The sequence below is a fragment of the Methylocystis sp. sgz306128 genome (assembly GCF_056032725.1).
The window spans coordinates 53,898-143,252 of sequence record NZ_JBVYWO010000007.1; the positions used below are offsets into that span (position 1 = coordinate 53,898).

91 protein-coding genes (1 of these 91 cut by a window edge) are annotated in these 89,355 nt (G+C 56.6%); 42 read left to right on the forward strand and 49 right to left on the reverse strand.

Going from position 1 to position 89,355, the window contains the following annotated elements:
- The 13 genes from AC0N03_RS12100 to AC0N03_RS12160 form a co-directional block, all read left to right on the forward strand.
- Positions 1-350, forward strand: partial view of a sugar-binding transcriptional regulator gene (locus tag AC0N03_RS12100; protein ID WP_474289055.1) — the 3' portion only. 610 nt of this gene lie to the left of the window's left edge; 350 of the gene's 960 nt are visible here — the last part of the coding sequence; its start codon lies beyond the left edge, outside the window; the stop codon is at positions 348-350.
- A 67-nt stretch (positions 351-417) separates the two neighbouring features.
- Positions 418-1,860: an ABC transporter substrate-binding protein gene (locus AC0N03_RS12105; RefSeq protein WP_474289056.1), complete on the forward strand. Its 1,443-nt coding sequence runs from the start codon at positions 418-420 to the stop codon at positions 1,858-1,860.
- Positions 1,861-2,051: 191 nt separating this feature from the next.
- Positions 2,052-2,984, forward strand: coding sequence for a carbohydrate ABC transporter permease (locus AC0N03_RS12110; protein WP_474289057.1), 933 nt, complete (start codon positions 2,052-2,054; stop codon positions 2,982-2,984).
- Between the two features lie 10 nt (positions 2,985-2,994).
- The gene (locus AC0N03_RS12115; protein WP_474289059.1) at positions 2,995-3,852 is read left to right on the forward strand and encodes a carbohydrate ABC transporter permease; all 858 of its coding nucleotides are present in this window, start codon (positions 2,995-2,997) and stop codon (positions 3,850-3,852) included.
- A gap of 4 nt (positions 3,853-3,856) precedes the next feature.
- Positions 3,857-4,951 carry an ABC transporter ATP-binding protein gene (locus AC0N03_RS12120; protein WP_474289060.1) on the forward strand — a complete coding sequence of 365 codons (1,095 nt, stop codon included), beginning with the start codon at positions 3,857-3,859 and terminating at the stop codon, positions 4,949-4,951.
- 7 nt (positions 4,952-4,958) lie between these two features.
- A complete protein-coding gene (locus tag AC0N03_RS12125; protein ID WP_474289061.1) occupies positions 4,959-6,083 on the forward strand; it encodes an ABC transporter ATP-binding protein in 1,125 nt (374 codons plus the stop codon).
- A 44-nt stretch (positions 6,084-6,127) separates the two neighbouring features.
- A complete protein-coding gene (locus AC0N03_RS12130) occupies positions 6,128-7,693 on the forward strand; it encodes an FGGY family carbohydrate kinase (RefSeq protein WP_474289062.1) in 1,566 nt (521 codons plus the stop codon).
- A 32-nt stretch (positions 7,694-7,725) separates the two neighbouring features.
- A complete protein-coding gene (locus AC0N03_RS12135) occupies positions 7,726-8,730 on the forward strand; it encodes a 2-hydroxyacid dehydrogenase (protein WP_474289141.1) in 1,005 nt (334 codons plus the stop codon).
- A gap of 33 nt (positions 8,731-8,763) precedes the next feature.
- On the forward strand, positions 8,764-10,281 hold the full coding sequence (locus AC0N03_RS12140) for a glycerol-3-phosphate dehydrogenase (RefSeq protein WP_474289063.1): 1,518 nt from the start codon (positions 8,764-8,766) through the stop codon (positions 10,279-10,281).
- A complete protein-coding gene (locus tag AC0N03_RS12145; protein WP_474289064.1) occupies positions 10,278-11,324 on the forward strand; it encodes a class II aldolase/adducin family protein in 1,047 nt (348 codons plus the stop codon). The genes AC0N03_RS12140 and AC0N03_RS12145 overlap by 4 nt, the downstream gene beginning before the upstream one ends.
- Positions 11,321-12,595 carry an FGGY-family carbohydrate kinase gene (locus tag AC0N03_RS12150; RefSeq protein ID WP_474289065.1) on the forward strand — a complete coding sequence of 425 codons (1,275 nt, stop codon included), beginning with the start codon at positions 11,321-11,323 and terminating at the stop codon, positions 12,593-12,595. The genes AC0N03_RS12145 and AC0N03_RS12150 overlap by 4 nt, the downstream gene beginning before the upstream one ends.
- A 1-nt stretch (position 12,596) precedes the next feature.
- Entirely contained in the window at positions 12,597-13,445 is an 849-nt protein-coding gene (locus AC0N03_RS12155; RefSeq protein WP_474289066.1) for a TIGR01459 family HAD-type hydrolase, read from the forward strand.
- A gap of 19 nt (positions 13,446-13,464) precedes the next feature.
- Positions 13,465-14,160 carry a class II aldolase/adducin family protein gene (locus tag AC0N03_RS12160; RefSeq protein ID WP_474289067.1) on the forward strand — a complete coding sequence of 232 codons (696 nt, stop codon included), beginning with the start codon at positions 13,465-13,467 and terminating at the stop codon, positions 14,158-14,160.
- 5 nt (positions 14,161-14,165) lie between these two features.
- Here AC0N03_RS12160 and AC0N03_RS12165 read toward each other — a convergent pair whose 3' ends face one another.
- The 3 genes from AC0N03_RS12165 to AC0N03_RS12175 all read right to left on the reverse strand — a co-directional run bounded on the left by AC0N03_RS12165 (position 14,166) and on the right by AC0N03_RS12175 (position 17,383).
- Positions 14,166-15,440, reverse strand: coding sequence for a chloride channel protein (locus AC0N03_RS12165; RefSeq protein ID WP_474289142.1), 1,275 nt, complete (start codon positions 15,438-15,440; stop codon positions 14,166-14,168).
- Between the two features lie 258 nt (positions 15,441-15,698).
- Positions 15,699-17,021, reverse strand: a complete 1,323-nt coding sequence (locus tag AC0N03_RS12170) for an ammonium transporter (RefSeq protein WP_474289068.1) — start codon at positions 17,019-17,021, stop codon at positions 15,699-15,701.
- A 23-nt stretch (positions 17,022-17,044) separates the two neighbouring features.
- Complete coding sequence (locus tag AC0N03_RS12175) at positions 17,045-17,383, reverse strand: P-II family nitrogen regulator (protein ID WP_474289069.1); 339 nt, start codon at positions 17,381-17,383, stop codon at positions 17,045-17,047.
- Positions 17,384-17,721: 338 nt separating this feature from the next.
- On the opposite strand from AC0N03_RS12175, the gene AC0N03_RS12180 reads away from it, so the two are divergent.
- Positions 17,722-18,015: a c-type cytochrome gene (locus AC0N03_RS12180; RefSeq protein ID WP_474289070.1), complete on the forward strand. Its 294-nt coding sequence runs from the start codon at positions 17,722-17,724 to the stop codon at positions 18,013-18,015.
- A 3-nt stretch (positions 18,016-18,018) separates the two neighbouring features.
- Here the strand turns inward: AC0N03_RS12180 and AC0N03_RS12185 are convergent, their stop codons facing one another.
- Both AC0N03_RS12185 and AC0N03_RS12190 read right to left on the reverse strand, forming a co-directional pair.
- On the reverse strand, positions 18,019-18,663 hold the full coding sequence (locus AC0N03_RS12185; protein ID WP_474289071.1) for a dienelactone hydrolase family protein: 645 nt from the start codon (positions 18,661-18,663) through the stop codon (positions 18,019-18,021).
- Between the two features lie 30 nt (positions 18,664-18,693).
- Entirely contained in the window at positions 18,694-20,043 is a 1,350-nt protein-coding gene (locus AC0N03_RS12190; RefSeq protein WP_474289072.1) for an erythromycin esterase family protein, read from the reverse strand.
- 286 nt (positions 20,044-20,329) lie between these two features.
- Here AC0N03_RS12190 and AC0N03_RS12195 point away from each other — a divergent pair, with 286 nt between their 5' ends.
- The gene (locus AC0N03_RS12195; protein ID WP_474289073.1) at positions 20,330-20,749 is read left to right on the forward strand and encodes a DUF3775 domain-containing protein; all 420 of its coding nucleotides are present in this window, start codon (positions 20,330-20,332) and stop codon (positions 20,747-20,749) included.
- Between the two features lie 38 nt (positions 20,750-20,787).
- On the opposite strand, the gene AC0N03_RS12200 is transcribed toward AC0N03_RS12195, so the two are convergent.
- Positions 20,788-21,441 (reverse strand): phosphoribosyltransferase, encoded by a 654-nt coding sequence (locus AC0N03_RS12200; RefSeq protein ID WP_474289074.1) that lies wholly within the window; start codon positions 21,439-21,441, stop codon positions 20,788-20,790.
- Between the two features lie 292 nt (positions 21,442-21,733).
- Between AC0N03_RS12200 and AC0N03_RS12205 the strand changes: the two genes are divergently transcribed.
- Positions 21,734-22,246: a hypothetical protein gene (locus tag AC0N03_RS12205; RefSeq protein ID WP_474289075.1), complete on the forward strand. Its 513-nt coding sequence runs from the start codon at positions 21,734-21,736 to the stop codon at positions 22,244-22,246.
- 93 nt (positions 22,247-22,339) lie between these two features.
- Here AC0N03_RS12205 and ubiV read toward each other — a convergent pair whose 3' ends face one another.
- The 3 genes from ubiV to ubiT are packed head-to-tail and all read right to left on the reverse strand — an operon-like array spanning position 22,340 to position 24,786.
- On the reverse strand, positions 22,340-23,236 hold the full coding sequence (gene ubiV, locus AC0N03_RS12210; RefSeq protein WP_474289076.1) for a ubiquinone anaerobic biosynthesis protein UbiV: 897 nt from the start codon (positions 23,234-23,236) through the stop codon (positions 22,340-22,342).
- A 30-nt stretch (positions 23,237-23,266) separates the two neighbouring features.
- Entirely contained in the window at positions 23,267-24,244 is a 978-nt protein-coding gene (ubiU, locus tag AC0N03_RS12215) for a ubiquinone anaerobic biosynthesis protein UbiU (protein ID WP_474289077.1), read from the reverse strand.
- Complete coding sequence (gene ubiT, locus AC0N03_RS12220; RefSeq protein ID WP_474289078.1) at positions 24,235-24,786, reverse strand: ubiquinone anaerobic biosynthesis accessory factor UbiT; 552 nt, start codon at positions 24,784-24,786, stop codon at positions 24,235-24,237. Before ubiT ends, ubiU begins: the two co-directional genes overlap by 10 nt.
- 112 nt (positions 24,787-24,898) lie before the next feature.
- Between ubiT and AC0N03_RS12225 the strand changes: the two genes are divergently transcribed.
- From AC0N03_RS12225 to AC0N03_RS12250, 6 genes are all read left to right on the forward strand, one after another.
- The gene (locus tag AC0N03_RS12225; protein WP_474289143.1) at positions 24,899-26,428 is read left to right on the forward strand and encodes a UbiD family decarboxylase; all 1,530 of its coding nucleotides are present in this window, start codon (positions 24,899-24,901) and stop codon (positions 26,426-26,428) included.
- Positions 26,425-27,018: a UbiX family flavin prenyltransferase gene (locus AC0N03_RS12230; RefSeq protein ID WP_474289079.1), complete on the forward strand. Its 594-nt coding sequence runs from the start codon at positions 26,425-26,427 to the stop codon at positions 27,016-27,018. Before AC0N03_RS12225 ends, AC0N03_RS12230 begins: the two co-directional genes overlap by 4 nt.
- Before the next feature lie 4 nt (positions 27,019-27,022).
- Positions 27,023-28,165: an NnrS family protein gene (locus AC0N03_RS12235; RefSeq protein WP_474289080.1), complete on the forward strand. Its 1,143-nt coding sequence runs from the start codon at positions 27,023-27,025 to the stop codon at positions 28,163-28,165.
- A gap of 153 nt (positions 28,166-28,318) precedes the next feature.
- A complete protein-coding gene (gene nirK / locus AC0N03_RS12240) occupies positions 28,319-29,755 on the forward strand; it encodes a copper-containing nitrite reductase (protein WP_474289081.1) in 1,437 nt (478 codons plus the stop codon).
- A gap of 10 nt (positions 29,756-29,765) precedes the next feature.
- The gene (locus AC0N03_RS12245; RefSeq protein ID WP_474289082.1) at positions 29,766-30,581 is read left to right on the forward strand and encodes a formylglycine-generating enzyme family protein; all 816 of its coding nucleotides are present in this window, start codon (positions 29,766-29,768) and stop codon (positions 30,579-30,581) included.
- On the forward strand, positions 30,574-31,206 hold the full coding sequence (locus tag AC0N03_RS12250) for an SCO family protein (RefSeq protein ID WP_474289083.1): 633 nt from the start codon (positions 30,574-30,576) through the stop codon (positions 31,204-31,206). Before AC0N03_RS12245 ends, AC0N03_RS12250 begins: the two co-directional genes overlap by 8 nt.
- 40 nt (positions 31,207-31,246) lie before the next feature.
- Here the strand turns inward: AC0N03_RS12250 and AC0N03_RS12255 are convergent, their stop codons facing one another.
- Positions 31,247-31,945 carry a Crp/Fnr family transcriptional regulator gene (locus AC0N03_RS12255; protein ID WP_474289084.1) on the reverse strand — a complete coding sequence of 233 codons (699 nt, stop codon included), beginning with the start codon at positions 31,943-31,945 and terminating at the stop codon, positions 31,247-31,249.
- A gap of 167 nt (positions 31,946-32,112) precedes the next feature.
- Between AC0N03_RS12255 and AC0N03_RS12260 the strand changes: the two genes are divergently transcribed.
- From AC0N03_RS12260 to AC0N03_RS12270, 3 genes are all read left to right on the forward strand, one after another.
- Positions 32,113-33,345, forward strand: a complete 1,233-nt coding sequence (locus AC0N03_RS12260; protein WP_474289085.1) for an NnrS family protein — start codon at positions 32,113-32,115, stop codon at positions 33,343-33,345.
- Positions 33,346-33,415: 70 nt separating this feature from the next.
- Positions 33,416-33,838, forward strand: coding sequence for a MarR family winged helix-turn-helix transcriptional regulator (locus AC0N03_RS12265; RefSeq protein WP_474289086.1), 423 nt, complete (start codon positions 33,416-33,418; stop codon positions 33,836-33,838).
- Positions 33,839-33,943: 105 nt separating this feature from the next.
- Entirely contained in the window at positions 33,944-35,221 is a 1,278-nt protein-coding gene (locus AC0N03_RS12270; RefSeq protein ID WP_474289087.1) for an SMP-30/gluconolactonase/LRE family protein, read from the forward strand.
- A 79-nt stretch (positions 35,222-35,300) separates the two neighbouring features.
- Here the strand turns inward: AC0N03_RS12270 and AC0N03_RS12275 are convergent, their stop codons facing one another.
- The 12 genes from AC0N03_RS12275 to cuyA all read right to left on the reverse strand — a co-directional run bounded on the left by AC0N03_RS12275 (position 35,301) and on the right by cuyA (position 45,976).
- Entirely contained in the window at positions 35,301-36,029 is a 729-nt protein-coding gene (locus tag AC0N03_RS12275) for an SDR family oxidoreductase (protein WP_474289088.1), read from the reverse strand.
- 149 nt (positions 36,030-36,178) lie between these two features.
- Positions 36,179-36,718, reverse strand: a complete 540-nt coding sequence (locus AC0N03_RS12280; protein ID WP_474289089.1) for a hypothetical protein — start codon at positions 36,716-36,718, stop codon at positions 36,179-36,181.
- A gap of 123 nt (positions 36,719-36,841) precedes the next feature.
- Positions 36,842-37,483, reverse strand: a complete 642-nt coding sequence (locus AC0N03_RS12285) for a TetR/AcrR family transcriptional regulator (RefSeq protein ID WP_474289090.1) — start codon at positions 37,481-37,483, stop codon at positions 36,842-36,844.
- A gap of 36 nt (positions 37,484-37,519) precedes the next feature.
- Positions 37,520-38,317, reverse strand: coding sequence for an SDR family NAD(P)-dependent oxidoreductase (locus AC0N03_RS12290; protein WP_474289091.1), 798 nt, complete (start codon positions 38,315-38,317; stop codon positions 37,520-37,522).
- Between the two features lie 2 nt (positions 38,318-38,319).
- Positions 38,320-38,766 (reverse strand): DUF2141 domain-containing protein, encoded by a 447-nt coding sequence (locus AC0N03_RS12295; RefSeq protein WP_474289092.1) that lies wholly within the window; start codon positions 38,764-38,766, stop codon positions 38,320-38,322.
- A 172-nt stretch (positions 38,767-38,938) separates the two neighbouring features.
- Positions 38,939-40,249, reverse strand: coding sequence for a histidinol dehydrogenase (gene hisD, locus AC0N03_RS12300; RefSeq protein WP_474289093.1), 1,311 nt, complete (start codon positions 40,247-40,249; stop codon positions 38,939-38,941).
- 16 nt (positions 40,250-40,265) lie between these two features.
- Positions 40,266-41,135: an ABC transporter permease subunit gene (locus tag AC0N03_RS12305; RefSeq protein WP_474289094.1), complete on the reverse strand. Its 870-nt coding sequence runs from the start codon at positions 41,133-41,135 to the stop codon at positions 40,266-40,268.
- Positions 41,132-41,920: a taurine ABC transporter ATP-binding protein gene (locus tag AC0N03_RS12310; protein WP_474289095.1), complete on the reverse strand. Its 789-nt coding sequence runs from the start codon at positions 41,918-41,920 to the stop codon at positions 41,132-41,134. Before AC0N03_RS12310 ends, AC0N03_RS12305 begins: the two co-directional genes overlap by 4 nt.
- 61 nt (positions 41,921-41,981) lie before the next feature.
- Complete coding sequence (gene tauA / locus AC0N03_RS12315) at positions 41,982-42,971, reverse strand: taurine ABC transporter substrate-binding protein (protein ID WP_474289096.1); 990 nt, start codon at positions 42,969-42,971, stop codon at positions 41,982-41,984.
- 63 nt (positions 42,972-43,034) lie between these two features.
- Positions 43,035-43,745 (reverse strand): cysteate racemase, encoded by a 711-nt coding sequence (cuyB, locus tag AC0N03_RS12320; RefSeq protein WP_474289097.1) that lies wholly within the window; start codon positions 43,743-43,745, stop codon positions 43,035-43,037.
- A complete protein-coding gene (locus tag AC0N03_RS12325) occupies positions 43,742-44,950 on the reverse strand; it encodes a DegT/DnrJ/EryC1/StrS family aminotransferase (RefSeq protein ID WP_474289098.1) in 1,209 nt (402 codons plus the stop codon). Before AC0N03_RS12325 ends, cuyB begins: the two co-directional genes overlap by 4 nt.
- A gap of 3 nt (positions 44,951-44,953) precedes the next feature.
- Positions 44,954-45,976, reverse strand: a complete 1,023-nt coding sequence (gene cuyA, locus AC0N03_RS12330) for a D-cysteate sulfo-lyase (protein WP_474289099.1) — start codon at positions 45,974-45,976, stop codon at positions 44,954-44,956.
- Between the two features lie 110 nt (positions 45,977-46,086).
- Here cuyA and AC0N03_RS12335 point away from each other — a divergent pair, with 110 nt between their 5' ends.
- From AC0N03_RS12335 to AC0N03_RS12350, 4 genes are all read left to right on the forward strand, one after another.
- Positions 46,087-46,989, forward strand: coding sequence for a LysR family transcriptional regulator (locus AC0N03_RS12335; RefSeq protein WP_474289100.1), 903 nt, complete (start codon positions 46,087-46,089; stop codon positions 46,987-46,989).
- Between the two features lie 214 nt (positions 46,990-47,203).
- Entirely contained in the window at positions 47,204-47,473 is a 270-nt protein-coding gene (locus AC0N03_RS12340) for a DUF4242 domain-containing protein (protein WP_474289101.1), read from the forward strand.
- 608 nt (positions 47,474-48,081) lie between these two features.
- Complete coding sequence (locus tag AC0N03_RS12345) at positions 48,082-48,867, forward strand: transporter (protein ID WP_474289144.1); 786 nt, start codon at positions 48,082-48,084, stop codon at positions 48,865-48,867.
- 415 nt (positions 48,868-49,282) lie between these two features.
- Positions 49,283-50,482 (forward strand): porin, encoded by a 1,200-nt coding sequence (locus AC0N03_RS12350; RefSeq protein WP_474289102.1) that lies wholly within the window; start codon positions 49,283-49,285, stop codon positions 50,480-50,482.
- A 44-nt stretch (positions 50,483-50,526) separates the two neighbouring features.
- On the opposite strand, the gene AC0N03_RS12355 is transcribed toward AC0N03_RS12350, so the two are convergent.
- The 3 genes from AC0N03_RS12355 to AC0N03_RS12365 all read right to left on the reverse strand — a co-directional run bounded on the left by AC0N03_RS12355 (position 50,527) and on the right by AC0N03_RS12365 (position 53,446).
- Complete coding sequence (locus tag AC0N03_RS12355; protein WP_474289103.1) at positions 50,527-51,309, reverse strand: bestrophin-like domain; 783 nt, start codon at positions 51,307-51,309, stop codon at positions 50,527-50,529.
- Between the two features lie 82 nt (positions 51,310-51,391).
- Positions 51,392-52,849, reverse strand: a complete 1,458-nt coding sequence (locus tag AC0N03_RS12360) for a DUF2252 domain-containing protein (RefSeq protein ID WP_474289104.1) — start codon at positions 52,847-52,849, stop codon at positions 51,392-51,394.
- Between the two features lie 333 nt (positions 52,850-53,182).
- On the reverse strand, positions 53,183-53,446 hold the full coding sequence (locus AC0N03_RS12365) for a hypothetical protein (protein ID WP_474289105.1): 264 nt from the start codon (positions 53,444-53,446) through the stop codon (positions 53,183-53,185).
- Between the two features lie 380 nt (positions 53,447-53,826).
- On the opposite strand from AC0N03_RS12365, the gene AC0N03_RS12370 reads away from it, so the two are divergent.
- The 4 genes from AC0N03_RS12370 (at position 53,827) to AC0N03_RS12385 (ending at position 58,228) form a co-directional block, all read left to right on the forward strand.
- Positions 53,827-55,761: a DUF3604 domain-containing protein gene (locus AC0N03_RS12370; protein WP_474289145.1), complete on the forward strand. Its 1,935-nt coding sequence runs from the start codon at positions 53,827-53,829 to the stop codon at positions 55,759-55,761.
- A gap of 18 nt (positions 55,762-55,779) precedes the next feature.
- The gene (locus AC0N03_RS12375; RefSeq protein ID WP_474289106.1) at positions 55,780-56,700 is read left to right on the forward strand and encodes a peptidyl-prolyl cis-trans isomerase; all 921 of its coding nucleotides are present in this window, start codon (positions 55,780-55,782) and stop codon (positions 56,698-56,700) included.
- A gap of 110 nt (positions 56,701-56,810) precedes the next feature.
- Positions 56,811-57,698: a HupE/UreJ family protein gene (locus tag AC0N03_RS12380; protein ID WP_474289107.1), complete on the forward strand. Its 888-nt coding sequence runs from the start codon at positions 56,811-56,813 to the stop codon at positions 57,696-57,698.
- Between the two features lie 134 nt (positions 57,699-57,832).
- Entirely contained in the window at positions 57,833-58,228 is a 396-nt protein-coding gene (locus AC0N03_RS12385) for a hypothetical protein (RefSeq protein ID WP_474289108.1), read from the forward strand.
- A 189-nt stretch (positions 58,229-58,417) separates the two neighbouring features.
- On the opposite strand, the gene AC0N03_RS12390 is transcribed toward AC0N03_RS12385, so the two are convergent.
- Together AC0N03_RS12390 and AC0N03_RS12395 are read right to left on the reverse strand one after the other, a co-directional pair.
- Complete coding sequence (locus AC0N03_RS12390) at positions 58,418-59,371, reverse strand: SphA family protein (protein ID WP_474289146.1); 954 nt, start codon at positions 59,369-59,371, stop codon at positions 58,418-58,420.
- Between the two features lie 391 nt (positions 59,372-59,762).
- Positions 59,763-60,551, reverse strand: a complete 789-nt coding sequence (locus AC0N03_RS12395) for an SDR family NAD(P)-dependent oxidoreductase (protein WP_474289109.1) — start codon at positions 60,549-60,551, stop codon at positions 59,763-59,765.
- Positions 60,552-61,492: 941 nt separating this feature from the next.
- Between AC0N03_RS12395 and AC0N03_RS12400 the strand changes: the two genes are divergently transcribed.
- Positions 61,493-62,302: a hypothetical protein gene (locus tag AC0N03_RS12400; RefSeq protein WP_474289110.1), complete on the forward strand. Its 810-nt coding sequence runs from the start codon at positions 61,493-61,495 to the stop codon at positions 62,300-62,302.
- On the opposite strand, the gene AC0N03_RS12405 is transcribed toward AC0N03_RS12400, so the two are convergent.
- Positions 62,303-62,587, reverse strand: coding sequence for a hypothetical protein (locus AC0N03_RS12405; RefSeq protein WP_474289111.1), 285 nt, complete (start codon positions 62,585-62,587; stop codon positions 62,303-62,305).
- The gene (locus tag AC0N03_RS12410; protein WP_474289112.1) at positions 62,568-62,810 is read right to left on the reverse strand and encodes a hypothetical protein; all 243 of its coding nucleotides are present in this window, start codon (positions 62,808-62,810) and stop codon (positions 62,568-62,570) included. The genes AC0N03_RS12405 and AC0N03_RS12410 overlap by 20 nt, the downstream gene beginning before the upstream one ends.
- Positions 62,811-62,949: 139 nt before the next feature.
- On the opposite strand from AC0N03_RS12410, the gene AC0N03_RS12415 reads away from it, so the two are divergent.
- From AC0N03_RS12415 to AC0N03_RS12425, 3 genes are all read left to right on the forward strand, one after another.
- Positions 62,950-63,129 carry a hypothetical protein gene (locus AC0N03_RS12415; RefSeq protein ID WP_474289113.1) on the forward strand — a complete coding sequence of 60 codons (180 nt, stop codon included), beginning with the start codon at positions 62,950-62,952 and terminating at the stop codon, positions 63,127-63,129.
- Positions 63,130-63,277: 148 nt separating this feature from the next.
- Entirely contained in the window at positions 63,278-63,730 is a 453-nt protein-coding gene (locus AC0N03_RS12420; RefSeq protein WP_474289114.1) for a hypothetical protein, read from the forward strand.
- Positions 63,731-63,850: 120 nt separating this feature from the next.
- The gene (locus AC0N03_RS12425) at positions 63,851-64,381 is read left to right on the forward strand and encodes a hypothetical protein (RefSeq protein WP_474289115.1); all 531 of its coding nucleotides are present in this window, start codon (positions 63,851-63,853) and stop codon (positions 64,379-64,381) included.
- A 308-nt stretch (positions 64,382-64,689) separates the two neighbouring features.
- Here AC0N03_RS12425 and AC0N03_RS12430 read toward each other — a convergent pair whose 3' ends face one another.
- The 10 genes from AC0N03_RS12430 to AC0N03_RS12475 all read right to left on the reverse strand — a co-directional run bounded on the left by AC0N03_RS12430 (position 64,690) and on the right by AC0N03_RS12475 (position 75,078).
- Positions 64,690-65,517: a class I SAM-dependent methyltransferase gene (locus AC0N03_RS12430; protein ID WP_474289116.1), complete on the reverse strand. Its 828-nt coding sequence runs from the start codon at positions 65,515-65,517 to the stop codon at positions 64,690-64,692.
- Positions 65,518-65,873: 356 nt separating this feature from the next.
- A complete protein-coding gene (locus tag AC0N03_RS12435) occupies positions 65,874-66,803 on the reverse strand; it encodes a TIM barrel protein (protein ID WP_474289117.1) in 930 nt (309 codons plus the stop codon).
- 52 nt (positions 66,804-66,855) lie between these two features.
- Entirely contained in the window at positions 66,856-67,797 is a 942-nt protein-coding gene (locus AC0N03_RS12440) for a sugar phosphate isomerase/epimerase family protein (RefSeq protein WP_474289118.1), read from the reverse strand.
- Between the two features lie 53 nt (positions 67,798-67,850).
- On the reverse strand, positions 67,851-69,023 hold the full coding sequence (locus tag AC0N03_RS12445; RefSeq protein ID WP_474289119.1) for a Gfo/Idh/MocA family protein: 1,173 nt from the start codon (positions 69,021-69,023) through the stop codon (positions 67,851-67,853).
- A 72-nt stretch (positions 69,024-69,095) separates the two neighbouring features.
- Complete coding sequence (locus tag AC0N03_RS12450) at positions 69,096-70,097, reverse strand: Gfo/Idh/MocA family oxidoreductase (RefSeq protein ID WP_474289120.1); 1,002 nt, start codon at positions 70,095-70,097, stop codon at positions 69,096-69,098.
- A 118-nt stretch (positions 70,098-70,215) separates the two neighbouring features.
- The gene (locus AC0N03_RS12455; RefSeq protein ID WP_474289121.1) at positions 70,216-71,118 is read right to left on the reverse strand and encodes a sugar phosphate isomerase/epimerase family protein; all 903 of its coding nucleotides are present in this window, start codon (positions 71,116-71,118) and stop codon (positions 70,216-70,218) included.
- A 28-nt stretch (positions 71,119-71,146) separates the two neighbouring features.
- Entirely contained in the window at positions 71,147-71,950 is an 804-nt protein-coding gene (locus AC0N03_RS12460) for an ATP-binding cassette domain-containing protein (protein ID WP_474289122.1), read from the reverse strand.
- Between the two features lie 10 nt (positions 71,951-71,960).
- On the reverse strand, positions 71,961-72,956 hold the full coding sequence (locus tag AC0N03_RS12465; protein ID WP_474289123.1) for an ABC transporter permease: 996 nt from the start codon (positions 72,954-72,956) through the stop codon (positions 71,961-71,963).
- Between the two features lie 10 nt (positions 72,957-72,966).
- Complete coding sequence (locus AC0N03_RS12470) at positions 72,967-73,992, reverse strand: ABC transporter permease (RefSeq protein ID WP_474289124.1); 1,026 nt, start codon at positions 73,990-73,992, stop codon at positions 72,967-72,969.
- Between the two features lie 105 nt (positions 73,993-74,097).
- Positions 74,098-75,078 (reverse strand): substrate-binding domain-containing protein, encoded by a 981-nt coding sequence (locus AC0N03_RS12475; protein ID WP_474289125.1) that lies wholly within the window; start codon positions 75,076-75,078, stop codon positions 74,098-74,100.
- 155 nt (positions 75,079-75,233) lie between these two features.
- On the opposite strand from AC0N03_RS12475, the gene AC0N03_RS12480 reads away from it, so the two are divergent.
- On the forward strand, positions 75,234-76,268 hold the full coding sequence (locus AC0N03_RS12480) for a LacI family DNA-binding transcriptional regulator (RefSeq protein WP_474289126.1): 1,035 nt from the start codon (positions 75,234-75,236) through the stop codon (positions 76,266-76,268).
- A 93-nt stretch (positions 76,269-76,361) separates the two neighbouring features.
- Here the strand turns inward: AC0N03_RS12480 and AC0N03_RS12485 are convergent, their stop codons facing one another.
- From AC0N03_RS12485 to AC0N03_RS12505, 5 genes are all read right to left on the reverse strand, one after another.
- Entirely contained in the window at positions 76,362-77,147 is a 786-nt protein-coding gene (locus tag AC0N03_RS12485; protein ID WP_474289127.1) for a TIM barrel protein, read from the reverse strand.
- 9 nt (positions 77,148-77,156) lie between these two features.
- Complete coding sequence (locus AC0N03_RS12490; protein WP_474289128.1) at positions 77,157-78,167, reverse strand: Gfo/Idh/MocA family protein; 1,011 nt, start codon at positions 78,165-78,167, stop codon at positions 77,157-77,159.
- A 9-nt stretch (positions 78,168-78,176) separates the two neighbouring features.
- Positions 78,177-79,076, reverse strand: a complete 900-nt coding sequence (locus AC0N03_RS12495; protein ID WP_474289129.1) for a sugar phosphate isomerase/epimerase family protein — start codon at positions 79,074-79,076, stop codon at positions 78,177-78,179.
- A 317-nt stretch (positions 79,077-79,393) separates the two neighbouring features.
- Positions 79,394-79,606: a hypothetical protein gene (locus AC0N03_RS12500; RefSeq protein ID WP_474289130.1), complete on the reverse strand. Its 213-nt coding sequence runs from the start codon at positions 79,604-79,606 to the stop codon at positions 79,394-79,396.
- A gap of 241 nt (positions 79,607-79,847) precedes the next feature.
- Entirely contained in the window at positions 79,848-80,876 is a 1,029-nt protein-coding gene (locus AC0N03_RS12505; protein WP_474289131.1) for a LacI family DNA-binding transcriptional regulator, read from the reverse strand.
- A gap of 291 nt (positions 80,877-81,167) precedes the next feature.
- Here AC0N03_RS12505 and AC0N03_RS12510 point away from each other — a divergent pair, with 291 nt between their 5' ends.
- Complete coding sequence (locus AC0N03_RS12510; RefSeq protein ID WP_474289132.1) at positions 81,168-81,635, forward strand: hypothetical protein; 468 nt, start codon at positions 81,168-81,170, stop codon at positions 81,633-81,635.
- Positions 81,636-81,728: 93 nt separating this feature from the next.
- Here the strand turns inward: AC0N03_RS12510 and AC0N03_RS12515 are convergent, their stop codons facing one another.
- From AC0N03_RS12515 to AC0N03_RS12535, 5 genes are all read right to left on the reverse strand, one after another.
- Positions 81,729-82,304 (reverse strand): hypothetical protein, encoded by a 576-nt coding sequence (locus tag AC0N03_RS12515; RefSeq protein ID WP_474289133.1) that lies wholly within the window; start codon positions 82,302-82,304, stop codon positions 81,729-81,731.
- 323 nt (positions 82,305-82,627) lie between these two features.
- Positions 82,628-84,193, reverse strand: coding sequence for an AAA family ATPase (locus AC0N03_RS12520; RefSeq protein WP_474289134.1), 1,566 nt, complete (start codon positions 84,191-84,193; stop codon positions 82,628-82,630).
- Positions 84,190-84,399 carry a helix-turn-helix domain-containing protein gene (locus AC0N03_RS12525; RefSeq protein ID WP_474289135.1) on the reverse strand — a complete coding sequence of 70 codons (210 nt, stop codon included), beginning with the start codon at positions 84,397-84,399 and terminating at the stop codon, positions 84,190-84,192. The genes AC0N03_RS12520 and AC0N03_RS12525 overlap by 4 nt, the downstream gene beginning before the upstream one ends.
- A 114-nt stretch (positions 84,400-84,513) precedes the next feature.
- Positions 84,514-85,077: a hypothetical protein gene (locus AC0N03_RS12530; RefSeq protein WP_474289136.1), complete on the reverse strand. Its 564-nt coding sequence runs from the start codon at positions 85,075-85,077 to the stop codon at positions 84,514-84,516.
- 604 nt (positions 85,078-85,681) lie between these two features.
- Positions 85,682-86,215: a hypothetical protein gene (locus AC0N03_RS12535; RefSeq protein ID WP_474289137.1), complete on the reverse strand. Its 534-nt coding sequence runs from the start codon at positions 86,213-86,215 to the stop codon at positions 85,682-85,684.
- Positions 86,216-86,546: 331 nt separating this feature from the next.
- Here AC0N03_RS12535 and AC0N03_RS12540 point away from each other — a divergent pair, with 331 nt between their 5' ends.
- Genes AC0N03_RS12540 through AC0N03_RS12550 form a run of 3 tightly spaced genes read left to right on the forward strand, consistent with a single transcriptional unit; the run spans position 86,547 to position 88,771 of the window.
- Entirely contained in the window at positions 86,547-87,470 is a 924-nt protein-coding gene (locus tag AC0N03_RS12540; RefSeq protein WP_474289138.1) for an IS1595 family transposase, read from the forward strand.
- Positions 87,471-87,492: 22 nt separating this feature from the next.
- The gene (locus AC0N03_RS12545; protein WP_474289139.1) at positions 87,493-88,296 is read left to right on the forward strand and encodes a hypothetical protein; all 804 of its coding nucleotides are present in this window, start codon (positions 87,493-87,495) and stop codon (positions 88,294-88,296) included.
- Complete coding sequence (locus tag AC0N03_RS12550) at positions 88,286-88,771, forward strand: type II toxin-antitoxin system VapC family toxin (RefSeq protein ID WP_474289140.1); 486 nt, start codon at positions 88,286-88,288, stop codon at positions 88,769-88,771. Before AC0N03_RS12545 ends, AC0N03_RS12550 begins: the two co-directional genes overlap by 11 nt.
- Positions 88,772-89,355 lie beyond the last annotated feature (584 nt).

Below are 89,355 nucleotides of genomic sequence, written 5' to 3' on the forward strand. Positions count from 1 at the left end.
TGTCGATGGGCATTTCGGCCACACTGCGCGTCGTGGGCATCGGCACCATGGAAGCGGATGCCTCCACCCTCTCCACCGGCATGATCGCACGTCAGGAATTTGACGACGCCCGCAAGGCCGGCGGGGTCGGCGAAGTCCTTGGTCATATTTTTGGTGTCACCGGAAAAGTCATTGAGACCGATATTTCCGCGCGCACGCTGACAATGGATGTCGAGGACATCGGCAGGCAAAAGACCATCGCACTGGCCGGTGGTCGGTCAAAAATCGATGCCATCAAGGCCGTTCTCGCAAGCGGGCTGCTCTACGGCATCATCATCGACGAGCGGTCGGCGCGTTCGCTGACAGCTTAAAATCCGGGCAACAGAATCCGGACCCAATAAAAAGAATACTAACAAGAAGCACTCCAAGGAGAACATCATGTCAGATAAAGCAAAAGGCTTTTTCGAGCAGTTCAAGGCGGGCAATATCAGCCGCCGCGAACTCATGCACGGTGCCGGCAAGCTCGGCATCACGGCGGCAACCGCCAATTTCATGCTCAACGCCGCAGGCACCAGCGCCCTCGCCGCCGATTTCGACTGGAAAAAGTTCAACGGCAACAAAATCCATCTGCTGCTGAACAAGCATCCCTATGCCGACGCCATGATCGCCGACCTCGCCAATTTCAAGGCGCTGACCGGCATTGAGGTCACCTACGACATTTTCCCCGAAGACGTCTATTTCGACAAGGTGACCGCCGCCCTGTCCTCGAAATCGAGCCAGTACGACGCCTTCATGACCGGCGCCTACATGACCTGGACCTATGGCCCGGCCGGCTGGGTGGAAGACCTCAAGCCCTATATCAACGACCCGACCAAGACCAATCCCAAATATAACTGGGAAGATTTCCTGCCGGGTCTGCGCGCTTCCACCGCATGGAACGGCGTCCCGGGCGGCGCTCTGGGCTCGGCGGACGCCAAGCAATGGTGCATTCCGTGGGGTTATGAGCTGAATTCCATCACCTACAACCGCACCATGTATGACAAGGTCAAGCTTGAGCCGCCGAAGAACATGCCCGACCTTATCGAGAAGGCAGCCAAGCTGACCAAGGATCTCGGCGGTCCGTATGGCATCGGCGTGCGCGGTTCACGGTCCTGGGCAACCATCCATCCCGGCTTCCTTTCGGGCTATGCCAACTATGGCCAGAAGGACCTCACGGTCGGCGCCGACGGCAAGCTCAAGGCTGCAATGAACACGGCCCAGTCGAAGGCCTACCACAAGATGTTCGTGGAAATGGTGCAGAATTCCGGCCCGAAGAACTGGTCAACCTATACCTGGTATCAGGTTGGCACGGATCTGGGTGCGGGCGCTTCGGCCACCATCTTCGACGCCGACATTCTCGGCTATTTCATGAATGGCGGCAGCAACAAGGAAGCCGGCCATCTCGGGTTCCACGCCTTTGCTCCGAACCCGGAAGCCAAGGCACCGACCCCGAACGTCTGGATCTGGTCGCTGGCCATGAACGCTTTCGGCAAGCAAAAGGACGCCGCATGGTATTTCATGCAGTGGGCAAGCTCCACCGAGCACGACATGTTCGGCGCAACCAAGATGGATTTCGTCAATCCTGTGCGCGCTTCGGTTGCCGGGGACGACACGTTCAAAACCCGCCTGAACAAGTCCTATCCGGGCTATATCGATCAGCTCGCCGCATCTTCACCCGGCGCGAAGATCTATTTCACCCCGCAACCCCTGTTCTTCGACGTCACGACCGAATGGGCCGAGACATTGCAGAAGATGGTGGCCAAGGAAGTGCCGGTTGACGAGGCTCTCGACAAGCTCGCCGCCTCGATCGACAAGCAGCTCAAGGATGCCGGTCTCGGCTAGTCGCTGGCCAGACTGACAAAGTCGGCGCGCGCGTTCAATCTCCTGCGCGCGCCGCACCTTCCTGAAATTTAAAGACGTCCGGCCTGCTCGCGAGTAGAATGCCGCAGCTTTTATATTGCTTGAACCGCCCCTGTTTTGCGCATTGTCTGACAGTCACAGAGTTCAGAGCCCGTTCTGAGAGCCCGAAACCCATGACCCATCTTGCCTCGCAACCCGCTATATCCGGCCCGCCGGTGCAACGCCGCCGCAAGACGAAAATTCTGCCCTATATCTTGAGCTTGCCGGCGCTGCTGGTCTGTATCGGGATCTTGGTGCCATTCGTCACCGCCGTCTATTATTCGTTGCTGCGCTACAGGCTCAACCTGCCTTTCATGAAGGGGTTTATCTGGTTCGATAATTACAAGAGTCTGATTTACGACCCCGAATTCTGGAATACGGTGCGCGTTTCGCTGCTCTACACCGGCCTCAGCGTCGGCGTGGAAGTGGTTCTTGGTCTGATCATCGCCCTACTTCTGCAGAAGCAGGGGCGGATCAACAATATGCTGTCGATCCTGCTGCTGCTGCCGCTGATGACTGCGCCAGCACTCGCGGCCCTCATGTGGAAGCTGATGACGAACCCCAATTTCGGCATCTTGTCCTATCTGCTGCAATCCATGGGCGTGCATGATTTCAAATGGGCTTCGGCGCCAAGCTCGGCGCTGTTCACCGTCATTCTTGTCGATGTCTGGGTTTACACGCCCTTCATCATGATCCTGCTGCTCGCTGGCCTGCGCTCTCTGCCCAAGCAACCGTTCGAGGCTGCGGCGCTGGACGGCGTGCCGCGCCATTTCGTTTTCTTCCGCATCACGCTGCCGATGCTGCTGCCCTATCTGATGACGGCGACGTTGTTTCGCCTGCTGGACGCCATTCAGCAGTTCGACATCATCTATTCGATGACGCAGGGTGGCCCGGGCAATACATTGCTGGTGTTCCAGGTGCGCTCCTATCTCGAATTCTACCAATATACCAATGTGGCGAAATCCGCGGCGCTGCTCGTGATCCTGTGGGCGATCACCTACGCTTTGTCGAATGTCTTCGTGAAACAACATCTCAAGCTGCGCGAGCGCGCACGCGGTCAGGCCTGAGGATCGCCCGATGGAACATACATCCCGCTTCGAGAGACTTATCCGTGGGCTGCTGCTCACCGCTATCATGGTGTTTTTTCTGTTCCCGATATTCTGGATTTTCCTGATGTCGTTTCAGACGAACGAGGATATTCTGCGCATCCCGCCGAGCCTCTTCTTCACGCCGACGCTGTCCAATTATCAGGCCCTCATTACCGGCAAGCTGGTTTCCAACGCCGGCACGCTGGACATAGCCTTCATGCACAATCTCTGGAACAGCGTTCTGCTCTCCAGCGTTTCGGTGATCGTGGCCCTGATCCTCGGCGTACCGGCGGCCTATGCCTTCGCCCGGTTCAAATTCCCGCTGAGCGAGGACATTGCCTTCACGCTGCTCTCATTCCGCTTTGCGCCGCCATTGCTCGTGCTGCTGCCGCTGACGCTCTATTATCAGCAGATCGGCCTCACCGACACCTATGTCGGCCTGATCTGGGTTTATCAGCTCATTGCCCTGCCCCTGATCCTCTGGATCGTGCGCGGCTATTTCGAGGATATTTCGCCCGATATCGAATCCGCCTACCGCATCGCCGGACATAGCTGGTGGCGCACGTTCACGCGCATCGCCGTGCCGCTTGCCGGCCCCGGCATTGCTGCGGCGGGTCTGCTCGCCTTCATCTTCTGCTGGAACAATTTCGTCTTCGCACTGGTTCTGGCTTCGGCCGAAAAGCAGCCGGTAACGGTGGGTGCGCTCGCCTTCGTCACAGCCTCCGGCATCCAGTACGGGCAGATTGCGGCGGCAATCGTGCTGTCTATCACACCGACACTCGCCATCGCTCTTTATGCCCAGCGCTATCTGGTCGAAGGGCTGTCTCTTGGCGCAGTCAAAGGCTAAGATCATGTCCCAGATTTCCATCGAACAGATTCATAAGACATTTAAAAACGACGCCGTGCTGAAGGGCGTCTCGCTCGAAGCCGAGACCGGCGAGATCGTCGTTATTTTCGGTCCGTCCGGCACCGGCAAGACCGTTCTGCTGCGCATCATCGTCGGCATGGAAGAACCGGAGGCCGGAACGGTGCGCCTCATGGGCAAGGACGTCACCGAGGCTGCGCCCGAGACGCGCGGCATCGGCATGGCGTTCCAGAATTTCGCCCTGTTTCCGCATATGAGCGCCTATGACAACATCGCCAGCGCTCTCACCGCCAAGACCTTCACGGCGGATCAGATCAAGGAACGGGTGGAACGCACCGCCAAGCTTCTCAAGATCAGCCATGTGCTGCAACAAGCGCCGCGCGAGCTCTCCAACGGCCAGAAACAGCGTACGGCGCTGGCCCGCGCCCTTGTGGGCGACCCGCGCATTCTGCTTCTCGACGACCCGCTGCGCAATGTCGACGCCAAGCTGCGCTATGAGATGCGCCTCGAGCTGCCGACACTGCTCAAGGCCGCTGGCTCGACCGTGCTCTATGTGACGCAGGACTACAAGGAAGCCATGGCTCTGGGAGACAGGATCGCCGTTCTGCTCGACGGACAATTCGTTCAGACAGCGACACCGGCGCAGATCTATCTCGAACCGGCGACTCTCGGCGTCGCGCGCCTTTTCGGCGATCCAACGCTGAACGTGGTCGAGGCCACGCCACAGTTGCAGAATGGCAGGCTCGTCTTTGCCTTCGGCGGCGGCCATATTCCGCTGCCAGCGGGTTACAGCCATATTGCCGGACAGAAATGCTCGATCGGCATCCGCCCTGAGGCCATAACGGTTGAGGATCATCCCACCGATGGCGGATTTCCGGTTGAGATCGTCGCCGTGACGCCGCTCAACGAAAAGGCGGTGCTGTTGCTGCGCACGCAAGATGGCAAGGAATTGCTGGCCGCGGAGCCGGGCAACGAGGAAGGAACGCGCCGTCACGGCCCGGCCCATGCCCGCTTTGAGCCCAATGCCCTGCTGCTCTTCGAGGCCGACAACGGCCGCCGCATCGTCGCACACCAATCCTGAGGCCGCCATGTCAGATTCCGCGCTTATTCTAGACTCCGTCGACAAGATCTATCTGCGACGTACCAAATCGCCGGTTTATGCGGTCAAGGCTTTGAATATGCATGTCCAGAAGGGTGAGATTATCGCGCTTCTCGGATCTTCGGGCTGCGGCAAGACTTCGACCCTGCGCATGATCGCCGGTTTTGAGGAAGTCACCAATGGCTCGATATCGCTTGCCGGGCGGCGTATTGAACATCTGCCGCCGGCCAGACGCAATGTCGCCATGGCCTTCGAGGGCTATTCGCTTTATCCTCCGCTGACAGTGCGCGACAACATCGCTTTTGCCCTGAAAAGTTCGAGCATGCAGACAGGCGAAATCGATCGCGCGGTCAACGAGGTCGCCGCCATGGTGGAAATTGAATCGATCCTCGATCGCTATCCCTCGTCGATATCCGGCGGCCAGCAGCAGCGGGCGAGCCTTGCCCGCGCGCTTGTGCGCCGCGCCGACCTCTATCTTCTCGACGAACCGATGGGCCAGCTTGAGCCGCAATTGCGCGCCGTGCTGCGCGGACGTCTCAAGAACATGCTCGTGGAACGGCAGATGACCTCGATCTTCGTCACGCATGATCAGACCGAGGCCAATGCTCTGGCGGATCGCATCGCCGTGATGGAAGGCGGCGTTCTGCAGCAATTCGCCAGCCAGAAGGAACTGAAAGACCGGCCCGCCAACCTGTTTGTGGCGACATTCATCGGCGAACCGCCCATGAACGTCTTTGATGCGGAAGTCAGCATGAGCGAGGGCGTCACCTTCCAGTTCGTAAATGGCCCGGCGCTTCGATTTGGCGCCAATGAAATTTCCAATTCGGTCAGGCAGGCCATCGGAACGCGCAAGAAAGTGGTTGTTGGCGTGCGCCCGCATTCGGTGAAGCTCGGAGCAGATATGCTTGCGGCCAATGTCGTTTCCAATCAATGGCTCGGCGATCAGAGCCATATTGCCCTCAGCGTTGCCGGTAAGCTGCTGGTTGCCGTCTCCCATGCGCCTATCGCTGCGCGGGCGGGCGACAAGATCGGCTATTCGATCAACGCGTCCAATCTGCATGTTTTTGATGCGGACAGCGGCAAGGCGCTATCGCATGGGCCGGAGGCCGCCTGAGGCATGAACCGGGATGTCATATACAACGGGAGCAGAAGAGAGACATGAGCCGTGATCTTCTCATCGGAATCGATGCCGGAACATCGGTCATCAAAGCCGTGGTTTTCACCGCGCAGGGCGAACAGATCGCCATTGCGGCGCGACCTAATACCTATGACACACCCGGCCCCGGCCAGGTCGAGCAGGATATGCTGCGCACATGGGTCGATTGCGCCAGCACGCTGCGCGAACTGCATGATCTCGTGCCAAACCTCAACGCCCGCCTTGCCGCAATCGCAGTGACGGGACAGGGCGATGGCACCTGGCTCATCGACAAGCAGGGCGAACCTGTCGGCGGCGGCCTGCTGTGGCTCGACTCACGCGCCGCCGCGTTCGTGGCCGATTATATGCAGAAGCCCGCCTATGCCGATCATTATGCCAAGACCGGTTCCGGCCTCAACGCCTGCATGGCCTCGGGCCAGCTTGCCTGGCTGAAGCAGCACCAGCCCGAGCGGCTGGAACGCGCTACGACCGCCTTTCACTGCAAGGACTGGCTCTATTACAAACTGACCGGCGAGCGCGTCACCGACCCTTCCGAAGCAAGCTTCACCTTCGGCAATTTCCGTACCCGCCAATACGAGCCGTCCATTCTGGAAGGGATGGGCATTGCCGATTGCACCCGCCTGCTGCCGCCCATCACCGACGGGCTTGAGGTTTCACATCCTCTGAGCGGCGCCGCCGCCTCGATCACCGGCCTGCCGGAGGGGTTGCCGGTAGTGCTCGCCTATCTTGATGTCATGTGCACGGCGCTTGGCGGCGGCCTCTATGATGCGGAAAACGACGTGGGTCTCTCCATATTCGGCACCACCGGCATGCATATGCGTCTGGCACCCAGCCCGGCGGACGTGCGGCTCAATGAAACACGCTCCGGCTATACAATGTGCTTCCCGATGAACCGAGCAGCAGCCGCGCTCCAATCCAACATGGCCGCTACACTCAATATAGACTGGCTGATCAATGTCGGGCGTGAAGCGGCAGAAATCTCAGGTCATTCAGTTACTAAGGCTGACTTTCTCAATGGAATGGATGAACGGGTTCTTGCGGCCCGTTCGGATAGTCTGATCTATCACCCCTATATATTTGAGGCCGGAGAGCGCGGGCCCTTCCTCAACACCAACGCACGCGCGCAATTTACCGGCCTGTCGACCAAAACCACATATAGCGCGATGATGCGGGCAGTCTTCGAAGGGCTGGCGCTGGCCTCGCGTGATTGCTACACAGCCTCCGGCTCCACGCCTCAGGAGGTTCGTCTGGGTGGCGGCGCGGCCCGCTCGAAGGCCATTCGCACCATTCTGGCTTCAACGCTCAACGCCAATGTCCGGACGGTCAACCGCGAGGAAATGGGCGCCGCCGGGGCGGCCATGATGGCGGCGATCAACATTGGCATGTTTGCAGATACGCCGTCGTGCTCACGCGACTGGATCAACCCTGTTCTGGGCGCGGTAACACGGCCGGATGCGGGCCTGATCCGTCAATATGACGAACTTTATTCAGCCTATCGGGCTATACGCGACCTGATGCCGCCCGTCTGGACGCATCTTGCGCATATCAGACAGGAGTTTTTCGCTTGACCAGATCCATTGCCATCATCGGCGACCGGTTCATGCTGCCGTCGATGTTCGAGGCGGCTATCCGCGAAAGATGCGGCGATGCCGTCTCGATCAAATCCTTCGAGATGCCATGGCCGGATGAACCGATGCAGCATGGCTATGCCGAAGCGGGCACGGATGGCCTGAAGGAATATCAGGGCACTGCCGACGAAATTGTCGCCATGGCCGAAGATGCCGAGATTGTGGTCACGCAGCTCGCGCCTTTCTCCGCCTCGATAATGGATCGTCTGCCGAAACTGAAAATGATTGCGGTCTCGCGCGGCGGGCCGGTCAATATCGACATGAAGGCGGCGCGCGAGCGCAACATACTGGTGGTCAATACACCCGGCCGCAACGCCAGCGCGGTTGCCGAATTCACCATCGGCGCCATTCTGGCCGAGACGCGGCTGATCACGCGCGGACATGAATCCCTGCGCCGCGGCGAATGGCGCGGCGATCTCTACCGCGCCGATCTCACCGGCGAGGAACTTTCAGAAATGACGGTTGGCGTCATCGGCTATGGCCATGTCGGCACAAAGGTCGTGCGCATTCTCAAAGCCTTTGGCTGCAAGATCCTTGTGCATGATCCTTATGTGCAATTGTCGGTCGAGGATATCAATGACGGCGTGCAGCATGTCTCGATGGAGCGCATCCTGAAAGAATCGGATGTCGTCACCCTGCATGCGCGTGTCACCGACGAAACGCGGGGCTTTATCGGCGCGCCGCAGTTTGCAGCGATGAAGCGCGGCGCCTATTTCGTCAATACGGCACGCGGACCAATGGTCGATTATCCGGCCTTGACGGGGGCGCTGAAGAGCCGGCATCTGCGCGGCGCCGCTATCGAGACCTTCGGAATCGAACCTGTCCCGCCGGATTGGGAACTGCTCCAGCTCGACAACGTCACGCTGACGCCCCACATAGCCGGGGCGTCGGTCAAGACCGTCAAGTATGCGGCAGGCGGCGCGGCCGAGGAGGTTCGCCGTTATATTGCCGGCGAAGCGCCCGCAAATCCGTGTTGACGATATATTTCATTTTGAGAAAAGCAGAATAAGATGGTTCAGGATCCTGTTTTATACGATCTCATTGTCATTGGCGGCGGCGTGAACGGCGCTGGTATCGCCCGTGATGCCGCCGGGCGCGGCCTCAAGGTCTTGATGGTCGAGAAGGACGATCTGGCGCAAGGCACATCATCCCGCTCTGGCAAACTGGTTCACGGCGGCCTGCGCTATCTGGAATATTATGAGTTCCGTCTGGTGCGCGAGGCGCTGATCGAGCGCGAAATTCTGCTTAATGCCGCACCGCATATCATCTGGCCCATGCGCTTCGTGCTGCCGCACAGCCCGGAACAGCGTCCGGCATGGATGGTGCGGATCGGCCTCTTTCTCTATGATCACCTCGGCGGACGCAAGAAGCTGCCGCCCACGCGCGCGCTTGATCTGCGCATTGCGCCAGAGGGAAAACCCATACGCAAGACCTATCGCAAGGCATTCGAATATTCAGATTGCTGGGTGGACGACGCGCGGCTCGTGGTACTCAATGCGCTGGACGCGCAGAAGCGCGGAGCAAAAGTGCTGGTGCGCACGCCGCTGGTCAAAGCGCGGCGCGACGGACTGACATGGAATGTCGAATTGCTCGACAGCAACACCGGCACAACGATCAATGCCCGGGGCAAGGTCATCGTCAACGCCGCCGGCCCCTGGGTGGAAAATGTGCTGCGCAGCACGGGCAGCAACGCGCAAAACCATGTCCGGCTGGTCAAGGGCAGCCATATCATCACTAAGAAATTCTGGGAGGGCGAGCAGGCCTATCTGCTGCAGAACACCGACAACCGCGTCATTTTTGTCAATCCTTACGAGGGCGATCTGTGCCTCATCGGCACGACTGACATCCCATTCGACGGCAAGGCCGAGGATGTAAAAATTGCACCCGACGAAGTGGAATACCTGATCGGCGTCGTCAACCGCTATTTCGAGGCGCAGCTCAGACCTGATGATGTTTTGCATGCATACTCCGGTGTTCGGCCGCTTTATGACGACAAGGCCGAAAACCCGAGCGCCGTCACGCGCGATTACATTTTTAACGTGGATGCGCCCGAGGGTCTGGCGCCTATCCTCTCTGTGTTCGGCGGCAAGATCACCACCTATCGCAAGCTCGCCGAGCACGCGCTGGAAAAGCTGAAGCCTTTTTTCCCGAGCATGGGTTCGGGCTGGACGCAATCGGCCCCGATGCCCGGCGGCGATATGCCGAATGCGGATTTCGACACCATGCTGGCTGATCTGCGTAGCCGCTACGTCTTTCTGCCGACCTTGGCGAGCTATGAATACGCCCGCCGCTACGGCACCCGAGCCTTCGCACTGCTGGGCGAGGCGAAAACCATCGCTGATCTCGGCCAGCATTTTGGCGGTACGCTGTACGAGCGCGAGGCGCGCTTCCTGAAAGACGAGGAATGGGCGCAGACCGCTGAAGATATTCTCGACCGGCGCACCAAACACGGCCTGCACCTGACTGCGGCGGAACGCGACGCATTTGCGCGCTGGTTTGCCGCGCAGTCCGGGAGCGCGGCCTTATGAGCGCTATGGATAGCAAATTGCAGGAACTGCGCGTCTTCTCGGCAAAAATCGGGGCCGATGCGCGGCGCACGCAAGCGGCGGGCGGCAACACGTCGCTCAAGCAGGAAGGCCTGTTATGGATCAAGGCGTCCGGCACGTGGCTCTCTCAGGCGCTGGAGCGGGATATTTTCGTACCGGTGCATCAGGCGGCCTTATTGCGCGCGCTGGCGGCCAATGAGCCGGCAGCAGAAACCGCCGTCGAATTTGTTGATCAGAGCCGCAATTCCGGCGGCTTGCGCCCATCCATCGAAACCAGCGTCCATGCGGGCATTCCCTGGCCCGTGGTTGCGCATGTGCATTGCGTCGATACGATAGCGCTTGCCATACGCACCGACGCAGAAAGCAGGATCGGCGAACGGCTGGAGCCGGACGCCGACATTCACTGGGTTTTCGTGCCGTACCGCCGCCCCGGCCTGCCGCTGTTCCGCGCCATCGAGGAACGGCAGAAGCCGGATACAAATGTTTATGTCCTGCAAAACCACGGGCTTGTGGTGGCGGGCAATTCGGTGGCCGAGGTCGAGGCGCGCATGGCGCGTGTTTGCGCCGCGCTGGCGGCCCCTGCCCGCCCCGCTCCGGCGGTTGACATCGCAAAGCTGGAAAAGCTTGTCGCCGGGACGGCCTATCGCCTGCCCGCGAGCGAGGATACGCACGCGCTGGCGCTGGATGCTGTTTCACGCCGTTTTGCCTGTGGCGGCTCGCTTTATCCCGATCATGTCATTTTTCTCGGGCCCGGTGTCATCTGCGCGCAGAGCATCGCCAGCGCACCCAAAGCAATAGCGGGCGAAGACAAGCTGCTGCCCTTGATCGTTCTGCCCGAAGGTGTCGTCATCCTGCGCGACGCACCTGCTGCCGCAGATGCCATGGTCAAGTGTCTGTCCGACGTGCTGGCCCGCGTCCCGGCGGAAGCAGAACTGACACGCCTGACCGATGCACAGGATTATGAACTCACCCATTGGGAGGCCGAGAAATATCGCCAGACGCTGAATGTGGCCGCCACTCCATGAGCGACGCAGCGCTGGGCATCGATATCGGCACGTCGGGCGTACGCGCCACGCTCACAGACGCAGCGCATCATGTGCTGGCCCATGCAAGCGCCGCCATGCCCGCGCCGCTGCAGGGTGGCGGGCGGATCACACAAGATCCGGCTATTTGGTGGGATGCTTTATGCACAGTGCTCGATGAACTGCGCCATCGCTTTAATTTCACCCGTATTGCCGCGCTGAGCGTTGACGGCACGTCCGGCACAATTCTGCCGGTTTCGCGCTCGGGGCAACCCCTCGCGCCGGCTTCGATGTATAACGACAATTCGGCGCGGGATGCGGCCCTGCGGATCGCCGAAATCGCGCCGCCCGAGACCGCCGCACATGGCGCGACCTCGCCGCTGGGCCGCGCGCTGGCTTTCCGCAATATCGCTGGGATTGCCCATATTCTTCATCAGGCCGATTGGATTTCCGGGCAGTTCACCGGTGAATTTGGCGTCAGCGACGAAAATAATGCGCTGAAGACCGGTTATGATCCGGTTGCGCGCCGCTGGCCGCAATGGCTGGACGCAATGAATATCGATATGCGTCTGCTGCCGCAGGTCAGGCCGGTCGGTCTGGCGATTGGTCAGGTGTCGAAGCCGATGCAGGCGCGTTTTGGCTTTGGCCCGCAAACGCAGGTTGTTACCGGCACAACGGATGGCTGCGCCGCATTTCTGGCCACCGGCGCGGATAAAATTGGTGCCGGGGTCACCTCGCTTGGCACGACGCTGGTGATCAAACTGCTGTCGGATGTTCCCGTCTTCGCGCCGCAATATGGCATTTACAGCCATCGCATCGGCGACATGTGGCTGCCGGGCGGCGCTTCCAACAGCGGCGGCGCGGCGCTGCTCAAATTCTTTTCTTCCGAACAGATGGCCCGGCTTGAGCCGCAGATGGATATCGAAACAGCCACCGGTCTTGATTTTTATCCGCTTGCGGGAACCGGCGAACGTTTTCCGGTCTATGATCCGCATTTGATATCGCGCGTTACGCCGCGGCCGGAGAGTGACGCTGTCTTCCTGCAGGCATTGCTGGAGGGCATCGCCAATGTCGAAGCACTGGCCTACAGGCGCATGAGCGAACTTGGCGGACCGGAACTTGCCGAAATATATACAGTGGGCGGTGGCGCGAAAAACCTCTCGTGGACAAGCATCCGAGCCCGGATGCTGGGCGTCGCCATGCGCAAACCCGCCAGCGAGGACGCTGCAGCTGGCGCAGCGCGGCTGGCCTGGCGCGGCGTGACAGGGCACTGAGATGACATATCCGCGCTCCATAAAGGGACTTGGCGAGATCATCTCGCAATTTGACGCCTGTTTCCTTGATCAGTTTGGTGTCCTGCATGATGGCCGCAAGCCTTATGAGGGCGTCGTGGATGCGCTCGAACATCTGCATGCCGAGGGCAAGGTTCTGATCGTCCTGACGAATTCCGGCAAGAGAGCGCAACCCAATTTTCAGCGTCTGGTGGAGATCGGCCTTCCCGCGCACACCATCAGCGGCGTTGTCAGCTCTGGCGAAGTCGCCTGGCAGGGCATTCGTTCGGGGCGCTTTGGCGCCCCATTCGTGCGTCAGAACCGCGCGTGCATAATCGGACGCACAGGCGACGATTACGGTCTTGAAGACCTCGCGCTGAACTTTGTGAATGGGCCGGAAGATGCTGATTTTCTCCTGATTATGGGCAGCGACGCTCCGCGCAAATCGAAAGACGATTATGAAGCCCTGCTCGGTCCGGCTGCAAAAAAGGCGGTTCCGGCCCTTTGCGCCAACCCCGATAAATGGATGCTGTCCGGCGGAACCCTGCAATTCGCGCCGGGTGCCATTGCTGAAATCTACCAGAATCTGGGCGGGCCTGTATCATTCATCGGCAAGCCGTATGAAGCCATTTACAATCAGGCTGCCAGCTTGTGCGCCGGCATCGACAAGAGCCGGATTATCGCCGTGGGCGACAGTGTCGAACATGATATCAGAGGCGCGCGGGCATTCGGCATTGCCAGCGCTCTGGTGCGCACGGGCGTGCTCGCCGCCGCGCCTGCAGAAGAACTGGCGCGGATATTCGCTCATGAGCAGGCCAGCCCCGACTTTCTCCTCGAACATTTTCACTGGTGAATGATAAGGATTTCAGACGATGACCAACCCGGTGCCTCCGGCCCAAACATTAAGCCCCGGCGATATTGCCAGACGCCAGTCCATCATTGACGCCTGCATCGAAATGAATGCGAGCGGGCTCAATCAGGGCACTTCGGGAAATGTCAGTGTGCGCACCCCGGAAGGTGTGCTGATTACGCCCTCGGCCCGGCCCTATGACGGCATGAAGCCCGAAGATCTGGCCCTGCTGCCGTTTGACGCGCCTTATGGCACCTTTGCCGGGCCATTCCGCCCCTCGACGGAATGGCGTTTCCATTATGACATTTACAAGGCCCGCCCCGACGTGGGGGCCATTGTCCATGTGCACGCCACCTATGCCACGGTTCTCTCGATGCTGCGCAAGGACATCCCCGCCTGCCATTACATGATCGCGGCTTTCGGCGGTCCGACAATCCGCTGCACCGACTATGCGATTTTCGGCTCCAAAGAATTGTCGGATCTCGTGGTCAGGGCGCTGGAAAACCGATCAGGCTGCCTGATGGGCACACATGGCATGATCGCCTGCGGGCCGGATCTGAACAAAGCGATGTGGCTGGCCGTCGAACTGGAAACACTGGCCAAGCAATATTATCTCGCCCTGCAGGTGGGTGAACCCGTCATTCTGCCCGATGACGAGATCGAGCGTGTGCGTCAGCGCATGAAGGACGGCTACGGCATATGGGCCGACGCATCCTGAACCAGTCAGTGATGCTGCTGACGCAGGCTCTCCGGCAGATAAGCCTGCGCCAGCGCATGATATATGCCCTCCGGCTGGATGAACTTCGATGTCCAGTTTGCGATCAGCGCTGCAGCCATCAGCGGTATGGCCATGGCGTGATCATTGGTCATTTCCAGCACGATGACGAATGAGGTGATGGGCGCCTGCACGACGCCGGTCAGATAGGACACCATGCCGATCAGGGCCAATGCACCCAGCGGCACCGAGTGAAACACCAGCGAAAGGTCTGAGCCTATGCCCGCGCCGATAGCGAGCGAGGGCGCGAAGAGCCCGCCCGGAATGCCGCTCAAAGCCGAAAAGACGGTGGCGACAAATTTCAGCGGGCCGAAAAGCAGATTGGCCGGGCCGGTGCCATGAATGATGTGGCGGGCCTCCTCGTATCCCGTACCGAAAACCGTCCCATGGCCGAAAATGCCGCAGATCGATACGCCAGCGCCGCAGGCAAAGGCGAAAAGAACCGGATTGGCTTTGATCCAGACTCCGGCCTTGCCCGGCACACCGCGCGACACGAACAGCAAAATACGGCTGAAGACCCCTCCCGCCGCACCGCCGAGCACGGCGCAGATCGGAACGACCATCCATGCGCGGCCCAGATTGAGAACATCCGGAGTGGTGCCGAAATAAGAATAATCGCCGACAAGCGCCATCGACGTCAAACCGGCCATGATGACCGTTGTGATGACAAGACCGCTGGTACGCGTCTCGAATGAACGGCTCATTTCCTCGATGCCGAAAACAATCCCGGCCAGCGGCGTGTTGAACGCCGCGGCGACACCCGCAGCCGCGCCCGCCAGCAGCAATCCGGGCTCGCGCGAGGGCGCGATTTTGCGCAGCACATACATGATGGAGGCGCCAACCTGCACCGTGGGGCCCTCGCGGCCTGTGGAAGCGCCAAACAAGAGGCCGAGCGACATGACAATGATCTTGCCCACGGCAATGCGCAGCGAGACCAGCGCCGACTGGGCCTCGCGGTCCTGAATGATCCGGGCCGCGATCACCTGCGGAATACCGCTGCCCTGCGAATTGGGAAAGAATGTGCGCGTCAGCCAGATCGCCAGCGCGAACCCGAACGGCGTTGCTGAAATGCCCGCCCAAGGATATTTGGCGTAAAATTCATGAAAGGTGGTCTGGGCGTGATCGGCAAGGTAGGCCATGGCAATGGCAGCGCCGCCGACTGTCAGCCCGCCCAGAACAAACAGGGCGCGCCGACGCCAGCGCTTGAGCACGATCATCGACATGCCGGAGAGATGAGCGAAATATCGAACCGCCTTCGACGCCACGAATTTTCTCCAGAAATGAGATTTGACGGAGCTATAAAGGGCTGACGGCAAAGTGCAAGCAGCCCGCGGAATTAAATCGAACGCGTGGCGCTGTTTCAGGCATCAATTGCCAATAGAGCGCGCGCGTTCACGCAATTGTGAACATGGAAGGCCGATTGCCGCGAGCCCGGCCGTGACGCCGCAGAGAACCCGGACGTCACGGTGCGCAAGGCTAACTCAGGAATGCATTGACTCGCCATGCTGCGACAGGTCGAGACCCTCGCGCTCGTCGTCCGGCGAAACACGCAGACCCGTCAGTGCATCGACAATTTTCAGCACGACAAAGGTTCCGATTACACACCAGACCAGCACTACGGCCACACCGAAAATCTGCAGGCCAAGCTGGTGCCAGTTGCCCTCTATGGCACCCGATATACCCTGCGGCTGGTCGGCGCTGGCGCTCACGGCGCCTGTGGCAAAAACACCTGCAAGGATGGTGCCCAGAATGCCGCCCACGCCATGCACGCCAAAGACGTCCAGCGAGTCGTCATATCGGAGCCGGTGCTTGAGCACAGTACAAAACCAGTAACAGACCGCACCGGCAATCAGGCCGATCACCACCCCGTGCCAGGGCAGCACATAGCCCGAGGCCGGCGTGATGGTGCCAAGGCCGGCAACCGCGCCAGATATGATGCCAAGAACCGAGGGCTTGCCGCGCTCCCACCACTCCAGAACGGTCCAGACCACCGCGCCGGAACACGCCGCCAGATGCGTGGCGACAATGGCAAAGACCGCGCGGGACCCGACACCAAGCGCCGAACCGCCGTTGAAGCCAAACCATCCGACCCAGAGCAACCCCGTCCCGATGACAGCCAGCGAGAGATCAAACGGGGCCAGATTTTCCTTGCCGAAGCCCTGCCGCACGCCCATCACCAGCGCCGCAACCAGACCGGCCACGCCCGCATTGATATGGACAACCGTTCCCCCGGCAAAATCGATCACGCCCATCGCACCCAGAAAACCACCGCCCCAGATCCAGTGCGCGCTCGGAACATAGACCACGAACAGCCACAAAGCCGAAAACAGCAGAAAAGACGAGAACTTCATCCGATCGGCGACCGCGCCGCCGACCAGCGCGCAGGTGATGACGGCAAAGGTCATCTGATAGGCCATGAACAGCAGTTCAGGGATCGTGGGGGCCAGCGAACTGACGCTCGTCATGCCGATGCCGCTCAGAAACAGGCGGTTCACATCGCCAAGCCATGCGCCGCTGCCCGAAAAGGTGAGGCTGTAGGCCGCTCCGAACCAGAGAAGCGACACCAGAGCCGTGGCGGCGGCACTCTGGGCCATGGTCGCGAGAATGTTCTTCTTGCGCACCATGCCGGAATAAAACAGGGCGAGGCCCGGCAGCGTCATCATCAGCACGAGCGCCGTCGCCATGATCATGAAGCCGGTATCGGCGGCGTCGAGTTTACCCGCTTCTGCGGCGCTGGCGGGCGTGGCCGGAAGCAAGGCGATCACGCCCCATGCGCAAGCCCGCAGGCTTTGTTTTTGTTTCATAACAATTTCCCGATTAATGTGGATCAGAGCGCTTCATCATCCGCTTCGCCGGTGCGGATACGCAGAGCGCGCTCCAGCGGCAGGACGAAAATCTTGCCGTCGCCAATCTGCCCGGTGCGCGCCGTATCGCGCAGGACATCGACGACATGGCTGGCGAGTTCATCCGGCACCGCCAGTTCAAGCCGGATCTTGGGCAGAAAATGCACCACATATTCCGCCCCGCGATAAATCTCGGTATGCCCCTTCTGGCGGCCATAGCCCCGCACTTCCGTAACTGTCATGCCATGCACACCAATGGCGTTCAGCGCATCGCGCACTTCTTCCAATTTGAAGGGTTTAATCACGGCAGTGATGAATTTCATGGCAAAACCTTATTCTTGCTGCATCACAATTCAGCGCTATCAGCCAAATTTGCCTAATTGGTAATCAAGATTCATGCCAAAGGCGGCGCATCGAGAGGCCTTGGCTTTTCAGGCGCTTTGAAGGCGTAAAAAATGCCGCAAGATAATCTGATTAAAAAATAATCATAATTTGCTCAAAAAATCAGCAATCTATTAAAATTTAGGCGTCATTGGAATTGTGCGGATCTATGTTTGCGCTTCCCCCGCACGCTGGCCTTTATGGTTTCCTATGGTAGACTGCTGCCCAGACGCTCACTCGTGAGGGCACCATGCAAGCATTGCGCTATTGGCCCGTTTTCTTGCTGCCGGCCTTCGCCTTCTCCCTGCCGCCAGAGGCGAATGCCGCCGACAGCGTGCGCGGGCAGCAATTGGCGGAACACTGGTGTGCGGAATGCCACATCACGTCCAAGGAACAAAAAAGCGGCAACACCCAGGCGCCAACATTTGCAGCAATTGCCGCAAAATTCACAGATGACGACAGCCTGAGCAATTTTCTTGCGCATTCTCATCCACGCATGCCGGACATGAACCTGTCGCGCGCCGAAATTGGCGATCTGGTAGCCTACATCCGCACCGCCGTTGAAGCGCGCTGAATTTTAGCCGAAGGCCTGAGAAAACCAGTCGGCTGCAAGGCTCGCAACCTCATCGATTGCGCCGGGCTCTTCGAACAAATGGGTTGCCCCCGCAACAATATGGAGCTTGGATTTCCTGTTAAGTCGCTCCAGCGCCTGCTTGTTCATGGAAATCACGGCAATGTCTTCGCCGCCGACAATCAAAAGCACGGGGGCAGCGACTTCGGCCAGATCTGACAGGGCCAGATCAGGCCGCCCGCCGCGTGAAACCACTGCCGCAACACTGTCGCCCTGATGCGCGGCGGCGATCAGAGCCGCCGCAGCGCCGGTGCTGGCGCCGAAATATCCAAGGCGCATCTCGTGGGACAGTACATTTTTCAAAGTCCATTCACCTATTTTTTCAAGACGTTCAGCCAACATTTTAATGTCAAATCGCAGCGCGCGTGTTCGCTCGTCGATAATTTCCTCGTCCCGCGTGAGCAAATCTATCAGCAATGTTCCAACGCCGCGCTCATTCAGGATTCTGGCGACGAAGCGATTGCGCGGGCTTAATCGGCTGCTGCCGCTGCCATGTGCAAAAACCACAACGCCGCGCGCTCCCTCCGGCACGGCAAGATCGCCGACAAGAGAAACCGAGCCAACAGGGAGAACGACTTTACCCTCATTCATCTTACGCTCCGCCGAAACCATCTGCCGGATTCAGAAGCCAGATGGATATGTCTCGTAGACTTCGCCCTTGTGCCAGCGCGGAGTTGTTTCCAACGGCCGCAGCGCCGTCGTCCGGTCGATGTGGATCATCGCGTCGAACTGGTCAGCCAGACGCGCAAAGAAGTAATGGCTGCGGCGCTCGGACTGCGGCAGATAAAGAACGCCGATCGCCCGCTGCAGACGCATCAGGTTGATATGCGTACGGAAAACACTGTCTTCCCGCAGGTTGAGCCAGAAATCCCCCAGATTCGTATCGTGAAAGAGGCCCTCGTAGCTCTCGTCCATGGCCGGAATGATGGTCTTGCATTCAGCGTCGCCATCCCAGCGCGAGGCAGCCGTCACATTCCCCCGGCTGGTTGAAAAACCGATCAGCCGGGTCTGGCGTGAACCAAATTGTTCACGCACCAGTTGCCCGATATTATGCTCGCCGGAATCGCCCATTTCCGTGGCGCGCGCATCTCCGACATGCGAATTATGCGCCCAGACGACAATTTTCGCCTCGCGTCCATGCACATCGCTCAGATGACCGGCAATGGCATTCAGGGTTTCAACCATATGGCTGTCGCGCAGGTTCCATGATGAAACCCGCCCGGCAAACATCGTGCGATAATATTCCTCGGCATCGACGGCGACCCGGGCATTCTGCTCCGCGCAAAAGAATTCCTCTCCGGCGGCAAAGCCGTCGCGCTTGATATAATCATGGGCGCTCTGGCGCAGCGCCGCCAGTTGGCGCACGACATCGCCTTCGCAGGACCTGATCGTGCCGGAAAAGCTGTTGAGCCCATATTGTTGCGGATTCTCAGCATAATAATGGTCAAAACAGCCATAGTGGTGCCTGGCCGCTTCTGCGCCAGCGGGATCTACCTTTTCGAGATAGGCGATAACCGCCTCGATCGAGGCGTGAAGGCTGTAAAGATCAAGCCCGTAAAAGCCCACCTTCTCCTGTGGCATAAGGCGGCCCTCGTTATGATCCTTCAGCCAGTCGAGAAATTCCACCATTGCATTGTTGCGCCACATCCAGGCGGGAAAGCGCTGAAAGCCACTCAAAGCAGCCCTGCTGTCAGCAATATTGGCCGAGCCGCGCACATATCGGTTGGCGCGGTAGCAATCTGGCCAATCGCCCTCAACCGCCACGGCATCGAAGCCGTGATGGGCGATCAGGTTGCGTGTAAGTTCGGCGCGGATCTTGTAAAAATCCTCGCTGCCGTGTGTCGACTCGCCGATCAGCACGAAGCGGGCGTCACCGATGAAATGCACCAGAGCCTCATAGTCATAAAGCCGGTGATGAAAGGGAATGGCCTTATCGATAATCTCACTCAGGAGATGCATCTGCAGTTTCATCGGCTGATCTCCAATGCTCGCCGGCATACAGAACCAGCACACCAACATTCATCCGGAAGGCTGTCCAAGACACTGAAAGCGTTGATGTTCCCGCGAACGGTCCCGGCCTGTTCTCGATGCTTGAGTGTACAACAAACGCATTCGCTGCACTTTGATATTGGTCAGGATCAGGCAAGGTGTTTCTCAGGGGCTAAAAATCATTTCCCTGCAATTGACGCGGCGCAAGGCGTATTTTCCTTGCTGCGCTATAAATGACCTGCGGATTTTTCCCGATCGGAGACAGGTCATGATAGAAGCTCCCACCCTCGCCATTTCGCCGGACAAAGTCTGCTATATCATCATCAAGGCGAGAGAATTTGACGCCAAGGACGGTGTGAGCGAGCCCAATCCCGGCTCGAACGCCAGCGACGACAATATGCGCGCGGTTCTTGAGGATCACGCCAATGATCCGGTACGTTTTGAGCTGACAAGCTGCATCGACACCCTGAACGAGGACGAGCAGATCGATCTTGTATCGCTGGCATGGCTTGGCCGCGGAGACGGCGCACTTGCCGACTGGGAAGCAATCCGCACAGAGGCCGCCCGTGCGCATAACAACAGAACTGCCGCTTATCTTCTGGGCATACCGCAACTCGCCGATTTTCTGGAAGAGGGTCTGGCGCAGTTCGACGTCACCTGCACGGATATGGAAACCGAGCATCTGTGAATGCGACAAAAGCAGATTGACGGATCCGGCGCTGCGCTTCAGGCGCTGCCGTCATCGGGAATGCTGGCCAGAATGGCAAGGACGTCGTCGTCTTCCAATTGACGGAAATCCCGGTAATAGCGACCCACGGCGTCGAAATCTGCCGGAGCCTCGAGACAGACAACCGCATCAACCTCGCCGCGCAGGGCTTCCAGTGTCGAAGCTGGCGCCACAGGCACCGCGAGCACCAGTTCCTTGGGTTCCTGCTGACGCACTGCTTGCAGCGCCACGCGCATGGTCGCGCCGGTTGCGATGCCGTCATCGACGACGATCACCACCCGTCCCTTCAGCCGCGCGGCGTGCCGCGAGCCCAGCAGGCGCAGTCGGCGGCGTTCGATTTCGGCCAGTTCGCTCTTGTAGACGGCATCGAACTCGGCTTTTGTGATCCCGCCGCGCGCTATGATGTTTTCGTTGCGCACGAGGCTCGGGGCCGCACCGTCCACCACAGCGCCCATGGCGAGTTCCGGATGCATGGGCATTCCAATCTTGCGCACGAGCAGCAGGTCAATCGGTGCATCCAGTCTGGCGCAGATCTCGGCAGCCACCGGAACGCCGCCACGCGGCAGTGCCAGCACGACCGGCCTTTTTTCCTTGTAGGACAAGAGAGCAGTTGCCAGTCTGCGTCCTGCATCAGCCCTGTTGACGAACGGCATGACATCACCTCGTCCGGCTTTCCGCTCAGGAGGAGCGCGGATTCCTATTTTGCAAGACTTGCACCAAATCCGCCGCCTTAGCCATGATCTTCATCAAATGAAGGGGCTGACGTCGTGACGCTATTGGCTTCCAGACGGTTGGGCATTCTGATCGGTCAGCCAGAGGATAGATCACCCTCAAGCGTTAACAATTTGCCGGGAATTTGATCCATTGCAATGATGGAGCTGCTTACGCAGCGTTAAGTGGTTGCGATACAGAACCATAATCATTTAATTCAAGACTTATAAAGCCATGACCCTGCGAAATATCTTTCCTTCGATATGTATCGCCCTTCTGATGGCGATTTCGCACGCCCATGCGCAAAAGCTCGACGAGCGCGTAAAATGCGAAGGCTATGCGCAGGCGACCTACAGGGATTATATGGACCACCAGCGCCAGCATCTGCGCGCGGACGCAATCGATCTCAGTGGAAAATACACGGCAAAATACAATGCCAGGGACCGGATATGCTATATGCGCATCGAGGTGGCGATCACCTATTTCAACGACGAAACAATGTGGGTGTCCACACGAAAGGTGGTTCTCAACGCTGTCGATCTGACCATGTATGGCGAATTTCTCGGCTTTATCGGCTATAATAAGGCGGAAGGGTCGGACGATCCCGACACAAAGACCGCCACTGTGGAATGCTGGGTCGGCGACGAGAAAAACACCTCGGACGATTGCGGGCGCGAAGAAAGTTCTGCACAGGTTTTCGACCGGCGCACCGAGGGTTATTTCCGTTCGGACGAGCCGCAATCCTGAACGCAAATTTAGCAACGAATTATGTAACCGCTCTGTCTGGTCCGCTCGCCTCTCCGGGCAGGCGGCGGTCAGAGCGCCAGAATTTGGCGTGAGTTACGTCCGAGCCACGATATATTCAGCGCCCGGAACTGCGTGCAGAAAACCATTGGAAAACGGCGTTTCTGTGTAGATTTCTCCCAGCGACCCGTTTGCGGCACCAGCCTCACGCCTGCCGTCGATGACATCCCGGAAAAGCGCAGCGACCTTCACCATATCGCAACTGTGCGGCGAAAGGCGCAGCGCACCCGCGCCAGCGGCCTTGAGTGCGCTTATGTCGCCAATAAGACTGGCGCATGTATGCGAGAGTGTCTGAACCCCGTTGATGGAAAGAAATCCCGAGCCATCCAGCGTCTTGACGGCGAGCCCGTCGGGGTCCTTCTCACAGACAAACTGGCAATTGTCTTTCGAGAGTTTGTGAATGCGCGCATGATAACAGCGGCCTGATATGGCGAGCGGCACCTTGCCGAAAGCAAAAACTTCCGTCACGACGTCCGGCACTGCGGCCGCGATGGTCGCCACCGAGTCAATCGGCAATTCCGGCGGCAGGCAGATGCGTCTGGCGCCGCGTGCTGCGAAATATGCGGCCGTGTCCTCATTGTAAACATTGACGAACGGGCCGATGCTGTGCGGACGTCCGATCAGAGGTTGAAGACAGGAGAGATCGTTAACCTCGACCATCAGGTCGTCGCCCGCAGCCAGTTCCGCCATCTGCCGGCGCTCGCGTGGCAGGGAGACAAGCAGCAGCGAAGCGGCGATCACCTGCTTTCCTGCCGCCTGCAGCCGATCGATGACGGCAGGCAGATGTTCGGCGAAGAAGGGCGAGCGTTTGGAGCAGACCACCTCCCCGACCACGACAACATCAACCGGAGCTTCATCGGCGATGCGGAAATAAAAGTCCCGCCAGATATCGGCCCGCCAATTATAGAGAACTGGGCCTAATGTAAGCTGCATGGAGATTATCCTTCGCGAGGCGCAATTAAATCAGCGCCATTTCTTTTGATAAGCGCCGACCGTCGTGCTCTGCCCCTCGCTCATGGCGGCAAGCTGCCGTGTATCCACAGGAAGGCCTGAGTCCAGCGCACCCAGCGCCTGACGGAAAGAGCGGACAACATTCTCGATATAGGCGCGGCTGCGCTGTCGCCCTTCTATCTTGAGAGCGGTGACACCGGCATCGCGCAGCGCAGGCAGCAGAGTTGCAGCGTCAAGGCTGACAGGGTCCTCGAATATATATCCGTCGCCCAGAGCCGTCGAAAACCTTCCCTTGCACAATGTGGGATAGGCAGCCGCATCGCCCGCCCCGAAAATATTGATGGTGAATGCGCCAAGACGGGAGACCATCCTGCCGTGTTCCTCGCGATAGCTGACATGGCTCGCGGGTGAGCAGACGCCCTGCATATTGGGCGATTTTCCAGTTGCATAGGAAGACAAAGAGCAACGCCCCTCTGCCATCACGCACAGACCGCCAAAAATGAAGACCTCGGTTTCGCAGTCGGTTTCACGGGTGATGGCCGCAATCTCCGGCACGCTCAGCACGCGCGGCAGAACTACGCGCCGCGCCCCGAAAGCCTCGGCATAAAAGCGAATGGCATCGGCATTTGCCGCCGCCGCCTGCACCGAAACATGCAGCCGCTGGCCGGGATGACGTCGCGCAGCATAGGCGAGCAGGCCGACATCCGCCAGAATCAGCGCATCCGCACCCGCCTCGACAGCATCGTCGACGGCCCGGTGCCAGATATCCATCGCACCGGCCCGCGGAAATGTATTGATCGCCACGAGAACCTTGACCCCGCGGCCATGCGCAAAGGCAATGGACGATCCCAGTTCCTCACGCGAGAAATTCAGGCCCGGAAAGTTGCGGGCATTGGTTTCATCGCGAAAACCGCAATAGACTGCATCCGCGCCGGCCTCGACCGCGACTCTGAGGGCCGCCGGCGTACCGGCTGGGCAAATCAGCTCCATGAAAGCTCCTCGCGTTTGACCGGCTCCTCATGCGCCGCAGGCTGCGGCAACCACCCGCGCAGCACGCGTTCCACCGGCGTATTTGCTAATCCGAAATCGCCGAGCACTTCGCCGATAAGATCGATCTGCGCGTCATCGATGGCATTGCGCAACGCGAGCAGCGCTTCCACGTCGCCCTCGATACGCAGATCGCGCGAGAAAAACAGGGCGTCCCCGTCGAAATCACCGCCGACAAGACCGACAAGACCCGCGATGGGGCCGGAAATATGGACATCAATTTGCTCAGGCACCTGCCTTACCGCCATAAGGCTGGCCCGGCGCGGCCTGGGCTCAAGTATGAAGGCAAACGGCAGGTCGGTCGGGCTGATGCCAAAGCGCTTGTGCGCATAGGTGCCAAGGCGGTCAAACAGCCCCGGATGACGCGCGCAAATGCGGGAAAGCGTAAATGCCAGCAGAGGCTGCAAGGGCAGCAAAGGCAAGGGACGTATCGCAAGGCTGACCAGCGGCGGGACTTTGGCAATGGAAGATTTGGGCGAGGACATTCAAATAACCTCCGCGCTTGGGTTAGCCGGTCGGACAGGAACGCTCATTGCGCTAGATCAAAGACGGCAAAGAAGGCACGAGAGAAAGATGCGCCCTGCCGAGGAACTTCCATTGCTGCGCCGCGACCTTCCGCCATTCAGAAATCTCAATGACTTCGTCATGCATCTTGAAGGTGCCGGGCAGTTGCTGCGCATCCGTGAACCCGTATCCGTCGTGCACGACATCACGGAAATTCATCGCCGCATCCTCAGAGACGAAGGACCGGCGCTGCTGTTCGAGCGTCCGGTAAAGGCAGACGGCACACCTTCGCACATTCCTCTGCTGACCAATCTGTTCGGTACGGTTGAGCGCGTGGCCTGGGGCATGGGCATCCAGCCCGGCGCCATTTCCGCACTCGGCGAGGCTCTGGCGGAATTGCGCCAGCCGCGTCCCCCGAAGGGTCTGAGCGATGCCTGGAGCAAACTGCCTCTGGCAAAGGCCGTGATTTCCATGCGTCCGAAACTGCAGAGTGCCGCGCCGGCGCAAAGACAGGTTTTCACGGGAGCCGGCATCGACCTTGCGTCCCTGCCGATACAGGTGCCCTGGCCGGGCGAACCGGCGCCGCTCATCACCTGGCCGCTGGTCATAACCCGTCCGCCGGAAAATTCGCCGGACGGAGAGGATAATATCGGCGTCTATCGCATTCAGGTTCTGGGGAAAGATCGCGTCATCATCCGCTGGCTGGCCCATCGCGGAGGCGCAAAACACCATCATCAGTGGACATCGCTCGGCAGGGATATGCCTGTGGCTATTGTCATAGGCGCGGATCCCGCAACCATACTGGCCGCAGTGCTGCCGCTGCCTGAGAGTGTCTCCGAGCTGAAATTTTCCGGAATCCTGCGCGGCGAGCGGCCAAATGTGGTCAATTGCGTGAGTGTGCCCCTGACCGTGCCCGCCGAAGCGGAGATCGTCATCGAGGGCATGGTTTCCGCCACGCAAACAGCGCCTGAGGGGCCATATGGCGACCATACGGGCTATTACAATTCGGTTGAGAATTTTCCCGTCATGAACGTGACCGCCATTACCATGCGGTCAAAGCCAATCTACCTCTCCACATTCACCGCCCGCCCGCCCGACGAGCCCTCGCGCATCGGCGAAGCGCTGAATGAGCTCTTCCTGCCTCTGGCGCGGCGGCAATTTCCGGAAATCGTCGATCTCTGGCTGCCGCCCGAGGCATGTTCCTACCGGATCGCCGTTGCCTCCATTGCCAAAAGATATCCCGGTCAGGCGCGCCGCCTGATGATGGGGTTATGGTCGCTCCTGCCCCAGCTCACTTACACCAAGCTCCTGATCATCGTCGATGCAGACATCGATGTGCGCGACTGGACTGATGTTATGTGGGCGGTTTCGACGCGCTCGGACAGTTCGCGCGATCTTGTGAGAATCGACGATACGCCGATTGATTATCTTGACTTTGCCTCGCCGAAGCCGGGCCTCGGCGGCAAACTCGGCATCGACGCCACCAACAAGATAGGCCCCGAGACGGACCGCGCATGGGGCGAAGTGCTGGCGATGGACGCGGCCACCATTGCGCGCGTGGATGCGCTCTGGCCAAGACTCGGCCTGCCTGCTGCAAAGGCCGCGAAGCGGGGTGAGAGATGATGCATACCGACCGTGTTGTCATTGGCTTCAGCGGCGCATCGGGCGCAGCTCTTGGTGTGCGTATCGTGGAACTTCTGGCCGCGACGCGAACCTGCGACATCCATCTCATTGTCTCGGCTGCCGCCGAGCGCACATTAACCGAGGAAGTCGGCGTCGGCGCGCTGGATCACGTGCGCCGTCTGGCTGGCCATTGTCATTCGTTCACCGATATCGGCGCCAGCATCGCCAGCGGATCGTTCCGCACCAGCGGCATGATCGTCGCGCCCTGCTCTATCCGCACATTGACCGCCGTTGCCGACAGCCATGTCGACAACCTGCTGGTGCGGGCCGCCGACGTGCATCTCAAGGAGCGCCGCAGGCTGGTGCTGGCCGTGCGGGAAAGCCCGCTGCATCTCGGGCATCTGCGCGCCATGGCCCGCGCCTCCGAGATCGGCGCAATCATTGCGCCGCCCATGCCCGCCTTCTATCTCAAGCCGGGATCGATCGACGAGATGATCGACCACATGGCCCGGCGGATCATCAATCTGCTCGATCTGAAGGCGGGGCCCCTGCCCTCGCGCGAATGGACCGGCACTGCCGTCCGGGATTGAGCGGATGAAATTGAACATCGCGCGCAGCATGTCTTTCCGGATCTTTTATCCGCTTGCCGCTGTTGACGCGATTTATGGGGTGACCCCATGGCTTGACGCCGGATCGGCGTTTTCTCCGGCGCGATGGGCCAGCCTGCCGCCCGCGGTCTGGCACCGGCAGGAACTTCTCTTCGGAGCCGTTCCGGCCAGCATGGCGGGCTATCTCCTGACGGCGCTGCCAAGATGGACAGGGCGTCCTCCGCTGAAGATCGACGCGCTGCTCGCGCTGGCCGCCTTGTGGTTGAGCGGGCGGATCGCCCATTCGGCCCTGCCCGGCCCCGCCTGGGCGCTGGCTGCCACTTTTGTAGCCGCTCTGGCGCTGATTACGGCCTCGGCGGTGATCCGGGCGCGGGACAGCCGCAACCTGCAATTTGTCGCCATACTTGGCATCCTGACCTTCGCGATCGCAGTCGCGGGGAAACAGCCCCTGACGATGCAGGGCGAGGTCTGGAGCAGAATGGCGCTCGCCGCGGTGATTGCCTTTGTCATGACAGTCGGCGGCCGCGTCATTCCCAGTCTGACATTGAGTTATCTCTCGCGCTCAGATGAAGCTGATATTCAAAATTCACGGGATTGGATCGACCATACAACTGTGGCAATAGCCAGCGTTGCGCTGGTGGTGTGGAGCATGTTCCCCGATTCGGTCCCCGCCTTCGCCGCCTGCGCGCTCGCGGCCCTCGCACAGGCTGTCCGCCTGCTGCAATGGCGCTTCTGGCGTATCGCCGCAAAGGTGGAAATCATGATTCTCCATGCAGGCTATGCCGGCATTCCGCTCGGTTTTGCGCTGATGGCGCTGCGCGGACCCTATCCCGGCTTTTTAAACATGGGCGCGGCCATCCATGTCTGGACAATACTCACGGTTGGCTTGATGTGTCTGGGCGTCATGTCGAGCATGATAAGAAAACATTCGGGCATGGCCTTCACATCGTCAAAGCCGCAGATCGCCGCCTGCCTTTGCCTGCTTCTGGCAGCATTGGCCCGTCTGTCGGCCGAAGCCGCACCAGACCAGAGATTGGGGCTGCTGACGCTGGCTTCGACGCTCTGGATTTTGGGATACGCACTTTTCATTCTCGCTTTTTCCCGCGTCTGGCTGAACCGGCAGCCTTAGAAACCGGCCGCCGCGAAAAGTCTTTGCGCTAGCGCAAGGTCAGGCCGGGCCTTTGCGGCTAGATTTCAGCCGCATTCTGGAGGGGCAAATTTCCAAGACTCTGGAAGACATCAACATTTCAAGAACCAAATCATTAAAAAGAAAGAAAATATCATGAAATTTCCGATCAGAAGCGCTGGCGCACTCCTGGCGTCGGTCTTGCTGGCGGGCGTCAGTCTGGCGGCCAGCCGAGAAGAAAACATCAATGATCCCGTTATCGGCGAAGAGAACGCGGTCATAACCGACGCGCCGGAGGTTCCCCCGGCAATTCACCGCGATCACGCCACCAAAGTCGTGATCCGTCTCGAAATCAAAGAAGTGGAAGGGCGGCTGGCTGACGGCGTAAATTACACATTCTGGACGTTCGGCGGCAAGGTGCCGGGCAAGTTCATCCGCGTGCGCGAAGGCGATCTGGTGGAGATGCATCTTGAAAACCATCCGGCCAACAAGATGCCGCATAATATCGACCTTCACGCCGTCAACGGTCCCGGCGGCGGGGCCGCAGCCTCGCTCACCGCACCGGGGCATACATCGGTCTTTTCATTCAAGGCCATCAATCCGGGGCTCTATGTCTATCATTGCGCCACCGCGCCTGTGGCGATGCACGTGGCCAACGGCATGTACGGTCTCATCCTCGTCGAACCGAAGGAAGGCCTGCCGAAGGTTGACCACGAATATTATGTGATGCAGAGCGATTTCTACACCAAAGGCACGAATGGCGAGCAGGGCCTTCAGCCGTTCAGCATGGTCAAGGCCATCGACGAGAAGCCCGAATATGTCGTGTTCAACGGTGCTGTCGGCTCGACGGTCGGCGATCATGCGCTCACCGCAAAAACCGGTGAAACCGTGCGCCTGTTTGTGGGTGACGGCGGCCCTAACCTGACCTCGTCCTTCCATGTTATCGGTCAGATCTTCGACACCGTTTACGCCGAAGGGAATATGAGCGGGCCGGTACACAATGTGCAGACCACCATGATTCCGGCGGGTGGCGCAGTGATTACCGAATTCAAGCTCAGTGTGCCGGGCACGTTCATCATCGTCGATCATTCGCTGACCCGCGCCTTCAACCGCGGCGCGCTGGCCCAGCTCAAGGTCGCAGGTGAAGAGAACAAGCTGATCTATTCCGGAAAAATGAGCGACGAGGTCTATCTGCCTGAAGGCGCTGGCATCCGCGTGGCTGATCAGCCTTCCAAGCCCGCGCCCGCCGCCAAAGACAAGGCCGAGCGCATCAAGCAGGGCGAAGGCATATTCGCAAACAACTGCGCCGCATGTCATCAGGCCAATGGCGAAGGCGTGCCGGATGCATTTCCGCCGCTGGCCAAATCCGACTACCTCAACAGCGACAAGATCCGCGCCATCAAAACCATCACCGGCGGCCTGGAAGGCAAGCTCAAGGTCAATGGCCATGAATTCAACGGCGTCATGCCAGCTTGGGATCTGCCGGACGAGGATATTGCCAATGTGATGACCTATATCTACAGCAAATGGGACAATGCCGGTCTCGATGTGCTGCCAGCCGAGGTCAAGGCCAGCCGCGTCAAGCCTGAATAGGATTTTGACGATGCGGTATGCGCTCCTTCTGGCGCTTGTAGGCATGGCCGGGGGGTTAACCCCGGCCAGCGCCGCTCCCGGCGAAGCCGATGTTGCCTTTCAAGCTTCCGGCATGGCTCGGGTCCCTGCGGGTCTGTTCGCGCCCTTCTTTCAACCCAATCCCGGCAAAGGCAAGGCACCTGGCACGGCGAAGCCCGTGCGCGTCGATGCTTTCCGCATGGATACAACGCCGGTCACCAACGCCCAGTTTCTTGCTTTCACGCAGACCCACGCACAATGGCGCAGGTCGCAGGTGAAAAGACTGTTTGCGGAGGCGCATTATCTTCAAAGCTGGACCTCGGATGAAGATTTCGGCGGCCAGAGCGCTGCCCGCAAACCTGTGACCAATATTTCGTGGTTTGCCGCGCAAGCCTATTGCAAGGCGCGGGGTAAGAGCCTGCCGACAACCGATCAATGGGAATATGCGCTGGCCGACGGGGGCCGGAACCGCGACGAGATCAACGCGCGTGCGCTCGATTGGTTCGGCGCGCCCAACCCCGCCGTGCTGGCCGATGTCGGCCAGACGGAGGCAAACAGTTACGGCATCCGGGACCTTGTCGGTCTCGTCTGGGAGTGGACACTGGATTTCGACAGCTTCATGACCGGCACCGAACAACGCAACACCGATAGCAAGGACAGCGCCCAGTTTTGTGGCAATGGCAGTACGGGCGTCCGCGATGCCACCGATTATCCGGGCTTCATGCGCTATGCCCTGCGCACCAGCCTCAAGGCCGCCTATACAACCGACAATGTCGGTTTCCGCTGTGTTGGAGAAGATCATGAATAAAGCATCTCGCCGGACAAGCAGGATTCTGGCCTGCGCGCTCATCGGCTGCGCATTGGCGGGTGCGGTTCTGCCTGCCGCCGCCCATGACATGAAACATGAGATGGCACCGGCAACGGCGCCGATATCAGGTGATTCGCTCTATAATCTGGATTCGAAATGGACCAGCGAAGACGGCAAGACAATCGCGCTCGGCGATCTGCGCGGACGTATGATCGTCTTGGCCATGGCCTATACCAGTTGCAAGGATATGTGCCCGGCTATTGTCGCCGACATGCTCTGGATCGAGGGCAGCGCCAGCAGGCAGGGAATGGAAGATGTAAAATTCCTCTTCGTTTCGCTTGACCCGGACATCGACACACCGGCCCATCTCAAGGATTATGCGCGCGAGCACGGCCTTGACCCCGCGCGCTGGACGCTGCTCAGCGGCGCCAAGGGCGATATCCGCGAACTGGCTGCGGCGCTCGGCTTGCGCTATCGCCGCAACGAGGACGGCAGCTTCGATCATTCCAATCTCATCACCCTGCTGGACAGGCAGGGCCGTATCGCCTTTCAGCAGGCGGGAACGCAGGCCAATTCAGCCGAATTCGTCAAGAAATTACGGATGGAAGCAGCCATGCAGCCCTGACGCGCGCAAAATGTGCAGCAAAGGCGCCGGACGCGGCCTTTCATTCCGGCTTGCTGTCAGCCAGTTGCGCCAGCCTTGCCGGCGCGCGAATGACGATCCGCTGACGGCCGCCGCCAATCAGCCCCTCGGCCTCCCATGCGCTCAAAATCCGGCTGACGGAAAAAAGCGTCGTGCCGGTCATTTCAGCAAGATCCTGCCGCGTGATGGGAAAATCAATCTCGGTTCCGGCATCGATCTGCCGGCCCGCCTGACGGATCAGCCTGAGCAATGTGCGGGCGACGCGCTGTTCGACAGCCTCGCTGGTCAGTTCGGTCATGCGCGCCTGCGCATCGGAAAGGCGGCTGCCCATTTCCACCATGACATGGCTGACGAGTTGCGGAAAACGCCCCACAAGTTCAGCCCATGACGACGACGGCCAGACCAGCGCCAGACTCTCCACCACCGCCCTCGCCGTAGCGGGGTAGCTGTCGCGGCTCATCTGCACGGCAAGACCGAACATCTCGCCGGGGTTGATATAACGCAGCACCACCCTGTTGCCGTCGGCATTGAGCTTCGAGACCTGAAGATGGCCGTTCAGAAGCAGAAAGAACGAGGTGGCGTCCTCGCCCTGAACAAAAACATTGTCGCCCTTGGCGTAGCGGGCGGCGCGGGCAAGCAAGAGAACGGAATCGACGTCGGCGTCCTTCCATTCATCGAATATGCCGAGACCTGCAACAATGGAGCGATCAAGATTGGCCATGCACTATATTTCACCTTTCCGGCCACCTTGATAGCGAATCCGGCAACGTTTGGCGACTGCCAAAGCATCAGCGATTTCCTTGCCGATTATTGCGGCACAGCAAAGAGGGGCGAGCGGCAGCGCACTAATGTCGGCCGACTGATTTCAACGGTTCGAGGACATTAAAAATGACTATCCCGCAGAAAAGACAGACGGCCGCCAAGGCTGGGCTGCTGCCGCGCACGCCTATGCCCCGGCTCCGGCCCTATCAGGGCATGGCGCTCTTCTCCTATGGATTCAGGCCGTTCTTTTTCCTCGGCTCCCTGTTTGCGGCGCTGGCGATCATCCTCTGGCTGCCGCTCTATTTCGGCGATCTTAGCCTGCCCACGGCCTTTGCGCCCCGCGACTGGCATGTTCACGAGATGCTCTATGGCTTCTTCCCGGCAATCATCACCGGATTTCTGCTGACCGCAATTCCCAACTGGACGGGACGCCTGCCGCTGAACGGACTGCCGCTTGTCGGGCTGACTATGCTCTGGCTGGCCGGACGCATGGCCATGGCCACTTCCGCTTACATTGGCGCAATACCCGCCGCCCTTGTCGATCTCGCATTCATGGCCACGCTGATCGGCGTCGTCCTGCGCGAACTCGTTCACGCGAAAAATACCCACAATCTCAAGGTTGCGGCAATTTTGGCCGTGCTCTGGCTGGGCAATCTCACGTTCCAGATCGAGGCGCTCCGTTTTGGCGAAGCGCAATATGGCATCCGTATCGGGCTGGCGGCGACAATAGTGCTGATCATGCTGATCGGCGGACGCATCATCCCCAGTTTCACCCGCAACTGGCTGGCCCGGGAGAACCCCGGCGCACTGCCCGCCGCCTTCGGCAGGATGGATATGGCTGCTCTTGCGGTTTCGGTTCCCGCCCTGCTCGGCTGGATCGTTCTGCCTTCCACGCTCGTGACGGGAGCGCTGCTGTTCATCGCCGGTGTGCTGCAATCCGTTCGGCTGGCGCGCTGGCGGGGCGACAGGACAATCAGGGCTCGTCTCGTTCTGGTGCTGCACGTGGCCTATGGTTTTGTTCCTGTCGGATTTTTTCTTGGCGCGGCGGCCAGCTTCGGCCTGCTGCCGCCCTCGGTAGGCATACACGCCTGGGCCATCGGCGCGGCGGCGCTGATGATCATGGCGGTGATGTCGCGCGCCAGCCTTGGCCATACCGGCCGCGCACTGGTTGCGAGCCCTGCCGTGCAGGCGGTCTATGCGTTGCTGGTGATTGCCGCTCTTCTGCGGATCTGCGCGGCATTGCGGCCGGAGTGGAGCATGCGCCTGCTCGAACTGGCCGCAACATCTTGGGTTGCCGGATTCCTCGCCTTCAGCATAGCCTACTGGCGTGTCCTCACAGGACCTTCGCTCAGACGCTGATGCCCGGGTGAATCAACGTCTTCGCAAATTGGCGATTGACAAATCCGGATAAAAATAGGAAGCTACTGATATGTCGCATCCTACCCTTGATTTTAAACGTGCCTATCTTGCCCTGCGCCGCGCGCTGGAGCACACGGTCAAGCCGTTCAAATTCACGGGGGGGCAATTCGACGTGCTCCAGTTATTACTGCATCACGACGGGCTGGAGCATCGCGAACTTCAGCGGCGGCTGGCCATAGCATCGCCGACGCTGACCAATATTCTCGATGTTCTGGAACGCGAGGGGCATATCGTCCGCAGGTCGGACAGTACCGACGGACGGATCAAAACTATCCACATGTCGGCCCACGCGCGTCAGCTTTGCGCTTCAAAGGAATTCTGCGATGCCGGCGATGCCTTGGTGGCGCAGATGTTCCGGGGCTTTACGGATGAAGAACGCAAAATATTCATGCGATCATTAAGCCGGATCGAGAAGAATCTGGACGAAATTTAGAATAAATCTTTATCTACGCCTATTTCTTAGCTTCATATCTATAATAGTAGGAAGCTACTGATATCTTACTTTATTCGTTTCATTAGCAAGCTACCGGAGTTTCAGATGAATATACTCACCTATACCTTGCAGATTTTCGCCGGAACAAGCACGCTGCTTCTGGGGCTGGCGATCCTTCTCCCGCCGAGGGCAATCAAAGCACTGCGGAGCAGTTCGGGCGCGGCTTCATGGGCGCGCGGCATTGCGGCGACACTTTCCGGATTTGCCGGACTGGGTCTTCTTACTGCCGTCTTCGTTCCGTTTCTGGCATTTTTTGTCGCAAGCCTCTCTGTCTTTATCGCTATCGCGGTCCTCATAACCTTGACCATCCGCGGCCCTGCCCGATATTGGCCGGTTCCTGCGACGATTGTCGCTGCATCGATCGGCGTCGCTCTTTGCCAGCCTCTCGGTTTAAAGGTTCTCAGCCTGCCAAAGGCCGACAGCCTGCCCTATCAGCCCATCCCGGCGCGCGTCATCAAAACCTATGACGAGGGCGTCTGGTTCGAGAGCGTGCGCGCCGGTGCGGACGGCACGCTTTATCTCGCGGCCAACCGCGATCTGGATTTCTCAGTCAGTGATTATTACCGGAACGCCCGCGGACAAGTGATCGCGCGCAGTTCGGACGGTTCCGAGCGCGTGATCCTGAACCTGCCAAAGGGATCGACGGCCGGCGCTTTCGCAATTGCGGCCGATGGAACCATCTACATGGCCAGCAATGGCCGCACTCCGGGCATCTGGAGTATTCTGCCGGACGGCGAGGCCAAGTTCATGACGCAACTCCCGCCCGGTGCCTGGCCGAACGGGCTGGATTTCGGCCCGGACGGCATGCTCTATTCGTCGGATAGCGCGCTGGGGCTGATCTGGCGGGTTGATCCGCGTACGGGGCAGGCCGAGCATGTCATCGAGAACAAAATCCTCTCCGCGCGTCCTTTCATCGCCCTCGCTCCGGGCGCGAACGGCCTCCGGTTTCATGATCGCGACATGTTCGTAACCGTTTCGGACTCGACGTCAGTCCTGAAGTTCTCGCTTGAATCCGACGGACGCTTCGATCCTCCGGCTATCGTCGGAACTGGCATTCCGGGTGACGATTTCGCCATTGGCAAGGATGGATCGCTCTTCATCACCACGCATCCCTACAACACATTGGTGCGGATCGCGCCTGACGGCACAAGGACAATTGTCGCCGACGCAAGGCAGCACATCATAGGCGCAACGGATGCGGCATTCGGACGTAGCGAACACGATCAAGGCACGCTTTATGTGGTCACGGACGGCGGCGCCTTTACCGGCGGCCCGCATACGCGCGGTGAACTGATTGCGCTCACGCCCTACGCTCAGCCGTGAACCGACCACGTCCGGCCATCATCCGCGCCGGACGTGTTCACCTGAATTCGCAGCAAGACACAAACCATCCGGCTGACGTTCACAGATCCTGATTCTGCGGCAGAATGACAAGATCACGAATGGCGACATGCGCCGGACGGGTCAGCATGAAGAGCAGAGCCTCGGCGACATCTTCAGACCGGAGTCCCTTGTGCTCGCTGACGAGGCGGTCGATTTCCTTTGGATCAGTGATGCCCCAGAGTTCGTTCAACACCATGCCGGGAGCAAGCGAGCCAATCCTGACGTTATGCGGCGCAACCTGACGGCGTACACCGTGCGTGAACGATTGCACGGCGTGTTTGGTGGCAGAATAGACCGGCTCCCAGTGGATAGCCTGATGACCGGAAATTGAAGAAGTGATGACGATATCGCCGGATTTCCGACTGATCATGCCGAGCAACGCGGCGCGCACCAACCGGAAAACCGCATTCACATTGAGTTCGATCATCCGGTCCCACGCGTCGGCGTTACCCTCCGCGACATTGCCGGAAATATAAGAGCCCGCATTGGCAAAAAGAATATCAATCTGGCCGAACGCACGTTCAGTCCGGGCGATCACCGATTCGACATCGGCGGGCTTGGTCAGGTCCGCCGGAATGATGAGCGTTTCCGTGCCAAGTTCGCGCGAAAGAGCCGCAAGCTTCTCGGCAGAGCGTGCAACAAGAACGAGTTTTGCGCCATTGGATGCAAATAAACGAGCGGCGGCCCGGCCAATACCCGAACTGGCGCCGGTGATGATCATCACCTTGCCAGAAATTGCTTCAGCCATGATGTTTCCCCACTTCCCGGCGCCAGAGACGGACATAATGGCCTATCTGTGCATCATTGACGATATGGGTCAACCGGCCCCGGAACAGGAAGTCCGGTTATCCGCTGGCTGCCAAAAAGCTGCTTTTGCCGCTGCCCGGCCAACTACGCTCATTGATGCGGATCGTGCCCCAGCGCGAGCATCAAATGATGCTGCTGATGATGCATGCCTTGCGCGAGCACGCCAATAAAGCCGAGTCCGTGCAATTTATTGACGTCTTTTGCCGGTGGAATCACGGTCAGAACTGCCCCGGTATCCGTTTCTTTTGCTGTAAACTGCCAGCGGTCGACACCGTTCATCGTCGCAGCATGGGCGAGCACCATGCGCTGAATCGAATCCTTTACCGGGCCGACGCCGGAGACGACAAACCGCATTCCGCCTTCGACAGGTTCGCTTTTCACGTCTGCACGCAGGGTGACATTGTCCATATCAATGAGATGCTGCCGCAGGGCTTCGATATTGACTTTGCTCCAGTCCGTTTTTGGATCGGCTTCCAATATCCCGACAATTTCCTGAATCGCGGCAAAAGCGCTCTGGCCGGACTCAGTGGGCAGCGTGGCTGGCATCGCCATCATGTGGTGATGTTGCATGGTCTGGGCAAAGGCCTGCAGAGGAAAAAGCAGAGCCATGATCAAGGCGATGCGCAGCATTGAAATGTCCTGTTAAGTTAAACCTGCAGCAGCTTTAATCACCCGCGCACTATTTGCAAAGCAAGATTCCGGAACCCGGATTTCACACTATTGCGATCGTCTCATATTCAATGCAGGACCGGCTCACGCATGTGTGTCGGCGGATTTTGCAACGTCCGCGTCGGCCAGCGCGCCGAACATGCTCCGGGTCAGGCCGGTTATGACCCCGGGCAACCGATCGGCATCTATTGATATATTTTTCAAGCCACCGTCGACCAGAAGCTCTGCCAGCCCATGCACGGTTGCCCAGGCGTGAAGCACATACGGCTCTGGATCGCCCTTCGGAGCAACGCCTGAATTTTGACATTCGCAAACGGCGTCACGCAATAATTGAAAGGCGCGCTCGCCCGATCTTGAGAGCGCAAGATCTGCCCGGTCGTGCACGTCGCCGCGAAACATCACTTTAAAATGTCCCGGATGAGACAAGGCAAACAGTACATAAGCGCGCCCAAGCGCCTCCAATCTGGCGCCGGCGTCTCCTGTCTCAGAGCTGAGGTGGCGCAGCATGGCGGATTCGAGCCTCTCGAAGCCTTCTCTGGCAATAGTTGAAAGCAAAGCCGAACGATCCGCAAAATGATGATAGGGCGCGCCGGATGACACCCCTGCCCGCTTTGCCAGCTCTCTGAGGTTGAGATGGCCGACACCGTGCTCTTCGACAACCTTCAGGCTGACATCGATGAGCGTCCGCTTCAGATCGCCGTGATGATAACTGAGCTTCTTGTTCATTCTCTTACCGTTTATCAGGCCGGTTACAAAAGTTCCCTACCGCGGAGGCCTGAGCATTTTTGCGCTGCTGTTTGCAACCAGACGTCTTGGCGCAAAGCGGACAGAATTGGCCATAAGCCAATTTTTGAATCCCGCTATACGGGTTGGCGCCGTTCCGCGAAGAGCCTTGAGCGCCTGCCCGGCCACGTAATCAGCAGAAACGCTTTGCGAGAAAACAGATGTTTCACGCACTGATTCATTCCCGAGCTTATCAATAAACGGAGTATCCACAGGTCCGGGACAGAGCGCGACAACATGCACGCCCCGCCCCCGATATTCAGCCCACAGCGCTTCGCTGAAGCTGAGCACAAACGCCTTGCTCGCTGCATAAACGGCCAGATAGGGACCGGGCTGGAAAGCCGCAACTGACGCCAGATTCAGCACCCACCCCGCACCGCGCTCAAGCATGCCGGGAATAAAGGCATGAGCGAGACTGACCAGCGCCGAAATATTGACGGCAATCTCATTCTGCTCCGCTTCAGGTGAGAGCGTCTCAAACGGGCCATATGTCCCAAAACCCGCATTGTTCACCAGAATATCGATAGAAATTTTTCTGGAATCGAGTTCCTGCAGCAAATTGCGGCCGCAATCCGGCTGCGCCAGATCGAGCGCCACAACGGTTGAACATATGCCGTGCTGCGTCGTCAGGTCATCGGCAAGCCGCATGAGAACTGCTTGCGAACGCGCAACCAGAACCAGATTGACACCTTCGGCGGCAAGCCTGCGGGCGATGGCTAGTCCTATGCCCGAAGAGGCCCCGGTTACCAGCGCGGTCTTGTTTTTCAGATTATCCATGATCAGTACCGCATGCCGATTTTGAGGGTGGTCAGGTCATTCCCGTTGAAGGTGAAAGAAGCTTCCCTGAATCGGGGCGGCGAGAGAAGCGGGCGTTCATTGTTTGAGGCCATATAGCCCTCCTGCGGTATGCCCAACAGGTTTTTGTCCAACTTCTTATTTCCATTCTCATCATGCAGGACGATCACGGCATAAGTCCCCGGAGCGACATTTTTGAATTCGCAGACAGCGCGATCTGCATCGATGCCGACATGCAAAACTCTGTAAGCTCTGCTTGTATCTTCAGGAAATCCATCGGCAGAATCAAATAACAAGCACTCGATATCTCCAGAAGTATTACGAATATCCGATATATTGACGCGTATATTTTTACTAGCATCATTTGCCATAACACGATCAGGCGCTGCAGAAACGAGCGCAAGACTTAAAGCCAGAACATGTCTATTCATGATTTTATTTCTCGTATTGTTTATCTAAGCAATATTTAGATAGACAATACGCTGCCTGTCAATCGCAATTTAAGAAATGCTTAGATTAGGAAATGCGTCTCAGCGCATCTGTCTGAGACTTCCGCCCCCTGCCCGGCTTGCGCCGGGCCGGTCATCCGCCACCAGCGTTCCATCAAGCCGGCAAATCGGCAGCACTCAGGTCAAACACCTCATCGGGGAAGAACTTGGCAAGCCGGATATCGGCTGACCGGGCATGCCCCTCCATGCCTTCGAGGCGGGAAATTCTTGCTGTCGCTTCAGCCAGAGGCCGGGCGGCAGCGCGTGTCGCCCGCTGCCATGTCACAGTTTTCATGAATTTATGTACGGATAGCCCGCCGGTATAACGCGCCGCACCCGATGTCGGCAGCACATGATTGGGGCCGGACGCCTTATCGCCGAAGGCGACCGTCGTTTCCTCGCCCAGAAACAGCGAGCCATAGGCGCGCAAGCGCTGGAGCCACCAGTCAAGATCTCTGGCCTGCACGTGCAGGTGCTCCGGCGCATATCGATCCGCAACGGCCGCCATTTCCTCGGCGCTCTCACAAAGGACAACTTCCGCATAATCGGCCCATGCCGCGCGGGCGCTGTCTCGGTTCAATGCGGGCAGAGTATCAATCAATGCCGGAACAAGCTGCATAACCCGCTCTGCAAGGCCCGCATCAGTGGTCACGAGCCAGACCGGCGAGTTGTAGCCATGCTCGGCCTGCCCGACCAGATCGCTGGCGACCATTTCCGCATCGGCACTGCTGTCGGCGACAACCATGCTGTCAGTCGGGCCGGCAAACATATCGATGCCGACGTGGCCGTAAAGAATGCGCTTGGCCTCCGCGACATATTGATTGCCCGGCCCGACCAGAATGTCGGCCTTGGGCAGGCCAAACAGCCCGTTCGCCATGGCAGCTATGCCCTGTACGCCGCCCATATTCAGGATCATGTCCGCGCCGCACAGATCCATCGCATAGATGATCGCGGGCGGAATTCCTACCCCGGCACGCGGCGGCGAGCAGGCCGCTATATGCGGAACACCCGCGACCTTGGCGGTGGTGATTGTCATGATCGCGCTCGCCACATGGCTATAGCGCCCTCCCGGCACGTAACACCCTGCCGCCGAAACCGGGATCTGCCTCTGTCCGGCGATAAGTCCGGGCAATATCTCTACAGCACAATCCGTAATCGTTGCGCGCTGCGCTTCGGCAAACCGGCGCACATTGTCATGGGCGAAGCGGATATCGGCTTTCAGCTTCTCCGGCACCAGCGCAGCCGCAGCCTTGCGTGCTTCGGGCGAGACAAGAATCTCGCCATTCCACTTGTCGAGCTCCATCGCAAGTTTGCGCGCGACGCTCTCGCCGCCTGCGGCAATCTCCGCCAGCATCTTTTCAACAATCGCGCGCACGTCTCCTTGATCCGATTCGGCGGATCGACCGGCTTTTTTCAGATATTTCATGGCTTTGGCTTTCAGATTACATCCTGCCCTTCCAAGGCACGAGGCGACGCTCGACAAAACGCATCAGAAGGTCGAAGGCGAAGGCGATAATGGCGATGACGAATATCCCCATGATGACGACAGGGGTTTGCAGGAATTGACTGGCCGACAGAACCATATAGCCAAGACCCTTCGTGGCAGCGACCATTTCCGCGGCGACCAGCGTGGTCCAGCCAAAGCCGATACCAATCCGCATGGCTGTCAGGATTTCCGGCAGGGCGGAAGGCATAATGACATAGCGCATGACCTGCCATCTGGTGGCCCCGAAGGAATAGGCCGCGTGGATCTGTTCGATCGCTGCGGATTTCACTCCCGATCGCGCACCCAAGGCTACAGGAGCAAAAACCGAAAGGAAGATCAGCAAAATCTTCGATGTCTCACCGATCCCGAACCAGATGATCATCAGGGGCAGATAGGCAAGCGGCGGGATCGGGCGATAAAACTCGATCGGCGGGTCGAAGATGCCGCGGATAACCGGGCTCATACCCATGGCGAGCCCGAGCGGAAGCCCAACCACACAAGCCAGAAGGAAGGCGCCGAACACCCGTACGGTCGAAATTGCGAGATGATCGAGAAACGGCGTGCCGGTGAACCCGACATTCCAGATCGAAATGAATTTTTTCGCGATCACCAGCGGCGGTGGCACGAACAGAGGCTGAACCCAGCCCATGGTCGTCACGAGCCACCAGACAAAAAAGAACAGTGCAATCGAGCCTGCTGAAAGCCAGAGCGTATTTCCCTGGCCCGGTACGCCGTAAATCTCGCCCGGTCTGGTTGGCCGCGCCCGGGAAAGGCGGGCAATAATACCTTCCGAAGCGCGTGACGGTGGGGAAGTCTGGTGCGTCATGCTGCGGCCTCCTCGTCGGCAAAAATAATTTTCAGAACGTCTTCCCGAAGCCGGATGAATTCCTGTGACGCCTTGACCTGACGCGCCGGCGCGCCATCGAGAAACTTTCGCGAAAACGGCAGGTCGAACATATGGGTGATGCGGCCAGGACGCGGCGACATGACAACCAGTTTCGTTCCCATGAACAGCGCCTCTTCGACGCTATGCGTGATAAAAAATACAGATTTCTGGGTATTGTTCCAGATATTGAGAATCAGCTCCTGAGCCTTTTCGCGCGTCAGGGCATCCAGCGCGCCAAGCGGCTCGTCCATCAGCAAAATCTTAGGGTCGCAGGAAAGAGCACGGGCAATTCCGACGCGCTGCTGCATGCCGCCAGACAGCTTATATACCGGAGCGTTCTGAAAGCCATCAAGCCCCAGAAGCCCGACAAACTTGTTCGCAGCCTCATAGCGCTTCGCTTTGCTTATGCCCTGAATCTGCAATCCAAAAGCAACATTGTCGAGCACATTGAGCCATGGCAGGAGCGCGTGCTTCTGAAAGACGACGGCCCGATCCGCTCCGGGGCCCGAAACCATTCGGCCATCCAACATCAGGCTTCCCGATGTCGGGGCCAGAAACCCCGCGATGAGATTAAGCAGCGAGGATTTTCCGCAGCCCGATGCCCCAAGCGCGACGACAAATTCCCCATCCTGGATGGTGAGGTTTATCTGGCTTAAAGCATTAACGGGCGGGCGCCTGTCGGCTGCCGGATAAACTACCGATACGTTATCAATAATCAACGCCATGCGCATCTCCTTGAGAGTTCCGGCGTCCTGCCCGAATTAGCTCGGGCAGGACTTCGTTGACTTATTTCACAGCTTCTTCCGCAATGGACATGTTCACGAAGCGCGAATAATCGCTCGCCACAGTGTCAATCCGGCCATTTGCCTTGAGAAAATCGGCCGTCTTTTTGAGCATAGTGGCAGAACTGCCCAGCCACTTGGCGCTCAACTGCTCTTTCAGCGGAATGAACGTATAACCCTTCAGAATATCGGGAATCTGATCGGGCGCGGCGCCGGTGACGCTGGCAATGGCTTTCACGCTGGCATTATCGGCAGTCCAGGCCGCAGGATTTTTGAGATAGGCCTCATTTGCAGCGTCCATTGCCTTGGCAAAAGCCACCATTTCCTTCTTATGGCCTTCGGCGAACTTTTTGTCGGCAACCCATGCATTAAAGGTCGGATAACCCCATTCCGCCGTTTGATTGGCGCTGACAATCCGGGTGCCGGTCTTGAGAATTTCGGTCTGAACCGGCGGCCAGATAAAGGCCGCGTCGATCACGCCCTGTCCCCAGGCAGCCGCAATCTGATCCGGCTTCATCGACATGATGGTCACATCGTTTTCCTTGAGACCGGCGTGGGTAATAGCCCCGATCAAAGAGAAATGCGAAGTCGAACCCACCGGCACAGCAACACGCTTGCCTTTCAGGTCGTTGAGCGACTTGATTCCAGAACCGTTGCGAGCAATCAGACTCTCCGAGTCACCGATCGCATAGGAAAACATGAACATCTGCAGGTCAACGCCCTGACTGGCCGCAATCGTCAACGGCGACGAGCCCAGTTCACCAACCTTGACATCGCCCGAGGCCATGGCTGCGATCACATCCGAGCCTGAGTCGAACTTACGCCATTCGATTTTCCAGCCTGTGGCCTTCTCAAACTCGTGCGTCGCACGGGCAGCGTTCATCGGCGTGGGATCGCTAAAGGTGGCGATGACCATGGTTTCTGCATAAGCGGCTGTCGCGGACAGGGCCAGAACGGCAGCCCCGATTGTCATTTTTCGGAATATATTATTCATATTGTTTCCTCCTAGGTTTATCTTTGGCATTTAAGCTCTTGTTTTTAATCAAATAATTTTGTTTTAGGTCCTTGTTGCGCGATTCTCCCCGGTGGCAAAGGTAAAGATGGCTTCGACCAATCGGTCGAGGGTATCGAAGGTTACAGCGCCCTCGGATACTGACCCGGCAATCAGCGAAAATTCTGTACATGCGATCATCTGAACCATGGCGCCGCGGCTCAGCAGCTCTTCAGAGGCGACCATCAGCGTGCGGCGCGCCATGGGCTGCGGGCCTTCCGCCTTGATCTGGCGGATTGCCGCCAGCATCGCCGGCTCATCTTTGGCGTACAGCCCGGTTAACCCCATCCGGGACAGGGGCGCATCGAACAGGCCGACCTTTCTGACGGCGGGTGAAGCAAGAATTCCGACAACCTTATTCTCGCCAGTCAGTTCAGCCGCATGGGCGACCGAGTTCTCAACCATGTCCAGAAAGGGTACTTTGACTGCGGCCCTTATGGCCGGGGCATAGTGATGTGCGGTGTTGCAGGACATCGCCAGAGCCTGGGCTCCCGCAGCGACAAGACGGCGGGCCATATCGGCGAGAACCGGGCCCGGATCTTCGCCTGTTCCTTCGATCAGGTGCCGGATGCGCGATGGCACCTGCGGGTTTTGATCGACGACAAGAGGAATGTGGTCGGCATCGTCCTTCGCCTGTACGCGCGCCAGAATCTTCTGCATGATCAGAATCGTCGCTTCCGGCCCCATCCCCCCCAATATGCCGACACGCCGCATCATGCGACGCTCCGAACAGCAAGAGCGCCGACCGTGTCCAGAATATGGTCCGCAATCAGGGCGCAATCCTCAAGGCTGAACGTCAGGGGCAGGCGCATATCAAAAAGGCCGGAGAGAATGGCATCGGTCCGGGGCAGGCTCTGCGGCGCATTATAACGCCAGCTGTGATGGGTGGATGTGAAGCCCGCTGGCTGCTCGGCACCAAACCACTTCACCTCAACGCCGACGGATGCCAGACGCGCAACAATGTCGCGCGCGGTTGCGGCGGAAATGCCCGGGATCAGAAACTGGATTGACGAACCGACATAGCTTTCAGCCGCGGGACGGTTCGGCATTCGGATCGCTTGGCATGTAGCAAGACGTTGCGCCAGATAGTCATGCCGCGCATTCCATGCACGGATGCGTTCTTCTATCGTCCTCAACTGAGGGCGCAGAAGCGCCGCGCGCAGATTGTCCATGCGCGCCGAAGTGTTGGGTGTTTCCAGACGGATCTGGGCAAAAGTATCAGGCGCGGGGCCAGCACCATGCCGATCATAAAACATGTAGGACCCGGAAAGAATCGTGGCGCGGGCCATGAAATCGGCGTCGTCAGAGGTCAACAGACCGCCCTCCCCCGAATTCATATGCTTGTAGGTCTGGGTGCTGAAGCACCCTGCCAACCCAAAGGAACCCGATCGGCGACCATTCCATTTTGCGCCCATCGTATGTGCGCAATCTTCGATCACCGTCAGATTAAGGCTTGCCGCGAGCTGCGCCAGACGATCCATGTCACACAAGTGACCGCGCATATGTGACAACAGCAGGTGACGGGCTCCGGTCTGGCGGGCCTTAGCACCCAGATCGTCGAGATCGATCACGAGATCCTGCGTAATCTCCACGAGGACAGACTTTGCGCCGACCGCGGCGACCGCACCCGGCACCGGCGCCAGAGTGAAGGCATTGGTCAGCACGGGGGTGCCGGGCTGAACACCGGCAGCCCGCAGCGCAATCTGCATCGCCTGCCCGCCCGAGGCCACGGCGAGGCAATAACGCGCGCCCTGCCAGGCAGCATATTCGCGCTCCAGAGCCATCGCCTCGCTCTCTTCACCGCCCACCATATTGTAGCGGTGCAGCCGGCCCGAGTGCATCACCGCATCTGCAGCCGCGATGCCCTCCTCCGGGATCGGAGGCTGTTGCGTGAAATTGCCGGTGAACCGCGCTCGGGACATGCCCTACTCCACAATCAAGGCTTTGTTGGCTTCAGCAAAAACGGCATCATACCCAAACAGAGCCGCCGATCCGCCAGTATGCAGGAAAACCACGCGTTCGCCCTTCTTAAACTTGCCCTTCCGGCAATAATCGATCAGGCCGGCCGCACCCTTACCCGAATAAACCGGATCCAGAAGCAAACCTTCCAGTTGCGCAAACATGCGGATCGCCTCCAAAGTATCTTCGCGGGGAATGCCATAGCCCGCACCAACATAATTGCTATCTGCAACCACGTCGCTGCGCGACACCACATCAGGGCAGCCCAGCTTCTCGGCAGTCTTGAGCGCCAGATTATATACGCTCTGCTCCTGCTTCTCCTTGGGCGCGCGTACGCCGATGCCGGTCAGCGGAATGCCGGAATTGATCGCCTTCAGTCCGGTGATCAATCCGGCCTGCGTCCCCGCGCTTCCGGTCGCCGTAACAATATGGTCGATCACCAGCCCGCGGTCATTGGCCTGCGAAACCAGTTCAAAGGCGCAATTGACATAACCAAGCGCGCCCGTGGCATTCGAGCCGCCGCCCGGAATGATATAGACCTTCCGGCCCTCGGCGCTGAGTTGTGCGGCGACAGCCTCCATTGCGGCCTGCATATCCGTATTACCGGCGCGCTTGGATGTTGTGGCTCCGTGCAGATGATCCAGCAGCACGTTGCCATTGGTGTTATAATTGGCATCGTTTGAACCGGTGCGATCTTCCAGCAGGATGTGGCAGGCCATGCCAAGCTTGGCCGCGAAAGCTGCGGTCTGGCGGGCGTGGTTGGACTGCGTCGCTCCTTGAGTGATCACCGTATCGGCGCCCATGGCCAGAGCTTCGGCCATCAGGAATTCAAGCTTGCGGGTTTTGTTCCCGCCTGTCGACAAGCCCGTGCAATCGTCGCGCTTGATCCAGAGTTCCGGCCCGCCCAATTCCTTCGACAGGCGATCCAGCTTTTCCAGCGGGGTCGGCAGATGGGCCAGAAAGACGCGGGGAAAGCGGGCGAGGTGCATGTGAACTCCTTGGCGTAATTTGCATAAATCAATTATTGAACTTAAGTTTTTTGATTGGCAAATTCGAAATAAGTGAAACATAATGCACAAAATGCAACTTAGAGGGCAAAATGCGCCTTGAATGGCTCGAAGATATTTTGGCGATAGCCGAAACCGGTTCCTTCAGCGGCGCCGCCGAACGCCGGTTGCTGACGCAGTCCGCCTTTTCCCGGCGCATTCAGCAGATAGAGGATCATATCGGCGTCGAATTGTTCGACAGAAGCCGCAAGCCGGTGCAACTGAAAGCCACGACACTGGCGCAAAGCGAACAAATTACGCAGCTAGCTGCGGCGCTGCGCCAATTGGTTGTCGATCTGCGCCGAGGGGACCGCATTACCAGCAACAAGATTGTTATCGCCAGCCAGCATTCGCTGACATCGTCGCTGACGCCGTCGATCATTCAGGGCATGCAAAATCGCGGCGAAAACATCTATGTCCGCCTGCGCTCTGCCAATCTGGACGAATGTTTTGGCTTGTTGCTTTCCCGTCAAGCGGATGTCGCCATCGTCTATCACCTGCCGGACGAGACCGACGAACTGAGCTTTGACTACCTTGAAACGATAAATATCGGGACTGACCGCCTGATACCGGTTTTTGCCAAAAAGCTGAACACAGACTTCAGCACAAGCGTGGATACGCTCGATATCCCCTATGTCGCCTACCCCGCCGACGTATTTTTTGGGAAAGTCATGGAGCGCAAGATCATGCCGCTGCTGCAGCCGCTGGCGGCGGTGCCCATGGTAGAGACGGCGCTGACGTTGGCTGCGCTTGAAATGGCTTCGGCGGGTGTAGCGGTGGCATGGGTACCCGCATCTCTGGCGCTGGAGCGGATTTCAGCCGGCAGGCTGGTCGATCTGTCGGAAACCCTACCCGATTGTCAGTTGCTGGTTCAGGCTGTCCGGCTGCAAAGTTCTCCCGGGCCTGCAGAAGACGCGTTCTGGTCCCAACTCAAGTCGCTGCAGGCGAAGATATAAATTTTTAAAGGCGTCGGCACACGTTGGATAAAAAAGCCGGCTTTCACGGATATTTTAATATATCATTCTTAGGACACATAAATATTGGACGTAGCAGGAACTCCGTGATACGAAAATGAACACGTGAACTTGCACCCTCCATTGGGCCGCAAAATGTCCGGTCACATGGTCGTTGGTTTGTTTAACGCTGTCCTTTCCAAGGGGAGATCAACCAATGCCAACATATATTATCGAGCGCGAAATTCCGGGTGCCGACAAATTTAGCGCAAGTGAACTGAAGGCCATTTCTGCGAAGTCGAATGAAGTTGTCGCCGGACTGGGGGTTCCCTACCGCTGGATCACGAGCTATGTCGCCGGCGACAAGGTTTACTGCGTCCACGAAGCCGATAGCGCCGAAGTCGTTCTTGAGCACGCAAGACGCGGCGGCTTTCCAGCAAATAAAGTCACGGAAATCAGTTCGATCATTGGCCCCGCAACAGCCTGAATGCTGCGAGCACGTGTCGCGATCCTGAACTTTGCCGGGTCTGCTTATAAAGCCGGACTCGTTGTCGGCGGCTGGGCTTCAGTTACGCATCTGTTTTCATTACATTCAGCTTCGTCTGACAATGCCCTTGCGCCTTGAACGCCGGGACATTGCCAACTCTCGGCTAAAACCCCGAAATATTGTGCTCACCGCCACAATGTTCGGGGCGGCGGCCCCAGCTCCGTCGCACAATTACGATTTCATCGGCCCTCCACAACCATATTCTGCCCTCCGGCACGGACTTCAAAGGCCAGATGCGGTTTATGGTGCTGGCCGGCCCCTCCACCTCAGGTCGTGAGCCGTTGAATAATCCCGCTATTTCGCAAATCCGGAAAAGCGTGATACCAATATAAACAGGGCAATTTCTAATGAATGACTATTGGGAATACCGAATCCGTGTGCGATAAATTCTCATCTTAGATTCGAGATATTTGTTTTTTTGAAAAGCGATATTTTTCCTGATTTTTAAGCATTGTTTGGAGGGATACATGAAGTCCGAGCAACTTTTTGACCGGTTTTTTCCGAAATTTGCGCAAAAAATCGTTGTTTTCATTGACACGAAACGCACAATGAAGGCGTTGATTGTTGGTGCAATCTCAGCTGTTGCGATCAGTTCTTCTGTTTGGGCTCAATCCGCTGACGAATTGGCCAAAAAGCTGGCGAATCCGATTGCCGCTATGATCAGCGTACCGTTTCAGGAAAATCTGGACTGGGGCGGCGGCCCTGCAAAAAACGGATTTGCCTCCACATTTAATTTCCAACCGGTCATTCCCATAAAACTGAATGAAGATTGGAATCTGATCTCCCGCACAATCGTACCGGTCGTTTATCAAGAACGGATCGGGCCTGCATATCAGGGTGGCCTTGGCGACACAACGCAGAGTCTGTTTTTCTCGCCGTCGAAGCCGACTTCCGGCGGCTTGATCTGGGGCGTTGGGCCAGTCTTTCTGCTGCCAACAGCAACCAACTCGATGATCGGAACAGAAAAATGGGGCGCAGGCCCGACCGCCGTTGTCCTCACTCAGGTTGGTCCCTGGACAATCGGCGCATTGGGTAATCATATCTGGTCTTTTGCCGGGGATAGTTCGCGTCAGGAAGTGAACAAATCCTTCATGCAGCCTTTTCTGGCCTATTCCTTAGGTCATGGCACGTCGTTGAATGCGAATCTGGAGGCCTCGTACGACTGGGTCAAACATAGCTGGCTGGTGCCGGCAAATTTTGGTGTTTCCCAGGTGTTCAAGGTTGGCGAGCAAGCCATGAGCGCAAGCGTCGGCGGCAAATATTTTATCGCGTCGCCGACTGGCGGGCCAAAATGGGGCGTGCGCATCGCGTTAACCTTGCTGTTTCCGAAATGATACTGTCTCCGTCAATCAGAACCTCATCATAACTCGCGTCTTACCGGCATAAGACATCGCATAATCATAACATGCGAGAAAAATCGATCTTGCCGAAACAGCGGAGCGGACGCAAAATTGACGCGCCTTCATATTTTGAGTCATATTCTATTTTTGATAAGTCATAATTTGGGCATTGCGAATGACGGGTTTATTCCAACGAAATCATCGCAGCCCTTCTCAAAAATATAAACGTAAATGCCGGTATATTCTGAATTTCTCGGCTAGCTTCAGACGCCCACCACGGGGCCTTGAGGGCGCGCACCCTAAGATTGCAGCATTGTCGTTGGCGACAGTCTGCCTGAGTTATCTGGTTTGCATGCCAGTTGCCTCGTTGGCGAAACCGCTCAGCCATCAGGCTCCGGGGAGAGCTTCTTTGCAGGCCTGCCCGTGGACACCACCGGAAGCGGAAGCCTTCGATACACCGCAGTCGCAGCTCGACGCTGAAAACAAGGCCGACGAAGAGGATAATTCCGGGGACGATAATTCCGAAAGCGCAGACAATTCGGACGCCGCTGCCGGCTCAGGATTTTATATCCCCGGCTCCGGCTGCGTTCTCATTGGCGGCAGTTTTGCGTCCGGACCTGAATTTACCGAGGTCACGAGCAAAGGCTCGCGCCTGACCAAGCCCGGCCGCATCACCAACCTGCAATTTGCCCTGACGGCCGGCGTTGACTTTACTCATTATGCCCAAACGGAATATGGCGATTTGATCACACGTCTGGGCTTTGAAGGCGATCAGAACAAAAATGTTTCGATAACCTCCGCCTCTATTTCTCTGGGAAGCGCGACCTTCGGCATAGAAACCTCATTTTATGATGGCTGGCAGGCCTCGGAATTCTCATTCCGAGCACTCACCCCAACTCAATCGCCTGCCCAGATGGCCTATGTGTTCCGCCCCACGACGAACAGCACCCTGACTTTTGCACTGGAAGACCCCTCCTTCCGGCGCGCGACTGTATCTGGTTATGGCGGACTTGCCGTGCCTGACCTGATCGGGCGCTACAGATATTCCGCGGGCGACTGGCAGTTCATCGGCAGCGCTGCCACACATGAGACAACCTTCTCTAATGCAGCTTTGACGCCGTTTTCATCGCAGCCTGCCCCTCTCTGGGGCTTCGCCATGCAGGGCTACGTAAGGTATGCATTGCCCAATGATGCGCAGGAGGACAATTCATATATCATTCTGCAGGCCGGATATGCTCATCACGCACCCGGATATCTCGGCATCAATAATCCCACCAGTGCGTTCAACCTCGCCTTGCCCGGTGCTTTTGGCGCGGAAAATGCCGAGCGCGCCACCGGCATGAACAGCGCCATCGTCGCCAGCTGGGCCTGGAGCGAGAAATGGAGTTCGGCGGCTTTCGCAAGCGTCACGAAACTGGATCTGCCTGACAATTACAGTTCGGGCGCTGTATTGTCCGGCCGCAGCGCGCTCAACCTGACTTACACGCCTGTGGAAAATCTCAACCTGACCATTGAGGGCGGGTTTGCCCGCGTGATTTCCCATAATTCAAGCCTTCCGTCCTCGCGGCAGACGTCGCTGATATTCTCGGTGTCTCACTCATTTCCCTGACACGCGCGCCGCAATGTCGCCTGCGGGCCGTGGTGCCGAAAACTCTAGTCCTTGAAGCTCGCTATGCTGGCGGCGGTATCCAGCAAGGGCTGCTGACTGATCTGAAAAACGCCCATTCCGGGCCGATCAATATCCTGAATCAAGAAAATCACTGCCCAGATGCCGATCGTCATGACATAAAGCGGCAACCGAACCGCCGAACGCCGCGTCTCTATGCTGGCCGAATAACCGGTAAACATGCTGGCTACAGCGGTGAGAATGTATAAGCCTATAATGATGAAATCAGGAAGACGACTGTTGACCGCCGTCAGTCTTGTCTCCTGCGCATCAATCATCTCATTGAGGCTCTGAATATACAATCCGCCGGGCACCATCGCACTATCTTTGGCGGCGATTGTCTTTGCCGCCTGCCACAACTTTTCCTGAATAAGGCTTGAATGATCCACGGCAGCCTGAATTTCTGCCGCGGTGGGCGTGTGGTCGATCAGATCGAGCCGGGTCTGCAGATATTCGCGCAAGAGCTGCAGGCTCTGTGCATTTATCGGCGGCGGGAGCAGGCGGGCGCGCAATGCTGTCGTGCCAATGGCGTTGGCTTCGGCCACCAGCGCCTCACGGCGGATCTCATGACGCGTCAGGGCCATGGAAAAGGTAAAGCCGATCATCAGTGTCAAAAGCCCGAGAATCGCGGTCGTCATGAGCGGCATGCTGCGCCCCTCTCTTGAGAGCGCGCGCTTGCCGAGCTGATACCCAGCCTCCGACGCCAATATCAGAAGAGCCAGCGCTACCGGGCCAATCCAAACCAGCGAAATAGACTGCAAACTGAACATGGCGAATTTATCCCGATTGCGGCCCGTGCCTGAGCCGGGCGCGCACGATTCCGATCCCCAACACGCATTTCATGAGGCCATGCTATAGATTTTCCTCAATAATCGCTTTGACGCGTCCCGATTTCACGGCCTTGACCAGCGCCGCGTGATCGCGCTCGTTCTGATCGGCATAGGCATTCGCAAAATCGCTGATCGCTTCATCGAAAGAATCCGACTTGCCCAGATATCCGCTGATGATTGCGGCATCTCCGGATTTGGCATGAGCGCGCGCGAGGGTCCAGCCGCATAATTCAGAATATCGCTTCAATTGCAGTGCGGACAGATCCTCGATAGGGGCAGAAAATTTCATGTCCCGCAATTGCCGGACATAAAAGTCGTAGCCCTTCCGGCCTCTGGCCCAGCCAAGAAAAATATCGCTCGAAGACTGCATCAGCTTTTGGCCCATGACAACCCGCTGCCCCTGATTGTCATACACGCTCTTGCCGACATAAGGCTCAAGCACGGATCTGCGCGCTTCCTTGATCTGTAGCAGCAATGTGTGATTGTCGGCGGAAAAGAACAGACCGACCATACACCGCGTGCCAACGCTGCCGATGCCAACAACCTTGACCGCGAAGTCCTCGAGCCTGTAGCGATCCCACAAGACGCGGCGTTCGTCCGGCAAAGATTGACGATAAACGTCCAAGCCCTCTTCCATGCGCGAACGTGTATCGTCATCAAACACGTGGAACAGGATCGGCGGCTGGTCGACCAGACGGCGGCGGCCTCCGACAAGCGTGCTGATCTTGGGAATGAGATAGTCCCCGATCCTTGTGCGCGCCTGCTCGGCCACCTGTTCGCGGGCTTTTCTGGCCTCGGCATCTGGCGCAATGCTGATGAGTCTTTCCGCGTCGAGACAATCATACCAGACTTCAAGGGGGTTCATCTTCGAATATTGACGCAGATGTTCCCGGTATGAACGGACGCATTGCAAGACGACAGAGCGTGCATTGTCATCAGAAAGATTGCTGGACCGGGCCGCGACAACAAAACTGACGGCAAGACGCTTCAAATCCCACTCCCAGGGAGCGGGCAAGGTTTCATCAAAATCATTGATGTCAAATATCAGATTTCGCTCCGGCGTAGCGAACAATCCAAAATTCATCAGATGGCAGTCGCCGCAGACCTGCACGTGAACCCCGTTGTTCGGGGTTTGGGAAAGATCGTAAGCCATCAGGCTCGCCGCCCCGCGCAGGAAGGTGAATGGGCTTCGCATCATGCGGCCATAGCGGATCGGGATCAGTTCGGGCAAGCGATCCTTATTCGATTCCTCCAATATCTTGACAGGATCGAGACGCTTTGAATGGGCTTTCCACTCGGCGTGACTGCTACGCGGCGTCTTGTCCCGGAGCGCCTTGCCAGCGAGCAATCGTTCCTCGCGCGAACGAAAGACCGTACGCGCAGATTCTTCTGATATCGCAGGCGGAATGGCGGGTTTCAACTCGTAAGTCTGACTCTGGCCCTTACCTTCGTTTTTGTGAGTCTTTTTCTTGTCAAGCATGTTCGCCCCCATAGCCGACATCAAGCAGATTTTGCATGCGCGCTCAGAGACGCGCGCGGCAACGAAACGCAATAGATACACTGCGGAATTGAGAAAATTATTTATTAAAAATCACAAACTTAAACCGACTATGACATGAAACAGCGCAAACAACCCATAGGACTATTCTTGCACCCGGGTAGCCGGGTTGCCTTGATTTATGTCATTGACATATCTTCGGTTTAACAACAGCATATCAAAATTGATACTTATCGGAAGTAAAGATCTGCTGGGTCGATCGAGTTCAAAGAAAAATTCGCGCCAATCCAAACAGGCAAAAAATTATTTTTATAATTATTGGGGGCCAAATATAATTTTTGCCGCGTTCGCGCCGTCTAATTTAACACTCTGTATTTCAACAATAATTTTTGTGAAACGCCTTTCTGCCGGTTTACAGGCCAAAGCTGATGAGGCGATCGCGAAGAAACTGCCCGAAGGTATGCCGGACATTATCGTAAGCGCCAGCGCATCCCGCTCAGCGACCTGAAGACAGGCTCTGCGCTCGCGCGCGATGATTTCAGCTTCAAGGCGCCCGAGGGCGCCAAAAAGGCTGCGCATCCACAAACTTAGCACGCTCGATGGCGCTGATGAAATACCGGCCAATTTTCCTGAGGAGATGTACAGTGAACCTGCTTGTTCGATCCCACCGGCTGATATTGGCGTGCCTCCTCGTACTGCTGGTGTTTAAATTCGGCGAACATGTGACAGGCAATCACAGGCTGGCATTCGTTTCAAGCGCACAGGCCGTTGTCGGGCGTCCTCTGACACCGGTCAGCGCGGCCGGCGTTGCCCGCCGCACGGTCCGGCGCTGTGCTGCAGGTGTCTACTCTTGCTGAAATCAACACATCTTTGCGGGTTCTCCAGGCACACGTTCCTGCCCCGAAAAACCATTCACGAGTCACAAGGAGCTGAAAATGAAACGGTTTAAAGCCACAGCGATGCTGATCGCTCTTCCGGCGTGTATCGTGTTGGGTTCTCAGGCTATCGCCCAAGAAGCGGCAACCGACGTCGGCACCCTCGACAAAGCCGGGGCTGAAGCAGTTTTTCCGAAAAAGGCCCCCTACTCTCCCTATGCTGGCCGGACATTCCCCTCCCGTCCGCTCTTTGGCGATACGCATCTACATACGGCAGCATCCTTCGACGCAGGCTTGTTCGGTGCCAAGCTTGGGCCCAGAGAGGCCTATCGTTTTGCGCGCGGCGAAGAAGTCATTTCCTCCAGCGGCCAGCCTGTCAAATTGTCTCGCCCGCTCGACTTTCTTGTTGTCGCAGACCATTCCGACAATATGGGCATGTTTCCCGATCTTCTGGCTGGCAAGCCGGAGATGCTGGCTAATCCCAAGGGCAAGAAATGGTATGACATGATGAATTCGGGCAAGGGCGGTGAAGCTGCGATTCAGATGATTTTCTCCTTCACCGACGGAACCTTCCCGAAAGAGCTTATCTACAGCCCCGGAACCCGCGCCTTCAAAACAGCATGGCAGGATAATGTCGCCGCAGCGGAAGAGTTCAATGAGCCGGGCCGGTTCACAGCCTTCATCGGTTATGAATGGACATCGACCACGGCTGGCAACAATCTGCATCGGAACGTCATTTTCCGCGACAATGGCGACAAGGCGAGCCAGGTCGAGCCTTATGTCACAATGAAGCCCTGGGGCAGCGACAATCCTCGCGATCTGTGGAAATGGATGGCCGCCTATGAAGACAAAACCGGCGGAAATGTCCTCGCCATCCCGCACAACGGCAATCTGAGCAACGGATTGATGTTCCCGGTTATCGAATCGTTCACGGGCAAGCCAGTCGACAAGGCTTATGTGGAAGAACGCGCGAAATGGGAACCGCTGGTCGAGGCCACGCAATCCAAGGGCGACGGCGAAACCCACCCTGCGCTCTCGCCCAACGATGAATTTGCAAATTTCGAACGTTGGGATTTTGGCAATCTCGACGGTACTGTGGTCAAGAAGCCGGAAATGCTCGAATTCGAATATGCGCGATCGGCCCTGAAAAACGGACTTAAACTGGAAAGTCAGCTCGGCACGAATCCGTATAAGTTTGGTCTGATCGGCAGTTCTGACGCCCATACTGGCCTTGCCGCCATGGAAGAAGATAACTTCTTTGGTAAAACCGCGTCCATGGAGCCGAGTCCGGAGCGATTGCATTCGACATTCCTGGGAAATCCAAAGACCGGCATCAAGATAATGGACTGGCAGGTCAGCGCCTCCGGTTACGCAGCGGTATGGGCTAATGAAAATACCCGCGCTTCGATCTGGGATGCGATGGAACGCAAGGAAACCTATGCCACGACAGGGCCGCGTATGGTCGTGCGGTTCTTCGGTGGCTGGGACTTTGACGCTGCCGACGCGCAGACCCGGAGTCCCGCCGTTGCCGGCTACAGCAAGGGAGTGCCGATGGGAGGCGATCTTCGGGATGCACCTGAGGGCAAATCTGCCACCTTCCTCGTTGCGGCCCTCAAGGACCCTATCGGGGCAAACCTTGACCGTATTCAGATTGTCAAGGGATGGCTCGATGCCAAAGGGGAAACTCACGAACAGGTCTATGACGTGGTTTGGGGCGGCGACCGCAAGCCGGGGCAGGATGGCAAATTGCCGTCCGTCGGCAGCACAGTCGATATAGAAAACGCAACCTGGACAAATACTATCGGGGCGCCGGAACTTATCAAAGTGTGGCAGGATCCCCAATTCAATCCGAAAGAGCGGGCATTTTACTATGCGCGGGTCATTGAAATTCCGACACCGCGCTGGACGGCATATGACGCCAGACGATACAGCACCAAGCCATTGCCGGGCACCCAGATGACCGTCACGGAACGCGCCTATACTTCGCCGATCTGGTATACGCCGGAGCCGTCGAAGTAACAGGCCTGTCAGCCGCCCATGTCCCGGCTGCCGCATCAGCCGCCGGGACAATTTGGCCAGATGCCCAGATCAAGGTTTATCAACGTGCTTCGGCGGTTTATCCAAGAACCTCTCGTTCATTTTCTCGCGCTCGCTCTCGTCATATTTGGCGTTTACGGCCTGATCGGCGCTGGCAAAGCTGGAAAGCCCGATAATATTGTCGTCACGAGCGGGAGGATCGATCAGTTCATTACAGTCTTTGCCAGAACCTGGCAGCGTCCGCCCTCGGGCGCGGAACTGAAGGAACTGATTGACGACTATGTCCGGGATGAAGTTTACGCCCGGGAGGCCATGGCCCTCGGAATTGACAGAGACGATGCAGTGATCCGCCGTCGCCTGCGCACAAAAATGGAATTCCTGGACGATGCAAATGCAGATTCCGCCGTTCCGACAGATACGGAACTCGAAGCCTATCTCAAGGCGCACGCTGAACTGTTCGCCACCGAACCAAAATTCTCCTTCGAGCACGTCTTCATTGACGAACAACGTCATGAGGACGGGGGCAAAAGCGCGGCTGCAGCGGTCCTGAAAATATTGGCAGAACAAGCAACCTCTGACCCCGCTTCGCTCGGCGACAGTACGTTGCTGCCTTCTGAAATGCCCCTGAGCAGCACAACCGCTATCGGGCAGGTATTTGGCGACGAATTCGCCAAAGCGCTTCTGGATGCTAAACCGGGCCGATGGAGCGGGCCAATAAAATCGAGCTATGGTTTGCATATCGTGCGCGTTCACCTTCGCATTGATGGCGAACTGCCGCAGCTCAAGAACATTAAAGCAGCCGTCCGGCTCGAGTGGAGCAACGACAAGCGCAACGAACTGCGCAAAGCACATCTCGAGGATATGCTCAAACGCTACCATGTGACGATCGAAAGCCAACCATCAAAAGGTATCGCGCAATGATGCGATCCCTCATTTTCACGTGTCTCTTGCTGATAGTCCAAATACTGGCGCCGCCCGCTTTGTCTGCGCATGAGTTGCGGCCCGGATATCTGGACCTGCGTGAAACAACCGTGAACCATTTTGCCGTGCTTTGGAAAGTGCCCGCTCTGGGAGATATGCGGCTCGGCATCTATGCGCATCTTCCAGATTCGTGCAAAACCTTGGGCGAGCCGGTCAAAGCTATCGACGGCACCGCTTTTGTCGAGCATTACAACACGCTGTGCGACAATGGCCTGACCGGCGGCGAGATCGCAATTGATGGGCTGAGCGCAACTTTGACCGATGTGCTGGTGCGGATCGAATTTCTTGACGGAAGGAAAGAGATCATGCGCCTGACCCCGGAGGCTCCCGCCTTCCGCGTAACTTCCGATCAGGACGTCCGCGAGGTTGCCCGGACTTACTTCCGCCTCGGCGTGGATCACATTCTCTCTGGCATCGACCATCTCTTATTTGTTCTGGCGCTGATCCTGCTCATCGACAATCGGTGGCAATTGATGAAAGCTGTTACAGCCTTCACGCTGGCGCATAGCATAACTCTGGCAGGCGCCTCGCTCGGCTATTTCAGCCTGCCGCAAAAGCCGGTGGAAGCAACAATTGCGCTGAGCATCGCCTTCGTCGCCCGCGAGATTCTGAAGAGCAAGCCCGGCGAAAGACGTTTGTCGCAGAACTACCCGTGGATTGTGGCTTTCAGTTTTGGTCTGTTGCATGGGTTCGGATTTGCGGGCGCGCTCAGGGAAGTCGGCCTGCCCCGTGCGGACGTGCCCCTTGCGCTCCTGACGTTCAATATCGGCGTTGAGGCCGGTCAGCTTCTGTTTATCGGTGCCGTTCTGACAGCCTACAGACTTCTGATCAGGCCGATGAACATGCAGATGGCTCTCGCGCGTGTCGGCGTAAGCTACATGATCGGACTGGTCGCAACCATATGGATTATTTCGCGGCTGGCGGATATGGCAGCCTGAGCCGCAGATTCGGAGAAGAGATGGTTTTTCAGGTCGCCAATCATCGTTTGCTTGCGTTTGAAGAGCGGCGCGGGATCGCTCGTGCGGCGAGTATTATTGCGTTTCAGATCAGAAACTAAACCCGGCGTTTTGATATGATGATCTCGTTGATCGCAGATATGTTCTTCAGAGCCTGGCACAACCTCGGTGACCGGCTGACCGGCCCCATGCAATTCCGGTTGCTGCTGCAACCCATCATGGCGGCCATCTTCGCGATCACGGCAGAATATCAAGACGCGCGCGCCGGAAAGCAGGTTCGCTTTTCGGAAATATTCGGCGGTTCTGCGCTATTTTGGGGATTGGCCCGTCGCCTGTGGACGAGCGTCAGGCGTTTGTTCATACTGGCGCTGGCGCTTGACGTCATTTACCAATTGTACGAACTGCATTTCGTCTACCCCGGCGAAGCGCTCGTTGTTGCAATTGTGCTTGCCTTGATTCCCTATCTCATCATCCGGGCATTCGCCAACGCCCTGTTCAGGCTATTCCATTAATGCAACTGCCGATCCGGGCCGCTTCATTTAGACGAACCGGTTGTGTTTTTATGAAAATCACAGCCTTGATTTCTGGTCCGCATTGAAGCAGCCGAACGATGAAAAGCGCTTCAGACTGGCGTGATCGTCAAACGCGGCGCCAGTCCGATTTTATCTAAGACATTCTGCAGGCAGCCGGCAGGCCGCGCCCTAGTGCGAACCGCCGCCCGACAGCGGTATTGCTATGGTGATGTATCCCACATCGCCAGCTATGCGATTTCTGACATCAAACTCGTGGAAATACCGGAATCCGGTGACAACAGGCGTCTGACCGACCTTGAACGTATAGTCGACTGCCGGACCAATGGCGACGACGCGCCCTTTGAAGGCTCCCAGCACCGCACCAGAACCGCTGTCGCCGGTGAGCTGCTGATAATAATATCCGTCCAATCCGAAGCTGAAGGTGTGAGAGAGGTGCAGCATCGAGGCCCCCTCAAAGTGGAATTCAGTGCCGGTTTTATAGTTGGTATCTGGATTCTCCGCATTGAACGTCAGGCCCGCTGCACCAGAAAGCTCGAACCCGGTTTTAGGATCGAGCCATGTCAGCGCGCCTGTTGTATCAAACGCCCAATGATGGAAGGCGGCATTATCTGGATGGCCTTTTTCCCACTGGCCAATAGGCACATTGAGAAGAGCATTCACAGAATAATGCAGATTGCCATTGTGCCAGCCAATCGTGGAACCGAGCACGGGATCGCCGGGCGCAAAATTATCTGTCTTGAGCGAGGCCAGTGGATGACTCCCAAGGAAAGCATCCGCGCTGATGCTTTTGTAGACAAGCGGCTCAGAAATGCTGAACGCCAGATTGCCGCCCAGAATACGGGCATCCGTCACCCACAGGGCAGTTGGAATCGAGATAAATGCCTTGGCGTCAATATTGCCCTTCAGCTGGCCGCCGCCGGTGGGAGCAACACTGGCCTGCCCGGAAAAACCATATTCAGACAAGGCGCCATACACACCGGGTCCGGGCAGAAAGCCGGACATTGTGGTCTTGGAACCGAGCAGATAAAAACCCGTAGCGTTCTCGGCGGCATGTGCAGCACCCAGCGTTGCCGTTCCAATTATCAGCGCGCTGCTGACCCCCAATGCAAACCTGACGCTCATTTTCAATCCCCTTTTCCCCCAAATGCCAGAACGAGACCGCCGGCACGGCTATGGCAAAGATTTTTTAAACCAACCCAAAAAACGAGTCTGAAGCGAATATTGTAACAATAAATTAGTAACTCAATAAGTGTCTCATGGAAAGACTCTAATGTTCGAATGTCATTAATGACAACTCTTTTTTGCAGAAACGGTCATCTGACCGGAAGCCTGTCGCTGAATGTCGTCGAACGTACAGTGAGTGGACGCATAGGCCAAGCAGGGTTCCGTCACCAGTCTCACTGCAGCGATATCCCGGTACCGAACTTTGTTCATGGCTGCCTGATCGATGCCGCTGGCGCCCCGCTCATCAGTCTTTGAGCGCATTGCCGTATGATGGAGACCTGCAGTCTGGTCACTGCCCAGACGTCTGAGAGGCGGCAAGCATCACGCCGGTCAGTTCGGCGAGGCGATCCATCAGCTTTTCCTGAAACACCGGGTCGCTTGCCTCCGCAGCCGGAACCTGTTGGTACTGATGGTGCCAATAGAAGCCGCTGACTTTGGCGCGAGGATCATCGCTTGCCGCGAGCCAGCTTTGCGTGCGCGCGCCTGTCCCCAGATCAACAGGCGCACTCGGCCCGCCCATGCGTGTGCGCACCCAGCCCGGATCGACCGCGTTGCAATAAGTGCCCGGCCAGCGCCGGGCAAGCGCGAATGCGAGAGCGACAACCTGCAGCTTGCTCTCCGCATAGGCCTTCCCGCCATCCCAGACCCGCCGCGTCCAATCGATGTCCTGAAGCGAGCCCTCACCACCGCGATGCAAGCCACTGCTCAAAAAGACAAGACGTCCCGGACGTTCGATAAGAGCCGTCAGAATGTAGGGAGCGAGCGTGTTCACAGCAAGCGTGATGGCGTGGGCTTCCGGCGTCGCGCCCCGCTCCCGCGCGATATAGATTCCCGCGTTATGGATGACCGCATCCATGCGGCCCAGCGCATTGACCTGGACTGCAATCCCTCGCGTTTCGCTGGCGCTTCGCAGATCGCCGATCACGAGCTCTGCTCCGGCGCCGACGAGGTCGCTGACCGCTGTTGCCCGGTCATTGGTTCGAGCGTGCAAAACCACCTTGTGGCCGCCGGCGAGGAGTTGCCGGGCTGCCTCGAGACCAAGGCCGTCGGTGCTGCCGGTAATGAATATGCGCGCCATTTCGCTCTCCTGTGCAGAAAGTCTGGATTTAGTCTCCTGCGCGACTACACGCTGTTTTAAAATGCCGCACGATGTCGGAAAGCTAAATCCGGCTGAACTGCAGCCATGCGGAAATATAAAACACCGCCGCGGCCTGTAAGTCTAGAAAATGGCATAAATTCAAGGCCATTATGCCAGCATTCGGGACCAGTATCAGAAACAGTGAAATTTCAAATTTGAAAAATCAAATTTATCAGCAGCTTAAATAGCCTATGGCGGAGACGAAGTCCTTCATACTATCTTGATTTTATCAATCTTTTCAGTGGTAAAATTTTTAATAATCCAATTCACCCCACCAAACACCCCACCAGATTGAAAATTTCGTGTCATTTTTATTTTGTCCGCTCAAGCTTTCCGATTTGCACCTCGGCCTGGCCGCGCGAGAAAGGGTGAGGCGAGATGGTGAGTAATGTCCCGAGTTGGAACAGTACTCCGTCCAGCCTGAAAGTCGCCGGGCGATCAAACGACATAATACATCAATGGCCAGGATTACGCTGTCCGCTTTTTCTGTCCACCATTTCACCTTAAGACAGCAAAGACCGCCTTCAAATTGTGTGGGGTTCTTTGGCGGACTTAGGGAATATGCGGATTGAAGTCTAATCGTTTGGGCGTTCCAGAGGGTGTCGTCGACGCACTAGGGGGTTGGTGAAACACTATCGAAGGAAGCTGCAGTATCTATATATCGTGGGCTGCCGTAACGTACAGCATACTACTGTGCGGATATGGTAAGATAATAAGATGCAGTGAGTGGCGTGTTTTAGAAAATGGCGAACGTCAAATATCGTCTTGTTTGAATTGGCGTTTCAGATCATCCTGTCGCTTGGGCAAAACGCATTTCAGCGAAAAATTTAGAATGGCGCATGTCTAGCGCTCTGCGCCCTGACGAATGAGGGGAGATTCCAATGCCTTATAATCTTGCTCAGTTTGCGTTATCGTTTCATCATTGCGATGCCGCCTATGTATTTAACGCTAAACTCGTTAATCCAAGATGCAACGTTCCCTTTTTAAACGTAAAGTTTGATCAATCAATGCCAGCAGTGGGTGGTGCGGGCCTTTATGCGTTGTTCTTTCGTGCTCAGGACGCTGACGAATGGCGCGGCATCTATGTTGGCATGTTTGGAGGTACTAGAATTAATCCATTTGGCGGAAATATTTTCAGCGCTCGCTGGTGGACTCATCTGGCTACATTAACCATGCGTGGGCATCGCGTCAGCGTGGCTCAGAAGACATTGCGCGCTATTCAAAGCGAAGCATTGAACTCTCTAAATGCTGAACTCGCTGTATTCGCTGACTTACTAACTGCAAAGGGTATTACGATAAAAAATGGCTGCGATGCCGGAATTAATCGGGTGAGGTTCGCCGCCGCTCACTGGGATATTTTTCGCGAAGCAGAGCCCAACCAATTGCTCGCCAAATTTCGCTTTGCTTACGTGCGCCTGCTTCCGACCAATCTTGGAAGCAACATAGAGATCGATCCCTTTGTTAAGGCGTTAGAAAAAGCTGAAACACGGGTACGCAATCAATTGCGCCCCAGCGGAAACGACAAGATCGATTGGAATCCCATCAATGTTCGGAAATGGGACGTTTATCAATTTTATAAATACGCGAGCGAAGCGATTTTTGATCATGTTTGTGGCGCAAGGCCGCAGCGCATCGCGCGTAGGTCCAAGCCTTCGAGATTGAGCCCTTACCATCATGTGTGGATGTTCTGATCATACGATGGAGCGTCGCCGACCTTCCGGCTTGTCGTATCTCCGGCCATCGAAGGCTAGGCGGAACGCCTCAGCATCGGCTTCATGTTTGAACATCTTGATTAGCCACCATTCATCATCCATGAAGGTCGAGCCTTGCATTGGCGCATGTTCTCTGTATTTGCAGAACGCCTCAACAGCGAAATATAGTTCGACCGTCCCCTTTGCCGGTTGGCGATAGGCGACATGAGAGGGATAGTCCCGGGCTTGCTGGGCGGCCGTATATTCACCCTTGCGCCGGGTCATGGTCGCCTCGCGGTTCGCTTGCCTTGGCCGCCGCCATGAAGAACTGATGGCGGATGAAGCCATGCGATAAGGCGCCGTCTACGCTTTGAATGAACGCCTCATGTTCGGTCAGCAGGGCCCGAAGGGCGGCGTCATAACTACCCTTGTATAGCTTCAAGAGGGCTTCAATTTTTGGGCGCATGGGGTCATCCCGTGTCAGCCCTTCAGCCGCATTGGCTTGCATCGCTTGTTCTCCATTGATGGAACAAAATAAGAACAAGAGTGATTGAGAGTCAAGCCCGATCCCGCATCCAGCGGCCTTGCTTTGCCGGCCGGGCGGTTTAAGCTCAGGTCATTTCAATATCCAGTTTCAGGCATCAATTATGAAATCTATCATTGTCGCGGAGCTGCTGGCGCTGATGCCGATATCTGCGCAGGCCTATTTAACCAAGTGCACATCGACGGGCGAGGATTACATCAACACCAATAGTCATAGGGTGCTCACGCCGCGCTGCCGCGACAAGCAACTGCCGGGTGCGCACTATGTGTGCCGGGAACGGTAGCCAGAGCTTTGCCGAGCACCGTCAGGGCGCGTGTTCTCATCATGGCGGGGTTGACCACGAGGAATAGGGCAAACCTCACACCCCATGATAATCATCAGTTCATAAAATCAGTCTTGAATAAGACATTTCATCCACCGGGGGCTCATCAATGAAATTTTGGCTTATTTTTCCCATTGCCTTGGGGCTTTCCGCTTGCGTGACCACCCAAGAGATGCCTCTGGCGCCGAACGTGGTGCGGCTGGATACCCAGGCGCGCGGCGCCTTGTTCGTTCGCGGCGCTCCGGGGCAAACCATGCGGCGTGCGGCTCAGATCACGATTGATCATGGTTATACTCATTTTCGGTTGGACGGCGTTGAAATGGGGCAAGGGTCCCAGTTTGTCGGCATGAACTCATATTCAACCGGGACCGCAAACTTCAACGCTTATGGCGGACCAACCTATGCCTCTGGATATGGCTCATATAGCGGCCATACGTTCAGCACGCCCATGTATGCACCAACCTCTCATGTTGGTGTGACCGTGATCATGTTTCACGCCAATGAGCCGGGCGCAAAAGGCGCATTTGATGCGGCTGAGGTGCTGAAGCAATATCCTGAATAGGCCGGTGCTAAATTAAGCGCGCCGCCATGCTCAAGTTTTGGCGGTGTTGACCACGGAGAATAAAGGGGCGACCTCTTTCAAAGAGCAAGGCCGGAACGGCATAGGTAGACGGGGGCGCAAATGAAAAGCTGGATTTTATCGGTTATGTTGCTTTTTTCGGCCTGCGCAATGGCTCAAGCCCGCGACACCTTCACCGTTACCCCAGATCAATATAGCCGAACGCTAGACCTCTTAATGGCAAAGGGGACGTTCAAGGCTCATCAGCATCAATGCGCTATGGAAACGGATGGCACCGGATTCCGGTGCATGGACGTTGTTGATGGCGTAGTCGTGATCTATTACGCCGAAAAGGAAGAGGAAAAGATCAATACGATCACCGTTGCCGCAAAGCCCGCCGAAATAGGAACCGGATCAAAGATTGCCGCTATGGCTCTGGCATCCCTTAACAAAACGTTTGACGATTATCACGGCGGTGACAGTGGCTTGGGAATAGCTTTTGCGGCTATAATCAATAAAATTCAACGCAAAATGGAGACCTTATTCATTTCCGGCAGTTTGGACGTGGAGAAAGTCAAGGACGCGATGTTAATGTATATGATGGACAACACCAAAACGTATGCGATGGTCAAGATCATACCCTTCAAGAACTGATGAATCCGGCCGTGCTTCGGTATGTTCCCCTTGAGGCCGGCAACATCACGGCCTTGACCGTCGCGGTCCGACGGGGCGCCACTGGTGTGTCCAGCGTCAGCGCCAATGGAACAATTTAGTCGCTTTTCCTAAGGGAGTATTTTTGGTCTCATCTGTTCCAAGAAGGACAGACGCTGAGAACGAAGGCGCCAGTGACAAAAGAACCTATTGCAAAGGCACCTGCCGAGCAAGCAATGCAGGATATCCGCAGCGCCACACGGAAGCACTATTCGGCCGAGGACAAATCAGGATCGTGCTTGAGGGCAAGGTCACACGTCAGGGCGCATTGCGCTGATGAGCATCGCCGGCATCGGAATGTGCCATTGTCCGTTATCGGCGAACCGCTGAACTTCGCCTAAGAGAGCATTTTGAATTGCGCACTGATTGGCCAGTGGTTGTGCCGCAAGCATGCCGGCTGCGCGCGCTGTGGCCTTCGCGAATACCTCCCAGAATTGCTCGGGAGTGCTGAGCCGCAAAACGCATTCAACGCGCCGAAACGCTATGCGCTCGAACCGGATGCTTTTCAGCACATCGCGGGCAAAATCCTCATTGGCAAACTGATGAAAATCCGGAGCCGGAGGCAAGACGACGTCCGGACTGCCGCATTGACGTATCGCGGCATATAAAATTCCCATGCAGGGCGAATCTTGAGGACCGAACCACGCGGTCATCGCCAAACGGCCGCCCGGACGCAACACGCGATAAGCTTCCCTGAGCGCCAACTCTTGTTCAGGCACATGCGGAATACCAACATTTGAGAGCACGATGTCGAAGTGCTGGCTGGCAAAAGGCATCCGCTGTGCATCCCCTTCAATAAAGCTGGCATCGGCGACATTAGCCCGCGCCAGTTCCAGCATGGCGGGAGAAAAATCAAGGCCCGTTACTTTGCAGCCGGAAGCGACCAAAGCCTCCGCCACAGAACCGTGACCGCAGCAAAGGTCTAATGCTTCGTCGCCCGCATGAACATCAACCGCAGCGAGCAGATCCGGTATTGCCTGTCGGGGAACGCCAGCGAAAAGCTGCACATAATCGGCAGCCCGAGTAATTTCCTTCCAGGCCGAACTTTCCGTATCCGCGAAGGCGCTGAAGTCGCTCATGCCGCCTCAAAGATAATTGCCCACCACGACAAAGGTCATTTTAATGACAGGCCATTCAACAAGCAAGCCTGACCTGAAAACCGCATGCCCTCCATTGGCGCTGACGCCGGACACACATCGAACAAAGCACATACCCGAATTATATTGGCGAGAATCAGAAGCGATTTCTGGATTTAAAAGGAGATAAGCTCATATTTACCAACCCAACGGCTACAACTGGTGGAACGGTCGTGGTCATTTGGAAGCATGCCAATTAGCTCCTGGATAAACCAGTAGTCGTTCTTTCGCTCGGAGGGAAGTCGGGCCTCAGGTCAACACCAATTACCAAGACTATCGAAACATATTGCTTGGCAATTTCAAAATCCGGTCTGCCGCAGAAACGTCCGGCTCGCCGAAAGATCGTCGAGGATACTGACTCTATTGCGGGGATCTCGCTCCTGTTCGATTGTGATATAGCCACCATAGCCGAGTTGGGTCAGAAGCGCGCGAACGGCCAGATAATCAATGCTGCCTGAGCCGATGGGGCACATGACACCTTTGGCACAGGCGTCAAAAAAACGGATATGCTCGCCCATCACTTCGCCGAAAACTTTTGGGTCAATATCCTTGAAATGGATATAATCAAGACGCGCCCAATAGCGGCGCAGGGTTTCGACAGGGTCCATTCCCGCATAGGCGATGTGACCCGTATCGAGGCACAAGCCGGCTACATCGGCCGGAATGTCAGCCACGATCCGTTCGATTTCATCGGCAAATTCAATATGCCCGCCGGCGTGTGGATGGATAACCGCACGCACACCATATTTATCGCGTGCAAGCTCGGCGATAGCGCGGATATTGGCGACCATACCCGCCCACGCAACATGATCAAGCCGCCTCGCGCGGTCGGAATGACCCGCGGCATAGTCACGCGCCTCATGCCCCCAGTCCATCACAGTCAAATAAGGTGCCGCAAACCGCTGGCCCGCATGAGTAACAGGCCGGGGCAATGCGGTGATCAGGGCGCAGATTTCATCGGTCTGGCGCAGCAAGTTTGCCCGGTTTTCCTGCGCGACGAGATCGTCGAAAATGGTGCCGGCGACTACGCGCAGTCCCCTTTTGCCGAGCGCCGCTGAAACACGTGCGGCGTCGAGCGGCATATAGCCGTAAGGCCCGAGTTCCAGGCCACCAAATCCAGCTGCCGCCGCTTCGTCAAGCACAGTTTCCCAATGGGGCAAATGCGGGTTCGCAACATCGTCGACCCCCCAGCAACAGGGCGCGCAACTCACGGTGATCGGCGTGTTCATCTTTGTCCTTCGAGCAGAAAACCGGGCGGCCCAGCCGCCCGATAAGGAATCCTCAGCGGCTGATCGTGGCCTTAAGCGCATCAATCGAGGACTGGATGCCGGCTTCGACCGACATAGTGAAATCCTCCATCTCCAGGCTGACCCAGTCGTTATAGCCCATCATGCGCACGACCGAGAAAAACTCCTTCCACCATTGCAGATCATGGCCCGCGCCGACGGCGACATAATTCCAAGCGCGATTGGCGACATCGGTGACCTCCCTGAGTTCAAGCAGGCCGTTCACATCGGCGAGACCGCGTTCGATACGCGTGTCCTTGCCGTGGCAATGGTGGATGGCGCTACCCAGCGCGCGGGCCGAGGCGATGGGATCAGCGCCCATCCACATCAGATGCGAGGGATCGAGATTCATGCCCACCTTCGGGCCGACTTCATTACGAAGTCGGAACAAAGTCTCGGGATTCCAGACGAGCATTGCCGAGAAGTTTTCGAGCGCATATTTTTCAACGCCGACTTCGTCCGCCAGCTTCACAAGCCCGTGCCACAGAGGAAAAGCGCGGTCTTCCCATTGATAGCGGTCGCGCTCGGGCATCTCGTTAGGCCAGCTCTTGGTGTAGACGAGCCAGTTCGGCACGCTATCGCCCGGGGCAGCTTCGGGTAGGCCGGACATGGTCACGATTTTCTTGACACCGATCTCGCCGGCAAGACGGATGGTCTGCTCCATTTCCGTCCGGTGGCGCTTGCCCATTTCGCCCGGATCGAGTGGATTAGCCGAGCAATTAAGCGCCGCGATCTCGAGCCCGCGCGCCGAGATCTCTTTGACCTTGGCCTTGAGGAGCCCTCTGTCGGCCAGCAGCTCATCAGCGCGGAAATGCGGCGCCGGGGACCAGCCGCCGCCCGTCATCTCGATGCCCTCAACGCCAAGCTCGACGCATTTGTCGAGCATATCGGTGAAGGAAAGGTTGCTCATGACATCGGTGCAGATAGAAAGTTTCATATCATCATATCCATAAAAAAGGGGCGCGACGACGCGCGCCCTAGGGGGAGGAACTATTTGAAATCGACCCAGACCGCGCCCGCATCGGCGGAGCGGACACAGTTTTCCAGCCAGCGGACACCCTCGGTGCCAGCCTCGATGCCGGGGTACCTATGTGTTCTAAGAAAGGCCTCGTCGCCGCGCATCCGGGCGTCGATGGCCTGAGCGATCCACAGGTAGATGTTGGACCAACTGTCGCCAAGGCCTTCGGTATGCAGCGCGCCCATTCGGTCCACCGCGAGGCTTTCCGTTTCGAGATAAGGCATACCATGATGCAGGGTACGGTTCGGCTCGCCCTGTACCTCGTAGATCAACTGATCGGGATGCGAATCCGACCATTCGACCGAGGCCTTTGAACCGACGAAGCGATAACGCTGGGAGCCCATGTTTCCCGCATCGACCGACGAGACCCAAAGGCGTCCGCGGGCCCCGTTGTCATAGTGCATGAGGACTGTGGCATGATCCTCAAGCGGCGCGCGCGTCGGAATGAAGGCCTTGCGGTCACACAGCAGCTTTTCAATCTTCATATGCGGCAGCACCACTTCCGAGAGATAGTAGAGATGCGTGCCGATATCGCCGAGAACAAAGGTCGAGCCAGCGGTTTTCGGATTGGTGCGCCACCTGACGGCTTCTCCGGCGCCGGCATCGTCGCCGGAATTGAAGCCGTGGGTATATTGCATATCGACGATGCGGATTTCGCCTAGCATTCCCTTGGCGACCATGGCCGCCATCTGGCGCACCAGCGGATGCCCGGTAAAACCGTAGGTCACACCAACGATCAGTCCCTTTTTCTGCGCCAGAATGGCAACTTCCTCGCACTCGGCCACTGTGAAGAACAACGGCTTTTCACAGATCACGTGCAAGCCTGCCTCCAGACATGCCTTGGTGATCTCGAAATGTGTGAAATTGGGTGTCGCGATCGAAACAACGTCGACGCCATCCGCACGGGCAGTCTCGCCAGCGATTAGCGCCTTGTAGTCTGCATAGCATCGGTCCTCGGCTACACCGAGGTTCACGCCGAAATCCTTGCCGCGGGCGGCATCGAGATCGAATGCGCCAGCTACCAGCCGATAGGTGCCATCCCGCAGCGCACCGGTGCGATGCTTGTAGCCGACCTGGCCGGTGCGGCCGCCGCCCACCATGCCCCAGCGCAAGGGCCGCGAAATCAGTCGTTCTCCATTAATCATGTGTCGTCCTTTCTTTTCCTTGCCGAGCCAAGCATATCGGCCCCTCATTCCATGCGGTTTGCCTCAGACCCGTTATTCATAAAGAGCGGGCTTGGGGCGCATTGTGATCTTCTCGAGCCCTCCGCTCTCGACAGCGCGCAGCGCCGCATCTGCAACCAGCGTCGCCGCATATCCGTCCCAGGTGCTGGGCCCCGTCGCAGTGCCGTTGCTGGCCGCAACTATCCACTCGCGGAACTCCTGATCGTAGGCTTCGATAAAGCGCTCGCGCCAATCTTCGGGCACCTTCTGGCGCACGCCCTGCGCATCCCGGATGACTGTTGCCGGGCGTTCCGGCAGGCTCGCGACACCTATCTCGCAGCTGACCTCGCCGCGGATATCGTAGCCATAGGCGATATTGACCGATATCTCGACATCGACCAGCGCGCCCGATGCCATATGTAGCAAAACCAGCGTCGGGTCGCGCAGGTCAACGCTGCGGGATGATCGTCTCGGAACGCGAACTTCAACGCCAGCCACTTCATCGCTCAACAGCCAGCGGGAGATATCGGCATCATGAACGAGCGTGTCGTTGAGCGGCATTTCCGAGGTGTAGAGTCCTTGCGGCACCGAGGCATTGCGATGCTTTGAGTAATACATCAGCGGTGCACCCAGAGAACCGCCGTCGATGACCGCTTTCAATCGGCGGTAATCCGCATCAAACCGGCGCATGAAGCCGACCTGCACAAGCCGCCGTCCGAATGCTGCTTCGGCATCCATGACACAAAGCGCTGCATTTTCGCTGGTCACCAATGGCTTTTCGCAAAAGACCGGCTTTCCGGCGGCAATGCAGGCGAGCAACTGCGCTTCGTGGGCGGGGCCCCAGGAGCAGATGACGATCGCCTCGACCTCGGCGCTTTCTATCAGCGCCTGCGGCGAGTCAAACACCTTCGCACCTTGCGGAGCCGCCGCAGCAGCACGGTCGCGATCGATATCGCTGACGGCGATGACCTCCGCGCCCGAAAGCACGTTTGTCAATCGACGAATATGATCCTGCCCGATCATCCCGGTACCTATCACGCCGATCTTGAGGGCCATTTTCCTGCTCCTTACTGGGGACAAAACCACCCTGTCGGAAAAACGCCCGTCAGGCGTCTTTCCGAGATTTCCGTTGAATTCCGCAGTTCAGTTCCTGACTGCGATCAGACCGGCTACTCTACTTTTTGAAATATTTGTCGACGTAATCCTGCATCTTCTGACGCATGAATCGACCACTTTCGTCAGCCTTGTCCTCCCAGGCGAAGACACAGGCCGTCATGATGCCGTCAAAGCCGATTTCGCCGAGCGTGCCGAAGAAATCATCCCACGGCACTTCGCCCTGACCGATGTTGAGATGCTGGTGAACCCGCGCCGCAGAGCCCGGTGGATTGATAATGTAACGAAGACCGGACGAAGCTTTGTGGTTGAACGTGTCGCCGACATGGACATGCGCCAGCACATCAGCGCATTCGCGCAGCATCGCTTTCGTATCGTCGCCAAAATAGAAAGTATGCGGCGCGCAATAGAGAAATTTCACATTCTTCGAATTGACCGTGCGGATGATATCGACCGCTGGTTGAAGGGTCTCGCACCAATCTTCCGGATGCGGCTCGACATGCAGATTGATGTTCTCGCGCTCGAACAGCGGAACTAGTTCCTCCATCGAGCGCCACCAAGCTTCCTCGCAGGTCTCAATCATCGAGCCGGTATGGCAGCAATAACACGAGCCCTTATCGGGATGCGGACCACGGCCGAATTCCGAATTCATCGTGTCGACCTCGAGTTCGACGGCAATCTGGATGGCGCGCTTCCAATGGCGAACGGCGGAACGACGCTCGCCCTCGTCATTCGAGGCCCAGCGATACATTGGCAGCAGAGAGGCAATGCCGACACCGCTCTCCCGCAGCGCCCGTTTGAACGATTTCACGCGTTCGGGGAATACGCGTGGCGCCTTGAACCATTCAAGAAAATCCCCCCGAGGAGAAAGTTCCATCCAGTCGTAGCCAAGCTCCTTGACCTTAAAGGGCAGTTCCTCAAGTGACAGATGGCGGTGCATGAAGGGATCAAGTGCTATTTTCATAGGGGTTTCCTCTCTATTCTGTTCAATATTAAGCTACAGGCGGCACCTGGCCTTCATGCGCGTCCATGTAGTTTTCAAGATTTGCCAACGCTTCACCGCCGGCCATGAGGTCGGTGATTTCTTCGCGGGTCTTTTCACCCTTGCGGAAATTCGCCGCAAGGGCACCGCGGATCAGAACCGCGAAATGGTCGCCCACGGCCATCGCATGGGTGACCTGATGCGTGATGAAGATCACAGCCACACCGCGTTTCTTGGCTTCAAGCACAATTCTGAGAACGTGCGATGCCTGCTTGACGCCCAAAGCCGCCGTTGGTTCGTCAAGGATCAGTACGCGCGCGCCAAAGTGGACGGCGCGGGCAATCGCCAGTGACTGACGCTCGCCACCTGAAAGTCCGCCAATCAGCCGGTCTCCATCGTCGATCCGGGTAATACCGAACTCCTGCACTGCTTTTACAGCCGTTTCATTAGCCTTTTTCCTGTCGTAGATCTTGAAAGGCCCCCAGCCCTTGGTGGGCTCGACGCCCACGAAAAAGGACCGGCCGATGGACATGAGCGGAAACGTGCCGCCAAACTGATGCACTGTGGAAATGCCCATCTCCTGCGCACTGCGCGGACCAGAAAATTGAACCGGTCGGCCATCCATGAGGATCTGGCCGGAGGTTGGCGCGTGGACGCCAGCCAATGTCTTGATGAGAGTTGATTTCCCCGCCCCGTTATCGCCGAGCAGACAGAGAACCTCGCCTGCGTTTACTGTTAGCGAAATGTCATGCAGAACGTCGATCGGCCCGAAGGACTTGTTGACGTGTCTCAGTTCCAGAACCGGCTCACTCATCCCATGGCCCTCACTTGCTTTTCCGGGGCGCATAAGTCAGCGCCATTTTGCGGAAGGTGTTATTCATCAGAACCGCGATCAGCAGCGTGACGCCGATGATGAGGTTCGACCAGTTGCGATCAAATTGTGTGAAATAAATGCCTTGGCTGACGACGGCGAAAGTCAGAGTACCGAAGAAAATGCCGAGGGCGGATCCAAACCCGCCGGTGAGCAACACGCCTCCCACGACAACGCTGACGATGGTGTTGAAGATGTAGCCCATTCCACCGGAGACCTGCGCCGAATTAAAAAGTATCGCCTGACACATACCGACGAAGGAAGCGCAGGTGGCGGACAGAACGAAGAGCGCAATTGTTAACCGCGTTGTGGGAATGCCTGCATTGCGCGCACTCTCCCTGTCGCCGCCCATGGCGAATATCCAGTTGCCGTAGCGCGTTTGGTGCAGGACAAGGCCGAAAACCGTCGCAAGGACCACCCACCATATAATGATCACCTGGTGGCTTCCGCCGATCAGGTGGCCGAATGCGAACTTCGCCCAGGCCGGCGGCATTAGTGACACACTGGCATTGCCAGTCAGCAGAACCGATGCACTCAGCACCACACCCTGCATGGCAACGAGCGTGCCCAGCGTGATGATCAGCGTCGGTACGGAAGTGCGCACCGCCAGAAGGCCGTTGACGAGACCGACGACGACGCCGATGGCAAGCGCCCCGGCCATGCCAACCCCGATAGGCAGCCCGTAATAGCCCGACAGGATCGCCGTGGCCATTGAACCCGCGGGGATCATGGCACCGATCGAAATATCAACTTCCCCGGCGATCATCAGCAAACCAACAGGCATCGCGACAATACCGAGATTTGCCGCAAAGTTCAGCCAGCTTGCCGCTGCCAGCAGGGTGCCAAGCCGGGCTCCGCCGAACACCACGAACAAAGCAACAATTGCGATCAGACTGAGCAGCGAGCCGGCGGCCGGTCGGCGCAAAAATCGTCCGAATAGGTCTGTCATAGCGCCGCCCTCACTTCCGCGTCCCCGGCGAATAGCGAAGCGCTATTTGCCGGAAGGTGTCGTTGGCCAGAACCGCGACGAGCAACAGCGCGCCGATAATGATGCTCCCAACATCCGGGTTGATGCCGGTAAAGAAAATACCCTGGTTCACCACGGCAAAGGTGATCGTGCCAAATACGATGCCCACGACGGAACCGCGCCCGCCGGTCAACAGCACTCCACCAATGACGACGCACATGATCGAATTGAAGATGAATGACTGACCTGCGGCGACTTGCGCGCTCTTGAAAGCAATCACCTGACTGATGCCGACGAAAGCCGCAGCAAAGCCCGACATCATGTAAAGCTGGATGGTCAATCTCTCCGTGGGAATGCCTGCATTGCGCGCGCTTTCACGGTCTCCGCCCAACGCCAGTATCCAGTTGCCGCGCGGCGAAATATGTAAAATGTAGAAAATCACGAGGACAAAGGCGACCCACCAAAGGATGCTTACCTGGAACATTCCGCCGATGGATTGACCCAAAAGCGAATTGGTCACGGGATCGGGGACGATAAAGACCCCTGTGCTACCCGCAATCAGGATCGTGAGGCCCAATGTCAGCCCCATGACGCCGAACATCGTACCGATCGTAATAATGAGCGAGGGGACAGTTGTGCGGGTCACCAGAAGACCGTTGACGTATCCAACCAGAAGCCCAACGCCCAGGCCACCAAGGATACCCAGAATGTCAGGAGCCCCGTAGCGTCCTGAAATGATTGCAACCGTTAATGAAGACGCTGGGACCACCGCGCCGACAGAGATGTCAAGCTGACCCGCAATCATGAGGAGACCGACAGGCAGCGCGATGATACCCACTTCAGAGGCCGTGTTCAGAAAACTTGAAAACCCGGTTGTCCCGCGAAACACGGCGCCGCCCAGCACGGCGAAGAAGATATAGACGACAATCATTCCAACGAATGATCCCATCTCCGGCCTACGAACCAGCCGACCGAGCGCTACGCCCCAATCCGGCGGCTTTTTGCTTATGTCCGACATGTCAGCCTCTTCAGCATGTTAGGTCGCGTTGCAAGCCCCCAGTCGGGGACCGGGCAGACCAAGGGCCGCACGAGGGATCGCGCGATCCTTGGTCCAGCAATGTTCTCAGCGGGTACCTTGCTTCGCGCCTGTCATGGTTGACTTGATGTTAGAGGCGTCGACAACGCCCGGACCGGTCAGGATTTCGCGGGTCGGAATGCTCAGGCCATAATTGACATAGCCATTCAGGATCGACACCGCATAAAAGCCCTGTTGGTAGCCCTGCTGGTCGATGGCGCAGGCCTGTTGGCCGCCGCTGATCTGCGACAGAATCGCTTGGTCGAAATTGACGCCGCAGATCTGAACCTTGCCGGTTTTGCCTGCCTGGGCGACCGCCTGAGCAGCGCCAACGGCGTCGAGATTGGCCGTCGTAAATACCGAGTCTATGTCCGGATGCTGGAGCAAATAGGCACGAACGGCCTGAGTGACGGCGGTCACATTGCCTTCAGCGGTGGCCGGCATCGGCAAGACCTCTGCCTTGCCGCCCGCAGCGGTGATGCCATCCTTGAAGCCCCGGCAATAGTCCTCGATATTGGCCGCACCTGGAAGGGAGTTGACGCACACCCCATTCTTGCTGCCATGCTTGCCGACGTAATCACCCCCGGCAACGCCGGCTTTGTAATCTACTGCGCCGACGTAATTCATCGCGCCAAGACGATTTGCGGCTTCGATGCCGCCGGCGTTGTAGACGATAAACGGAATACCCGCCGCCTTAACGGCCTGAAAAGCGGGATCCTCGGCTGCCGGCACCCAATCCGGGGCGACAATTGCATCGGCGTGCTGATCAATCGCTTGACGGATCAGTTCGGCTGCATCCGGGCCGAGGTTGTCGTAGTTCTGCGGGGCGAGCCAGGTCACGCTGCCGCCCTGCGCCTTAACAACAGCGCCAGCATCTTCGGCGCCACGTTTTACGATCGACCAGAAGGGATCGTCAGCCTTGCCGCCGACGACGAAAATCTTGGCGCCGGTCGCCATAGCGGATGTTGCACCGAACGCTACCGCGCTCGTCGTAATCATGGTGGCAATCAGTTTGCTGGCATTTATCATTCTTTTTTCCTCCCTATCTCATCCCATTGATGAGCTCCAAAATACGGGTTGATTAATACCTTTGTTTCATGCCAAATTAGAACAACAATTTCTGATATGATTTCATATTGTTTCATATCATGTCATTCAAAAATGAAACAAAAACGGGCTTCTAAATGAATCGGCCGACGATATCCGATCTTGCCATTGCCGCCGGCGTCAGCATTTCGACGGTCAATCGCCTCCTTCACGGGTCTGGTGCGGTGCGCCAGGATACGATCGACCACATCCTGAAAGCCGCGGAGGAGATCGGCTTTTATGGATTGGGCGCAATCAAGAACCGCCGGAAAGATGCGCTTCCCCATTTCAGGCTGGGGTTTTTGCTGCAGCAATCGCATCGGCAACTCTACCGGATGTTCGGCGCATCGATCGAGGAATCGGCCAACCGACGCAAGGATGTTGTTGTGACGCCGGACGTGCGCTTCGAGGACGACCTGTCTCCGGAGGCAATTGCGGGGAACCTTTTACAGCTCGGAGAGGAGAACGACGCTGTTGCGCTCGTTGCCGCAGATCACCCCCTCATCGGGCAAGCCATCGAGATGCTCCGGACTAAAAACGTGCCTGTGATTGCCTATATCACGGATCAGTCGGCGCCGGGCCGTATCGGCTATGTCGGCACCGACAATTGGAAACTGGGCCGCACGGCGGGCTGGTTCATTGCGCAGACAACCCAGGGCTTCGGCAAGATAGCAACCTTCATCGGCAATCATCGCTATCAGTGCCAGGACATTTCCGACGCCAGTTTCCGCTCCTATATCCGCGAACACGCACCACAAATCACCGTCGGTGACACGATCCCAACGCAGGAAGAGCCCGAAATCGCCTATCGCATCGTGCGCGATCTGGTCGCGGCGGAATCCGATCTTGTCGGCCTTTTCATCGCTGGCGGTGGCATCTCCGGTGTGCTTCGCGCAATGCGGGAATTACCGTCCGAGCGCCGCAAAAGGCTGCGCGTCGTATGCCGCGACATCGGCCCCGAAACTCGCAAAGGATTAACGGAAGGGCTGATCACCGCCGCTCTCTGCCACCCGCTCGAGCGAACATCCGGAGAGCTGATCGATGTAATGGTCGACGCCGTCACGGGACCCACGAGCAGTTCGGTAGTTCAGCGTATCGTTCCGTTTGAGATCGTCACACCAGAAAGCGTTTGAAAAGAGAATTGATCTACGCCCAATGGAGCGGATAGCGCTCAAATGGATAATTCCGGTTCAAAATGGCTTGATTTATTGGAGGCCCGTCAAGAGTCAAACCTGAGCTTTTACGAAATCGATGCTCTCGCGGAGGATTGCTTCCGGATTGGCCGCGTCATGAACCTCGGTAGAAAAGGGTTCGAAGCTAAACGGGCCTTCGTAACCTGCCGCCAACAGTGCCTTGATTTGAGCGATATTCTCCAGGCGGTCGGACGCGTTCACCAGGACGCGATGTGCGTCAAGCATGTCATTTACAGCCACCTCAGAATCGACAACACCCGAAATATGAACCAGACCGGTCCATCCAGGGTAGAAATCAGTCTCGCCAGCAAGGTGGTGGTGAAAGGTGTCATGCACCAGCTTGTAAACGCCCTCCCCGCCTGCATCCTTTATGGCTTGGATCGCCGTCTCCTTCTTGCGCATCGAGGAAACCGGGAAGCCCAGCGGCTCGACGAGGCCAATAAGATCGCGTGAGGCGAGTATCGGTTTCATTTGCTTGAGTGCCTCGACGAGTTCTTCGTAGGCGACTTTCGTACCGTCGTTGAGCGGGCACATGACCAGTGCTTTCGCCCCGCAAGCATTGGCATAGTCAGCCATGGCCGCCGCGCGGGCAGGAAGATCGCCCGACCACACGTTGAACGGATAAAGCGCATTGATCGTCAGGATCGCCACGCCGGCCTTTTTAGCTGCGGCTTTCACCGCTGCAGGTTCCATCGTACCCACCACGTTGGGAAGGTCATTACGGATTTCCACTTCGGTGATCCCTAGGTTTTTGGACATCTTGAAGAAGTCTTCGAGTGAAAGCTTCGCTGCAGATATATGGTTCATTGCAAAACGCATGGTAACACCTCAGTTGTATAGAGCCGGACGATCCGGCAGAATAATCGCGATAACTTCGCCAGCTTTTTCCTGTGCTTCGACGCAGGCATCCGCACTGATCGCGGCGACATAACCGTCCCACGAACTTGGACCCGAGGCAGTGCCTTTGGCAGCGGCCTCGATAAAATCCTGCAACTCAACATCGTAGCTGGCGATAAAACGGTCTTTCCAGTCGGTCAGGATGCTGTTCTTCAGCGTCGCTTCCTTGCGCATCACTACCGACATCGGCTCGGGCAGATACGCCACACCCTCTTCACCTACCACCTGACACTGGATGTCGTAGCCGTAGCGGCAGTTCACGAAGATCTCGACATCAATACGGATGCCTTTAGCTGTTTCCAGCAACACGATCTGAGGATCTTTCAGCTTCGCATGAGAATGCGACGTAGCGCGCGGAAAAATAACCTGCGCCGACACATAGGTATCGTCGAGCAGCCAGCGGAACACGTCGATCTCGTGGATCATCGTATCATGGATCGCCATTGGCGTGACGTATTGCTCGGGCACGGCGGGGTTGCGATGTGCGGCGTGGATCATCAGCGGCTGACCGATCTCGCTGTCGACTGCTTTCTTGAGCAGGCGGTAGCTTTCATCGTACCGACGCATGAACCCCACCTGCACCAGGCGCGTACCATGCGCGATCTCGGCTTCGACAATACGTTTGGCCCCTTCGGCCGTGGTTGCGAGCGGCTTTTCGCAAAAGCACGGTTTACCGGCAGCAATCGCCGCAAGCACGTATTGTTCATGCGTCGCGCCCCACGACGTCACCAGCACCGCATCGACATTCGAGGCGGCAATTAGCTCCTCGCCAGAGGCATAGACTATCGCTTCGGGAGCAATATCCGTTTTCACGGCTTCCGCGCTGGCCAGATTCAGGTCACTCAGTGCGACGATTTTGGTGCCTTGAAGCACTTGATTGATCCGCCGGGCATGTTCGCGCCCGATGGCGCCTGTGCCGATAATCCCAATTTTAAGAGCCATGGTGAGTCCTCATTTCCAATATTTGTCGACGTAATCCTGCATCTTCTGACGCATGAATCGACCACTTTCGTCAGCCTTGTCCTCCCAGGCGAAGACACAGGCCGTCATGATGCCGTCAAAGCCGATTTCGCCGAGCGTGCCGAAGAAATCATCCCACGGCACTTCGCCCTGACCGATGTTGAGATGCTGGTGAACCCGCGCCGCAGAGCCCGGTGGATTGATAATGTAACGAAGACCGGACGAAGCTTTGTGGTTGAACGTGTCGCCGACATGGACATGCGCCAGCACATCAGCGCATTCGCGCAGCATCGCTTTCGTATCGTCGCCAAAATAGAAAGTATGCGGCGCGCAATAGAGAAATTTCACATTCTTCGAATTGACCGTGCGGATGATATCGACCGCTGGTTGAAGGGTCTCGCACCAATCTTCCGGATGCGGCTCGACATGCAGATTGATGTTCTCGCGCTCGAACAGCGGAACTAGTTCCTCCATCGAGCGCCACCAAGCTTCCTCGCAGGTCTCAATCATCGAGCCGGTATGGCAGCAATAACACGAGCCCTTATCGGGATGCGGACCACGGCCGAATTCCGAATTCATCGTGTCGACCTCGAGTTCGACGGCAATCTGGATGGCGCGCTTCCAATGGCGAACGGCGGAACGACGCTCGCCCTCGTCATTCGAGGCCCAGCGATACATTGGCAGCAGAGAGGCAATGCCGACACCGCTCTCCCGCAGCGCCCGTTTGAACGATTTCACGCGTTCGGGGAATACGCGTGGCGCCTTGAACCATTCAAGAAAATCCCCCCGAGGAGAAAGTTCCATCCAGTCGTAGCCAAGCTCCTTGACCTTAAAGGGCAGTTCCTCAAGTGACAGATGGCGGTGCATGAAGGGATCAAGTGCTATTTTCATAGGGGTTTCCTCAATTTTAACGTTGTGCAATGCTCTCTTCTCGATCGGCGAATATTGGCCTTCGCCCACGCCAATCCTCCAAAGAGAACAGGTGATTTGCGCCCTTCGCAGCGCGCAACGCTTGATTCACTTTTTTAGGTTGTCGCTCGGATATGCCGGGCGATCGCTATTCGGATCAAGCTGCGTCGGCGTATTGTGCCTGTGTCTTAGCGCGGGTCATAAAGGCGTCACCCTCCTGCTCGCTAGTATCTTCCTTCTTCAGGTTCTAGCTTCGTCGAGCGACCGACGAGCAGTCTGTTCACCAAAGATGCTAATCTTTATGCCGTAGACTGGGCCGCCAATCGCTTCGTGGATGTTCTTGGTGCCTTGCATCTCAACACCGTTCCTGCCCTTGAGCGATCGCCCGCGCCGTTGCCCAACACGGGGAGGAAGTTGTCATCAAACAGCACCTTCGAGACGCCAATTTTCTCAGCCGATATCGCAATCACCGTTAACGCAACGATTGCCTTTGAGATCGGCAATCTTTTCATTGGTAGCTCCTCCTCCGAAAGCCCGATTCTGCCTGGACATTTTCGATAGGGGAAGCGCTCATCAGGCGCAGACCGCTAGAATGCTGCTCCTGGTCAGTCAGCCACGCTACCCTAAGCCCTGCACTCCGACTGCACGACTTCTCAAGCGTTATCTGAAAACATACATCGGTCAACAAATTAGCCGACCCGAAAACATCATCCATGAAAGAAAAAGATCGCAATCAATGATGTTTTACATCAATTAAAGAGATTCTGGCGTCCACACCTCAAACGGCAGGAATAGCTGTCCCCGAGTGCTCGACATGCCGTGTTCAACTGTATGCACCATCGCCGCGATAAGTTCGTCGCAGAGCCGGCTCAGGGGCGTGGCGATCACGATCGAGACAATCTGATTTTGCAGACCCTGGCGCGTCACATCCGTCAGTTCATTGACGAACAGGACCACTTCGCCAGGTTTGCGCGCCTCGCCCAAGGCCGAGACCGCACCCTCCATTCCGCCACCAGCACAATATAACCCCACGAGATCAGGGTTCCGTTCGAGTAGGTCATGCGTCGCCTCGTAGGTATAAGCCCGCGTCTCGAGATTGATCTGCGGATTAAGCAGCTCGAAATCAGGACCGTAATCACGAAAGGAACTACGCATGCCCGTCTCGCGCAATTCCTGACCATGAAAACGATGCGCTCCGATGAAGATCGCGATTTTTCCGGGGCGCATTGCGATCCGTGACATCAACCATCCAACTGACCGACCAACTTTCAAATTATTGAGTCCAATATAGGTTTCCCGTACGCCTTGCGCGAAATCCGACAAGAGAGAGAATGTCGGGATACCGCGAACGCGCAGGTCGGAAACGGCCGCGGTCACGGCAGGATGGTCAACTCCGGTGCAGGCCACTGCATCCACCCTGCCTGCCATTGAGGACAGAATATCCGCCAATTCTCCTGGCATGGTGGTCTCGGCGAAGCGTATGGTAGCGCGCAGTCGGTGATCGGTATCGGCGAGGATTCTGTTCTCGATCTGAGCAGCAAAGTTCCGGTAGAATTCGTGCCGTTCCTTTTGCAGAACGATCCCAAAATGCATTTCAGGCATATCAGCAAGAATGCGGTTGCGGATCGCGTTGACTCCATGGTAGCCGATGCGCCGGGCTGCTTCCTGAACCTTGAGTGCAGTCTCTTCGCGCACTTTCATGCGACCATTCAGTACTCGATCAACCGTCGCGACGCTGACACCCGCCTCTCGGGCAAGATCGACGATTGTGGCTCGACCCATGATAGGATCTCCCGCTCAACGGTGAAGCATTGTTTCTTCTTCCATGACACAAAACCTCATGTCAGATCAAGAAATTCACGGCCGGCGCTCCATACACCATTTTAGGAGCGGTAATGTTGGGCATCCTGCTTGCTCACTATTAATTTCCGTCAGCTTGTGATCCAGATGGCAATCAACAGGAGCGGACAAGAATCCAGAAGATCGCAGAGCCGTTATTATCTGCAGGGAAAAGTTGTAGAGCACTCGGCATAAAGCCCGATGTGTGCCAACTGTTGTGAATAGGGGGCTTTAATGGTTAAATTTTCAGAAAAGCAACTAGACACGCTATTCGATAAAAAGTTCAGGGAATCGGAGCAATTCGCTACATGGTTCCTGAGCAAGACGAAATTTCAAAATCGCCAGACCCGCATAGTCGTGTTGCGCTCCAACCATCCATGGTATCAATCGAAAAAGACGGGAGTACAATCCGAGACTGACATTCTCATCGTTCTCGAAGACCACGCTACTGCAGAAAGATTCGCAATCCACATCGAGAATAAGCTTGCGGCTGGGAAATTCACCAACAACCAGCCCAAACTTTATCACGAAAGAGCATACGATTGGCGGCACAATGCAAAATTTGGGAGCTATAACGACTTTGAGGTCGTTTTGATTGCTCCGCGGGTCTTCTACGATAACAATTTAGAGGAATCAAAAATATTTGATCGCTACATTCCTCATGAAGAAATAGCCAAATTTATCCCCGAATTCGGCTTCTAGGTATTCGATGCTGTCACAGTGCTCGTAGCGCTTTAGCTGGAAATATTGCAACAATAACAAAGCCACGAGGAATTCCACAAATCGAAATAGGTTTTAAAATTTCGAGCGATAGCGGAGCAGAAATTGGGTGAGATACTCGTCGGCAATGGCTTCATACGCGTCACAGCGTTCGACAATTTGGTCGTAGGTTCGATGGTGCATGCCTTTGGGGCGCGGCTCGGGGATGCAATCGAAAATCGACATATGCTTGTCGCCACTCAGGCGGCGCCGCAACTTCTCTGCATTGTTCCCGGCGCGTAGCGGCCGGGTCAGGAACTGGCTCCGGTAAGCGGCAACACGCTGCCAGGCCCGGCTGCTGGCGTAAGTTTTGGTGCCCAGAGGCCGCCAAAGAACCGAGCATTTCCGCCGCGTTTGCGGACAGAGAAAGTACCATTGGCAGCCGCCGAGATGACGCGGCTCGGCGACGAGGTCGACGCTCTGGCTCAGCGCAGCCAACTCGATTTTGAAAACACCTGATCGCTCGCCCGCGAATTCGAGGCAAATTGTGCCAGAAGCTTTCTCCGGACCGTGATCGACGACGGTCCACGTCGCCCTCAGCCCCGGCAAATTCGGCCGCTTAAGCAAGCGCACCAGCCGGTTAATATCGATGCTCGAGCCTTCCTCGAACATGGCGCGGCGTCTCCTTTTGACCATGACCAGACCTCAAAAAAATCAAAGAGGATGAAGTTTCCGTTTCACCCGATGCTTGATTAATTTTCATTCCGAAAAGCTCCACCGGTCATCCCGGGGCCTCGCTTTCCCTAAGCAGGCACATCTCCTGGAATTTTGCTTCGACGCCCCATCAAGCTTTGCTCCACGTGCCGCACTTCATTGCGGCAAAGCACCACAGCCTTGATCACATCCTTGCCCCACCACCACCCCGTAAGGGGTGTGGGGTGGGGCGATCGCAAAATTATCTGCCGAGCAAGTGAGGCAAGCGAACACAATGGCGGTCATGCATTCGCCCAGGCTCCAACCTTGACATATTCCCGCTTCACGCGCCTTTCATCGAAGGCGTCATATAACTCGAGAGCACCTGATGCCAGCCACGTCTTCACCAGAGCCGAAGTCTTTGCCTTATCCGCCGGCTTCATCAGATTCAGCCCCAGAACCGTGGCCACGGCATGACCAATCCAATCCTTGGCCTGAGAATTGGCGCGATATTTAGCCTCATGGATCTTTTCCTGAACCCGCAGCAAATCAGTTGTGCTGACGCCTGCGAAGGCGTCAGGCAATGTCCAGGACGTTGCCACACCGATATGGTCGCCGTTGCCCAATTCGACCGAACGCATTTCAAACCAGGCGCTCTGATCTGACGCAACGCTCAGGTTGCCTTTGCCGTCATTGGCACGAAAATACCGGCGCCGTTCAGTGACGTCGGCTTTACGCGCCTCATCCGCAGTCATGCCATTAATGACTCGGGCTGCACGGGCGGCGCTCAAGAGAGCAATTGCGCCGCGCCCGTCCTCAACTGTGGCCTCCGCGCCACCCATCTTCCGATTATGGTGAACCAGTTCGATTGCGCAACCTGTGGCGTTTGCAATGTGTCCCCATGTTTTGGCGACCACTTCGATCGCCGAATTGTCGTTTTCCGGAACGGCATGGCAGGAGACAAACGGGTCTATGATCAGCAGCCCGATATTATTTGTTTTTATGGTCTGGACGATTTCTTCGACTTGCGGTGTCGCGCAGGCCCTGGCCCCCTCCATTTTGGCGACCTGTATGGGGCTGTCCCGGCCGCTGTTGATGAATAGCCGACCTTGCAGCTCGTCAGGCGGAATATCATAATAAAGCGCCACTGCGGCGACGCGCTTTTGCAGTTCCTCAAGCGGATCTTCGCCATTCCACACCCAGACCCGTGCCCGCTCCTGCGGCGTGATGCCAAGCAGATTGCGGCCAGACGCAATGGCAAGGGCCTCCGTGATCACGAGTGACGATTTGCCCAAACCGCCCAGACCGGACGTAACGGACAAATATTTGCGGATATAGTGCCTGCCGTAGATGAATTTCCGCGGCGGAAGTTCGACCGGATCAACCCAATTAAACGGCGTCGCCTTGAGTTTCGGGGTCGGTTTGACCGATTCAAGCTTCAGCGAAGCATTCTGCATCAGCACAGACAGATTTTTCGAGCTGTCTGCGGCATCGGCAATCATTGCCTGTCCCGCCTCCATGATTTTCCGCCGCGCCGCGAGTTCGGCTATCATGCGGGCGTATCCGACCGTTTGCATGGCCGTCGGCACCTGAGCCGCCAATTGTGCAAGGTACGAAAATGCGTCTGGCTGTGGTTGCGAAAGCATCGGGCGAATGGTGACAAAGTCCACAACCCGGCCTTGAGGAATGAACACCTCCATGACCTCAAAAATCTGCCGATGAAGAGGATGGACAAAATGCTCGGATTTAAGACGATGCGCAACGCGGGGATAGATTTCATTATTCCCTAACAGCGCCCCGAGCACCGCCTGTTCGGCCTCGAGGTCCTGAAGCATATTGCCCGCCGGAGAGAGATGAGGTGTCGTCATTTCGTCACCTCATGATTTTCTGTTGCAAGCAGGCGTTTGAGCTCGACCAGCGGCACAAGACGACGACCGCCGATCCGTACCGTTTTCAATTTTCCCGATTTGATGTAACTGTAAAGGGTCGTGCGCCCGACGTTGATCGCCTGGCAGGTGTCATCGACCGACAGAGCCAGAGGCTCACTGATTTGCGAGGGTTTGGATGTGTTCATTTGCGACCGTCCTTGTTTAGACGGTCTGTTCTTATGCACGCGTTTTCGGGGCAGTCTGCAACGCCAAGTAGCTTCAAGCTGGCACATCAAGTAGCTTGATGCGGGAAATTTCTGCTATGTTTTTGCTTGCTTGCGCTTCAGAAATTCAGAACCTTCCCAAGCCGAAATCCAGCGAACCAGGGTGGCATGCGAAGGTCTCTCGTTCAGACCCAGCTTGAAAATAATCTCTGTTGCCAATCGTTCTTGTGAATAATCGGGATGTTTCTCTCTGATTTCTAAGGCAGCGCGAAATATGTCGTCTTTCTCATTCGTTGGTCGTGCAGCCCGATTCTGCGCCGATTTTAGCCCGCCGCGGCTGGCCATCGCGGCCTTCAAAGCACTCTCGTACGTTCGGCCGCGAATGGCGAGGCCCAGTTTTAGGCCGACCTGAAAGGCGTTTGAATATGCTCGATAGGCATTATCGCGAGTGCTGGGTTTGACAGCTTGATCAGTCGCCAAACTTTTTGAGAACAGGATATAATTCCTGATCAAACCTGCAATTTCGGAAGCCTCACCCTTTGAAATTCCGGAATTCAACAAAAAGCCGACGCTCTCACCGATTTCGTGATCGGGTGTATCGGCTTTGGCTTTCAACAAATCACTCACCAAATCTTCCAAAGATTTCGGCTTGTTCAGCATGAGCCATCTCACTGTGGATTTTGGGTTCACGGGACAGAAACACGATTTTATTCCGGTTTCTCAGGATAGATCATCACAGCTCTCCTCGATACTGACAACTGCGAGTTTGATACCAGTTTCCTATAGCCGCTCGGTGTATTTGATTGAAAGATTGATCAAGTATTGTCAACTCGTACTTCAAATTGACCCATTTTTCACACTGCGCTGATCCGTTTTGATTTAATTAAATCACTGAAATTTATCAAAAATTTCTCGATAACGCGGATCACCACTAAATACAAAAATGGTTCAATAAGAGAAGGAAATTAACAGTATGATACCTCTCACAGAAGTTCCAAATTGCAAAAGCACACCGGACGCCGCACAGGCATATTCGAGTCTGAATGGCTAGTCCGAACTATTGGCGAAGGCTTGCATCTGATCAAATTGCGCCGGGCGCACTTGAACCTGCCGCACCCCGGTCGTGTCGAAAATTCCGGGTGTCACATCCAGGTCGCCACGAACGCTCTGCCCGGGAAGCTCGACCCTCCGGCGTTCAAGGATGTGCGCAAAATCAAAGATAGTTTATCACGCCAAATGCACGTCACTTGTCACTGGTTCAAATTCAGCGAGTGCTCACTGTGACGAGACGCTTAACCGCGCTATATCCAAGGTTCAACACGATGAAAACCAAAAACGAGCCCGCCAAGTCACCCAGCATCATGCCGAAAAGCATGAAGGCTTCGAATGGGACGCCAAATTCAGGATCAAAAAAATAGAGCAGTTGATATGTGCCGGTATTCAGTACCGCGTGGAGAATACAAAAATAGAGTACGTCAATTGCATCAATATCCGAATAGGCGATGCCAGGATGCAGCAGATCCGAGATGTTCCTGTTGGTTACGGTCATCACAGCCAAAGTGATCGCGCTGACGAGAGCGGGCACGATTGCAACGGCCAGATTGGACAGTCCGTGCACCTCTGGATAGAGATAGAAATTAATCAATATACCCGCGCCGAATATGCCAAAGGCCGCTGCATACCCGAAACATAGCGACGAAAGCGTGATGACAGCCGCTGGTAGGTAAAAGATCGAAATTCGGTCATTGAGGTTGAGAAAACCAAGGTAGCGCTGTTGCAGAACGAACGTCAGAGTCATCAAAATTGTAACGGCGCATACATTGCAAATTTTGTATAGCATGGCTCCACCCTACACTAGATCTGATTTTATCGATATAAGGGGCATGCATTATAACTTAATTTGACGCGATGGTTTTTATACGAATATAGTTGTGATACTGCATTATTGAGATAAATCAAATATAGAAATTATTATATTATAAATTAATTATATTTGATATTTATTTTGCCTCGCTGGCTTTGTATAGCGCGCTCATGATGAACGAACGCAACATTCAATTGTGCTTGTGGCAATTATATACTTGACGCACCACGCCGTTTGAATCATATTAGATTCAAGGAGTTAGGTGATGTCTGCTCTCTCCAGCCCATATTTTCATGATGAAGCCGCCGCCTTCGCGCATTTGGAAGCTATTCTCTGGAATGGCAATCCGGTTTGCCCGCATTGTGGCTCGGTTTCTGGAAAGCATTATGACCTCGGCAAAACCCGCGTCGGCCTTCGCAAGTGCTCCGATTGCCGCAAGCAGTTCACTGTGAAAGTTGGAACGGTTTTTGAATCCGCCCACATTCCTTTGAACAAGATGTTACAAGCTGTCTATCTGATGACTTCCTCCAAGAAGGGCATTAGCGCACACCAGATACACCGCATCTTGCAGATTACCTATAAGAGCGCATGGTTCCTTTGCCATCGCATTCGTGAAGCAATGCGTTCTGACAGCCATCTTGCGGACGGTGGTCTTGGCGGCTTTAACAAAATTGTCGAGATTGACGAAACCTATGTCGGCGGCAAAGCCAAGAACCGCGCATTTAAAGAGGTTGCCGCCAAGAAGCCGGTTTTAACTTTGGTCGAGCGTGATGGTCGCGCCGTTTCATTTCATGTTGCCAATGTGACTTCTAAAACTTTGCGCCCGATTATCGCCGCGAACATCAATCTTGCCAGCGCAATCATGACAGACGAAAGCCCTGTATATCCTAAGATCGTCAAGGATTTCGCCAATCATCACACCACGAACCACAGCGCGAATGAATATGTTCGCCTTGGTGCATACGTTCACAGCAATACAGCAGAGAATTTTTTCTCGATCTTTAAGCGCGGCGTGACTGGTGTTTATCACTCGGTTTCTGAGGCCCACTTGCATCGCTATCTGGCGGAGTTCGATTTTCGCTACAACAACCGCTTGAAATTAGGCGTAGAGGATGCGCAGCGCAACGTAAATGCCTTGGCAGGGATCAGCGGCAAGCAATTGACTTACCGGTCAGCTAGCGCAGAATAATAAAAAGGGTGGAATAAGTATCATGGCCGAGAATGATCGGATTGAGCTAATTATTGAAGGGCTTCCCGAAAACGAAGGGCGGGTTCGCCTCAATACGTTTATGGCTCAATTACAACATTTGGGAGCCGCCTTAAACAAGCTTGACCGCGAATCCAATGATGGGAAGGCTGGCTCTGTTTTTAATATTGCCGCACTTTCTTATAATAGCCCCATGAGGGTTGTCTTGGAGGCAAACCCAATATCTTCTCAACTGTTTACCGGCCACATTGTGGTTGAGAGCCTTAAACGGGTATCTAATGCCGTTAAAGCTGGAGACAGTTTGTTAGAATTTGACGCTGATATTTTGGAAGAATTTCATGCTTTAGCAAAGCCAATTGGAAAAAGCTTGAAGCATACGACCTTGATGTTTAATGGGGAAGTTCTTGATTTCACGCCAAAAATTTATCAGCATCTCGAACAGGCTCTTGCTGTCGATGAAGAGTGCGAGGGCGGAATTGAAGGCAGGTTGGAACAAATCAATCTCCACCAAGGCGTGAATACGTTTCAGATATATCCAGAAGTTGGCCCAAAAAAAGTTACCTGCCATTTCACGCCGAAAATGTATGATGATGCTATATCCGCGGTGGGGCGGCGTGTTGAGGTATTCGGAACGCTTAAGTATCGTGCAGGCGCACCTTTTGCTCATCAAATTGCGGTTTCCCTTATAGACGTCCACCCATTTGAAAATGATATTCCAGACTGGGATGATCTTCGAGGACGCGCGCCAGATGCGACTGGCTTGTTAAGCAGCGAAGCGTTTATTCGGGAGCTTCGCGATGCCTGGTGATACACCTGTTTACTATTGGGACACCTGTATATTTGTAGCTTGGCTTAAGGATGAGGAACGCAAGTCCGGGGAAATGGATGGCGTTAGGGAATTAATTGAGCGGTCAAAGCGCCGCGAAGCGAAAATCATGACGTCCGTTCTAACTTCAGTTGAGGTTTTGTCCGCGAAAATTCCAGCTGGTATGGATACGTTTTTCAAAAATATGATGAAGCGTGTAAGTCAGGTCAGCATGGATATTCGGGTTTCTGGGATTGCTCATGATATTCGCAATCATGCCGCTAATAGTGGCGTTAAGGTGATTGCTTCGCCTGATGCCATTCATCTTGCAACGGCAATCTTATATCGTGTTGCTGAGTTTCACACATTTGACGATCAGTTGCTCCAATTTTCGGGCAATGTCGCAGGGAACAAATTAAAGATATGCAAGCCAGAAGCAAAACGCCCTCAACTCGATCTACGAAAGCCAAGGCCGTGACAGGCGAAAGCTTCGAGCAAGCCGCTCGTGCTCTTGGATGCGACGAGTCCGAAGAGCAGTTTAACGAGATTCTAGGCAAAATTGCGCGGCATAAGCCGATAGAATCCAAGGTATGCCCCGAATGTCAGCACGTTTTCCAAGGCAACGGATGGGATGGCATTGACGCTCATTGGAAATCGAAGCACGAGAAAATCATGCCATATGAAGAGGCGTGGCCCTTGATCAAGGCTGGCAATTACTCGTGCCGTTAGAGCGCTCTATCTGGTTTGTAAAGTATATAGTTGCCGAAAGATTGATCAAGTATTGTCAACTCGTACTTCAAATTGACCCATTTTTCACACTGCGCTGATCCGTTTTGATTTAATTAAATCACTGAAATTTATCAAAATATTCTAGATCCTATCGAAATTCTCTCAGATCAAGTCATCATAACATATAGGCAGCGTCGGGTGTTAAATCCTTAACTGCATTTACATATTGATCGCCCCCATCGCGACAGTCATTGACCAACCTGACAGAGGAATGGGTGCAATTATGGTGCGCGGTTCACGATCGTAACTGTTTGCTCAGCCCATCGGACTTGA

Bases quoted from the DNA above. Each gene is read 5' to 3' on its own strand.
- AC0N03_RS12515 (WP_474289133.1), bottom strand. From the start codon at position 82,304: ATGTTCGAGGAAGGCTCGAGCATCGATATTAACCGGCTGGTGCGCTTG.
- AC0N03_RS12130 (WP_474289062.1), top strand. From the start codon at position 6,128: ATGAGCCGTGATCTTCTCATCGGAATCGATGCCGGAACATCGGTCATC.
- AC0N03_RS12425 (WP_474289115.1), top strand. From the start codon at position 63,851: ATGAAAAGCTGGATTTTATCGGTTATGTTGCTTTTTTCGGCCTGCGCA.
- AC0N03_RS12230 (WP_474289079.1), top strand. From the start codon at position 26,425: ATGATGCATACCGACCGTGTTGTCATTGGCTTCAGCGGCGCATCGGGC.
- AC0N03_RS12520 (WP_474289134.1), bottom strand. From the start codon at position 84,193: ATGACGACACCTCATCTCTCTCCGGCGGGCAATATGCTTCAGGACCTC.
- AC0N03_RS12185 (WP_474289071.1), bottom strand. From the start codon at position 18,663: ATGAATGAGGGTAAAGTCGTTCTCCCTGTTGGCTCGGTTTCTCTTGTC.
- ubiV (WP_474289076.1), bottom strand. From the start codon at position 23,236: ATGCAGCTTACATTAGGCCCAGTTCTCTATAATTGGCGGGCCGATATC.
- AC0N03_RS12120 (WP_474289060.1), top strand. From the start codon at position 3,857: ATGTCCCAGATTTCCATCGAACAGATTCATAAGACATTTAAAAACGAC.
- AC0N03_RS12345 (WP_474289144.1), top strand. From the start codon at position 48,082: ATGAAGGCGTTGATTGTTGGTGCAATCTCAGCTGTTGCGATCAGTTCT.
- AC0N03_RS12170 (WP_474289068.1), bottom strand. From the start codon at position 17,021: ATGAAACAAAAACAAAGCCTGCGGGCTTGCGCATGGGGCGTGATCGCC.
- AC0N03_RS12390 (WP_474289146.1), bottom strand. From the start codon at position 59,371: ATGAGCGTCAGGTTTGCATTGGGGGTCAGCAGCGCGCTGATAATTGGA.
- cuyB (WP_474289097.1), bottom strand. From the start codon at position 43,745: ATGATGCGGCGTGTCGGCATATTGGGGGGGATGGGGCCGGAAGCGACG.
- AC0N03_RS12360 (WP_474289104.1), bottom strand. From the start codon at position 52,849: ATGCTTGACAAGAAAAAGACTCACAAAAACGAAGGTAAGGGCCAGAGT.
- nirK (WP_474289081.1), top strand. From the start codon at position 28,319: ATGAAATTTCCGATCAGAAGCGCTGGCGCACTCCTGGCGTCGGTCTTG.
- AC0N03_RS12250 (WP_474289083.1), top strand. From the start codon at position 30,574: ATGAATAAAGCATCTCGCCGGACAAGCAGGATTCTGGCCTGCGCGCTC.
- AC0N03_RS12190 (WP_474289072.1), bottom strand. From the start codon at position 20,043: ATGAAACTGCAGATGCATCTCCTGAGTGAGATTATCGATAAGGCCATT.
- AC0N03_RS12370 (WP_474289145.1), top strand. From the start codon at position 53,827: ATGCTGATCGCTCTTCCGGCGTGTATCGTGTTGGGTTCTCAGGCTATC.
- AC0N03_RS12545 (WP_474289139.1), top strand. From the start codon at position 87,493: ATGGCCGAGAATGATCGGATTGAGCTAATTATTGAAGGGCTTCCCGAA.
- AC0N03_RS12460 (WP_474289122.1), bottom strand. From the start codon at position 71,950: ATGAGTGAGCCGGTTCTGGAACTGAGACACGTCAACAAGTCCTTCGGG.
- AC0N03_RS12155 (WP_474289066.1), top strand. From the start codon at position 12,597: ATGACATATCCGCGCTCCATAAAGGGACTTGGCGAGATCATCTCGCAA.
- AC0N03_RS12195 (WP_474289073.1), top strand. From the start codon at position 20,330: ATGATAGAAGCTCCCACCCTCGCCATTTCGCCGGACAAAGTCTGCTAT.
- AC0N03_RS12490 (WP_474289128.1), bottom strand. From the start codon at position 78,167: ATGGCTCTTAAAATTGGGATTATCGGCACAGGCGCCATCGGGCGCGAA.
- AC0N03_RS12290 (WP_474289091.1), bottom strand. From the start codon at position 38,317: ATGGATAATCTGAAAAACAAGACCGCGCTGGTAACCGGGGCCTCTTCG.
- AC0N03_RS12435 (WP_474289117.1), bottom strand. From the start codon at position 66,803: ATGAACACGCCGATCACCGTGAGTTGCGCGCCCTGTTGCTGGGGGGTC.
- AC0N03_RS12525 (WP_474289135.1), bottom strand. From the start codon at position 84,399: ATGAACACATCCAAACCCTCGCAAATCAGTGAGCCTCTGGCTCTGTCG.
- ubiT (WP_474289078.1), bottom strand. From the start codon at position 24,786: ATGTCCTCGCCCAAATCTTCCATTGCCAAAGTCCCGCCGCTGGTCAGC.
- AC0N03_RS12410 (WP_474289112.1), bottom strand. From the start codon at position 62,810: ATGCAAGCCAATGCGGCTGAAGGGCTGACACGGGATGACCCCATGCGC.
- AC0N03_RS12150 (WP_474289065.1), top strand. From the start codon at position 11,321: ATGAGCGACGCAGCGCTGGGCATCGATATCGGCACGTCGGGCGTACGC.
- AC0N03_RS12400 (WP_474289110.1), top strand. From the start codon at position 61,493: ATGCCTTATAATCTTGCTCAGTTTGCGTTATCGTTTCATCATTGCGAT.
- AC0N03_RS12475 (WP_474289125.1), bottom strand. From the start codon at position 75,078: ATGATAAATGCCAGCAAACTGATTGCCACCATGATTACGACGAGCGCG.
- AC0N03_RS12175 (WP_474289069.1), bottom strand. From the start codon at position 17,383: ATGAAATTCATCACTGCCGTGATTAAACCCTTCAAATTGGAAGAAGTG.
- AC0N03_RS12405 (WP_474289111.1), bottom strand. From the start codon at position 62,587: ATGACCCGGCGCAAGGGTGAATATACGGCCGCCCAGCAAGCCCGGGAC.
- AC0N03_RS12245 (WP_474289082.1), top strand. From the start codon at position 29,766: ATGCGGTATGCGCTCCTTCTGGCGCTTGTAGGCATGGCCGGGGGGTTA.
- AC0N03_RS12495 (WP_474289129.1), bottom strand. From the start codon at position 79,076: ATGAAAATAGCACTTGATCCCTTCATGCACCGCCATCTGTCACTTGAG.
- AC0N03_RS12140 (WP_474289063.1), top strand. From the start codon at position 8,764: ATGGTTCAGGATCCTGTTTTATACGATCTCATTGTCATTGGCGGCGGC.
- AC0N03_RS12270 (WP_474289087.1), top strand. From the start codon at position 33,944: ATGAATATACTCACCTATACCTTGCAGATTTTCGCCGGAACAAGCACG.
- AC0N03_RS12535 (WP_474289137.1), bottom strand. From the start codon at position 86,215: ATGACTCTGACGTTCGTTCTGCAACAGCGCTACCTTGGTTTTCTCAAC.
- AC0N03_RS12505 (WP_474289131.1), bottom strand. From the start codon at position 80,876: ATGGGTCGAGCCACAATCGTCGATCTTGCCCGAGAGGCGGGTGTCAGC.
- AC0N03_RS12415 (WP_474289113.1), top strand. From the start codon at position 62,950: ATGAAATCTATCATTGTCGCGGAGCTGCTGGCGCTGATGCCGATATCT.
- AC0N03_RS12110 (WP_474289057.1), top strand. From the start codon at position 2,052: ATGACCCATCTTGCCTCGCAACCCGCTATATCCGGCCCGCCGGTGCAA.
- AC0N03_RS12235 (WP_474289080.1), top strand. From the start codon at position 27,023: ATGAAATTGAACATCGCGCGCAGCATGTCTTTCCGGATCTTTTATCCG.
- AC0N03_RS12500 (WP_474289130.1), bottom strand. From the start codon at position 79,606: ATGAAAAGATTGCCGATCTCAAAGGCAATCGTTGCGTTAACGGTGATT.
- AC0N03_RS12455 (WP_474289121.1), bottom strand. From the start codon at position 71,118: ATGAAAATAGCACTTGATCCCTTCATGCACCGCCATCTGTCACTTGAG.
- AC0N03_RS12550 (WP_474289140.1), top strand. From the start codon at position 88,286: ATGCCTGGTGATACACCTGTTTACTATTGGGACACCTGTATATTTGTA.
- AC0N03_RS12480 (WP_474289126.1), top strand. From the start codon at position 75,234: ATGAATCGGCCGACGATATCCGATCTTGCCATTGCCGCCGGCGTCAGC.
- AC0N03_RS12165 (WP_474289142.1), bottom strand. From the start codon at position 15,440: ATGTCGATGATCGTGCTCAAGCGCTGGCGTCGGCGCGCCCTGTTTGTT.
- ubiU (WP_474289077.1), bottom strand. From the start codon at position 24,244: ATGGAGCTGATTTGCCCAGCCGGTACGCCGGCGGCCCTCAGAGTCGCG.
- AC0N03_RS12465 (WP_474289123.1), bottom strand. From the start codon at position 72,956: ATGACAGACCTATTCGGACGATTTTTGCGCCGACCGGCCGCCGGCTCG.
- AC0N03_RS12325 (WP_474289098.1), bottom strand. From the start codon at position 44,950: ATGTCCCGAGCGCGGTTCACCGGCAATTTCACGCAACAGCCTCCGATC.
- AC0N03_RS12510 (WP_474289132.1), top strand. From the start codon at position 81,168: ATGGTTAAATTTTCAGAAAAGCAACTAGACACGCTATTCGATAAAAAG.
- AC0N03_RS12285 (WP_474289090.1), bottom strand. From the start codon at position 37,483: ATGAACAAGAAGCTCAGTTATCATCACGGCGATCTGAAGCGGACGCTC.
- AC0N03_RS12335 (WP_474289100.1), top strand. From the start codon at position 46,087: ATGCGCCTTGAATGGCTCGAAGATATTTTGGCGATAGCCGAAACCGGT.
- AC0N03_RS12440 (WP_474289118.1), bottom strand. From the start codon at position 67,797: ATGAAACTTTCTATCTGCACCGATGTCATGAGCAACCTTTCCTTCACC.
- AC0N03_RS12295 (WP_474289092.1), bottom strand. From the start codon at position 38,766: ATGAATAGACATGTTCTGGCTTTAAGTCTTGCGCTCGTTTCTGCAGCG.
- cuyA (WP_474289099.1), bottom strand. From the start codon at position 45,976: ATGCACCTCGCCCGCTTTCCCCGCGTCTTTCTGGCCCATCTGCCGACC.
- AC0N03_RS12450 (WP_474289120.1), bottom strand. From the start codon at position 70,097: ATGGCCCTCAAGATCGGCGTGATAGGTACCGGGATGATCGGGCAGGAT.
- AC0N03_RS12205 (WP_474289075.1), top strand. From the start codon at position 21,734: ATGACCCTGCGAAATATCTTTCCTTCGATATGTATCGCCCTTCTGATG.
- AC0N03_RS12145 (WP_474289064.1), top strand. From the start codon at position 10,278: ATGAGCGCTATGGATAGCAAATTGCAGGAACTGCGCGTCTTCTCGGCA.
- AC0N03_RS12310 (WP_474289095.1), bottom strand. From the start codon at position 41,920: ATGGCGTTGATTATTGATAACGTATCGGTAGTTTATCCGGCAGCCGAC.
- AC0N03_RS12115 (WP_474289059.1), top strand. From the start codon at position 2,995: ATGGAACATACATCCCGCTTCGAGAGACTTATCCGTGGGCTGCTGCTC.
- tauA (WP_474289096.1), bottom strand. From the start codon at position 42,971: ATGAATAATATATTCCGAAAAATGACAATCGGGGCTGCCGTTCTGGCC.
- AC0N03_RS12470 (WP_474289124.1), bottom strand. From the start codon at position 73,992: ATGTCGGACATAAGCAAAAAGCCGCCGGATTGGGGCGTAGCGCTCGGT.
- AC0N03_RS12105 (WP_474289056.1), top strand. From the start codon at position 418: ATGTCAGATAAAGCAAAAGGCTTTTTCGAGCAGTTCAAGGCGGGCAAT.
- AC0N03_RS12430 (WP_474289116.1), bottom strand. From the start codon at position 65,517: ATGAGCGACTTCAGCGCCTTCGCGGATACGGAAAGTTCGGCCTGGAAG.
- AC0N03_RS12260 (WP_474289085.1), top strand. From the start codon at position 32,113: ATGACTATCCCGCAGAAAAGACAGACGGCCGCCAAGGCTGGGCTGCTG.
- AC0N03_RS12125 (WP_474289061.1), top strand. From the start codon at position 4,959: ATGTCAGATTCCGCGCTTATTCTAGACTCCGTCGACAAGATCTATCTG.
- AC0N03_RS12265 (WP_474289086.1), top strand. From the start codon at position 33,416: ATGTCGCATCCTACCCTTGATTTTAAACGTGCCTATCTTGCCCTGCGC.
- AC0N03_RS12365 (WP_474289105.1), bottom strand. From the start codon at position 53,446: ATGCGCAGCCTTTTTGGCGCCCTCGGGCGCCTTGAAGCTGAAATCATC.
- AC0N03_RS12385 (WP_474289108.1), top strand. From the start codon at position 57,833: ATGATGATCTCGTTGATCGCAGATATGTTCTTCAGAGCCTGGCACAAC.
- AC0N03_RS12395 (WP_474289109.1), bottom strand. From the start codon at position 60,551: ATGGCGCGCATATTCATTACCGGCAGCACCGACGGCCTTGGTCTCGAG.
- AC0N03_RS12340 (WP_474289101.1), top strand. From the start codon at position 47,204: ATGCCAACATATATTATCGAGCGCGAAATTCCGGGTGCCGACAAATTT.
- AC0N03_RS12200 (WP_474289074.1), bottom strand. From the start codon at position 21,441: ATGCCGTTCGTCAACAGGGCTGATGCAGGACGCAGACTGGCAACTGCT.
- AC0N03_RS12160 (WP_474289067.1), top strand. From the start codon at position 13,465: ATGACCAACCCGGTGCCTCCGGCCCAAACATTAAGCCCCGGCGATATT.
- AC0N03_RS12445 (WP_474289119.1), bottom strand. From the start codon at position 69,023: ATGATTAATGGAGAACGACTGATTTCGCGGCCCTTGCGCTGGGGCATG.
- AC0N03_RS12375 (WP_474289106.1), top strand. From the start codon at position 55,780: ATGTCCCGGCTGCCGCATCAGCCGCCGGGACAATTTGGCCAGATGCCC.
- AC0N03_RS12530 (WP_474289136.1), bottom strand. From the start codon at position 85,077: ATGCTGAACAAGCCGAAATCTTTGGAAGATTTGGTGAGTGATTTGTTG.
- AC0N03_RS12485 (WP_474289127.1), bottom strand. From the start codon at position 77,147: ATGCGTTTTGCAATGAACCATATATCTGCAGCGAAGCTTTCACTCGAA.
- AC0N03_RS12135 (WP_474289141.1), top strand. From the start codon at position 7,726: ATGCTGCCGTCGATGTTCGAGGCGGCTATCCGCGAAAGATGCGGCGAT.
- AC0N03_RS12255 (WP_474289084.1), bottom strand. From the start codon at position 31,945: ATGGCCAATCTTGATCGCTCCATTGTTGCAGGTCTCGGCATATTCGAT.
- AC0N03_RS12305 (WP_474289094.1), bottom strand. From the start codon at position 41,135: ATGACGCACCAGACTTCCCCACCGTCACGCGCTTCGGAAGGTATTATT.
- AC0N03_RS12420 (WP_474289114.1), top strand. From the start codon at position 63,278: ATGAAATTTTGGCTTATTTTTCCCATTGCCTTGGGGCTTTCCGCTTGC.
- AC0N03_RS12275 (WP_474289088.1), bottom strand. From the start codon at position 36,029: ATGGCTGAAGCAATTTCTGGCAAGGTGATGATCATCACCGGCGCCAGT.
- AC0N03_RS12355 (WP_474289103.1), bottom strand. From the start codon at position 51,309: ATGTTCAGTTTGCAGTCTATTTCGCTGGTTTGGATTGGCCCGGTAGCG.
- AC0N03_RS12280 (WP_474289089.1), bottom strand. From the start codon at position 36,718: ATGCTGCGCATCGCCTTGATCATGGCTCTGCTTTTTCCTCTGCAGGCC.
- hisD (WP_474289093.1), bottom strand. From the start codon at position 40,249: ATGAAATATCTGAAAAAAGCCGGTCGATCCGCCGAATCGGATCAAGGA.
- AC0N03_RS12540 (WP_474289138.1), top strand. From the start codon at position 86,547: ATGTCTGCTCTCTCCAGCCCATATTTTCATGATGAAGCCGCCGCCTTC.